Raw genomic sequence first — 89,705 nt, 5'->3', positions numbered from 1 at the left:
CCGGCCGAGCAGAAGGTCGAGGACGGCGCGAAGTTCGAGTGCACCGCGACCATCGCGGGCTTGAAGTCCCTCAATGCGACATTCACGGACTTTCGGGGGCCTCACATGGCGCGGTAGTCGCGCAGCTCGATCCGCGGCCCGAACCGGGGCCGCCGGTGCCCGGCCGCCTCCAGGTAGCGCACCGCGCGCTGCCGCTGCGGCGCGTACGGCGCCAGCAGCTCGGCCATCCCGTCGTCGTCGAGTTTCGTGCCCAGCAGGGCGTTCCCGACCATCGACGGGATGTTGTAGTCGCCGAAGCTCACCGCGTCCGGGTCGCCCCACGCGCGCTGGGCGATCTCCGCCGCCGTCCACACGCCGATGCCCGGCACGTGCCGCAGCAGGTGGCGGCCCTCGATGCCGCCCAGCTCGACCGCCCGCTCCAGGTGGTCGGCGACGCGGGCCGCGTTGAGCAGGGCCGTCCGGCGTTTGATGTCGACGCCCGCGCGGTGCCAGTGCCAGTCCGGCAGCGAGCGCAGCGCCACCGGCGTCGGCGGCACGCGCAGCCGCTCGGGCGCCGGACCGGGCGGGCGCGAACCGAACCGGCGGCACAGCTCGGCCCACGACCGGATCGCCTCCTTGCCGGTCACCTTCTGCTCCAGCACGGCGAGCACCAGCCAGTCCCAGACGACGCCGGTCGCGCCGAGCCGCAGCCCCGGGTTCTCCCGCCGGGCCCGCGCGACGACGTCGTGGTGCGCGACGAACCCGGAGTCGTCGTCGTTCGCCCCGAGCAGCGCCGGGACGCCGCCGAGCAGCCGGTCGGCGCCGTCGCCCCAGGCCGCCGCCTCGACGCGGCCGTCCGAAAGACGGCGCAGCGCCAGCGTGCCGGGGCCGTCCGGGGTGTTCGACGCGAGCCAGGTGATGCCGCGTTCGTCGTCGAGGATGTTGAGCGAGCCGCGGCCGCGCTTCAGCGGACCCAGGACCCGGCCCAGGTCGACCTCGAACGCGGGGCGCCAGAACATCGGCTACGCGTCGCTCGAGAAGCGGATGGAACCGTCGGGCAGCACGACGTCCGGCCAGATCCGGGCGCCGTCGAGCAGCTCGCAGCCGGCCCCGACGGACACGCCGTCGCCCAGCACCACGCCGCGCAGCACCGCGCCGGCGCCGACACGCGCGCCGTGCCCGAGCACCGAACGCTCGACCACCGCGCCCTCGGAGACGGCCGCGCCGTCGAACAGCACCGAGCCGTCGATCTTCGCGCCCGAGCCGACCACCGCCGCGACGCCGATCGTCGAACCGCCGCTCAGCTGGGCGTCCTCCGCCACGGACGCGCCGTCGAGCACCAGGAACTCGCCGGGGCGGCCGGGCAGCGCCGACGTCGGCGCCACGCCCCGCACCAGGTCGGCCGAGCCGCGCACGAACGCTTCCGGCGTGCCGACGTCCAGCCAGTAGGACGCGTCGATGTAGCCCTGGATGTGCGCGCCCTGCTCCAGCAGCCGCGGGAACGTTTCGCGCTCGACCGACACCCGGCGGCCGGTCGGGATCGCCTCGATCACCGGGCGGCGGAAGACGTAGCAGCCGGCGTTGATCTGGTCGGTCGGCGGGTCCGGCGTCTTCTCGAGGAACGCCTGCACGCGGCCGGTCTCGTCGGTGGGCACCGAGCCGAACCGGCTCGGGTCGGGCACGCGCTGCAGGTGCAGCGTGACGTCGGCTTCCGACTCGCGGTGCAGCCGCAGCTGCTCGCCGAGGTCCGAGCCGGAGATGATGTCGCCGTTGAAGACGATCACGTGGTCGGCGCGCAGCCTGTCGTACACGTTGCGGATGGCGCCGGCGGTGTCGAGCGGCTCCTCCTCGACCACGTACTCCAGGTCGAGGCCGATCGACCGGCCGTCGCCGAAGTACTCCTCGAACACCTCCGCCCGGTAGCTCGTGCCCAGCACGACGTGCCGGATGCCGGCCTCGCGGATGCGGGAGAACAGGTGGCTCAGGTAGGGGGTCCCGGCTGTGGGGAGCATGGGCTTCGGCGCCGACAGGGTCAATGGCCGGAGGCGCGTGCCCTTGCCCCCGACCAGCACGACGGCGTCGACCTCGACCTCGGACGTCACGGAAATCTCCTCTTGTATCACGCACCGCTGAGCGACAAGCCGCGGGAAACCCTGACGGAGGTCGCCCGGAGGGCCTACCCTAGACAGGAAACAGGCGGGCCTTTCCCCAGAGGGCCCCGGGTCAGTCGGGAGGCCGAGGGGATGGACCCCCGCGATCGGGCGGACGCCCTGCTCGCACGAGCCCAAGCGCGCGGTGTGTTCGTAGTGACACCCGACAGCGCCACGTCACCGATGGACTCGGCGAACACCCAGCAGATCCCGCGCGCGGCGATCGACGGGCTCGACCGCAGCCACGACCCCGACACGACCACGCAGCTGCCGGCGTCGCTGATCGAGGAGAATGACCACCCGCTGGCCGGCTCGGCGCCGACGCGGCGGCTGGAGGTTCCGGGCGGCCGCCGTCAGCAGACCACGCCGTTGACTACGCCGAACCCGACGAAGCCGATGCCGACGCCGCTGGCCCGCCGTCCCCAGGCCGAGCCGATCACGAGCCCGCTGAAGGAGCCGGATCCGGAGGACACCGGCCTGGTGCCGACGGTGACGCAGAACAACGGCAAGTCCGACCTCTCACGCCGGCTCGACGGGATCTAGCCCTTCCGGGTCTCCAGCTTGAGCCGGAGCGCGAGGCCGAGCTTCGCGGCGGCCAGCACCGGCTTCCAGGCGAGCCCCTGGTGCCGGTCGGCGAGGTAGCGGTAGGCGCTGTCGTGGTGGGCCTTCAGCATCTTCGCCGACGCCTGCGCCGTCGAATGCCCGCCGAGGTGCATGACGCCGGCCGACGGCACGTAGACGTTCAGCCAGCCCGCCTTGCCCAGCCGGTCGCCGAGGTCGACGTCTTCGAAGTACATGAAGTACCGCGAGTCGAAGCCCCCGACCGACTCGAACGCCTCCCGGCGCAGCAGCAGGCACGAGCCGGACAGCCACTCCGCGACGCGCTCGACGGGCGTGCCGGTCTCCTGCCGGTACTGCCGGGTCCACGGGTTGCCGGGCCAGACCTTGCCGAACGCGGCGTGGCCGATGCCGCGGCCGAAGGAGGGCAGCAGCCGTGCGGAGGGGTAGACGGTCCCGTCGAGCTCGTGGATCAGCGGCCCGAAGGCACCCCCACGCGGCCAGCGCTTCGCGGCGTCGAGCAGCGCGTCGAGCGACCCGGGCTCCCATTCGAGGTCCGGGTTGGCGATGACGATCCAGCCGTACCGATCATCGAGTTCGGCGACCCCGCGGTTGCAGCCGGTCCCGTAGCCGACGTTCTCCCCGATGCTGAGCAGGTGCACGTTCGCGCGCTTCGCGGCCTTCTCGGGGGCACCGTCGGTGGAGACGGTGTCGGCCACGACCACCTGGACTTCGCGCTCGGTGGCCTTCTCGAGGGTGTCGAGGAAGCGTTCGAGGGTGACGCCGGAGAAGTACGTCACGGTCACAACGCCGACATCGTCGCCATAGCGGGAGTGCTCAGTCACCGGGCCATTGTCCACGCGTCACGGAGCGTGAATCGCGTGGCCCGGCCCAGCGGCACGCACGGAGGACAGGGGTACCTGGACGGCGAACCCACGTACGCGAGGCCGGACCTGTTGTCACTTGGAGTGCATACCCGAACGCGGTGCGTATGACAGGTCGCGTCATGATGACGCGATGACGGTGCACGCCTTCGTCGACGAATCAGCCCGCGGCGGTAGCTACCTGCTTTGCGCGACGATCGTGGAACCCGCGCATCTGACCACCACACGGCGCGCGTTGACTACGCTTCTGCTCCGAGGCGCCCGCGAACTGCACTTCAAGAAGGAGAAAGAACCGCGCCGCCGGATGCTCATCGACCGGATGGCGGCGATGCCGGTCACGACCCGGCTCTACCTGGGAACGTGCGCGCCCAAGACCGAAGAGGCGGCCCGGCAACGCTGCCTCGCGCTGCTCGCCCAGGATCTGCTCGGGTTGCGAGCGCACCGGCTGGTCCTCGACACGCGCGAGCACCGCGACGGACACGATCGTCAGACTTTGCAGGTGGCGCTGGGATTTCAGCCGTCGAAGACGGAACTGACCTATGAGCACGTCGACTCGACCGCGGAACCACTTCTGTGGATATCCGACGCGGTGGCCTGGTGCTACGGAGCGGGCGGCGACTGGCGGCGCCGGGCGAACCCGCTGGTCACCGAGCGCATCGAGGGATGAGAACAGCGAAAAGCCCGTGAGACGACCGTCCGGACGCGTCACGGGCTTTCATACTCGGCCCCACCGGGACTTCGCCTACGCAGCGTACCACGGCCGATCACACCCCGGAACGCGATCAGCGGGTGCGGAGGTGGCGTGACCAGGCCTTCGCGTACGCCTCCCGGTGCCCCTCCGCGGTCGTCGCCCAGGAAAACTCCTTGGCGCGCTGCTGGGCCGCCGTGGCCAGCTCGGCTCGGCGGCCCGGGTCCGCCAGCAGCTCGCTGATCGCCGCCGCGACGTCGCCCGCGCCCACTCCGCAGTACGCCACCGCGTCGCCGCCCACCTCCGGCAGTGACAGCCTGCGCGTCGTCAGCACGCACGCTCCGCACGCCATCGCCTCCAGGACCGGCAGGCCGAAACCCTCGCCCAACGACGGATAAGCCACCAGCGAAGCGCCGCCGAGGAAGCCGGCCAGTGTCCCGAACGGCAGGTAGCCCGCCCGGATCACGCGCAGCCGGTGCGGGACCGCGTCCAGCGCCCGCTCCACCTGCGTGTCCCAGCCCGGCTGGCCCGCGAGCACCAGCGCCGGCGCGTCCGGGCGGCCGGCGACCGCCTTGGCGAAGCCGCGGATCAGCGCGGGCACGTTCTTGCGCGGCTCCAGCGCGCCCAGAAAAGCCACGTACGGGGTCCGCCCCAGCCCGACCGCCGCCCGCGCCGCGGCGACCTCCTCGGGAGACGGCGGGTGGAACCGCTCGGTGTCGACGCCGTGGTGAATGACTTCCAGCGAAGCGTGCCGCACCGAGCCGACGCGGGCCAGCTCCGCCGCCGTCGCCGCCGACGGCACCACGCACAGGGTCGCGCGGCGCAGGGCGGTCGCGGTCCACGCGCGGAAGAACCGGGCCTTCACCGACGAGTGCAGCACGGCGTCGGTGAAGAACGTCGCGTCGTGCAGGGTGACCACCGACGCCGCCGACGTCGCGAGCGGCATCGTGTAGTGCGGTGAGTGGACGACGTCGGCGCCGAGGCGGCGCACCAGCCGCGGCAGGGTCGCCTGTTCCCAGGTCAGCCGCGCGGTCCGGGTGGTCGTCGTCGGTGACGCGGGCACGACGCGCGAGCCCGGCGCCAGCCGGTCGTAAAGCTGCAGATCCCGCGGCTGGCAGACGACGGTGATCCGCGCCCCGTCCGCGTCGAGGGCGGCGACGAGCGAATCGACGTACCGGCCGACCCCGCCGCGGTCCGCGGGAACCGCGGTCGCGTCGATCAGGACGCGGGGATCATCGTTCACTCCTTCAGGGTACGGTGGCGACCCCGAGTGATGGTGGGGAACGGGCAAACCGGCTACGCGCGAGGTCGCCGGTGAATCGCCCAGACGGCTTCCGCGGCGCGACGCCAGGTGAACGTCTTCGCGCGCGCCCGCCCCGACTGGGCGAGCTCCGCCGCCACCGAAGCGGACCCGAGCACCTCACGCAGGGCTTTCGCCAACGCCACCGCGTCGCCGCGCGGCACCATGACGCCCGCGCCGCCGGCCACCTCGGCCAGCGCCGGAACATCGGTGTGCACCACCGGGATCCCGGCCGCCATCGCTTCCAGCAGGCCCAGCCCGAACCCTTCGGCGAGGCTCGGCACGGCCAGCACGCTCGCCCGGCGCAGCACGGTCGCCAGCTCGGCGTCCGACACCTTTCCCAGCACCCGAAGCCGTTCCGCGGGAAGACCGCGCTCGGCGGCCAGCGCTACCGGGTCGACGCCGCCCCAGCCCGGCTGCCCGGCGAGCACCAGCACCGTGGCCTCGAGCGCCGCGACGGCGTCGATCAGCACATCGATTCCCTTGCGCGGCTCGATCGTGCCCACCGCCAGCACGTACCGTGACGGGAGGTCCAGCGAAACCTCCGCCGAGGTCAGCCGGACGCCGTGCGGTATCACGCGCACCGGGACGTCGACGTCGATCAGCACCGCCAGCTCGTCGGCGACCGCCCGCGTGGGCACGACCAGCCCGGTCGCGCGGCGCGCGGCCCGCGCGATCATCGACCGGTGCCAGCTGACCCCGCGTGCGGTGAGGGTCTCCGGGTGGGTCCACGGCACGGTGTCGTGCACGGTCACGCTCAGCGTCTTCCCGGCCGGGGCGCGCGGCGGCGCGAACGGCGTCGGCGCGTGCACCGCGTCGCCGCCCGGCCACCAGCGCAGGCCCAGCTGCCACGCGGCGACCAGTGCCCGCGGCGGGATGCGCAGCACCCGGGGTCCCTCGACGCCCTCCAGCCGGGCCGCGGACACGTCGGCGTGCCGCGCGACGACGCTGGACACCGTCCAGCCCGGTGGCGCGGTCCGCGCGAGCGCGGGGAGCAGCTCAGCCGTGTAGCGCCCGGTGCCACCGGGCACGGGCGCGAGGAGCTGCTCGGCGAGCACGACCAGTTCGGGCACGCGGCTATTGTGCGGGACGTGACCGCGAATCCCGCCACCACGGTGGTCGTCGTGACCTGGCGGGGCGCCGGGCACGTCACCGCGTGCCTCGACGCGCTCGCCGCGCAGACGCGTCCACATCGGACGCTCGTGGTGGACAACGCCTCCGACGACGGCACCGCCGCCCTGCTCGCGGCCCATCCTTCGCAACCGCAAGTACTTCGCCTCCGGCGCAATGCCGGCTACGCGGGCGCGCTCGCCGTCGCGGCGAAACGCGTCGGCACCCCGCTGATGGCGTGGCTGAACGACGACGCCGAACCGGCGCCGGACTGGCTCGCGACGCTGGAGGACACCCTCGAAAAGGCGCCGTTGGCCGCCGTGGCCACCTCGCTGCTCGTGCGGCCCGACGGCACCACCCAGTCCGCCGGGGTGCGGCTGACCGCCGACGGCCACGGCGCCGACCTCACCGAGCCCGCCGCCGAGGTGTTCGGCTTCTGCGGCGGCGCGGCGCTGCTGCGCACCGACGCGCTGGAGAGCGTGCACGGCGTCCCGGCCGGGTTCTTCTGCTACTACGAGGACACCGACACGGCGTGGCGGCTGCGGCTGGCCGGGTGGGACGTCGTCGCGGCGCCGGACGCCCGCGTCCGGCACGCCCACGGCGTCAGCAGCAAGCCGGGCTCGGCGCCGTTCCACCGCTGGAACGAGCGCAACCGGCTGCTCATGCTGCTGCGCTGCGCGCCCCGCGACGTCGCGGTGAAGCAGCTGGTCAGGTTCGCCGCGCTGACCGCCGTGCTGCCGCTGCGGCCGGGCCGCCCGGCCGCGGCGAACTTCCGGTTCGGCCTGCGCTGCCGGGTGCTGGCCGCCGTCGCCGCGCGGCTACCTGCGACGTTGCTGGCGCGCCGCCGGATCGGCCGCCGCGCGGCGCTCGGCCGAGGCGCGGTCTGGGACGCATGGGCAGGCCTTTAAGCTTGCGCCCAACCGACGAAGGAGCTGGCCTTGGCGCAGGGGGAACCGCAACCGCTCGTCTCGGTGATCGTGGTGAACTACCGCGGCGCCGACGACACGATCACCTGCCTGCGCGCGCTGGAAAGCGACCTCGACTACGCCGACGTCGAGCTGATCTGCGTCGACAACTCCGACGAGGCCGCCCGCATCCGGGCGGCCGTCCCCGGCGCCCGGGTGATCGAGGCCGGCCGCAACACCGGGTTCGCCGGCGGCTGCAACCTCGGCGCGAAGCACGCGAAGGGCACCGTCCTCGGCTTCCTCAACAACGACGCCCGCCCGGCGCCCGGCTGGGTCTCCGCCGCGGTCGCCGAACTGCGCGCGCAACCCCGTGTCGCCGCCGTCGCCAGCAAGGTCCTCGACTGGGACGGCACCGGCGCGGACTTCGTCGACGGCGGCCTGACCTGGTTCGGCATGGGCTACAAGCGGCACGCGGGCTCGCCGCTGGCCGACGTCCCGGCCGCCGAACACGAGGTCGCGAAGGACGTCCTGTTCGGCACCGGCTCCGCGATGTTCGTCCGCGCTTCGGTGTTCGCCGAGCTCGGCGGCTTCGACGAGCGGTTCTTCATGTTCTACGAGGACGTCGACCTCGGCTGGCGGCTCAACCTGCGCGGGTGGCGCGTCCGGTACGTGCCGGAGTCCGTGGCCTACCACCGCCACCACGGCACGATGTCGGCCGTCGACGCGCCGGAGACCGGCCGCGAGACCTTCCTTCTGGAGCGCAACGCCTTGGCGGCGCTCTACAAGAACCTTTCCGACGAGACGCTGGCCCGCGCGCTGCCGGCGGCCCTCGCGCTGGCCGTGCGGCGGGCCACCGCCCGCGGCGAGCTGGACGCGACCCGGCTGGACCTCGAACGCGGCGGTGATCCTTCCGGCCCGATCGAATCCGGCGACGTCGCGATCCCGCGGACCACGCTGGCCGGGCTGCTGGCCATCGACCAGTTCGTCGATCAGCTGCCGTCGCTGGCGGAGTCCCGCGCGGTCGAGCAGGCCGCCCGCGTCCGCACCGACGCGGACCTGCTTCCGTTGCTGCGCAAGGCGTTGGAACCCGCGTACCCGCTGCCGCGCTACCTCGCCGCCCACGACATCCTCGTCGAGGCGTTCGGCATCGAGAAGGCTTTCGGGCAGCGCCGGAAGGTCCTCGTGATCACCGGCGACGCGCTCGCCGAGCGGATGGCGGGCCCGGCGATCCGCGCCTGGAACATCGCTCTGGCGCTGAGCGCCGAGCACGACGTCCACCTCGTCACCACCAACCCCCTCGCGACGCCGCCGCCCGCGCCGTTCCGCGTCAGCGCCGGCAAGCACCGCGAGCTGACGGCGCCGATCGCCTGGGCCGACATCGTCGTCCTGCAGGGCCACGTGCTCGAACTGGCGCCGTCGCTGAAGAAGGAGCACGCCGGCAAGATCGTCGTCGCCGACCTCTACGACCCGATGCACCTCGAGCTGCTGGAGCAGGGCAAGGGCGGCGCCGACGACCAGCGCACGGCGGACCTCGCCGGTGTCACGAGGGTGCTGGACGCGCAGCTCGAGCGCGGCGACTTCTTCCTCTGCGCGTCGGAGCGGCAGCGGCACCTGTGGCTCGGGCACCTGGCCGCGCTCGGCCGCCTTTCGCCGCGGCTCTACGACGCCGACCCGACGACGCAGTCGCTGCTCGCGGTCGTCCCCTTCGGACTGTCGCCACAGGCGCCGACGCGGACCGGCCCCGGGCTCCGGTCGTCGCTGGGCATCGGCGGCACCGACCACGTCGTCCTGTGGGCGGGCGGGGTGTACAGCTGGTTCGACCCGCTGACCCTGATCCGCGCGATCGACCGGCTTCGCCGCAACCGCGGCGACGTCCGGCTCGTGTTCCTCGGTATGAAGCATCCGAACCCCGAGGTCGCCGAGATGGACATCGGCGCGCGGACGATCCGGCTGGCGGATTCGCTGGGCCTCACCGGGAAGCACGTCTACTTCAACGAGCAGTGGGTGCCCTACCACGAGCGCCAGAACTGGCTGCTCGACGCGAACTGCGGCGTCACGACCCACTACGAGCACGTCGAGACGACCTTCGCGTTCCGCACCCGGGTGCTCGACTACCTGTGGGCCGGGCTGCCGATCGTCACCACCGACGGCGACTCCTTCGCCGACCTGGTCCGGGCGGAGCGGCTCGGCGTCGTCGTCCCGGCCGAGGACGACGAGGCACTGGCCGCCGCGCTGGAAAAGGCGATGTACGACGAGGAGTTCGCCGCGGGCTGCGTCGAGCGGATCGCCGTCGTCGCGCAGCGGTTCGCCTGGCCCGAGGCGCTGAAGCCGCTGGTGGAGTTCTGCCGCGACCCGCGCCCGGCGGCCGACCGGCTGCCCGGGTCGGACGACCTGGTGAAGACGCCGCCGGTGCGCGGCCGGGCGATGGTGCGCCGCGACGTCGACCTGGTCCGCGAGTACCTGGCCGCGGGCGGCGCCGGCGAACTGGCCCGGCGTGTCGGCGGCCGCGTGTTGAAGGTCGCCAAGCAACGGCTCCGCCGTGGCTAGGTCACTGCGCGTCCTCCTCGACGGCACCCCGCTGCTCGGCGCGCGCACCGGGATCGGCCGGTACACCGCGGCGCTGAGCGAAGAACTGGTCTCGATCCCCGAGGTGGACACGCGCGCGGTGGCGTTCACGCTGCGCGGCTGGCGGCGGCTGCGGCACGTGCTGCCGTATGGCGCGCGCGCCCGCGGGATGCCGGTGGCGGCGCGGCTGCTGCGGATGGCGTGGGTGCGGTCGGACTTCCCGCCGGTGGAGCTGTTCGCCGGGCCGACCGACGTCGTGCACGGCACGAACTTCGTGCTGCCGGGCCGGTTCCGGGCGGCCGGCGTGGTGACGATCCACGATCTGGCGTTCTTCGACAATCCCGCCGAGCTGGCGCCGGGCGACCGCGATCTACCGGAACTGGTGCGCCGCGGCGCGCGGCGGGCGGACGTCATCTGCACCCCGACGGCCGCGGTGGCGGACGCGGTGGCGACCCGGCTGGACGTCGACCGCGCCAAGATCGTCGTGACGCCGCTGGGCGTCAACCCGGCGTGGTTCACGGCGCGCCCCCCGGACGACGAGCGGCGCGCCCGGCTCGGGCTGCCTTCTCGCTATCTGCTGTTCGCCGGGGCCGCCGGCCCGCGGAAGGGCCTGGCCTGGCTGACCCGCGCCCATGAGGCGGCGCCGGACCTGCCGGAGCTGGTTTTCGCGGGCCCGGGTCCGTTCCCGCGGGGGTCTCGGCTGCGCCAGACCGGCTATCTGTCCGATGTGGACCTGCGCACGGTGGTGGCCGGCGCGTCGGCGCTGGTGCTGCCGTCGCGCGACGAGGGCTTCGGGCTGCCGGTGCTGGAGGCGATGGCCTCGGACGTCCCGGTGGTCTGCACGGACATCCCGGCCCTGCGCGAGGTGACGGGCGACTGCGCGAGCCTCGTCCCGTACGGCGACGTGGACGGCCTGGCGGAGGCCCTGCGCACGGCGGTGACCGACCCCCACGCGGTGGCGACGTCGGCGTCGCGACGAGCCCACGCGGCGAACTTCACCTGGCGCACGTGCGCCGAGCTGACGGTGGGCGCGTACCGCCTGGCCGCCGGCCGCCACTGACCGCGGGTCCCAAACGCCCCAATGTGGCGTTGGTTGCGTCCAACGCACCCAATGTGGCATTCGGTGCATCCAACGCACCCAACGCCACATTGGGGCGCTTGAGTCTGGGCCTACTCGGCCGCGAAGTAGGCGTCCAAAGCTTCTTCCCACGGGCGCATCGGCGTCAGCCCGGCTTCCCGCCAAGAAGCCGGGGACAGCACCGAGTACGCCGGGCGCGCGGCCGGGCGCGGGAACTCCGCCGTCGTGCACGGCTTGACCCGCTCCGGGTCCGCGCCCAGCCTTTCGAAGATCGCCTTCGCGAACCCGCACCAGCTCACCGAACCCGCGTTCGTGCAGTGCAGGATCCGCCGCTCGGGCCCATCACCGGCAGCCACCCGGGAAGCCAGCTCCAAGAGGCCCGACGCAAGATCCGCCGTCCAAGTAGGACCACCGACCTGATCGTCCACAACGGACAGTTCAGGCCGGGAAGATTCCAGCTTCGCCATGGTCTTCACGAAGTTCGACCCCGACTTGCCGTACAGCCAGCCGGTGCGCACCACCCAGGACGACGCGCCCGAGCCGAGCACCGCGTCCTCGCCCGCCGCCTTCGTGCGGCCGTACGCCGAACGCGGTCCCAGCTCGTCGGAAGGCTCGTAGGGCGCGGAAGCGTCACCCGGGAAGACGTAGTCGGTGGACACGTGGATCAGCGGCACCCGGCGCGACGCGCAGGCCGCGGCGAGCACGCGCGGGCCGTCGGCGTTCACCGCGAACGCGCGTTCCTCGTCCGTCTCCGCCGCGTCGACCGCCGTGTACGCCGCCGCGTTGATCACCACCGGCGCCGAGCCGGCTTCGCGCGCCCGGTCGGCCAGCGCGCCGACCGCGGCCAGCACCTGGCCCGTCTGGGTCAGGTCCAGCTCCGCCGATCCCGGCGCGACGACGTCCAAGGAGCCCGAAGCCGACCCCGCCAGATCCCGGCCGAGCTGTCCGGAACCACCGGGCACGAGCACCGTCAGCCGCACAGGCACATCCCTACTTCTTCAGCGCGGCCCGCCCCGCCAGCGGCTCCCACCACGCGCGATTTTCCGTGTACCAGGCCACTGTCGCGGCCAGACCGTCCTCGAAGGACACGCGCGGAGCGTACCCCAGCTCGGTGCCGATCTTGGTGATGTCCACCGAATACCGGCGGTCGTGACCCTTGCGGTCGGCGACCGGTTCGACGCGGTCCCAGCCGGCGCCGACCGCGGCCAGCAGCCGCTCGGTCAGCTCGCGGTTGGTCAGCTCGGTGCCGCCGCCGATGTTGTAGATCTCGCCCGGCCGCCCGCCGTCGGCGACCAGCTGGATGCCATGACAGTGGTCGTCCACGTGCAGCCAGTCACGGACGTTGAGGCCGTCGCCGTAGAGCGGCACCTTGCCCCCGTCGAGGAGGTTGGTGACGAACAGCGGGATGACCTTCTCCGGGAACTGGTACGGACCGTAGTTGTTGGAGCACCGGGTGACGCACACCGGCAGCCCGTGGGTGCGGAAGAACGAGCGCGCCACCAGGTCGGACGACGCCTTCGACGCGGAGTACGGCGAGTTCGGCTCCAGCAGGTGGTCCTCGGTCCACGAACCGTGTTCGATCGAGCCGTACACCTCGTCGGTGGACACGTGCACGAACTTGCCGACGCCCTCCTCCAGCGCCGCCTGCAGCAGGTTCTGCGTGCCCAGCACGTTCGTCAGCACGAAGTCGGCGGCGCCGAGGATCGAGCGGTCCACATGCGACTCGGCGGCGAAGTGCACGACCAGGTCCACCCCGCGCATGACCTCGGCGACCAGGGCGGGGTCGCAGATGTCGCCGCGGACGAACCGCAGCCGCGGGTCCGCGGCCACCGGGGCCAGGTTCGCCTCGTTGCCGGCGTAGGTGAGCTTGTCCAGCACGACCACCTCGGCGTCACGCAGGGCCGGATAGGCGCCGGTCAGCACCTGCCGGACGTAGTGCGACCCGATGAAGCCGGCACCACCGGTGACCAGGACCCGCATTTTCCCGCCTTTCCTCGGCCCCCATCGGGGCGATCAGCCACCAGCCTACGGAGGTCCGACAACACCCTCAGTAGAGTCATGGGGGAGGCACAGGGGTGCCCTGGGGGAAGTACGGGGTTTCACAGGGGAGGAAGCGCGTGACCGAATGGCCTGCGCCGCCCGTCCCGGCGCGCCGTAACCACGGCGTCGCCATCTTGGCACGCCGCGGCGGCAAGGTCGTCGTGTCCCTGCTGTCGGTCGCGATCCTGGCGCTGACCTGGTACGGCTGGAACTACATCGGCGACCCGAACACCGGTTTGACCACCACGAACGTCTTCGCCGACACCGAGGCGCACGCGAAGCCGCTCGACGGCGCCATCGACATCCTCCTGGTCGGCCAGGACAGCCGCACCGACGCGCAGGGCAACCCGCTGCCCCGCGAGGTGCTGGACATGCTGCACGCCGGCGTCTCGGACGGCGAGCTGAACACCGACACGATGATCCTCGTGCACATCCCCCAGAACGGGAAGCACGCGATCGCGATCTCGTTCCCCCGTGACTCCTGGGTGGAGCTGGCCGGCGGCTACGGCAAGCACAAGCTCAACGGCGCGTTCGTCTATGCGTACACGGACAATTACAAAACGTTGCAGCGCCAGGGCATGACCGATCTCAAGCAGGCCGACAAGCAGGCGAAGGTCGCCGGGCGGAAGAACCTGATCGCCACGATCGAGAAGTTCATCGGCAAGCCGGGCATGATCGACCGCTACGCCGAGGTCAACCTGGCGAGCTTCTACGAGATCACGAAGTCGATCGGCGGCGTCGAGGTCTGTCTCAAGGGTCCGGTCAAGGAGAAGCGGTCCGGCGTGGACCTGCCGGGCGGGCGCCAGTCGATCGAGGGCGTGCAGGCGCTCGCGTTCGTCCGCCAGCGTTACGGCCTGCCCAACTACGACCTCGACCGGATCGCCCGCCAGCAGGCGTTCCTCTCCGGGCTGGCCCGGAAGGTGCTCTCGACCGACGTGCTGACCAGCCCGGTGAAGATCGCCGACCTCGTGACGGCGGTGAAGAAGTCCGTCATCCTCTCGCAGGGGTGGGACCTGATGGAGTTCGCCGAGCAGATGCGCGGGCTGACCGGCGGCAACATCGAGTTCCACACCATCCCCACCCAGGGCGACGCGGTGATCGGCGGCGCCGACGTGGTGCGCGTCGACCCGGCCCAGGTGGCGGCGGAGGTGACGCGGCTGACGTCGGACGGGGAAACCCCGGCGACGCCGACGGCCACGCAGCTGCCCGGCGCGAAGGCCGTCACGATCGAGCTGTTCGACGGCTCCGGCTCGCCGGCGGTGGCCGGCCAGACGCACACGATGCTGCAGGACAAGGGCTTCACGCTCGCCGCCGACCAGCGGCTGAGCACCCGCAACACGACCGTGATCCGGTACAACCCGGCCGACGACACCGCACTGGGCCTGCTCAAGCAGGTGCTGGGCACCACGTTCCAGGCCGAGCCCGACCGGGACGTCACCGCCGGGCACGTGCGCGTGCTGCTGGGCAAGGACTTCCGGAACTCGGCGGCGGCCGGCTCGGGCGGCGCGCCGACGTCCACGGCCGCGAAGCCGCCCGCCCAGCCGTCGACAGCCGCCCCCGCCGCGCCGCCGATCACCGCGGGCGACGTCCCCTGCGTCAACTAGACTGAGTACGCAGGGTGTTCGGGGGAGGTAGACCAGGGTGGAAGACGAGCGGGAAGAACCGGAGCCGTCCGCCGATCCGGTGACGGAGAGCGACGATCCTGAGTGGAAATCGTCGCCGCTCCTGCGGCAAGACGCGGCGGAGGAAGCCCCCTCGCGGGCACGGCGGGCCGGGCGGGTGACCCGCCGGGTCGCGGTCGGACTGGTGTCGCTGCTCGCGCTCGGCGCCACCGGCTACGTCTACGTCACCAAGGACCAGCTGCAGAACACCATCCCGAAGACCGACGTGCTCACCCCGCGGGCCGGCGAGAAGCCACCACCGCCCGCGGACGACGGGGCGGACGACATTCTGCTCGTCGGCAGCGACGCGCGCACGGACGCGCAGGGCAACGCGCTGCCCGCCCGGGTGCTGCGGGAGCTGCGCACCGAAGCCAACAACGGCGCGGTGAACACCGACACGATGATCCTGTTGCGGGTGCCGAAGAACGGCGCGAAGCCGTCGGCGGTCTCCGTCCCGCGCGACACCTGGACCGAGGTCCCCGGCCGCGGCAAAGCGAAGATCAACTCGGCGTACGGCATCGCGAAGGCCCACTTCGCGCAGGCGTCGCGGGCGCAGGGTGAGCGTGACCAGGCGAAGATCGAGCGTGACTCCGACACCGAGGGCCGCCGGGTCCTGGTGCAGGCGCTGCAGGACCTCACGCAGGTGCGGATCGACCACTACGCCGAGGTCAACCTGCTGGGCTTCTACCTGCTCACCGAGGCGCTCGGCGGCGTCAAGGTGTGCCTGAACCACGCGACCGAAGACAAGGACTCGGGAGCGGACTTCCGCCGCGGTGAGCAGACGGTGTCCGGCGGCGAGGCGCTGTCGTTCGTCCGGCAGCGCAAGAACCTGCCGCGCGGCGACCTCGACCGGATCGTGCGGCAGCAGGCGTTCCTGTCGTCGGCGCTACACCAAGTGCTCTCGGCGGGGACGCTGACCAGCCCGGGCACGCTGACCGGCCTGACGGATGCCGTGCACAAGTCGCTGACCCTCGACCCGGGGCTCGACCTGCTGCAGTTCGCCCAGCAGGCGAAGGGCATCGCTTCGGGCGACCTGACGTTCGCGACGATCCCGGTGATCACCGCGAACGGCCGCAGCGAAGACGGGCAGAGCATCGTGGAGATCGACCCGAAGGCGGTCCGGGAGTTCGTCGCGGGTCTCGCCGGACGCGCCGCCGCGCCGGCGGCTCAGGCCCCCGCGGGCGGTGGCTCGGGCAGCGGTGCCGCCCCCGCCGCGGCACCGCTGCTCCAGGCCTCCGCCGGAGTCCCCTGCGTCAACTGACGTCACTTTCACCATGAAAGTGATCCGGAGTAGCCGCCTCCACATCACTTTCATGGTGAAAGTGACGGGTCGTCAGGCGAAGTCGGCGCGGTGATCCTCCGCCCACTGCCGGAAGGTCCGCGGCGTGTGCCCGGTCACTTCGCGCACCACGTCCGTCACCATCGACGGCTCCCGCGTCGTGCGCTCGATCGCCCGCAGGATCTCCGGCGGCACCTCGGGCGGCCAGCCCAGCGCCGCCATCCGCTCGGCGGCCTGCTCCGGCGTCAGCTCTTCGACCCGCAACGGCCGCCCGAGGACGTCGGCGAGGATCGCCGCCTGCTCGCGGAAGCTGACCGGCTCCGGCCCGCTCAGCTGCAGCGCCTCCCCGGCGTGCGAGCCGTCGATCAGGATCTTCGCCGCGACGTCGCCGAGGTCGCGCTCGTGGATCGCGCCGACGCGGGAGTCCGGGTACGGGGTGCGGACCACGCCCTCGGCGATGTCCGCGCGCCAGCCGAGCGTGTTCGTCGCGAACGAGCCCGGGTTGAGCAGCGTCTCCGCGAACGGCGCCGCGATCAGCGCCTCCTCCACCACTCGATGCAGCCGCGCGATCCGGCTCCGAGCGGACTTCGGTTCGAGCGTCGCGCCCGACGACAGCAACACGACGTGCCGCACGCCGGCCGCTTCGGCCGCCTTGACGAAGCCGTCGATCCCTTGCCGCTGCGTGTAGAGGAAAACCGACTCGACGCCGTCGAGCGCGGACTCCAGCGTCGACGGGTCTTCGAGGTCGGCGCTCACCTTCGCGACGCCGTCCGGGACGTCGAGCGTGGCGGCGTCGCGGCTCGACGCGCGCACGTCCTGACCTGCGGCGACGAGTGCGTCGAGGACGGCGCGCCCGACGTGTCCACTGGCGCCGGTGACGAGAGTGGTCATGAGTGTTCCCCAGCTCCAAAGTTAGATTTGCTTGCAAAGCAAAGCTACCGAGCACTCTGATCAGGTGTCAACCGGCGAAGCGCGTCGTTCGCGCTTTAGCCTTGTCCCCATGAGCCTGACCGACGAGCTGCTGCGCCCGCTGCTGGCCTCGCCCGCCCGACCGCTGATCACCCACTACGACGACCAGCTGGGCAGCCGCGTCGAGCTGTCCGTGGCGACCACCGCCAACTGGGCGGCGAAGACGGCCAACTGGCTGACCGAGGAGTTCGACGTCGAACCGGGCGACGCCGTGGCGGTGCAGCTCCCGGCGCACTGGCAGACCGTCGGGGTGCTGCTCGGGGCGTGGTGGTGCGGGGCACGCGTCGTGACCGAGGGTGCCGGCGCGCGGGTGGCGTTCGTCGGGCCGGACGACCCGGAGCCGACCGGCGCTGCGTCGACAGCCGTCGTGACGCTGGACCCGATGGGCCGCGGCCTCGACGAGCCGCCGGGCGGCGGCGCGTTCGACTACCTGACCGAGGCGCGGAGCGCGGGCGACCAGTACAGCCCGCTCTTCGCGATCCCGGGCGGCACGGCAGCCCTGTTCGAGTCCACTGTGGACGAGGTACTGGCCGAAGCCAGGGCCCGCGCGGCGAAACTCGGCATCGGCTCGGACGACCGGGTGCTGTCCACCCGGGACTGGAGCGAGCCGGAAGGCATCCTCGACGGCCTGCTCGTCCCCCTGGCCGCGGGCGCCCACCTGGTCCACGTCAGCAACGCGGACCCGGCGAAGCTGGCCGCCCGCCGCGACGCCGAACGCACCACGGCGGACCTCCCCGCGTAAGCCGTGAATGTCGCATTGAGGGACTTCAAGTCCGTCAATGCGACATTCACGGAGTTGCGGTCAAGCGTTCTGCAGCTCGCCGGCCTCGGCGTCGCGGCGGGCGCGCCGGCGGCCCCACAGCAGGTGGTCCAGCGAGAGCCGTCCGCCGTTGAAGCCGAGAGCGAGCCCGGCGAGCGCCAGCACCAGGACGAGCTCGTAGCCGCCCTGGCCGGTCAGGCCGTTGTCGATGTGCACCGAGAGCAGCGCGCCGACCGAGATCACGACGTAGCCGAGGCCGACGAGCGGCAGCAGGAACCCGACAATGAACGCGATCGAGCCGAGGATCTCGACGGCCATCGCGAAGATCGCGGCGACCGTGGGCAGCGGGATTCCCGTCATCTCGAAGAACTTCGCCGTGCCGTCGATGCCGTTGTTCCACTTCTGGAGCCCGTGCGCGAGGAAGACGACCGCGACGCCGATCCTCCCCAGCAGCAGGGTCACGTCCTTGAATCGTCCGAACATCCGGTTTCAGCTCCCCGGTAGGTGAAATTTCAACTGACCTGAACCAAAGTAGGGCACCCGGCACCACGACCCGAAGCTTCGGAGTGTGATCGACAGGGAACCGACAGGGACGGCGGCGACCGGAAAACCGGTTTCGCGCGCCCCTGTCGCGGCGCTACCTTCGCCCTGACCTGCGTCCACGACCGTGAGGAGACCCCGATGCGCCGACAGACCGATCGAACCGGCCTGTCCCCCGCATCACAGAGGATCTCCCACGACCGTGAAGACCCTGAACATCGGCATTCTCGCGCACGTCGACGCCGGTAAGACCAGCCTGACCGAGCGTCTGCTCTTCGAAGCCGGCGTCATCGGCCGCCTCGGCAGCGTCGACCGCGGCGACACCCAAACCGACTCGCTCGAACTCGAACGCCGTCGCGGCATCACCATCCGCTCCGCGGTGGTCTCCTTCGTGACCGGCGACACCCGGATCACCCTGATCGACACGCCGGGCCACTCGGACTTCATCGCGGAGGTCGAGCGCGCCCTGCGTGTGCTCGACGGCGCCGTCCTGGTGGTGTCGGCCGTCGAGGGCGTCCAGGCCCAGACCCGCGTGCTGATGCGCACGCTGCGCCGGCTCGGCATCCCCACGCTGATCTTCGTGAACAAGATCGACCGGATGGGCGCGCGCGACCTCCTCGAGGACATCCGAGCGAAGCTGGCGCCGCGGACGATCGCGCTGGGCGCGGCCACGCTCGACGAGCTGGCCGAGCTACTGGCCGACGGCGACGACGCCTTCTTGAAGTCCTATGTGGACGACCGCGTCGACGCCGCGGCCTGTCGCGCCGAGCTGGCCAGGCAGGTCGCGCGCGGGGTGCTGCACCCGGTGCTCCACGGCTCGGCGATCACCGGCGCCGGCGTCGCGGCCCTGGTCACGGCGATGGCCGAGCTGCTCCCGGCCACCGAGCGCACCGGCGACGGTCCGCTGCACGCGACGGTGTTCAAGATCGACCGCGGTCCCGCCGGCGAGAAGATCGCCTACGCGCGCCTGCACTCGGGCTCGCTGGCGGCGCGACAACGGACTTCCTTCTACCGCGGGGAAACCGAGTTCACCGGCCGCGTCTCGGCGATCGAGGTCGCCGGGGACGACGTGGCGTTCGCCGGCGACGTCGCGCGGGTGCGCGGCCTGCGTGAGGTCCGGATCGGCGACCGGCTTGGCTCTCCCGGCCGCACCCGCGACGGCGTGTTCGCGCCGCCGAGCTTGGAGTCCGTCGTGCGGCCGGTCCGGCCCGAACAGGCTGCGGCGCTGTTCACGGCACTGACCAGGCTGTCCGAAGAGGATCCGTTGATCGACGTCCGCCGTCGTGACCACGACGTTTCGGTGCGGCTCTACGGGGAAGTGCAGAAGGAGGTGCTGCGCTCGATGCTCGCCGAGGGCGCCGGGATCGACGTCACCTTCGAGCAGACGCGCACCCTGTACGTCGAGAAGCCGGTCGCCCGCGGGGAGGCTGTCGAAGACCTGGATCCCGAGCATCGGCTGTACTTCTTCGCCGCGATCGGGTTGCGGGTCGAGCCGGGGCCACCCGGATCCGGCGTCGCCTTCGGCCTCTCGGTCGAGCTGGGCTCACTGCCCCTGGCGTTCCACCGGGCGATCGAGGAAACCGTCCACGCCACGCTGGAACAGGGACTGCACGGCTGGGAAGTGCTCGACTGCGCCGTCACGCTGACCCACGCGGCGTTCTACAGCCCGAACAGCGTCGCGGCCGACTTCCGCAAGATGACGCCACTGGTGCTGATGGCCGCGCTGAAGGAGGCCGGCACGCGGGTGCATGAACCGGTGCACCGCTTCGAACTGGAGATCCCGGCGAACGCCGTCAGCGCGGTGCTGCTCAAGCTCACGGACCTGCGCGCGGTGCCCGGCGAGCCGGTCGTCGGGGCGACGTCGTGCACGCTGCACGGCACGATCCCGGCGGCGCACGTCCACGAGTTCGAGCAGGCCCTCCCCGCGCTCGGCCAGGGCGAGGGCGTCTTCCTCAGCGAGTTCGAGGACTACCGGCCCTACCCCGGTCCGCCGCCGACCCGGCCGCGGACCGGAGAGAACCCGTTGAATCGCAACGAGTACCTCGCGCAGGTGGCACGGCGTTAGCGCTTGTGGGCCCAGGCCGCGGCGAAGCAGTAGACCCCGAACGCGGCGAGGCCGAGCGCCACCACGGTCAGCAGCACGGTGCCGAAGGGCTGGGCGGCGAGCGTCTTGAGCGCGGCGTCCAGCCCGCCGGCCTTGTGCGCGTCGGAGTTGAACCCGGCGATGGCCAGCAGGATCGCGACGACCGTGAAGACGACGGCCTTGGCGAGGTACCCCGTCGTGCCCAGCCAGCCCACCCAGCGCCGGCTGCGTCCGGGCAGCTCGGTGGCGTTGAGGTCTTCGAGGAACTTCTGCTTCACGCCCTTGATCCCGGCGGCGATCGCGACGCCGAAGACAGCCGCCCCGGCGATGACCACCAGCGCCGGTCCGGCGGGCAGCGACAGCAGCTTGCCGGTGAACTCCTGCTGCTTCTCGCTGCTCGACCCGCCGCCGCCGCTGCCGGTGGCGAGCCGGAAGGCGGTGAAGCCGAGCAAGATCACGACGACCCCGCGGGCGGCCGCCCCGATCCGCTTGCGCGTCCGCTTCCCGCCGCTGACCCACTCGTAGCCGGTGGCGGCCATCAGGAACTGCCAGAGCCCGAACAGGACCAGGCCGATGGCGAGGATCCAGAGCAGGACCTGGCCGAACGCCGTGGAGCCGACCTGCTGCAGGGCGCCCTTCTGGTCGGCCTGCTCACTGCTTCCGAACGCGACCTGCACGGCGAGGTACGCGATGACGAGGTGCACGACGCCGTAACAGGCCATGCCGACCCGGCCGAGGAGCTGCGCGGTGTCGCTCTTCTCGCCTCTTTCGGCGGTGGCTTCTGTCCGGTGCACGCCTTCTGTTGTCCGGTTCACGCCTTCTCTTGTCCGGTTCATTCCTGCCGGGTACCCACTCCGGTCCGCCTCCGGCTGGGCTATGCGGGGGAACCGGAGTGCCGCAATCGGCGGTTCGCTCCCGGATCCGCGACCGAGCGGCTACCGACCGAAGCCGGCTTCGGCCTAGGCGGGCCGGCGCCGGATCGCGTCGAGGCCCGCCCAGCCGCCGCTGGCGGCGAGGAGCGCCAGCACCTGCTCCGCCTGCTCGGCGAACCGCGCGAGGTCGTCGTGCAGCAGCGCCGCGCGTTCGCCGTCGAGCTGCTCGAAGTCGTCGAACCACAGCGAGATCGCCGAGCCCGCCGTGACGACGAGCCCCTGCGTCAGGCGCAGGAGCCCGGGCGACGGCTCGGCGGCGGCCGCGCGGTAGGCCGTCTCGATCTCGTCGCACGCGGCCAAGAGCTCACGCAGCTGGCGGACGGCGTCGGCCGGGGTCCCGTCCCAGGCGGCCGTCGGCCAGGTGCGATCGGACAGCTCGAGCCACAGCCGCCAGCCGGCGACCAGCTCGGCTTCGTCGTGGGGCGTCCAGGACGCCGGAACCGGCCAGTACATGCTTCGAGAGTGACACCGCCGGAGCGGAAATCCGCCCCGGCGGTGGGTTATGTCTCATGTGGCGAAGCTCAGCCGATCACCGGCGGCAAGGACTTTGTCCCCGAAGTCGGCAAGCGCTCTCGCGGTGCCGGCGACTGACTTAACACGCGCGGCGTTTCAGCTGGTAAGGGAGATAAAGCGGGCCTCGACCGCGCGCAGCGGCGTCGAAGGAACGGGAGGGCTTGATACCGGCTACGGCCTCCGGCAGACTCGAAGGCGGGTAGCTAGGTTTTGTGCGGCCGGACGTCCGGCCTGCGGCTTGGTGGCCGCGCACCTGGGGGCACTTGACGTGGTTATCCAGTAGCTGCCGGCCGGCCTGCGACCCCCGGTGCGATTCCGCACCGGGGGTCGTGGCTTGTCCGGGTGTCAGCCCTTGAGCAGGGCGCGGGCCATGACGACCTTCTGGATCTGGTTGGTGCCTTCGTAGATCTGGGTGATCTTCGCGTCGCGCATCATGCGCTCCACCGGGAAGTCGCGGGTGTAGCCGGCGCCGCCGAAGAGCTGGACCGCGTCCGTCGTCACCTCCATCGCGATGTCGGACGCGTACGCCTTCGCCGCCGAGGCCATGAAGCTCGCTCGCTTGTCGCCGCGCTCGGAGGCCGCCGCCGAGGCGTAGACCAGGTGGCGGGCCGCCTCGATCTTGGTGCCCATGTCGGCCAGCATGAACTGGGCGCCCTGGAACTCGGCGATCGACTTGCCGAACTGCCTGCGTTCCTTCACGTACGCCACCGCCGCGTCGAGCGCGCCCTGCGCGATGCCCAGCGCCTGCGCGCCGATCGTCGGGCGGGTGTGGTCCAGCGTGCGCAGCGCCGTCTTCAGGCCGGTGCCGGGCTCGCCGATGATGCGGTCCGCCGGGATCGTGCAGTTCTCGAAGTAGATCTCACGGGTCGGCGAGCCCTTGATGCCGAGCTTCCTCTCCTTCGGGCCCACCGAAAAGCCCGGGTCGTCCTTGTGCACGACGAACGCCGAGATGCCGTTGGCCTTCTTCTCCGCGTCCGGGTCGGTCACGACCATCACCGTGTACCACGACGACTCGCCGGCGTTGGTGATCCAGCACTTGGTGCCGTTGAGCACCCAGTGGTCCCCGTCGAGCCGGGCGCGCGCCCGCATCGACGCGGTGTCCGAGCCCGCCTCGCGCTCCGACAGCGCGTACGACGCCGACGCCTCGCCCGACGCGATCGACGGCAGCACCAGCTTCTTCAGGTCCTCCGACGCCGACAGGATGATCGGCTGCGTGCCGAGCTTGTTCACCGCCGGGATCAGCGACGCCGACGCGTCGACCCGGGCGACCTCTTCGATCACGATGCAGGCGCCGATGGCGTCCGCGCCCTGGCCGTCGTACTCCTCGCCGATGTGCACGGCGTTGAAACCGGACTTGACCAGCGCGTTGTACGCCTCGACCGGGTAGCGCTCGTTCTCATCGACCTCGGCCGCGTACGGCGCGATCTCCTTCTCGGCCAGAGCCCGGACCGCGGCCCGCAGCTCCTCGTGCTCCTCGGCAAGCTGGTACAGGCCGTCGGTCACTTCGGGTCACCTTCTCTACGACGTCGGGAGAGTTCTGTCGATGTTAGCGCTCGTTCACTGGCAGCGTCCTTGTGTCCTTGACCGCAGATTTCTATGGTCGGGTGATGCCGCTCACCGCGCCGACGACGCCGCCCGGCCTGCCCGCCTCCCTCGACTACCCCGAAGTGCCGGCCGGTTCGATCCTCGCCGCGGGTGCCGCGCGCTGGGGTGACCGGACCGCCTTCGCCCACGACGGCCGCAGCACCACCTTCGCCGAGACCTACCGCGCCGCGTGCCGGTTCGCCAACGCCCTGCGCGAACGCGGCATCGGCCGCGGCGACGTCGTGGCGCTGCATCTCCCGAACTGCCTCGCCTTCCCGGTCGCCTACTACGGCACCCTGCTGGCCGGGGCCACCTTCAGCCCGGCCAACCCGCTGCTCCCGCCGGACGACCTCGCCTTCCAGCTCGCCGACTGCGAAGCCGCGGCGATTGTGACGTTCGGCCCGGTCGCGGGCGCGCTGGCGAGCATCGCCGACCGGATCCCGGCGCGGTTCACCGTCGTCGTGAACCCGGCCGGCGACCTGCTCGACGGCCAGGCCGAGTTCGAGGCGTTCCACGCCGGGCAGCCGGAGACGCGGCCCGAGATCGACATCGCGATCCACGAGGACCTCGCCCACCTCGCCTACACCGGCGGCACCACCGGCCGCTCGAAGGGCGTGCGGCTGTCGCACCGCAACGTCGTGGTGAACACCCTCCAGTACGCGTGCTGGGGCACCGGCTCGGTACCGGCGCTCGACGCGCGGGGAGACGTCACGATCGACCAGATCGGCAGCGCGGACGAGTGGCCGTCGCGGCTGGGCACCGGCGTCGCGATCAACCTGACGCCGTGGTTCCACGCGATGGGCATCATCGGCGGGCTGAACGCGGCGGTGATCGCGGGCACCACCATCGTCCTGCACACGCGCTTCGACCCGGCCGCATACGTCGCCGACGCCGAACGGCTGCGCATCACCGGCATCGGCGGCGCCCCGGCGCTGTTCGCCGCGCTGCTCACGACACCGTCGTTCCACACGGCCGACCTCTCGTCGGTGAAGACGATCGGCTCCGGCGCGGCGCCGATGAACCACGCGATGATCAACGCGCTGCGCAAGCGCTTCCCGGACGTGGTGGTCAGCGAGGGCTACGGCCTCACCGAGGCGACGATGGGCGCGGTGATCTCGCCGACGTACCGCTCGGGCACCCGGAAGGTCGGCTCGGTGGGCGTCCCCATCTTCGACACGGAGGTCAAGGTCGTCCCGGCCGAGGGCGGCGAAGACCCGCTCCCGGCGGGTGAGCAGGGTGAGGTCTGCCTGCGCGGGCCGCAGATCATGCTCGGCTACCGCAACCGCCCCGAGGAGACGGCGGCGGCCTTGGCCGGCGGCTGGCTGCACACGGGCGACATCGGCGTCCTCGACGCCGACGGTTATCTGTCCATCATGGACCGCAAGAAGGACATGCTGCTGTACAAGGGGTACAACGTCTTCCCGCGCGAGCTGGAGGAGCTGCTCATCACGATGCCGGGCGTCGCGGCGGCCGCGGTGGTCGGGCGGCCGGACACCGAGGTGGGCGAGCTGCCCGTCGCCTTCGTGGTGCCGCGCGGGGAGCTCGACGCGACCGCGTTGATGGCCGCCGTCAACGAGAAAGTGGTGCCCTACAAGCGGTTGCGCGAGATCCACGTGGTCGAGCGGATCCCGGTGTCCGCGGCCGGGAAGGTGCTCAAGCGCGAGCTGCGGGAACAGCTCCGATGACCGGACAGGATCCAGGCGATGCTCGCGATCTTCTCAGTCGTCTTCCCGGCCGCGGTCGCCACGGTGTTCTTCCTGATCCTGTGGCACGACAACAAGGTTCTGTACGCACCACGTGAGTTCGGCGCGAACACGAGCGTCGCCGAGTACGCCGAAGCGATGAGCCGGAACTCGCGGAGGAGCATCGACGCCCTGGAGTCGTTGCTTGCCGAGTCGCTGGAAGCGGTGAACGGCAAACTCGACGCGCTGGGTGCGACACCCACCCAGCGCGACGAAATCGTCGCCTCCGTCCGGTCGGCGGCGCGGCGCCCACTGGAGATCCTCGTCAACGGCAACACGACCGTGAAGGACCTCCTGAACGCAGTGTTCTTCGCGGTCAGTCCGCGTGTGCGCCCGTACACCTACGGCAAGGAGTGGATCCTGCGAGACGGCCCCACCGGCAGGCTCCTCAAGGACATCGGGACCGCCTGGGCGAAGAGCCACTTGAAGGCCCATGACGACGAACGACCGCTGAGCGAGATCGGCATCCACGGTGGAGACGTGCTCACCGCCGCACTGCTCTGACGTGCCGCGCCGGCCCGTTCCGGCCGTCGAACAACGGCGACGCGCGACCCTAGTGGCCGGTCTTCTCGCGCAGGGCCGCGTCCTTGTCCAGGACCAGTTTCTCCAGGTCCGCCTGGAACCGGGCCATCTTCGCGCGCAGGCCCTCGTCCGACGCGGCCAGGATTCGGACCGCCAGGAGGCCCGCGTTGCGCGCGCCGCCCACCGAGACCGTCGCCACCGGGACGCCCGCCGGCATCTGGACGATCGACAGCAGCGAGTCCATGCCGTCCAGGTACTTCAGCGGCACCGGGACGCCGATCACCGGCAGCACCGTCGCCGACGCCACCATGCCCGGCAGGTGGGCCGCGCCACCCGCGCCCGCGATGATCACCCGGATGCCGCGGGCCACCGCCGACGTCGCGTAGTCCAGCATGCGCTGCGGGGTGCGGTGCGCCGAGTAGACGCCGACCTCGTACTCGACGCCGAACTCGTCGAGCGCCGCGCCGGCCGCCTCCAGCACCGGCCAGTCCGAGTCGCTGCCCATGATCACGCCCACCTGCGGCGCCATACCTGATCTCCTAGTGAATCTCGTAGCCGTCGAGCCAGACGGCGTGGGACAGCCAGTGCGCCGACAGCAGCGCGCGGTTGCGCAGGTCGTCCATGCGCTCACCGGCGAAGTTCACGTGCCCGAGCTTGCGCCCCGGCCGCTCCTCCTTGCCGTAGAGGTGCACCCGCACCTCGGGGTACCGCGCGAACAGGTGGTGCAGCCGCTCGTCCGGCCCCATCTCGGGCGGCGCCGACGCGCCCAGCACGTTCGCCATCACGCACGCGGGCGCGACCAGGTCCGTCCGGCCCAGCGGGTAGTCGAGCACCGCGCGCAGGTGCTGCTCGAACTGCGACGTGCGCGCGCCGTCCATGGTCCAGTGCCCGGAGTTGTGCGGGCGCATCGCGAGCTCGTTCACCAGCAGCCCGGTGTCGGTCTCGAACAGCTCGACCGCCAGCAGGCCCGTGACGTCCAGCGTCGACGCGATCCGCAGCGCGAGGTCCTGCGCCTCGTGCACCCGCTCCGGCGAGAGCCCCGGCGCCGGGGCGAGGACCTCGGTGTTGATGCCGCCGGTCTGTACCGTCTCGACCACCGGGTACGCCGCGCCCTGGCCGAAGGGCGAGCGGGCGACGAGCGCGGCCAGCTCCCGCCGCATCGCCACCTTCTCCTCGACCAGCAGCGCCGTGCCCGCTTCCAGCAGCTCCGGCAGGATCTCCCGGGCGTGCCGCGCGGTGTCCAGCATCCAGACGCCGCGGCCGTCGTAACCGCCGGTCGACGCCTTGAGCACGACGGGCCAGCCGTGCTCGCCGCCGAAGGCCAGCACGTCGTCCACAGTGGACACCTCGGCGAAGGCGGGGCCCGGCACGTCGAGGCCGGCCATCATCTCGCGCATCACGAGCTTGTTCTGCGCGAAGCCCAGCGCGGACGGTGCCGGGCGGATGACGCAGCCTTCCATCGCCAGCGTCAGCAGGTGCTCACCCGGCACGTGCTCGTGGTCGAACGTGAGCACGTCGACCGACGACGCGAACGCGCGCAGCGCCTCGAGGTCGGTGTGGTGCCCCAGCACGACGTCGCCCGCGACGAGGCCCGCGGCCTCGTTCTCGCCCGCGGCGAGCACGCGCAGGGACTGGCCTAGAGAGATCGCCGCCTGGTGGGTCATCCGGGCGAGCTGGCCGCCGCCCACCATGCCCACGACGGGCAGACCGGTGTGTTTGTCCATAGCGTGCTCAGACTACTGTGTCGGCTTTTGCCAATCCGGCTGGCAGTCACGGCCGAACGGGTGCCGGTGGGCGGCCGGCTCCGGAGCGTGTCCGCCTGCCTTCAGCCGGACTGGTAAACGGTGACGACCCGCGGTGACCGCCGGGCCAGGCGGAGCTCACGCGCCGCGAGCCCGAGGATCCCGGCCGCCGCCGCGAGCACGTAGCCGTTGCCGAGGACCGACCAGCCCAGGCCCCAGCCGAACTCCGTGCCGCCGCCGTTGGGCACCAGCATCACGATCTGCGAGACGAACAGCAGCGCGACCGCCGCCGCGGCCCACCAGCGGGCCTTCACCAGCAGCAGCGTGACCAGGGGCACGCACCAGACCCAGTGGTGGGACCACGACACGGGCGACAGCAACAGCCCGTAGAACGCCGTGACCAGCAGCGCGGCCGCATCCTCGCCGCGCCGGTGCAGCCGCACGACCAGCCACACCGCGGGCACGGCGAGCGCCGCCGCCACCCCGACCGCCACCACCAGCGACCAGGGGGCCAGCGCCGAAGCCCGGTTGACCAGGCCGTTGAGCGACTGGTTGAAGATCCAGTGCACCGACCCGACCCGGCTCGGGTCGGTCGCCGAATCCCGCCAGAACCGCGTCGCGTCGACCGGGATGACCGCGAACATCGCCCCTTCGAGTGCCGCGAACGTGCCCAGGGCCCGCAGCCCGTCCTTCCACCGGCCCGTGAAGAACAGGTGCGGAACGAAGATCAGCGGGGTCAGCTTGATCGCCGCCGCCACGCCGATCAGCACGCCCGCCCAGCGTGCCTGCCTCAGTGAGAGCACCAGGACGTCCAGCACCACGAACGCCATCAGTATCAAGTTGATCTGGCCCAGGAACAGCGTCTTCCACACCGGTTCCAGCGCCAGAGCGGCGGCCGTTCCCGCCGGCAGCGCCCACCAGCTTTTCACCCAAAGCTGAGGGGAACGCCCCGGCGACGACGAAACCACCGTGATCACGACCATAAGGGCGACCACCGACAAAAACCCGAGCACGCCCCAGACCAGGCCCGACGGCACGAGCGCGAGCGGCAGGAACAGCGGCGCGGCGGCCGGCGTGTAGGTGAACGGCAGCCGCACCCAGCCGGGCAACGCGGTCAGCACGTCCCGCGTGTAGAGCGGGTCGCCGTGCAGCAGCGTCAGCGCGCCCGCGCGGTAGACCGCGCTGTCCGCGCCCAGGTGCCAGCCGGCGAGCCAGCCGACCACACCGAAAACCAGGACCAGCAGCGCGATCCCGCCGGCGAGAAGCCGGCCGGCGCGCGTCTCAGACGCCGGTCGCGACGTCGACATGCTCGTCCGCAGCGGCCTTCTTCCGCGCTCGGCGGAGCAGACCCCAGCGGAGGACCAGCGCCGCGGCCAGCACCACCGGCATGAGGATGTAGGCGTCGCCCAGGATGTTCTGCCACACCTTCCAGTGCAGCTCGACGTTGCGCCCGTTGGGCAGGATCAGCAGCACGCAGCTGACGAACACGAACGCCACCAGGCCCGTCCCGGCCCAGCGCTTCCACGCCGTCGCCGGGGTGGTCTTCGGCAGCCGCGACACCAGCAGCACGATCAGCGGGACCACCCAGACCCAATGGTGGGTCCACGAGATCGGCGAGATCAGCAGCGTCCAGAACGCGGTGACGAGCAGCGCGGCCAGCGCCTGGCCCTTGCGGTGGAAGCGCATCAGCAGCCACAGCGCCGGGATCGCGAGCAGGAGGCCGATGCCCATCGCCGCCTTCGACGCCCACGGGGCGAGGTCGGTGGCCCGGTTCATCAGCGCGTTCAGCGACTGGTTGCCCGCCCAGTGCACCGGCCCGATCCGGCCGGTGTCGGGCAGCGTGACGGTCCAGTACTTGGCCGCGTCGTGCGCGTTGACCAGGAACATCAGCCCCTGCAGCACCACGAACGTGGCGAGGCCGCGCAGCGCGTCCATCCGGCGGCCGGTGATGAACAGGTGCCCGAGGAACACCAGCGGCGTGAGCTTGATCGCCGCCGCGACACCGACCAGCACCCCGCCCCAGCGGCTCCCCCGTGCGCCGATGACCAGCATGTCCAGCAGGATCACGGCCATCAGGATCAGGTTGATCTGGCCGAGGAAGATCGTCCGCCACACCGGCTCGAGTGCGAGGAAGACCAGGAAGAACACGATGGTCGAGCGGGCGGGCGAGGCCCACCAGCGCGGCCCGTCCGCGGCCGGGCGGGGCAGCGCGCCGATCGCGATCCGGACCGACAGCGCCATCGCCCCCAGCGACACGGCGGTGATCAGGCCCCAGGAGACCTGCGTCGGGAACGCCGCGAGCGGGACGAAGAACAGCGCCGCCGTCGGCGGGTAGGTGAACGGCAGCAGCGCCCACCACGGCTCGGGGGCGAGGGTGTTGGCGTCGTAGAGCGAGTCGCCGTGCAGCAGGGTGAGCGCGCCGGCGCGGTAGACCGCGCTGTCGACGCCGAGCACCCAGTCGTGCTGCCAGCCGTAGAGGCCGTACCCGATCGCGACCAGCGGGATCACCGACAGGATCAGGATCGACCGAGGGCGGACGGACAGGCGGGCGAGTGACTTCCGCAGGGCCAGGCGGTGCTGCGAGCTGGCCGCGACTTCGCCGTCGACGTCGGTGGATACGGTCTCGGTCACCGCACCAGGAAATCATGGCCGGTCCGGTCCAGGTCAGGAAGGGTCCGCCGGAACCGGACTTTTCACGCGTTCACCCCCGCGCGAGGTGGGCCAGCAGGTCGCACGCCAGTTCGTGGGTGGCGGGCAGCCGCACGGCGGAGACGCGGGGCCGGCCGACGTCCGCGAGCTGGGCGTCGACCGACAGCCGCTCGTGCAACGCCCTTCGCAGCGCGACGCCGTGCGAAGCGACGGTCTCGTCCTTCGGGACCAGGGCGGCGACGACGGACGGCCCGAGCGAAGCGACGCTCTGCCCGCTGTCGAACACCGCCCGCATCGCGTCCGCGACCAGGATCATCCCGGTCAGCCGCGGGAACCCGGCGACGGCGCTGAGGTCGAGCGCGACGACCAGCAGCACGTGGTCCTCCGCGGCCGGCCGCTCGCGTGCGACGGCGGCGCGGTAGACCTCCACGAGCCGCGTGCGCAGGTAGGCGGCCGAGGGCAGGCCGGTCAGCGAGTCGGTGACCTCGGTGTGGACGAGCTGGTCGGTGGCGGCGTCGGCCCAGGCCAATGCGGTGGTCCGGAGCACCCGCGCGGGTGTGGCGTCGACGTCCGGCGAGACGAAGCCGTCGCCGCCGTGGCCGAGCACCGCGTGCAGCGCGGCGAGGTCGGTGAGAGTTTCCGCGAGCCCCGCGCCGGCCGCCGCCCGCGCCCTGGCCAGCCCGGCCAGCGCGGTTTCGGCCGCCTCGACGCGGCCCTTGGCCAGCACCGCGACGCAGACGGCGTCGACCTCGGGCAGTGCCCAGTCGCTCGGGAAACGCCAGCCGGCGGCCAGGCTGGCCGTGCGCCAGCGGGCCCGCAGGGCACGCAGGGCGCGGTCGCGCTCGGCCTCGGCGGGGCGCATACCGGTAGCCGGAACGTCCACTGGCCGCCCGCCCCTTCCGGTCTGTGTCGATCTTGTCTGACGCTTCACGGTGAAGACGTGCCCCGGCGGACGCCGTGACGCGTATTGGCGAGTTTGTTGCGGAGCTTTCCGCCGCGCCCCGTCGAGGCCGGGTGATTTTGCTCCGCCGTCGGAGTCACCGGACCAGCAACGACGTGACCACCGCGGGTGGGTCAGTCACACTTGTCTCGCATCCCGGACCCACCCGTAACAGCAGGTCCTGGCCTTAGCCGACCGAGGAGTGCCGTGTCCACCATTCCCGCCGATCTCAGCGGAAAGTGTGACGCCGAGCTGATCGCCGAGGTCCGCGCCGGGAAGATCGCTTCGTACGGGACGCTCTACGAACGCCACATCGGTGCGGCGCGCAATCTCGCCCGTCAGCTGGCCCGCTCGAGCTCCGAGGCCGACGATCTGGTGTCCGAAGCGTTCGCCAAGGTGCTCGACACGCTGCGTGGCGGCAAGGGACCGGACACAGCGTTTCGCGCGTATCTGCTGACCGCTCTGCGTCACACCGCGTACGACCGCACCCGCAAGGAACGCCGGGTCGACCTCAACGAGGACATGACCGACGTCGGCGGCGCCGCGGCCGAGGCGCTGACCGTGCCGTTCTCCGACACCGCCGTCGCCGGGCTCGAGCGGACGATGGCGGCGAAGGCGTTCGCCCGGCTGCCCGAACGCTGGCAGGCGGTGCTCTGGCACACCGAGATCGAGCAGCAGAACCCGGCCGAGGTCGCGCCGCTGCTCGGGCTGACCGCGAACGGCGTCTCCGCGCTCGCCTACCGCGCCCGCGAAGGGCTGCGCCAGGCGTATCTGCAGGTCCACCTGCAGGAGAAGGCCGAAGAACGCTGCCGCGCGTGCGCCGAGCGGCTCGGCGCGTGGACGCGCGACGGACTGTCCAAGCGCGAACGCGCCCAGGTCGAGAACCACCTCGACGAGTGCGAGGGCTGCCGGGCACTGGCCGCGGAGCTCGCCGACGTCAACGGCGGGCTGCGCGCGGTCATCGCCCCGATCGTCCTCGGCGGCGCGGCGCTCGGCTACCTCGCCACCATCGGCGCCGCGAAGGCGAGCGCGACCACCGCTGCCACCGCGGGTGCGGCCGCCGCCGGTGCCGCGGGCAAGGCCGGCGCGGCCGCGGGAGCCGCCGCCGCGCGCCGCCGCCAGTTCGCCGGAGTCGCCGCTTCGGGGACGGCGGTCGTCGCGGCCGTCATCATCGCCCTCACCACCGGCGGCGGGACGCAGGACATCCCCGTCGCGGCCCAGGTGCCGCCGCCGGCCGTCCAGCCGGTCGAGCCACCGGCCGTCCAGCCGGTCGAGCCACCGGCCGTCCAGCCGGTCGAGCCACCGGCCGTCCAACCGGCCGAGCCACCGGTCGAGCAGCCGGTCGAGCCGCCGGCCGTGCAACCGGTCGAGCCCCCGGCCCCGAAGCCCCAGCCGCCGGTCCCGCCCGCCCCGCAGCCACCAGCCGCACCCGCGGCTCCGCCCGTCGGACCCGCCCCGCCGCCCGTCGAGCCCCCCGCGCCGGCCCCACCGCCCGCGCCCGCCCCGCCTGTTCCGGCACCGCCGTCGATGTCCGCGACGGCCCCACCGGGCGGCGTCGAGCTGAGCCCCGGCACCGCGCAGAACCTGCCGATCACCGTGCGCAACGACGGCGGCAGCCTGTCCGAGCCGGTGGCCGTCGCGCTGAACCTGCCGCGGGGCGTGCGCGCGGTCGACGCGGCCGGTGGCGGCGCGCCGATGGCGTTCGCCCAGGCCGGCTCGCCGATTTCGGTGAACTGCCCGGGCGGCGACGGCACGGTGACGTGCCGGACCGGCGCCGGCCTGCGGCCCGGCCAGAGCGCCACGCTGAACTTCCGGCTCCGGGCCGACGAGGACGCCGAAGGTGGCACGGTCACCGGCGCGGTCACCGCCGGCGTGCGGATCACCGTCACGGTGACCGTCAAGGTCACCGTGAAACAGCTGCCGGGCGCGGTGGTCCTGGAAGCACAGGGCGACAGGTTTTCGGCGTTCCCGTGGACCCGCGACCCGCTGGTCCACGTGCGCGTCCGCAACACCGGCGCGACGACCAAGCCGGTCACGGTCACCTTCGACCACCCGCTGCGGCAGTGGTGGAGCCTGCGCGGCTTCGCCTGCGCGCCGGCCGGTCAAGGGGCGAACTGCACGACGAAGAGCGCACTGGCCCCCGGCCGGCACGTCAACCTGTGGGTGCGGCTGAAGGGCAGGCCCGAAGACGGACGCGTGACGATCACCGCGCAGCTCGGCAAGGCGTCGGCCACCCCGGTGATCGTGGACTTCGGCTGCCGGCACCGCTGGTGCGGCCAGGACCCGCCGCCGCCGACGGTGCCGTCCACCACGCCGCACCGTCACCCTCGAAAAGGCTTTCGGCCGGCTGACCGGGTAGCGTCCGCGCGGTGCGCGAGCTGCTGAAGAAGCATCGTGAGCTCCTCCGCTTCGCCGTCGTGGGCGGGATCAGCTTCGTGATCACGATGTCGCTCGACTACGGCTTGAAGTTCACCGTGCTGCGAACCCACCCGGTGACGGCGCTGATCGTCGGTGTCCTGGTCGCGACGATCTTCTCCTACGTCGCGGCGCTGCCTCAGTGGGTTTCGCGGTACGTGCTGGACCTGCAGGCGCCGCGGCTGTCGCCGTTCGGCGTCGAGGTGGCCGACTTCGTCAGCGGCATCGTCATCGGCACGCTGCTGGGCACGGCGTTCCGCTGGTGGGCGTTCAAGAAATGGGTCTTTCCGGCCGAGACCGCCCAGCCGGGCGTGGTGCCCGCCGAGGCCGCGGATGATCCGGACATTCACGGCAGCAAGGCCGCCTGACCACCAGTAAACGCCGTGTGCTTCTAGACTGCACGGCGTGACCGTTGTGGAAACCGTGCTCAAGCGCACGCCGGAACCACTGCGTTCGGTGCTGATCAAGCACCGGGAGCTGCTGAAGTTCGCGATCGTCGGCGGCACGACGTTCTTCGTCGACAACGGGGTCTGGTACCTGCTCAAGCTGACGGTGCTGGAGCCGAAGCCGACCACCGCCAAGGCCATCGCGATCATCGTGGCGACGATCGTGTCCTACATCCTCAACCGCGAGTGGTCGTTCCGCACCCGCGGCGGCCGCGAACGCCACCACGAGGCGGCGCTGTTCTTCGTGATCAGCGGGATCGCGGTCGTGGTGAACCTGATCCCGCTGTACGTCTCGCGGTACGTCCTCGACCTCGAGGTCCCGCACGTGACGCGGCTGGTGCAGGAGGTCGCGGACTTCGCGAGCGGGTCGATCATCGGCATGCTGCTGGCGATGTTCTTCCGCTTCTGGGGCTTCAAGAAGTGGGTCTTCCCGGACGAGCTGGGCGAGCGGCGGCGGGACAACGACCAGATCACCCGCCTGCACTGAGAAAAGTACTTGTCTTCTGACATGTAGTTGTCTACAGTCATCTCGTCAGTGTTCCTTCGTGAGGACGCCGTCCGGGTTCGGCCGGGCGAGCGGGACGATTCGAGGTGGTTTCCGAGCGCGAAGAGGTCGCACCCGTCCGCGGGTGACGATGGAGCCTTTTCCCGACTCGACGGGACGCGTGTTCACGCGCGTCCGCATCTCTCGTCCCTTCTTCACGAGGACTTTCCTTGACCACAATCGCGCCTTCGCGCGCCAAAACGGCCGTGCTCGGCCTGTTCCTTTCCGTCTTCCTCGCGATGCTCGACGCCCAGGTCGTCGCCACCGCACTGCCGCGGATCGCCGCCGAGTTCGGCGGGACCGGGGCCTACGCCTGGGTCACCACCGCCTACCTGCTCGCCGGAAGTGTCACCGCGCCGCTCTACGGCAAGCTCGGTGACGTCTTCGGCCGCAAACGCGTGCTCCTGGGCGCGCTCGCCCTGTTCCTGCTCGGTTCGCTCGCCTGCGGCCTCGCGCCGTCGGCCGCGTTGCTGATCGCCGGACGGGTGCTGCAGGGCGCCGGCTCCGGCGGCCTCTTCGTCTCCGTCGGCGCTTCGCTCGGCGAAATGTTCACGCCTCGCGAAGGCGCGAAGTATTTCGGGTGGTTCTCGGTCTGCTTCGCCGTCGCGTCGCTCGCCGGTCCGGCCGTCGGCGGCCTCCTGACCGGCCTCGCCGGGTGGCGGTCGATCTTCCTGGTCAACCTGCCGCTCGGGCTGGTCGCGGTGGCGCTGCTCGGCTCCCTCGACCTGCCGCGACGACGTCGTGCAGCACCGTTCGACTTCGCCGGCGTCGTGCTGCTCGGTGTGGCGATCACCGGGTTCACGCTGCTCACGCCGTGGTCGATCGGCCTCGGCGCGGCAGCGGCCGTCGCCTTCGTCCTGGTCGAACGAAAGGCCACCGCGCCGGTGCTGCCGCTACGCCTGTTCCGCGACCGGACGTTCACCGTGGCCGTCCTGCTCAGCGTGCCCGCCGGGTTCGCGTTCCTCGGCTCGGTCAACTACATCGCGGTCTTCCTGCAGGCCGACGCCGGCCCGGCGGAAGGCGGGCTGCGGCTGGTGCCGATGACGCTCGCCGTGTCGGTTTCCTCCGTCGTCGCGAGCAAGGTCATCGCCCGCACCGGCGCCTATCGCTGGGCGCCGCGGCTGAGCATGGCGCTCGGCCTGCTCGCGATGCTCGGCATGACCGCGCTGGACGAGCACAGCCCACTCCCCGCCGTCCTCGGCTGTCTCGTCGTCTTCGGGCTCGCGGCCGGGCTGAACCTGCAGGTTCTCGCCATGGCCACGCAGAACACCGCGCCACCCGCGGACCGCGGCGTGGTCGCCGCCGGCGTCAACCTCGCCCGCGCGCTCGGCTCGGCACTCGGCCCGGTCGCGCTCGGCGCCGTGTACACCGCCGGTTCCGGCACGCACGGCGTGTTCCTCACCCTGCTGCCCGTGCTCGCGCTCGCCCTCGTCCTGGCGTTCGCGCTCCCGCACGTGCCGCTCCGCAACCACCACTGAACCCCAGGAGAACCACGATGATCTTCGTCATCGGCGCCACCGGCAAGGTCGGCCGCGCCCTCGTCCCCGCCCTGCTCGACGCCGGCGCCGCCGTCCGCGCCCTGACCCGTGACCCGGCGAAGGCCCGGATCGATCCGCGTGCCGAAGTCGTCCGAGGCGACCTCGGCACCGCGGACCTGCCCGCGCTGCTCGACGGCGCCGACCGCGTGTTCGTGTTGACCCAGGGCCACAACGCCGAACACGAAGCGGCGGTCGCGCGGGCGGCCGCCCGGACCGGCGTCACCCACCTGGTCAAGCTGTCCACCACGGGTGTCCACTTCGGACAGAGCGACGCGATCTCCAGCGCCCACGCCGAAGCCGAGCAGGCGATCCGCGAAGCCGGGCCGGCGTGGACGATCCTGCGGCCCGGCGCGTTCATGGACAACCGGTTCGCCTGGATCGGCTCGATCCGCGACGAGAACGCCGTGTACGTGCCCGACACCGATCCGCCGTCCGCGCTGATCCACGTCCGGGACATCGCTGAGGTCGCGGCCCTCGTGCTGACGACGTCCGGGCACGAAGGCGCCACCTACGAGCTCACCGGCGGCGAAGCCCTGACCACCGAGCAGCAGGTCGCCATCCTGTCCGAGGCGATCGGCCGTCCGCTGAAGTACGTCGAGGAAACCGAAAGCGCCGCGAAGGAACGTCTGATCCGGATGTACGGCTGGCCGGAGAAGGCCATCGACGGCCTCTTCGCCCTCAAGCGCGAGTCCGCCCCGCACGAACGCGTCGTCTTCGACACCGTCGAGCGGCTGCTCGGCAGGCCGCCGCTGACGTTCGCGACCTGGGCACGTGATAACGCGGCCACGTTCGCCTACCCTTACGGGGGGTGACGGCGGGGAGGAGACGGGATGAGTCCGCGTGTCCTGGTCGTGGATGACCACCCGCTCTTCCGTTTCGGCGTGTGCACGCTCCTGGCCGCCGAGCCCGGCATCGAGATCGTCGGCGAGGCGGCCGGCGGCGCCACCGCGATCGACGCCGCGGCGGCGTTGCGCCCGGACGTCGTGGTCATGGACCTGCACCTGCCCGACCTGTCCGGGATCCAGGCGACGCGGCACATCGTGACCGCGAGCCCGGACACCGGCGTGCTGATGCTGACGATGGCCGACGAGAGCGAGTCGGTCCTCGCGGCGATGCGCGCCGGTGCCCGGGGCTACCTGCTCAAGGACGCCGAGCCGGACGAGATCATCCGCGCCGTCCAGGCGGTCGCCCGGCGCGAGGCCATCTTCGGCCCGGACATCGCGAACCGCGTCCTCGGCTTCTTCAACCAGCCGGCCGGCGAGCCGGTGTTCCCCGAACTCACCGGACGCGAGCGCGAAGTCCTCGCCCTGATCGCGGCCGGGCGCAGCAACGGCGCCATCGCGAACACGCTGTGCCTGAGCCCCAAGACCGTGCGCAACCACATCTCGAACGTCTTCGCCAAGCTCCACGTCGCCGACCGTGCCGAGGCGATCGTCCGGGCCCGCGACGCCGGCCTCGGCCGGTCCTGACGGGCAGTCCGCCCGGGCAACATCGGGACGCCGGTCCCATGTGCCCGGGACACCTCGACGGGCACTGTGGTCACGGTGAAGGGGTGGAAACGCTCGCATCGTTCGAGGGGAATGGGTGACGATGTTCGAATCCGACCGGACGCCGGTGGTGGTCCGTGCCACCGATCCGATCCTGCACAACGGCGTCTGCATGACGCTGCGTTCGCGTGACGAAGTCCGGGTGGTGGACGGGGAACCCGCCGATGCCGCCGTGGTCGCGCTGCTGGTCACCGACCGGCTCGACGACACGATGACCGAGCTGCTGTCCGCGCTGCACCGCCAGGGCTTCACCCGCATCGTGCTGGTCGCGGGCGAGGTCGACGACAACGAGATCCTCAACGCCGTCGAGCACGGGGTCTGCGCGGTCGCTCGCCGCGCCGACGCCGGGCCGGAGGTTCTCGTCCGGCTGATCAAGGCCGCCGCGGCCGGGGAGGGCGCGCTGCCGCCCGACCTGCTCGGCCGGCTGCTGAACCGGGTTTCCCGCCTGCAGCGTCAGGTGCTCGAGCCACGCGGCCTGCACCTGGGCGGCATGAGCGACCGGGAGACCAAAGTGCTCCGGCTGGTCGCGTCGGGGTTTTCGACGCAGGAGATCGCCGATCAGCTGTGCTACTCGCAGCGCACGGTGAAGAGCATTCTGCACGACGTGACCAACCGGTTCCAGCTGCGCAACCGTTCGCACGCGGTCGCGTACGCCCTGCGTGAAGGGTTGATCTGACCCATGATCGCCCAGGTCGACGAGGCACTGTGCCGGTTGCTGCGCCCCTGCCTGCCGGCGGGGACGCAGATCCGTCTCGACCCGCCGAAACCGGCCTGGCAGACGGAGTCGCAGGTGCGCAGCGTGGAGCTGTTCCTCTTCGCGCTGCACGACGACGTCGAGGGAGAAGAGAGGGACGGGAAGCGCGCGGCCCGCTGCGCGCTTTCCTACCTGGTCACCGCGCGGGCCGGCGAGGTCCGCGAGGAACACGCTCTGCTCGACGCGGCGCTGCGCGCGGTGCTCGACGTCCAACGCCTGCCGGCGGAAGACTCACCGGTCCGGGTACGACTGGCCAAGACCGATCCGACGGGCCTGTGGACCAGCCTGGGCATGCCCGCGCGGGCCGGCTTCGTCCTGCTCGCCACGGCCGACGCCGAAGCCGGCTAGCGCGGCACACGTTCGGCGGGCCAGCGCACCTCGGGAACGTCGCTGGGCCGCGGCACCTTGAGGAACAGGCTGAACACGGCCGGGCGGCGGTTCGACAGCTCGAGCCTGCCGCCGTCGGCCTCGACCAGTGCCCTGGCCAGCGCCAGCCCGACGCCGGTGGAGCCGCCGCCGGAGAAGCCGCGTTCGAAGATGTGCGGGGCGAGCTCGTCGGGCACTCCCGGACCGGTGTCGCTGACCTCGACCACCACCGTGCCCTCGGCGTCGCCGCGGCGGGCGACCAGGTTGACCGTGCCCGCGCCGTGGCGCAGCGCGTTGTCCAGCAGCACCCCGATCACCTCGCGGAGCCGGCCGGGCGTGGCCCGCGCCATCAGCCCGTCGGCCACCCGCGTCCGCAGGTTGCGCCCCTCGGAGCGGAGCAGCTCCCGCCACTCCTGCGCCATCTCGGGCAGCTTCGTGGGCAGGTCCACCGGTTCGGCGCCGACCTCGCGGGCCGCGCGGGCCGCCGCCAGCAGCTCGTCGAGGGCCTCGGCGAGCCGGTCGGCCTGCTCCTGGGCGGCCTTCGACTCGTCGGCCACCTCGTCGTCCGGGTGCACGGTGAGCGGTTCCAACCGCAGCTGCAACGCCGTCAGCCGGCTGCGCAGCTGATGCGAGACGTCCCCGACGAGCTGGCGTTCCCGCTGCACGAGCTGGGCGAGCGCGGTACCGGACGCGTCCAGCGCCTCGGCGACCATGTCGAGCTCGCCGACGCCGTAGCGGCTCGGGTCGGGCCGGAAGTCGCCCCCACCGAGCCGGGCCGCGCGTTCGGCGACGTGCCGCAGCGGCTTCGCCAGCCGCCTCGCCGTCGCGATCGCCACCACCGCGCCGGTGCCGATCGACAGCAGCACCAACAGCACGACGACCAGCGTCACGGTCGTCTGCCGCTCGTGCATCGGGCCGGCCGGGACGGCGATCGCCACCTTGCCGTCGCGCGCCAGGTCGGCCGTCTCGGTGACGGTGTCGGCGCCGGGGTCGCTGCCGTAGCGCTTCTCCATCTGGCCGCTCGCCCGCACGGTCAGCAACCCGTTCGCCGGGACCGCGGCACGCACCTGGTCGAGGTCGATCTCCTGGCCGTTGGCGATTTCGGTGTCGAGGATCGCGGCCGCCGCGCGGGCGTTCTCGGCGAGGGTCTCGCGGTAGCTCGACTCGATCTGCCAGCTCGCCACGATGCCCAGCGGGATGCCGAGAACCGCCGCGGTGACGGCCACGGCGAGCAGGATGGCCAGCAGGATGCGGCGGCGCACGGCTTATTCGGCGTTGAAGCGGAAGCCGACGCCGCGGACGGTCGCGATCCGCCGTTCGCCGTCGTGGGTCTTGCTGGTCCGGCCGGCGGCCTCGTCGGCGGCGATGGAGAGCTTCCGGCGCAGCCACGACATGTGCATGTCCAGGGTCTTGGACGTCTTCGATTCGAGGTCGTTCCAGACCTCGGCGAGGATCTCGTCGCGGCTGACGACCTGCCCGGCCCGGCTCATCAGCACGCGCAGCAGCTCGAACTCCTTGTTCGCCAGCTGCACCTCGTGCAGGTCGACGGTGACCAGCCGGGCACCGAGGTCCATCCGCACCCCGCCGGCCTCCAGCACCTCGGGCACCCGGCGGCGCAGCAGCGCGCGGATCCGGGCCAGCAGCTCGGCGAGCCGGAACGGCTTGGCGACGTAGTCGTCGGCGCCCGCGTCCAGGCCGACGACGAAGTCGACCTCGTCGGTGCGGGCGGTGAGCATCAGGACGGGCAGTTCGGTGCCCTGCGCGCGAAGGCGGCGGCAGACCTCCAGGCCGTCCATCCCGGGCAGGCCGAGGTCCAGCACGAGCAGGTCGACGCGCTGGGCGGCGGTGGCGTCGAGCACCGAAGGGCCGTCGGTGACGACGTGGATCTCGTATCCCTCACGTTCGAGGGCGCGGGAGAGCGGTTCGGCGATAGCCGGATCGTCTTCGGCGAGTAGGACCATGCTCACCTGGCCAACTCTACGACTCCGAGGCGTGAAAACATCGTGACCGTGCCTGGCTACGAAGATGATCTGGCTCTCGCCACCCGGCTGGCCGACGCCGCCGACGCCATCACGACCGCGCGCTTTCGCGCACTGGACCTGGCGGTGGAGCGCAAACCCGACCGCACGCCGGTGACCGACGCGGACACCGCGGTGGAGGACGCCATCCGCGCGTCGCTGGCGGCCGAACGCCCCGGCGACGCGGTGCTCGGCGAGGAACGCGGCGGGTCGGCCGCGACCGGCCGGGCGTGGGTGCTCGACCCGATCGACGGGACCAAGAACTTCCTCCGCGGGGTACCCGTTTGGGCGACGCTCATCGCCTTGGTGTCCGACGGCGACCCGGTGGTCGGCGTGATCAGCGCCCCGCTGCTGGGCCGCCGCTGGTGGGCGGCGGCGGGTTCGGGCGCGTTCTCCCGCGATTCGGGCGGGACGCGACAGCTGTCGGTTTCCGGTGTTTCCTCCCTTTCGGACGCTTATCTGTCCACTACGGACCTGAACTCGTGGACGGAGTACCACTCACGCGAGAAGTACCTGGATCTGGTGAACGCGTGCTGGGAGTCCCGCGCGTTCGGCGACTTCTGGCACCACGTGCTGGTGGCCGAGGGCGCCTTGGACGTCGCGGCCGAGTGCATCGTCAACCCGTGGGACGTCGCGGCGGCGCAGGTGATCGTCACCGAGGCCGGGGGACGGTTCAGCGACCTCGACGGCGTCGAGCGATACGACAACGGGAGCGCGTTGTCGACGAACGGCCGGCTGCACGACGAAGCCTTGGAAATCCTCAAGCGGTAACCGGGATTGTCCTATGTGGACTTCGACGCCCTGAAGAAGAAAGCCGTGAATGTCGCATTGAGAGACTCTAAGTCCCTCAATGCGACATTCACGGCTTTCAGGAACCGGGCAGCAGGCCGACGGCGCCGCGGGCGACCTGCGCCCAGGCCAGCCGGCCGAAGAGGTAGTGGCACGCCACCTGCTCGCTGGTGAACCGCGCCCAGTCGTAGCGGTTGCCCTGCTCGCGCCAGAACACCTCCCACGCCTCGTCCTCGCCCTGCATCAGGCACCAGGCGTTGTCGACCTCGGCGCCCAGCGAGACGACCTCCGGCGGCACGCCCAGCACGCCGAGCCAGCGCTGGATCGACTGGGTGTTCATCAGTCCTCTTCCCCCTTGGCCTCGGCGAGATAGCCGAGAGTGACGAGCTCGTCCGCCCCCAGCAGCGCACGGTACCGCGTGCCGCCGCCGACCTGGCCGAACCAGTTCGCGGTCTCGGACCGCCACATCGGCACCGCGCGCACCACGACGTACCGGCGGTACTCGGCGTCCAGCATCCCCGGCGGCAGCGAGCGTTCCGCGAAGGGCGTGCCGTCGGCGAAGAACACCCGCCCGTAGGCCGGGCCGAAGCGGTCGAGCACGGTGTCGGCCGGCACCATCACCGGCTCGGCCGGGTCGAACCCCCCTTCGGGGAACTGCGCACCCGGCGGCCACGCGTATTCGGGCCCGAGTTCGCTGTGCCCGACGACGAACCGGCGGATCCACACGGCCTGCGTCGCCCGCGCGTACGGGACGTAGCCGTCGGTCAGGTGCGCCGGCACCGGGCGCGGCGGCGCGGTCGGCGAGCGGCGGAAGCCCGCGGTGACGTTGGTCAGCGCCTGGTCGTCGAAGATCAGCCGGGCGTCCGGGTGGTCGTTCGGGCCGAAGCCGTCCGGGTCGTCGGGCAGCGGCAGCTGCCGCGCCGGCTTGTCCATGGCGACCGGCAGGTGCCCGATCGGGAAGATGTGCACCAGGAACAGGGCGACGACGCTGTCCCGTTCGGTGCGCGGCGAACCCAGCGGCGGCAGCGGCGCGGGCGAGATCGGCGCAGGTGGGATCAGCGGGGGCGGGGGCGCCGGCGGAGCCGGGGGCAGCGGGAACGGCGGCAGCAGCGGTGACACCGCGTGCGGCCAGACGGCCGGGTCGCCCGAGGGCGGCGTCGGGACGTCTTCGGCGCCGCCGTACCCGGGCAGGCGTACCGGCCCGGTGTCGAGGTCGGCCTCGACCGGTTCGGAGCCCGCCTCGGAAGGCTCGGTCACACCCATCCTCCGGCTCGGTCGGTGCCCGCGGGCACAAGCTGTTCGACGCGGCCGCGGTGCTGCCGGTTCCCCTTGATACCGCACCCCGCTCGAGCCGGCGCACGGAGGTCAGCTCAACGCGGCGACCACGCGGGACGGGCTCGGGCGGCCGAGCTGTCCCGCCATCCACGCGCTGGCCGCCACCAGCGCGTCCAAGTCGACACCGTGCTCGACGCCCAGGCCGTCGAGCAGCCACACCAGGTCCTCGGTGGCCAGGTTCCCCGTGGCCGACTCGGCGTACGGGCAGCCGCCGAGCCCGCCCGCCGAAGAGTCCACAGTCGACACTCCACATCGGAGCGCCGCCAGCGTGTTCGCCAGAGCCTGACCGTAGGTGTCGTGGAAGTGCACGGCCAAAGTACCGACATCGCCGAACAGCCCGATCAGCGCTTCGACCTGCCCCGCGGTCGCGACGCCGATGGTGTCGCCCAGCGACAGCTGCGAACACCCCATGTCCAGCAGGCGGCGGCCGGCGTCGGCGACCTGCTTCGCCGGCACGACACCTTCCCAGGGGTCGCCGAAGCACATCGAAAGGTAGCCGCGGACGGCCAGGCCCGCCTCCCGGGCCCGCGTGACCACCGGCTCGAACATCGCGAACTGCTCGTCCAGCGACGAGTTGAGGTTCTTGCGCGCGAACGTCTCCGTCGCGCTGGCGAAGATCGCGATGTGCTCGACGCCGGCTTCGAGGGCCCGGTTCAGGCCCTTTTCGTTCGGCACCAGCACCGGGTACCGGACGCCTTCGCGGCGGTCCAGCCTGGCCAGCAGCTGCTCGGCGTCGGCCAGCTGAGGCACCCACTTGGGGTGCACGAAGCTGGTCGCCTCCAACGTCGTCAGCCCGGCGCCGGCCAGCCGGTCGAGGAACTCCAGCTTGACCTCGACCGGGACGATCGCCTTCTCGTTCTGCAGCCCGTCCCGCGGGCCGACCTCCCAGATCGTGACCCGGTCCGGCAGCTCGCCCGCCGAGGGGACCCGCTCCGGCAGGCCGAGTTCGCGCGTGCCCATCAGCGACGTCGGTCGCCGCGCGGCGACCGCCCGGACCGGGGCGGCAGCGGCTCGGTCCGCTGGGGCCCCTGGGGACCTTGGGTGTCTTGGGTGCCCGCCCGGTAGTCGTCGTACGGGTTGTCGTTGACCTCGCGGTAGATCACCGTGTGCACCTTTTCGACGTGCGGGATGTCCTCGAACCGCAGCGGCTCGTCGGAGGCCGACTCGATGATCAGCGTGCCGCAGCCGAACACCCGGTCCAGCAGGCCGTGCTCGAACTGGACGCTGTTGATCCGGCCCATCGGGATGTCGATGCCGGTGCGCTTCAGCACGCCCTCGCGGGCGATGAGCCGGTCGGTCGTCACGATGAAGTGGGTGGTGCGCCAGCGCACGAACGGCACCAGGAACAGCCACACCACCAGCACCAGAGCCACCACCCCGACGGCGATCAGCCCGACCGTGTTCCACGGCGAGCCGGCGTCCTTCGCCAGTATCGCGAGCCAGGTGCCCGCGCCGAGGGTGACCAGCAGCGCGAGCGTCGGGAAGATCAGCATCTTGAAGTGCGGGTGACTGTGCACCACGACGTGCTCTTGCTCGCTGAGCAACTCGTCCGGATAAGCCACGGCGGACGCTCCCAAGGTCGGTGCGGCGGTGTCGCCTCACCGTACCGGCGAGACGCCCGGCCGGTGCGGCCAACGCCCCGAAGAAATCAGGCGGGACGGACGTGCACGACGTCGCCCGCGAACACGGTGTGCCGCCGGCCGTCGGCCACGTCGACCTGCAGTTGCCCGGCGGCGTCGATGTCGGCCGCGCGGCCGGTCAGCGACGTCCCGTCCGGCAGCTGGACCTCGACGTCCTGGCCGAGGGTCGCGCAGTGGGCGCGGTAGTCGCCGAGCAGCCCCGCCTCGGTGAGGTCGCCGCCCGCGAGCCGCCAGCGCCGCTCCAGTTCGTCGAACTCGGTGAGCAGCGCCTCGGCGACGTCGGTGCGGTCGGTGTTCGTGGCCCCGTGCTCGGCGAGCGACGTCGCGGGCAGCCCGCCGGGCCCGGGCGGGACGTCGCCGAGCGGCAGGACGTTGAGCCCGATGCCGAGCACGATCGAGGTGTCGTCCCCCGCGACGGCCTCGGCGAGGATCCCGGCGCACTTGGCGCCGTCGACGAGGACGTCGTTGGGCCACTTGAGCACGGCGTCGACCCCGACGCCCGCCGCGGCCGCCCGGACGGCGAGCCCGGCGACCAAGGACAGCGAGCCGAGCGCCGAGAACGGCACGCCCGACGGCCGGAGCGCGACGCTCAGGTACAAGCCCGCGCCCTTCGGCGAGCTCCACGGCCGGGCCCGGCGCCCCACCCCCGCGGTCTGCTCCTCGGCGAGGAGAACGGTCCGGTCGGCGGCGCCTTCTTCGACCGCTTTCCGCAGGTCGGCGTTGGTGGAACCGGTCCGATCGACGACGTCGACCCGGGTGTAGCGATCTTTGAGCGCCGCACTCAGGCGGGCGGCGTCGATGTCGGCCATGTGTCCACCATATGGGAGCCGCCCTAACGTGCAAGACGTTCACTCGTTCACATACAGGTGCGCTCTTCTAAGTTGGAACCCGTGACGACCAAGCCGACTTCCTGGGCCCGCGGGGCGGCCCTGCGTGGTCTGGTCGCGCTGCCGCTCGTCGCGGGCCTGGTCGTGACGGGCTGGCTGCTCGCCGACCGGGAGCCGGAGCCCGCGCCGGTTCCGCCGCCCCTGCCGGCCGCCGAGGCGGCGTCGGGCCCGTCGGTCCTCGAAGTCAGCGCACCCGTGAAGGCGCAGGAGGCGGGTCAGGGCGCGTCCGGACAGGGCGGCAAGAGCCCGCTCCGGCAGTGGGCCGACCAGCTGGCCGGGCCCCTCGGCATCCCGGCGGACGCGCTGGTCGGCTACGCGAACGGCGAGCTGACGCTGCGGAGCGAGAAGCCGTCGTGCCACCTCTCGTGGGTCACCCTGGCCGGGGTCGGCTCGGCGGCGTCCGACCACGGCCGCGGCGGCGGGAACCTGCTCGGATTGCCGGCGGCCCAGGCCAAGAAGGCGCCGGACCCGGACTCGGCGTCGGTCGCGGCCGGCCGCGCGCTCTGCGCGAGCGGCACCGACCTGGGCGCCGGACCCGGCTGGTGGAAGGCGATCGCGGCCTACCACCAGGGCAGCGAGACCGAGCTGTTCCGCCAGCGCGTGCTCGGCATGGCGCAGCTGTACGCGACGCTCTCGCTCGACCCGGCGTCGGCCGGTTCGGCACGCGTCCGGGCCACCCGGTTCGCGCTCGGCCAGCTCGGCCTCCCGTACGTCTGGGGCGGCAACGGCCCGGACGCGGGCGCGGCCGGCTTCGACTGCTCGGGGCTGACGAAGGCGTCGTACGACAGCGCGGGCGTCGCCCTGCCGCGGACGGCGGACAGCCAGTTCCGCGCGATCCCGGCGGTCCCGCCGGCCCAGGAGCCGCGCCTGGGCGACCTGGTGTTCTACGGCAGCCCGGCGACCCGCATCCACCACGTCGGGATGTACCTCGGCAACGGACTGATGATCAACGCGCCGACCGAGGGCCAGGCGATCCAGATCCACACGTACCACTCGAAGGGCGACGACTACGCCGGTGCGGGCCGCCCGGCCTGACCAGGACCTGGTGCGGCTTCCGCGCGAGAAACCCGCGACGTCACACGCGCGATCCCCGCTGCGGATCGTGGGTGGCGTCAAGGGTCCGTTTGATGACCTCCAGGCCGTGCGCCATCGCCTCGGTCATCGGCGCGGCCAGTTCGTCGGGGAGTACGTCGCGGATCCACGCCAGCCGGCATCGCCGTTCGCCGTCGGCGACGACCTGCATGGAGGCGTTGTCGTGGTCCGGTCGAACGGTCCCGTCGACGACCGCGTAGACGATCCGGCGCGTGTCGTGGTCGACGCCGACACGTCGTTCCCGGACCACCGTGCCGTCGGCGAAGGTGACGGTCCGGCAGTCGGCCTCGACCTGGGTGTCCAGCACGAACCCCGGTGCCATCCGCGAGGGACCCGCGGCGAAGTCGCCGATCACCTCCCACACATCCTCGGCACTGGACTCGATCACGATTTCCTTGCGGATGGACGCCATGTCTCCTACCTGTGTTTCTCGGTGCTGCGTCAAAGGGTGAGCTGAGCCTGCCCCGAGCCCGCCCGCAGGTCTTGAAGATCCTTGCGGAACTGTCAGACCCTCCGCATAGCCTTCGAAGGTGCTCTCCTTCGTCGATCTCGCGACCCGGCCGGAGTTCACCGTCACGGCGGTGGACTGCCGAGACGACCACCGCGGCTGGTCGACCGAGCAGCCGCGGGAGGACGTGCGGCTCGTGTTCGTGCGCCACGGCGGGTTCCGCCGCCGGGTCCGCGGTGTCCGCACGGACCTCGACCACACCGTCGGCTACCTCGGAATGCCCGGCGAGGAGGAGCACTTCGCCCATCCCGCCGGCGGCGACAGGTGCACCTCGATCAGCCTGACACCCGCGCTCTGGCGCACCCTGGCCGGCGACACACCACTGCTGGACCGCTCGTCGCTGTATGTGGACGGCAGGCTCGACCTCGCCCACCGGCAGCTCCTGGCCGCCGCCCGCGCCGCCGACACCGACTACGCGGCAGCCGAGAGCCTGGTCCACCTGGTGGCCCCGGTCGTCCGGCAGGTCGTGGCCACGACCACCCCGGACAGCGACCGGGCACGCGCCGGTGACCGGGCACTGGTGGCCCAAGCCCGCGGCGTGATCGGTGACAGCCACCCCGCCGCGGCCGGCCTGATTCCACTCGCCACCCTGCTGGGTGTCTCGCCCTACCGGCTCAGCCGTGCCTTCACCCACGATCTGGGGGTATCGCTGACTCGGTATCGCAACCGCGTCCGCGTAGCCCACGCGCTGGACCGGCTGGAGGCAGGTGAACCCAGCCTCGCCGCCCTCGCCGCCGACCTCGGCTTCGCCGACCAGGCCCACCTGTGCCGAACCGTGCGCGAACATCTGGGACACACCCCGACCGCACTACGCGGACTGCTCGCCTGACACCACCAGAGAAACGGGAGTCACGACTCTCCGACGATGTCGGCGAAGGTGCTGATCAGCCGCTCGAATCGGCGGACCGCCGGGCGGTCCCCCTCGATGTCGATCTCCTGCTCCGGGCAAGCCGGGCCCTGCACATCACCTCCCTGCGACTACTGGCCGCCACCACCGCACGGACACGAGAAACCGGAACGGCGGTGACGAGCGGTGACCGTCCGCGGCTTCAGGAAGTGCGCGGCGCGGCCAACCCGGATTCGTAGGCGAGCACCACGAGCTGCGCGCGGTCGCGGGCGTGGAGCTTGACCATGGCCCGGTTGACGTGGGTCTTCGCGGTCAGCGGGCTGATCACCATCCGCGCGGCGATCTCGTCGTTGGACAGGCCCCGCGCGACCAGAGCGACGGCCTCGCGCTCGCGGTTGGTCAGTTCGGCCAGGCCCGCGCCCGGAGCCGGCGGCTGGGCGACGTACCGGTCGATCAGCTTGCGGGTGATCGACGGTGACAGCAGGGCGTCACCCCGCGCGGCGACGCGCACGGCGTGCAGGAAGTCCTCCGGCCGGATGTCCTTGACGAGGAACCCGGCCGCGCCGGCGCGCAGGGCTTCGAAGACGTATTCGTCCAGGCCGTAGTTGGTCAGGATGACGACGCGCACCGCGGCCAGTGCCGGGTCCGCGGCGATGCGCCGGGTCGCCTCGATGCCGTCGACGTCCGGCATCTGGACGTCGACCAGCGCGATGTCCGGCAGGTGTTCCCGCGCCAGCGCCACCGCCTCGCGGCCGTCGGCGGCTTCGGCGACCACCTCGATGTCGTCCTCGATGTCGAGGAGCGCGCGGAACCCGCTGCGGATGAGCGGCTGGTCGTCGGCCAGCAGGACGCGGATCATGCGGGGTGGTCCACGGGGAGTTCCGCCTGCACGCTGAAGCCGCCTTCGCTGCGCGGAGCCGCCTGGAGCCGGCCACCGAGGGCGGTGACGCGTTCACGCATTCCGAGCAGGCCGACGCCCGGCACCGGCGCGGTGTCCACAGTGGCCGTTCCGTCGTCGTCGACCCGGATGACCAGCGTGCCGGGCCGGTGGTCGATCCGGACCGACGCGGTGGCCGCGCCGGCGTGGCGGGTGACGTTGGTCAGCGACTCCTGGACGATCCGGTACGCGGTCCGCTCCACCGCGGCCGGCACGTCGTCGCGGCGGCCCTCGATCGTCAGCCGCGTGTCGAGGCCGGCGGTCCGGGCCCGGCGCACCAGGTCCGGGACGTCGTCGAGCCCGTGCGGCGGGTTCTTGTCGTCGTCGCGCAGCGCCTCCAGGGTCGCGCGCAGCTCCCGCGTCGCTTCCCGGCCGGCGTCCAGGATCGCCAGCAGGGCGTCCGGCACGTCCTCGCCCCGCTTGCGGGCCAGGTGGACGGCGACTTCGGCCTGCACCTTGATGACGGAGATCTGGTGGGTGAGCGAATCGTGCAGTTCCCGCGCGATGTGCAGCCGCTCCTCGTCGGCGCGCCGGCGCGCGGTCTCCTCGCGGGTGCGCTCGGCCTCGTCGGCCCGGCGCTCGGCCTGGCGCAGCGCCTCCCCCGCCGCACCGGCGGCGATCAGCCAGGCCAGCTGGAGGACGTCCCGGGACTGCGTGAAGGCCTCACCCACCGGCCAGTCGTGCCGGGAAGCCAGGATCGCCAACGGAACCGCGGCCAGCATGAGCACCGAGGTCACCACGGCGGCGATGCGGTGGCCCGCCCGCACCGCGGCGTACACGGCGAACAGGTAGGCGACGACGGGCACGGCGAAACCGACGGCCTGGTACCCCACCGCGCACGAGGCGGTCACCGCCAGCACGGCGACCGGAGCCCGGCGGCGCGCGGCCAGTGCCAGGCCCCCGGCCACGAGCAGTGCGTAGCCCAGCGCGTCGAGCCGCGTGGGCAGGTGGTCCCCGGACAGTCCCGCGACCAGCAGGGCCGCCGCCACCCCGACGGCGATCACGCCGTCCACGATCCGTCCGCGGCTCATCCCCGAACCCTAACCGGACGGCTCTCCGGTCGAATCCCACGTCAAGAGGATTCGCCGGCTACCACGGACGCAGTACTCCTGCGCCGTCCGCGGCAGCGGAAAGTGCCTGCTCCCGCACAACGACGGGAGCGGGCCCGGCGGACATGCTCGGAGACGTCCGGTCGAAATCGAACCGAGGGAGTACTTCATGGACGTCCATGACATCGCCGCCGTCAGTGCCTACACCTTCACCCCGGGGCGGATCTGGTCCGTGGCCGGGGCGCTGGTGGGGCTGGCCGGCGTGGTCGCCGGCGGGCTGGCACTGACCCGGGGGAGAGGGGCCGTCGTGGCCATGGTGGCGGGCCTGGCCGGCGCGGTCGCCGGCGGACTGGTCGTGGCCGCCGCCGAGGGCGGTCCCGGTACCGGCTACGGAATCGTCGGCGGGTACGCGGCGCTGGTGATCGGGCTCGTCGCCGTGGTGCTCGGCGGGCTGGCCGTGGCCCGCTCGCGCGGTTCTGTCGGTGGTCGCCGCTAGCTTCGGCGGCATGTACGAAATCGACTTCGTCGAGTTCCCGTCCGCGTCGGCAACGGCGTCCGGGCAGTTCTTCGAGCGCGCGTTCGGCTGGGCGGTGACCCCGTACGGCCCGGACTACACCGACGTCCGGACCACCGGGGTCACCTTGGGGTTCCAGGCGGACGCGGCCGAACAACCACGCGCACCCCTGGTCACCATCCGCACGGACGACCTGGTGGCGGCCCGCGGGGCGGTGACGGCGGCGGGCGGTGTGGTGACGACCGAGCCGTTCTCGTTCCCCGGTGGCCGGCGCTTCCACTTCCGCGAGCCCGGCGGGAGCGAGCTGGCGGTGTGGTGCCCGGAGGAGTAGCGCGACGTCCGGTTTCCGCCGGTGGCGCGCTCTTCCGTGCGCCACCGTGATCGTCATGAGCACCGATCCCGTCGCCGTCCTCGAAGGCATGTACGCCGCGGAAGCCGAATACCTGGCCGCGGGCGATTTCGCGCCACTGGCCCCGTTCTTCGCGCCGGACGTCGTGCTGCACCAGGCCGACGCGCTGCCCTACGGCGGCGTCTGGCGCGGGCACGAGGGCATCGAGGCGTTCTTCGCCGCGATGAGCCGCGCCTGGGACGTCTTCGACCTGGCGAAGCAGGAATTCCTCGCCACGACGTCCCCGCTCGTCGTGCTGACCCACGTGCACGCGCGCGCCCGCGCCACCGGCCGGGAGCTCGACTTCCCGATCCTCCAGACGATCACGGTCGCGGCCGGCCGCGTCACCGAGGTCCGCCCCTTCTACTGGGACACCGCCGCCATCGCGGCCGCCTGCTCGACGTAACCGGCCGGCCGAGCGCGAACCGCGTCACCAGGCCCGGGTTCGCGACGAAGTGCCTCGCGTACGACACGGCGTCGCGAGGAGGTACACGCCGTTCGCCGCCACCTCGACGCCGTCGAACCCGGCCCGGGGCGCGCGGGTCGACGGCGCGAGCACGACGCGGTTCGGCAGGAGCCATGCGCCCAGGTCGGCAGGGGTCAGCAGGCTCATCCGTCACCTCTGATCGCGGGGATTCGTCAGGAAGGCGACGATGACGGCGAACGAAAGGTGACCGATGGACGAGCTGGCGGAGCGGTTCGAAGCCGAGCGCGGCAGGCTGCGCGGGCTGGCTTACCGGATGCTCGGCTCGGCCGCCGAGGCGGACGACGCCGTCCAGGAGGCCTGGCTGCGGCTGAACCGGGTGGACTCCGTCGACAACCTGGCGGCCTGGCTGACCCCGGTCGTCTCCCGCGTCTGCCTCGACGTGCTGCGCTCGCGGAAGGCGCGCCGCGAGGAGCCGGTCGAAGGCCTGCCGGAGCCGGCCGCGGAAGCCGACCCGGCGGGCGAAGTGGAGCTGGCCGACTCGGTGGGCCGCGCGCTGCTCGTCGTGCTGGCCGCGCTCGGCCCGGCCGAGCGGATCGCGTTCGTGCTGCACGACCTGTTCGCGGTGCCGTTCGACCGGATCGCCCCGGTGCTGGACCGCACGCCGGTGGCCGCGAAGAAGCTCGCGAGCCGCGCGCGGCAGCGCGTGCGGGGCGCGTCCCCGCTGCCGCCGTCCGACGTGGCGCGGCACCGCCGGGTGGTCGACGCGTTCCTGGCGGCCGCCCGCGGCGGCGATCTCGCCGAGCTCATGGACGTGCTGGCCCCGGACGTCGTCCGCCGCGCCGACGCGGTCGCGCTGCCGATGGGAGTGGCTCTCGAAACGCGCGGGGCGCGTGCCGTGGCGGAAGAGACGCAGGTGTTCGGGAAGCGGGCCCGGTTCGCCGAAACCGCGCTGGTCGACGGCGCCGTCGGCGTCGTCGTCGCGCCACGCGGACGCCTGCTGCTCGCCCTCGCGGTGACAGTCGAAGACGAGCGGGTGGCGGCATACGAGGTGATCGCCGATCCCGCCCGGCTGGCGGCCCTGCGAATCACGGTTCTGTGACCCCGACATCGCACTCGAACAGGTGATCGAGGCGCTCGATTCTTGACAGCCGGACTCTGCCTCGAGACTATGAACTTGCGTTCATGAACCAGTGTTCACGACGGAGGGGATCGAGATGACCGGCATCGTCAACACCGCGCAGGCGGAGGCATGGAACGGCTACGAAGGGGAGCACTGGGCGACGAACGCCGATCGCTACGACGCGGTGAACAGCGGCTTCAACGGCTACCTGCTCGATCAGGCCGGCGCGGACGACCGCGTGCTCGACATCGGCTGCGGCAACGGCCAGCTGACCCGGCTGGCCGCGGCACGTGCCCGGTCGGCCACCGGCGTCGACCTGTCCGGGCCGATGCTCGCGACCGCGCGGGCGCGGGCATCGGAGGTGCCGAACGTGACCTTCGAGCAGGGTGACGCCCAGGTCCACCCGTTCGCCGAGGGCGGGTTCGACCTGGCGGTCAGCCGGTTCGGGGTGATGTTCTTCGCCGATCCGGTGGCCGCGTTCGCCAACGTCCGGCGAGGGCTGCGCCCCGGCGGGCGGCTCGCGTTCCTCTGCATGACAGCCCTCGCCGGCACCGACCTCGGCCGGGTGTTCGGCGCGCTGGCGGCGTACCTGCCCCAGCCGACCGGCCCGGACGGCAGCGGGCCGACGTCGTTCGCGGATCCGGACCGGACCAGGGCGGTGCTGACCGAAGCCGGCTTCGAAGACGTGGCGTGCGCCCACGTCGAAGCCGACCAGGTGTGGGGCCGCGACGTCCCCGACGCGGCGCGGTTCATCGCGCACTGGGGTCCGGTCCGCCACCACCTGGGCATGGTCGACAGCGCGACGGCCGCGCGGGCGACGGAAGCCCTCACCGCGGCGCTGGAGCCGTTCGCGGGGCCGGACGCGGTCAGCCTGCGCGGCACGGCGTGGCTGGTCACGGGAAGGAGGTCGTGACGACGGCGCCCGTACGATAGCGGTGATGTCACCGAGGAAAGCCGCGGCCCAGCGGGATGGGCAGTCCCTGCACGACCTGCTGGTCGAAGCCGCCGAGAAGATGATCGCCGCGCACGGCACCGCCAACCTCACCGTGCGCGAGATCGCCCGCACGGCGGGCGTCGCCGACGGCGTGCTCTACAACCACTTCTCCGACAAGGAAGAGCTGGTGGCCCTGGCCCTGCTCGAGTACGTGCGCCGGACGGAGGCGACGTTGGGCGAGCTACCGGTGGCGGGCGAAGGCACCCTGGAGGGGAACCTCCGCCGCCACCTGGAGTACGGCCTCGGCCTGCACCGCATGATCGTGCCGGCGTTCAGCGGCTTGATCGGGCAGCCGAGGGTGCTGGAACGCTTCGCGGACATGACCGAGCGGTCCGGCCAGTGGCGCGACCGGCTGGTGACCTACCTCGAAGAGGAGCAGGCGCTCGGCAGGCTCCACCCGGAGTCCGAAGTGGACGCGACAGCGGTCATGCTGGTCGGCTACTGCCACGGATCGGTGCTGGACACGGTCTTCCCGCACATGAGCCGGTATTCCCTGCCGACGGTGGATGCGGTCGTGCGGGCCGCGCTCCACGGCGTCGCGCCCTAGATCATCGGGTTGCCACTGGCCGTGGTCTCGGGCACCTCCTGGACGACGTCCCAGTGCTCGACGATCTTGCCGTCCCGCACCCGCATCACGTCCACGACCGCGCTCCCCCGCGATCCGGGCGTCAGGCGAAGCAGGCTGTGCGTGCACACGAGGTCGTCCTCGGCGATCACCCGGCGCACGTCCAGGCTCAGTTCGGGAAAGCGCGCCACGAACTGGGCGAGGTACCGCGCCGAGGCCTCGGCGCTCGCCGGGGCGTGGGGATTGTGCTGGACGTAGTCTTCGCCGCCGTACTCGGCGAAGGCGTCGGCCGGGCGCTTCTCGGTGAAGGCCAGCCGGAGGAAGCCCAGGACGACTTCCTTGTTGTGCTGCGGTCGCGTCATCGATGTCCGTCCTTTGTGGAGTTCTCGACACCAAGTCGAACATCCGCGAAACAGAAAGGGAAAGACCCATGGGCTCTACCGCGATACCCTCGCGATATGGACGACGTCGAGGTCCGTGAACTGCGCTATTTCCGCGCGGTCGCCGAAGAGCTGAACTTCTCCCGTGCGGCGGAGCGGCTCGCTATGGCGCAGCCACCGCTGTCGCGCGCGATCCGGTTGCTGGAGCGGCGGCTCGGCGTCCAGCTCTTCGAACGCACCAGCCGGCACGTGGCGCTGACACCGGCCGGGAACGTGCTGTTCACGGAGTCGGCGAAGGCACTGGACGCGGTCTCCGCGGCGGTCCGGCGCACCCGCCGGGCGGCACGGCAGGCGCCGGCGCTCGTCGTCACCGCGAAACCCGGCGTCGCCACCGACCTGCTGCGGCGGATCGCCGACCGATTCCCGGACCCGGTCGAGATCCGGGTCAGCGGGTTCGGCGAGCAGGCGGAGATGCTGCGTGACGGCCGGGCCGATGTGGCGTTGCTCGGCTGCTCCAGCGGCCCAGACGGCCCCGGCCACGACGGACAGGACGGCCTGGACGTCGAGGTGCTCTTCAGCGAACCGCGGGTCGCCGCGCTCCCGGCGGGCCACGAGCTGGCCGGCCGGTCGGCGCTGACCTGCGCCGACTTCGCCGGGCGGCCGACGCCGTTCTGGCCGGGCTCGTCCGCGGCGAGCCGGGCTTACTGGTCGGGGCAGGACGTGACCGGTGGCCCGGTGACGCCGGGGCCGGTGGTGCACGACAGTGCCCAGCTGCTGGAGACAGTGGCGCTCGGGCAGGCGGTGGCGCTGCTACCGGCGTCGGTCGCCGAGCTGCGTTCGCGGGACGACGTCGTCTACCGGCCGGTCCTCGACGCGACGCCGTACTCGCTCGCCTTCGCCTGGGCGGCCGGTGCGCGGGACCTGCGGATCGCGCGGTTCGTGCGGACCGCCGTCGAGGTCAGCGAAGCACTACCTCGACCGGGAGCTGTCCCGGCGGGGTGACCGAGCGGATCACCGGCGGCACCCGGAGGTCGTCGGCGTCGAAGGCCACCCGCAGCTGCTCGACGTCCGCGTCGGCCACCAGCTCGGCCAGTTCGTCCGCGCGGGCGAGCGCGGCCGGGTCAAGCGCGGCCGGGTCAAGCGCAGTCGCGGAAAGCCCGGTCGCGGAAAGCACAGTGCCGGCGTCGAGATCGCCCCACAGGTCCCACTGGAGCATCTCGTGCTTGTTCAGCGCGGCGAGGTCGAGCACGAGGTTGTGCCGTGCGTACGGGAGGCCGCGCAGGAACGGCGCGTCCAGGTCCGGGGAGACGACCAGCCGGGCCGGGTCGACGTCGCCCGCGCGGGCCGCGGTCCACGCGTCGGGGCCGGTCAGGAACCGATCGCGGGGCACGTCGAGGAGGTCGAACGCCGTGTCGTCCACCGGGTCGCGGAAGCCGGTCGGCAGCTGGGGTTCGACGAGACGCCACCCGTCGCCGTCGTGAACTTCGGCGACGACGTGGTCGAGGTACCAGCCCGGGATCAGGTAGCTCGCGAAGCCGACGCGGGCGCGGGCCGGGATGCCGTGGTGGCGTGCCATCGAGACGAAGAGCACCGTGAAGTCGCGGCAGCAGCCGACGATCCGGTGCAGCGGTGAACGGGACCCGCCGGGTGGTGCCGGGTCGAGCTCGCGCAGGCGCGCGAACATGTCGGCGGCGTACCGCAGGGTGATCTCTTCGCGGCGGGACGCCGGGAAACCGTGCTGCGTGATGTCGCCCTGGGCCCAGTAGTGGAACACCAGCTGCGACGCCGCCTCGCGCAGGGCCGTGAGGTCGCGCGGTGTGCCGTCGAGCCAGTCCGAGTGCGCACCCGGGTCGGTGAAACGGCTGTGGCTGGCATAAAAGCCGTGGCTGACGTCGAAGTCGTCCATGCCGCCAACGCTAGCGAAATTTATCCGGCCTGGGCCGCCAGTTCGCCGCGGAACGTCGAACGGTACGCGCTCGGGGACACCCCGAGGGCCGCCTGAAAGTGCTGGCGCAGCGACGCGGCCGTGCCGAACCCCGCTTCGGTGGCGACGCGGTCGACCGGCAGGTCGGTCTCCTCGAGGAGCTGGCGGGCGCGTTCGACCCGTTGCTGGGTGAGCCATTGCAGCGCCGAGATGCCGACCTCCTCGCGGAAGCGGCGGGTGAAGGTGCGGGTGCTCATCGCCTCGCGGGCGGCGAGTTCGCGCAGGGTCAGCGGCCGGTGCAGGTTCTCCAGCGCCCAGGCGCGCGCCACCTTGGTCGACGACGTGCGGGGCTCGGGCACCGGCCGCCGGACGAACTGGGCCTGGCCGCCTTCGCGGTGCGGGGACACCACCGTGCCGCGGGCGACCTCGTTCGCGACGGCCGCGCCGTGGTCTCGGCGGATCATGTGCAGCACCAGGTCGATGCCGGCGGCGACGCCCGCCGACGTCAACACGTCGCCGTCGTCGGTGTAGAGCACGCACGGGTCGACGTCGACCTCGGGGAACCGGGCCTGGAGCTCTTCGGCGGAGCGCCAGTGCGTAGTGGCCGGGCGGCCGTCGAGCAGCCCCGCCGCGGCGAGCACGAACGCGCCGGTGCAGATCGACGCGATCCGCGCGGCCGCCGGAACCAGGTCGAGCGCGGCCTTGAGCGGCGGGGTCAGCACACGCGCCATCGGCTCGTACTCGGCCAGGGACGCCGGGACGATCACGGTGTCGGCCTCGGCCAGGACCTCCGGGCCGCGGTCGACCGGGATGGTGAAGTCGGCGTCGGTGCGGACCGGGCCTGGCTCGAGCGTGCAGGTCACGACCTCGTACAACGGTTCGCCGGCCGCCGAGCGCGCCTGTCCGAACAGGCGGTGGACGATGCCCAGCTCCATCACGAGCATGCCGTGCCGGACCAGCACGGCTACGTGATGACGATCGGGATGTACGAATGCGGCCATGGCCCGATTCTTGCACAGGTTGGCTATCAGGCCACTCGATCGAGGCCGGCACCCCCGTGATCATCGAGGTCATGAACGTGTTGTGGGTTTTCGCGCATCCCGAGCCGCGCTCGCTGAGCGGGGCCCTCCGTGACGACGGGCTCCGGACGCTCCGCGGGCTCGGTCACGACGTCCGGGAGTCGGATCTGTACGTCATGAAGTGGAACCCGGTGGTCGACGCGGCCGACTTCGGCGCCGCGGCCTCCGGCGAACGCCTGGTCGTCGGTGACACGGCCGCCCGCGCCTACGCCGGCGGCGAGCTGTGCCCGGACATCGTCGCCGAACAGGAGAAACTGGACTGGGCGGACGCCGTCGTCGTGCAGTTCCCGCTGTGGTGGTACGGCGTGCCGGCGATCCTCAAGGGCTGGTTCGACCGCGTCTTCGTGAAGGGCTTCGGTTACGGCGTCCAAGCCGAGGACGGGCGCACCCTGCGTTACGGCGAAGGCAGGCTGGCGGGCAAACGCGCGATGGTCGTGGTCACGGCGGGAGCCCGCGAACCCGCTCTCGGCCCCCGCGGCATCAACGGCTCGCTCGACGACGTCCTGTTCGGCCTCCACCACGGGACGCTGTTCTACGCCGGGATGTCGGTGCTGCCGCCGGTCGCGGTCTACGGCGCCGACCGAGTCTCACCGGAGCACTTCGCCGAAGCTCGAGAACACCTGCGCCAACGCCTGGGGACCCTGGACACCGCGGACCCGATCCCGTTCCGCACGCAGAACGGCGGCGACTACGACGCCGACCTCGTCCTCCGCCCCGACCACGCGCCCGGCGCCACGGGTCTGGCCATCCACCTCACCCGAAAGCCGTGAATGTCGCATTGAGGGTCCATCCATGCCCCCGCCACCACCCTCAACGGAGGCGCTGACGCGCCACTGCGTCAATTCAAGTCCCTCAATGCGACATTCACGGACTTACGCGGGCAGGGTCAGGCGTTGTCCCAGACCGCCGTCGACGGGGAGGTCGGCGCCGGTGGTGAACGTCGCCTCGAAGGCCAGGAACAGCACCGCCGCCGCGACCTCTTCGGAGGTGGCGTGGCGCTTCAACGGCGTGATCTCGTCGCCGATCTCCTTGAACTGCGCCAGGACTTCGGAAGGCACGCCGGTGACGCCCATCGTCGGGGTGTCGGTGTAGCCGGGGCTCACCACGTTCACCCGGATCCCGCGCGGCGCCAGCTCGGCCGCGTACGTCCGGGCGAACGACCGGACGGCCGCCTTCGCCCCGGAATACAGGCCCATTCCGGCGATCCCGGCCTCGGCCGCGACCGACGTCGTGAAGACGAACGATCCGCCGGGCCGGACCGACCCCGCCAGCCGCCGGGCCGTGAAGTACGCGCCCTTGGTGTTGACGTCGAAGGTGCGGTCGTAGAGCTCCGGCGTCGCCTGCTCGTAGGGCGTCAGCGTCGAGAACCCGACGTTGACGAACACCAGGTCCAGCTCGCCGAGCGTCTCCGCGGCCACCGCGCCCAGCTCCTCGACGTCGGCCAGGCGAGCCGCGTCGGACGAGAGCAGGTGCACCTTGCCGGGCAGTTTCCCCTTCAGCGGCGTAACGTCCCGGCCGGTCAGCAGCACCTCCGCGCCGCCGTCGAGCAGGGCGCGCACCACCGCCAGTCCCATGCCGTGCGTGCCGCCCGTGACGACGGCCTTCTTGCCGAGGTACTTCACCGGATCTCCTCGATGACGCTCGCGATCGCGTGCGCGCCGTGGCCCGCTGCCACCGCGCGGTCGAACAGTTCCCGGAAAACGGCGGGCACCGCCGGGTTGATCCCCTGCGCGCGGCTCGTCTCCACCAGCAGGGCGAGCCCGGCCGCGTTGATGTCCAAAGCGGACACGTCCGTCGCGTAGTCGCCGCTCGCGACCTGCGCGCCGATGCCGGGCAGGAACCCGCTGACCGCCGAAAGCCACGGCAACGCCATCGGCGTGAACCGCTCCGGCGTGACGCCCTCGGTGCCGACCAAGGCCAGCGCGTGCAGGTAGCCGCCCATCGTCGACCACATCATGCCGAGCAGCGCCAGGTCGTACAGCGCCGCGAGCCCGGCGTCCTCGCCGAGGAACACCGGCTCTCCCAAAACCGAGAGCACGTCACGCTGCGCGGTGAACGCCGTTTCCGAGCCGCCGTAGAGGATCCGCGCCTCCGGCGTCCCGATCCCCTGCGGCACGGCCATGATGACGCCGTCCACGTAGCCGATGCCCTGGTCGGCCGCCCACTTGGCGACGCCCCGAGCCTGCTCCGGCGTCCCGGACGTGAGGTTGACCAGTGTCCGGCCCGGCAACGCCGCGGCGTCGAGGACCGGCTGCTGAGTGTCGTATGTGGACAGACAACTGATGACGACGTCGGCCGAAGCCGCTTCCGCCGGGGTGGCCGCGAGCCGCGCGCCGCGGTCGAGCAGCGGCCCCGCCTTGACCGGCGACCGGTTCCACACCGTGACGTCGTGTCCCGCCCCCAAGAGCGCCCCGGCCAGGGCGGCACCCATCCGCCCCAGGCCGAGCACGCTCACCTGTTTCTTGCTTTCTCCCATGGCTTCCATGCTGCGGGCACGCTTTACACTGGACAAGTACCGACTAATAAGTCAGGTACCCACCAAAACGTAAGGATCCTGGATGCAGCCTCGAACGTACCGCTGCGGATTGGACGCTGCCGTCGACGTCATCGGCGGCCGCTGGAAGGCCCTGATCCTCTGGGCCCTGCACGCCGAGCCGCTGCGGTTCGGCGAGCTGAAGCGGAAGGTGGCCGGGATCAGCGAGAAGATGCTGATCCAGGCCCTGCGGGAGCTGGAGGCGGACGAGATCGTGCACCGCGAGGTGTTCCACGAGGTCCCGCCCAAGGTCGAGTATTCGCTGACCGAACTCGGTCAGCGGCTGAACACGGCGTTGCTGCCACTGGGCGACTGGGGCGAGGAGAACATGACCGGGATCGCGGAACGCCGCGGCGTCACGCCGGCGCCACCGCATACGGTTTCAGCGTGATCGCGTTGCCCGCCTTGAGCGGCATCTCCTCGATCACCTTGCGCCAGGGCAGGTACGGCAGCAGGCGGTAGTTGAGGTTGCGCATCCTCAGCCACGCGCGGGTCGGCGGGACGAACCACTTCCCGTTGCCCTCGGCCAGTTTCTGGCAGGCGTCGACGAAGCCGCGCATCTCGCGGGTGTAGGCGTCGAACGCCCTCGCGTGGTCGCCGCCGGCGGCCGCGAGCTCGCCCGCGAGCACGTACGCGCCGACGATCGCCAAGCTCGTTCCCATCCCCGAGAGCGGCGCGGCGCAGTACGCGGCGTCGCCGACCAGCGCGACGCGCCCGCGTGCGTACGAGTCCAGCTTGATCTGGCTCGCCGAGTCGAAGTAGAAGTCCGGCGCTTCGCGCATCGCCTTCAGCAGCGTCGACGTCTCCCAGCCCACGTCGCCGAACCTCTCCTCGACGATCCGGCGCTGCTGCCCGACGTCGCGGTGGTCGTAGCCGAGCGGCTCGGAGCCGAACCAGAACATCGCCTTGGCCTCGGTGTTGTCCCGCGCGCTGTAGACGCCGACGGTGCGGTTCGGCTCGTTGTAGAACCGGCCGGTGTGCTCGAGCCCCAGGTGGTTCGGCACGGTGAAGATCGAGACGTAGTAGCCGAGGTCGTGGCGAAACCGGGACTCGTCGCCGAAGGCCAGCGTGCGCACGTTCGAGTGCAGCCCGTCGGCGCCGACGACCAGGTCGAACTCGCGCGGCTCGCCGTGTTCGAAGGTGACCGTGACGCCGTCGGCGTGCTCGGTGATGCCGGTGATCGAGTCGCCGAAGACGTACTCGACGCCGTCCTTCGTCGCGTCGTGGAGGATGCGCGCGAGGTCGCCGCGCAGCACCTCCAGCTCACCGCTCTGGAACGACGACGGCGTGACCACCAGCGGCCGGTCGGCACCGTCCACATAGGTCACGTCGCCCATGCGGGTCGCGGCCGCTTCGACCGGCCCGAGCAGGCCCATCCGGTCGAGGACCCGCAGGGACGCGCCGCGGAAGTCGACCGCGTAGCCGCCGTCGCGCAGCCGAGGGGCGCGTTCGACGACCGTCGGCGCGAAGCCGTGGCGACGGAGCCAGAAGGCCAGTGCGGGGCCGGCGACGCTGGCGCCGGAGATGAGGACTCGTCTGTTCTGCATGCCGGGAACGGTAACCCTGATTTGGGCGATCGCGCAAGACGATCGCCTAAATTGATCGCCTAAGGCGTCCGCGCCAGGCAGTGCTAGGCTTCGGACATGGGCAACCGGGACGCATTGCTGGCGGGCGCGAAGCGCTGTCTGACCGAGAAGGGCTACGCCCGCACGACGGTGCGGGACCTCGCCACGGCGGCGAACGTGAGCATGGCCGCGATCGGCTACCACTTCGGCTCCCGCGAGGCGCTCCTCAACGCCGCGCTGGTCGAGGCGAACGAGGAGTGGGGCGAGGCGCTCGCGAAGACCCTGCGGGTCGAGACGCCGCCCGACGCGTCGCCGGCCGAACGTTTCGAGCTGATCTGGCGCCGCGTGATCGAGTCGTTCCCGGAGCACCGGCGGATGTGGGCGATGACCTTCGAGGCCTACTCCCAGCCGGATCTCGACGAGAACGTCCGCGCCGAACTGGCGAACGGCCTCGAACTGGCCCGGCACGGGCTGGCGAACCTGTTCCAGGGCCTCGACGACGGCAGCGCCGCGGCCCGGGCCGTCGGCACCGTGCACCAGGCCCTGCTCTCGGGCGTGATGCTCCAGTGGCTGATCGACCCGGACCACGCGCCGTCGGGCGCCGACCTGGCCCACGGCCTGCGCCTGCTCGCGAACGACGTCCTGACCTAGGCGGTGACCAGGTCCGCGCCGGTGAAGAACGTCCGCGCGGCGGACATCGCGTCGGCGTCCAGGAGCACGTCACCAGGACGGCTGCCGTTGCCGAGCAGCACCCCGGCCCAGTTCATGCCGAGGTACTCCGCGCAGAGTTCGAGGGTGCCGATCAGCGGCTGGGCCTCCCGCGCCGTCTCGCTCAGGACGCTGACGCCCCACAGCGTCTTGCCGCGCATCCGCGGCTTGAACTCCACCGGCAGGCGCATCCAGCCGGACCAGTAGTCGAGGTAGAGCTTCACGCTCGCCGACACCGAATACCAGTACACCGGGGACACGATCACGATGTCCGTCGCGGCGAACGTCGCGTCCATCAGCAGCTGTTCGTTCGAGCCGGGCTCCGGGTGCTCGCCGACGCCGTGGCGACGGTCCTCGAACGGCGGCAGCGGCACCTCCGGCAGCCGGATCCACCGCTGCCCGTGTTCGCGGGGCAGCTCCTTGGCCGCCCGCCGGGCCAGCATCTCCGTGTTCCCGCCGGCCCGGGCCGCGCCGACCAGGAAGAGGAAGTTCCGCGTCATCTCCGAGTCCCCTCATATATTTGCATGTACATATAAATACTGTCCCCGGACTATCCTGACGTCAAGAGGAGGCCCGAAGATGACCGTCGACGAACAGGCCTGGGGCCGAGTGCTCGTGCTGCACGCCCGGATCGAGCAGGAACTCGCGAAAGCCCTGCAACGGCGCCACGGACTCGGCCTGTCCGAGTACCGCGCGCTCGGCAAGCTGGTTTCCGGTCCGAAGGGCGGCCTGCGGATGCAGGAGCTCGCCGACGCGATCGGACTCAACCAGAGCTCGGTCAGCCGGATGTGCGCCCGTCTGGAAGACGCCGGCCTGACCATCCGCGATCTGTGCGAGGACGACCGCCGCGGCGTCTACTCGGTGATCACCGACGCCGGCCGCAAGCGCTACGCCGAGACCGAGCCGACGTACTGCTCGGTGCTGCGGACCGCGCTCGACAAGGCCGCTGGCGACCCGGAGCTCGCCGCCGCGGCCGCCGCCGTCCGCGGCGCTTGACCCGTATATTCCGCAGTGGTTATATACCGGCACAGGCAACCCAACGGGAGGACGCCGTGTCCGGACGCGCGAAGCTGCAGACCGTCGACGAACGCCCCGTGCTCAGGCTGGAACGCCGCCTGAAGCACGCGCCCGAGAAGGTCTGGCGCGCCATCACGGACCCGGGCGAGCTCGCGCACTGGTTCCCCGCGAAGGTGGACGTCGAACTGCGGAACGGCGGCGCGATCCGGTTCACCTTCCCCGGCGAGGACACCACGACCAGCGGGCACGTCCTCACCGTCGACCCGCCGCGCGAGTTCGCCTTCGTCTGGAACGACGACACCCTGCGCTGGCTGATCTCCGCCGACGGCGACGGCAGCCTCCTGGAGTTCACCCACACCTTCGGCCGCGGCGACCCGGCGATCGCGAAGCTCGCCGCGGGCCGCAACGCCGCCGGCTGGGACGTCTGCTTCGACGCCCTCGACGCGCTGCTCGACGGCCGCGGCTTCGAGCAGCCGAAGACGTGGCACGACCGGATGGCGTCCTATGTGGAGGAGTTCGGCCTCGGCGACGGCGAGGTCCTGGCGGACGGCACGATCCGCTTCCGCCGCGACCTCGGCTGGAAACCCCTCGACGAGGTCCGGGCGCTGCTGCCCGGCGAACCCGGCTGGCACCTGGCCCACGACGCCCTCGAAGGCACCCGCGTCGAGTTCACCGAGGCAGCCGGAAACGACGTCCCGGCGCGGCTCGCCAAGCGGCACGAACAGCTCGACAAGCTGTTCGCCGCCACCCACGGCGTCGCCCTGCCGGACTGGCCGCCCGGCCGCGTCGAGGCCGTGAAGAAGCACTACGCGGAGCGTCCGACCCAGGGTTGACGCGCGGCGCCGGCGCCCGCATTACGTTCGTGTCATGCGAATTCGCGTCGCGCTGGACGTGCTGGCGGCCATCGTGCTGGCGATCGGCGCCGGCGGCAACCTGGCCGCCGGCGCCTGGACGCTGCCGTCGTGGCTGCCCGCCTGGCTCGGCTGGACGATCCTCCTGCTGAGCGTCGTCCCGATCGTGCTCCGCCGGTGGTGGCCGCTGGGCTGCTACGTGCTCAGCCTCGTGCTGGCCGCGGCCGCCGTCCCGATCGGCGGGCCGGTGTTCGGCGTCGCCGTGGTGGGCGCGGGGTGCGCGCTCTACCTCGTCGTGCTCCGGCTGAGCAGCCGGATCGGCCAGATCGGTCTCGCGGCGGGCCTGCTCGAGCTCGGCGTGCTGGCCTTCGCGGTGGCGAACCCGAGCGCGGCGCTCACGGTGAACTTCAGCGCGTCGGCGCTGGTCGTCGGGTTCGTGCTCGGCCTCACCGTCCGCAGCCGGCGCGACTACGCAACGATCGAGCGGGAAAACCATGCGCGGCAAGCGGTTTCGGCCGAACGGCTGCGGATCGCGCGCGAGATGCACGACATCGTCGCGCACAGCATGAGCCTGATCGCGGTGAAGGCGGCGGTCGGCAACCACGTCGCCCTCGAACAACCCGACCAGGCGCGCGACGCGTTGCGCGTCATCGAAGACACCAGCCGCGAGACGCTGGCCGAACTGCGGCGGATGCTGGGAGTTCTGCGGGACGGCACCGGCGTCCCGGCGCTGGCCCCCGCCCCGACGCTCGACGACCTGCGCGCGCTCGCCGAACGCGCGGAGCAGGCCGGCCCGGCCGTCGACCTCGCCGTCGACGGCCTCGACGAGCTGCCGAGCGGCGTCGGCCAGTCGGTGTACCGGATCGTGCAGGAGGCACTGACCAATGTGGTCAAGCACGCGGCCGCGACGACCTGCCGGATCCGGGTCACCGGCGGCGACGGCGAAGTGAGCATCGAGGTGCTCGACGACGGCCGCGGCGGCGAAGCCGTCCCCGGCCACGGACTGATCGGCATGCGCGAACGCGTCGCCGTCTACGGCGGCGAGTTCACCGCGGCCCCGGCCCGGCCCGGCTTCCGGGTGTTCGCGCGGCTGCCCTACGAAACGGCGGTGGCCCGATGACCCGCGTCCTGATCGCCGACGACCAGGCGCTGCTGCGCGGGAGCTTCCGGGTGCTGGTCGACAGCGCGCCCGGGCTGACCGTGGTCGGCGAAGCGTCCGACGGCGTCGAAGCGGTCGCGTTGACCCGGCGCGAGGAGCCGGACGTCGTGCTCATGGACGTCCGGATGCCGGAGATGGACGGCATCGAGGCGACCCGCCGGATCTGCGCCGAGACGGATGTCCGGGTGCTGATGCTCACGACGTTCGACCTCGACGAGTACGTCTACGCGGCGCTGCGCGCGGGCGCGAGCGGCTTCCTGCTCAAGGACACCCGCCCGGCGGACCTGCTGTCGGCGATCGAGATCGTGGCGAGCGGGGACGCGCTGCTGGCGCCGTCGGTGACGCGGCGGCTGGTGGCGGAGTTCGCGCGGCTGCCGTCGGGCCCGGTGACCCGGCTGACCGGGGTGACGGCGCGCGAGCAGGAGGTGCTGTCCCTGATCGCGAGGGGCCTGTCGAACGACGAGATCGCGGCGCGGCTCCACCTGGGGATCGCGACGGTGAAGACCCACATCGGCCGGCTGCTGCACAAGCTCGCGGCGAGGGACCGGGCGCAGCTGGTGATCGCGGCCTACGAATCCGGCCTGGTGCGCCCTACATCGCCCGCGTGAACGGCGCGAACCTCATCGAGGGATCACCGGGCAGCGGACGGCCGTGCAGGACCAGCCGTGGCGCCGGGGCCGACGGGACCAACCCTCGCTCGCGCACCCAGCCGACGAGACCGGGGAACCGGAAGTCCGGGTCCACGCGGACCTCGCCCGTGACCGACCGCGCCACCCCGCGGATCAGCGCCTTCGCCGCTTCCTCCGACCGGGCGACGACCGGGCCGATCACCGTCACGTGGCCGATGTCCGTCCCGAACGCGAAGCCGCCCTCCACCACATACGGCGTCCCCAGCCGTTCCAGCAGCGGCCGCCGGTCCACGCCATGAGCCGCGAGATCCAGCGCGAAGACGTCGGACAGCGACCCGCGTGAAGCCCCCGGCCCGCCGTCGTCGTCGAATGTGCCGACGTGGCCCTGGCACCCGCCGTCGGCCACGAAGCCCATCGACTCGTACAGCGGCCGGCCGTACTTCGAAGCGTGCAGCCAGACCACCCGGTCGCCCGCCGCCGCAAGCGCTTGCGACGTGATCGCTCTGCCCAGCCCCCGGCGTTCGTACCGGGGCGCGACCAGCACCATCGAGATCGAGGCGACCGAGCCGAACGGCACCAGCGCGGCACAAGCCGCCAGCCCGGAACCGTCCGGCGCGGCCACCCCGAACACCCTCCCGACGTCGCACAGCAGCGTCCACTTCGCCGGCTCGCGCGGCCACGACCGGGATTCGGCCAGGTCGGAGCAGGCAGGCAGGTCGGCGGGGGCCAGTGCCCGGCTCGATGGGAAGTCCATGGACGTTGCCTACGCCACACGCCAAGTGACCGGCAAGTAGCTAAGCTCCCGTGGCATGAGCAGTGCGACGGAGCCGCTCGGGACGCCGCCCGAGGATGAACCGGACATCCACACCACGGCCGGCAAGCTGGCCGACCTGTATCGCCGTTACGACGAGGCGGTGCACGCGGGTTCGGCCCGGGCGGTGGAGAAGCAGCACGCCAAGGGCAAGAAGACCGCGCGCGAGCGGATCGAGCTGCTGCTCGACGAGAACTCGTTCGTCGAGCTCGACGAGCTGGCCCGGCACCGCTCGACCAACTTCGGCCAGGAGAAGAACCGCCCGTACGGCGACGGTGTCGTCACCGGCTACGGCACCGTCGACGGCCGCCCGGTCTGCGTGTTCAGCCAGGACGTCACGGTCTTCGGCGGCAGCCTCGGCGAGGTGTACGGCGAGAAGATCGTCAAGGTGATGGACCTGGCGATCAAGACCGGCCGGCCGATCATCGGCATCAACGAGGGCGGCGGCGCGCGCATCCAGGAAGGCGTCGTGTCGCTCGGCCTGTACGGCGAGATCTTCAACCGCAACGTCAAGGCGTCCGGCGTGATCCCGCAGATTTCGCTGATCATGGGCGCGAACGCGGGCGGGCACGTCTACTCCCCCGCGCTCACCGACTTCGTCGTGATGGTCGACGAGACCTCGCAGATGTTCATCACCGGGCCGGACGTCGTCAAGACGGTCACCGGCGAGGACGTCACCTTCGAGGAGCTCGGCGGCGGCCGCACCCACAACACGAAGTCCGGCGTCGCGCACTACCTCGGTTCCGACGACGAAGACGCCATCGCCTACGTCAAGGAACTGCTCTCCTACCTGCCGCAGAACAACCTGTCCGACGCGCCGGTGTTCGAGCCGTCAGACAGCCCTGCCGGGTTCTTCGACGACGTCACCGACTCCGACCGCGAGCTCGACACGCTCATCCCGGACTCCCCGAACACGCCGTACGACATGCACGAGGTGATCAACCGCGTCGTCGACGACGGCGAGTTCCTCGAGGTCCACGAGCTGTTCGCGCCGAACATCATCGTCGGTTTCGGCCGCGTCGACGGCCAGAGCGTCGGGGTCGTCGCCAACCAGCCGACGCAGTTCGCCGGCTGCCTCGACATCGACGCGTCCGAGAAGGCCGCGCGGTTCGTGCGCACCTGCGACGCGTTCAACATCCCGGTGCTCACCTTCGTCGACGTCCCCGGCTTCCTCCCGGGCACCGACCAGGAGTGGAACGGCATCATCCGCCGCGGCGCGAAGCTGATCTACGCCTACGCGGAGGCGACGGTCCCGCTGGTCACCGTCATCACGCGCAAGGCGTACGGCGGCGCGTACGACGTCATGGGCTCCAAGCACCTCGGCGCCGACATCAACCTCGCCTGGCCGACCGCGCAGGTCGCGGTGATGGGCGCCCAGGGCGCGGCGAACATCGTCCACCGCAAGACGCTGGCCAACGCGGCCAACGAGGGTCGCGATGTCGACGCGCTCCGGGCCGAGCTGATCCAGGAGTACGAGGACACGCTGCTGAACCCGTACGCGGCCGCCGAGCGGGGATACGTCGACTCGGTGATCGTGCCGGCGCACACCCGCGGGCACGTCGCGCGGGCGCTTTCGCTGCTGCGCAACAAGCGTGAATCGCTGCCGCCCAAGAAGCATGGGAACATCCCCCTATGAGTGCGGCCGCGAGCGAGCAGAGGCCCCTGCTGAGGGTGGTCCGAGGGAATCCGAGCGACGCCGAACTGGCGGCGCTGACGGCGATCGTCGCCGCGGCGTCGGCCGCGAAGGCGCCGGAGAAGCCGAAGCCGCGTACGTCGTGGTGGGGCGATCACGCAGCTTCGCTGCGAAAGCCGCTTCACCCCGGTGAAGGTGCTTGGCGCGCTTCAGGTCTCCCGCACTGACCTACTTCAGCGCTGAACCGTGTCCAGGAAGACCGTCGGGACCTCGTTTTCGCGCACGACCTGCCCGAGCAGCGCCGCGAGCCGGTCGCGGGCCGGGGTGCTCAGGCCCGCGGCCAGCTCGTCGACGCGGCGGCACGTCGCCGCGTAGAAGTCCTCCGCCAGTTCGCGGCCTTCGTCGGTCAGGACCACGTGGACGGCCCGGCGGTCGTCCGGGTCGGGCTCGCGGCGCACGAGCCCGCGCCGGACCGCGCGGTCGACCAGGCCGGTGAGGCTGGACTTCTCCAGCCCGAGCGTCGCGCCGAGCCCGCCCATGCCGTACGGCCGCGCCATCAGAACGCACAGCAGCTGCCCCTGCTGCACGGTGAGCCCGTACTCGCGGGCCGACTCGGCGTAGACCGCGTTCACCAGGAACGACGCCCGCACGAGCCCGGCCACCACGCCGAGATCCTCCCCGCTCTTCCCCATCCCGACAGCCTACTTCGCGACCGCCTGCCGCACGGCGGGCACGATCTCCTCGGCCCAGCGCGCGGTGGCGGTCTCGTCTGGCGTGCTGCCGCCGGGCCCGAACAGCACGAACCCGGCGGCGCCGTGCTCCAGCACCGCGCCGGTCAGCTCCTCGATCCACTGGTCCGGCGAGCCGCCGATCCAGCGGCCGTCGTCGGCGCGGGTGGCGCGCAGCGGCTCCGCGGTGATCCGGCCGGGGAAGTTGTAGACGGTGGCGATGTCGGCGGGGTCGCGGCCCGCGTCCACCGCGGCCTTGTCGATCACCGGACGCGACGTGCGGTAGCGCTCGCTGAGCCAGTCGGCGGCGTGGCCGGGCATCCACCCGTCGGCGACACGGCCGGTGACGGCGAGCGACTTCGGCCCGACCGAGCCGGTCCACACCGGCGGCATCGGTTCGTGCGCGGGTTCCAGATCGGTGACCCGGTGGAACTCGCCGTCGAAGGTGACCGGCTCACCGCCCCCGCCGAGCAGCTTCACCAGCCGGATCCCCTCCTCGAACGCGCGGACGGCTTGTCCCGGCGTCAGCTTGGTGAAGCCGAGCCGGGCGATGTCGTCCCAGAGCCCGCCGACGCCCATGCCGAGCACGATCCGGCCGCCGGTGAGCGCGGACAGCGACGTGACGGTGCGGGCGAGCATCGACGCGTGCCGCGTCGGCAGGTTGGTCACGCTGACCAGGCCCGAGATCCGTTCGGTCCGCCCGAGCAGGACACCGATCTCGGCGTACGCGTCGAGGCGGTCGGCGTGGTAGGGGTGATCGGACACCGTGATGAGGTCGAGCCCGCCGCGGTCGGCTTGGCCGGCCAGCTTCAGGGTGTCGGGGACAGCGGTCACCGCCGTGGACACACCGATACCGAAGTGCACCATGATTCCTCCCAGTTTTAGTTCGTGTTACGAACTTAGCATACATAGTTCTTAGCACGAACTACTTGAGTTCGCGGGGCGTGCGCGGACCGTCACGGAAGTGGGCGTAGACCATGCGATAGTCCATGTCGTATAGTCCACGTGGAATAACCGATATGGAGGGATCACGTCATGGCTTCGGCCAAGCTGACACCGCTCGGCATCGCCGTGCTGGAGCTGCTTCACGAGAAGCCCATGCACCCGTACGAGATGAACCAGCTCATGCGTGAGCGGTACGTCAACATGAGGGTCAACGTGAAGGCAGGCTCGCTCTACCACACCGTGGAGCGCCTGCACCGCGACGGCTTCATCGAGGTCGTCGACACCCAGCGTGACGGAAGGCGGCCCGAACGGACCGTCTACGGCATGACGCAGACCGGGCTGGACGAGTTCACCCAACGCGGCCGCGAACTGCTCGGCGACCTCGCCACGGAGTTCCCCGCCTACCTGTCCGGGCTCGGGGTGATCGACGAACTGGGGCGCGAAGCTTCGTTGATCGAACTCGAGCACCGGATCACCCGGCTGCGCGCCGCGGTGGCCGGGGACGAGGCGGTGCTGCAGCGGCTGGCCGAGGACCAGACACCGCCGATCTACTGGCTGGACTGGCGCTACAAGTGCGACCACCGGAAGTTCGAGCTCGAGTGGACCGAGCGGCTCCTCGACGACCTGCGCTCCGGACGGATCCCGTTCCAGGACTGCGAAGAACCCCACCTGACGCTCATCACCAGGGAAGACGACGATGAACGCAAGACAAGCTAACCCGTGGGCCGCGCTGGGCGCGCTGTGCCTCGGCTTCTTCATGATCCTGCTCGACACGACGATCGTGTCGATCGCGATCCCGACCATGCTGCGCGAGCTGAACACCGGACTGAACTCGATCGTCTGGGTGATCAGCGTCTACCTGCTCACCTACGCCGTGCCGATGCTGTTCACCAGCCGGCTCGGCGACCGCTTCGGCCCGAAGCGCGTGTTCCTCGCCGGACTCGTCGTGTTCACCGGCGCGTCGCTGTGGTGCGGCCTGTCCGGCAACGCCGAGATGCTCATCGCCGCGCGGGCCGTGCAGGGGCTCGGCGCCGCGCTGATGACGCCGCAGACGCTCGCGTTCATCACGCACCTGTTCCCGCCGGCCAAACGCGGCCCGGCGATGGGCATGTGGGGCGGCGTCGCCGGGCTGGCGACGATCGCCGGCCCGCTGCTCGGCGGCGTGCTGGTGGACCACCTCGGCTGGGAGTGGATCTTCTTCGTCAACGTGCCGATCGGCGTGGTCGCCATCGTGCTCACCCTGCTCCTGGTGCCGGACTGGCAGCCGAAGCACTCGCACTCGTTCGACCTGCTGGGGATCCTGCTCTCGAGCGCGGCGCTGCTCTGCATCGTGTTCGGCGTCCAGAACGGCCAGCAGTACGACTGGGGCACGGTCTTCGGCGGCATCACCGTGTTCGAGATCATCGGCGCCGGCGTGGTGCTGCTGGCGGCTTTCGTGCTGTGGCAGCGCTTCAACAAGCGCGAGCCGCTGTTGCCGCTGCAGGTGTTCTCGAACCGGAACTTCTCCGCCGGGACACTCACCGCCGCCACGGTCGGCTTCGCGATGACCGGCATGTTCCTGCCGCTGGTCATCTACATCCAGTCGGTGCTCGGGCTGACCCCGACCATGGCGGGCCTGCTCACCGCGCCGATGTCACTGCTGGCGGGGATCGTGGCGCCGTTCGTCGGGCACGCGTCGGACAAGATGAACGGCAAGTACCTGGTGATGTTCGGCCTGGCCGCGCTCGCGGCCGGGCTGGGGATCATCGCGCTGCAGGCGTCGCCAACGAGCAGCCCGTGGAGCTTGGTCCCGGCGCTGCTGGTGTGCGGGCTCGGCATCGGCTGCATCTTCTCGCCGATGAGCAACCTGACGATGGGGTCGGTCGAGCCGCGGCTGGCCGGCACCGCATCGGGCATCTTCAACACCGCGCGCCAAGTGGGCGGCGTGCTCGGCAGCGCGGCGATCGGCGTGCTGCTGCAGGCGCGGATCAGCGCGTCCATCGCCGACGAAGCGACGAAGGCGGCCTCGCAGCTGCCCGAGCAGTACCGGGCGCCGTTCGCGGAGGGGATCGCGAAGGCCGCGGCGAGCACGGGTGAGTTCGGCTCGGCCGGCGGGCCGGCGCCGATTCCGGGACTGCCGTCCGAGATCGCCGCGCAGGCCGGAAAACTCGCCACCGAGGCCGTCCACAGTGGATTGACGGACGCCGCCCGCGTCACGATACTGCTGCCGATGGTGGTCCTGCTGCTGGGCGTGGTTTCGGCCGCGGTCATGCGGCGGGTGAAGCCCCGCTGGGAAAACCCGGCGCCGGCTCCCGAAGCCGCCGCGGCCTGAAACACGTGTGGGCCTCCGCTCCGGATGCCGGGTGCCGGAGCGGAGGCCTGCACGGACCGCGGGAGCGGTGGTCCTAGTGGCGGCGGTAGGACAGGCCGTACCCGTAGGGGAACAGCGCCTGCTTCCCGTCACCGACGTTGATCGGTTCCTGGGCCGAGCTCTTCGGCCAGGTGAAGCTCAGCTTTCCGGTCGGGTTGTAGTCGCCGTAGAGGACGTCCGCGACGCCCGCGCCCTCGGAACCCGGCAGCCAAGCCGCCACCAGGCCGTCGATCGACGGCAGCTGCGCCGAGATGTCCAGCGGCCGCCCGGACACCGTCACCACGACCAGCGGCACGCCCGACGCCTTCAGTTTGCCGAGGAGGGCGAGGTCTTCGGCGTCGAGGCCGAGTCCGTTCGGCCGGTCGCCCTGCCCCTCGGCGTACGGCGTTTCGCCCACCACGGCGACCACGACGTCGTAGGCGGAGCTGATTCCGTCACCCGCACGGTCATAGGTCACCTCCGTGCCCTTCCCGGCACCGGCTTTGATGCCGTCGAGGATCGTCGTGCCCGGGATGACGCGCGTACCGCTCTGGCCCTGCCAGGTGAGCGTCCAGCCGCCCGCCTGGTTGCCCATGTCGTCCGCGTTCTTCCCGGCCACGAAGATCTTGGTGTTCTTCTTGGCCAGCGGCAGCACGCCGTCGTTCTTCAGCAGCACCTGCGACTCGCGCACCGCCTGCCGCGCCACGGCGCGGTGGGCCGCGCTACCGAAGTCCTTCTGCGGCGAGCGGTCGGTGTACGGGTGCTCGAACAGGCCGAGCTCGAACTTCTTGGTGAGGATCCGCCGGTTGGCGTCGTCGATGCGCGACATCGGGACGTGTCCATTGAGGACTTCCGCGCGCAGGGTGTCGATGAACTTCTGGTAGTCGTTGGGGACCATGAACATGTCGAGCCCGGCGTTGGCGGCCTGGCTGACCTCGGCCGCGGTGAATCCCGGCTGGCCGTCGATCTGGTCGATGCCGTTCCAGTCCGAGATCACGAAGCCGGAGAAGCGCAGTTCGCCCTTCAGCAGGTCGGTGATGAGGAACTTGTTCCCGTGGTCCTTGGCGCCGTTCCAGCTGTTGAAGCTGATCATCACCGAGCCGACGCCGCGGTCGACCGCGGCGCGGAACGGCGGCAGGTGGATCCGCCGCAGCTCCTCGAGGCTGATCCGGGTGTCACCCTGGTCGACGCCGCCGGTGGTGCCGCCGTCGCCGATGAAGTGCTTGGCGGTGGCCAGGACCGACGTCTTGCCGTCGAGTTCGCGGCCCTGCAGGCCCTGGACGATCACGGAGTTCTCGACGGCGTTGCGGGGGATCTCGCCGTAGGACTCGTACGTGCGGCCCCAGCGGTCGTCGCGGGCGACGCACAGGCAGGGCGCGAAGGCCCACTTGACGCCGGTGGCGGCGGTTTCGGCGGCGGTGACCGCGCCGATCTTCTCGACCAGCCGCGCGTCGTTCGCCGCGCCAAGGCCGATGTTGTGCGGGAAGACCGTGGCGCCGTGGACGTTGTTGTGGCCGTGCACGGCGTCGGCGCCGTAGATGATCGGGATGCCGAGGCCGGTGGACGTCGCCGCCCGCTGGTAGGCGTCGATCATGTCCGCCCATCCGGCCGGCGTGTTCGGCGTCGGCGTGGAGCCGCCGCCGGAGAGGACGGAGCCGAGCCGGGCGGCGGCGGCCTGGGCGGGCGTCGTGGCCCCGCGCTCGCCCTCGGTCATCTGCCCGATCTTGTCGTCGAGGGTCATCCGGGCCATCAGGTCCTTGACGCGCGAGGACACTGGAGCGTGCGGGTTCTTGTACAGCGGCGTCGTGGCCGCGGACGCCACGGGCACGAGGGCCGTGCCCGAGAGGAGGAGACCGGCCAGGACGGCGGTTCGCAGTGATCTCGTGGTGCGGAGGAGCGGCATTGGTTCTCTCCGAAAGTCCAGGGGACCCATATGTTGCGAGCCACAACAAAATAGCTCGCCCCCACAGTGACGCCGGTCACAATTCGGTCACGACGGGCGGCCGGGTACGTTCCGGGAGTGCAGTTCGTCCTCGCCTCCCAGTCCCCCGCCCGCCTCGCCCTCCTGCGGTCCGCGGGCGTCGACCCGGCCGTCTTCGTCTCCGGCGTCGACGAAGACGCCGTCGCCGCTTCGCTCACCGATCCGTCGCCCTCGGAGCTGGTCACCGCCTTGGCCACGGCCAAGGCCGAAGCGGTCCTCGACCAGGTCGCCGCCGCGCATCCGGACGCCGTCGTCGTCGCCTGCGACTCGATGCTGAACATCGGCGGGCGGATGGTCGGCAAACCGGGCGATCCGGACATCGCGCGGCGCCGATGGGCCGCGATGGCGGGAACATCCGGTGAACTCCTCACCGGACACGCGGTCGTCCGGCTCGACGGCGGGACGCGCGCGAAGGAGACGTCCGGCTGGGAGTCGACCACCGTCCGGTTCGGCACGCCGAGCGTGCGGGAGATCGACGCCTACGTCGCCAGCGGCGAGCCGCTGGGGGTGGCCGGCGGGTTCACGATCGACGGCCTGGGCGGCTGGTTCGTCGAAGGTCTCGACGGCGGCCACACCAGCGTCATCGGCATCAGCCTGCCGCTGACGCGCCGGCTGCTCGGCGAGGTCGGCGTGAGTGTCGTGGATCTCTGGCGGCGTCCCGGATCCTGAGAAAGGCACCACACGAACGGGTGATCCGGAAGAGTGCTCCCTTGCCTAACGTTCTCTTCACGAGGCAAGACCAGAAATTTTCGAGCACCGGAGTCGCCCCGTGTCTTTCGTCCGGACCTACACCAAACCGCGGGTGTTCGCGGCCGCGGTCCTCGGCTCGCTCGTCGTCGGCGCCCTCCTCGGCGTCGTCGCGCGGCAGACCGAAGCCGGCTGGCTGACCGACCTCCTCGACCAGATCGGCACCATCTTCACCACGCTGCTGCAGATCGCGGTGATCCCGCTGGTCTTCACGGCGATCGTGGTCGGCATCAACAGCCTCCGCGGGCTCGGCGGCGGCCGCACCGCCGCGCGCCTGGGCGGCAAGACGGTGCTGTGGTTCGCGATCACGTCGTTCGTCGCGTCGCTGATCGGCATCGCCGTCGGCCGGATCTTCGACCCCGGGTCCGGCGGGCTCGGTGGCGTCACGGCGACCGCGAAGAACGCGGACAAAGCAGCCGCCAGCGTCGACCACTGGGGTTCGTGGAGCGCCTTCGTGAACGGGCTGCTGCCGGAGAACTTCGTGAAGGCGTTCGCCGACGGCGAGACGCTGCAGGTGCTGTTCCTCGCGCTGGTCATCGGCGCGGCCGCGTACAGCCTCGGTGACAAGGCGAAGCCGTTCGTGGACTTCACGACGAGCGTCTTCGAAATCATCCAGCGGTACCTCGGCTGGATCGTCCGGCTGGCCCCGATCGGCATCATCGGCCTGATCGGCGCGGCCGTCGCCAACTACGGCGACGCGTTGTTCCGGCCGCTGTTCTCCACCACGCTCGCGGTGTACGTCGGCTGCCTGATCGTGCTGTTCGTCGTCTACCCGATCCTGCTGCGGTTCGTGGCGAAGGTCAGCCCGCTGAAGTTCTTCGCCAAGGCGGGCACGGCGATCCAGTTCGCGTTCGCGTCGCAGTCCTCGGCCGCGACGCTGCCGCTGACCCGCCAGTCCGCGGTGAACCTCGGCGTCCAGCCGGCGTACGCGGCCTTCGCGACCCCGCTCGGCAGCGCGACGAAGATGGACGGCTGCGCGGCGGTGTTCCCGGCGATCGCGGCGATCTTCGTGGCGAACCTGGCCGGGGTGTCGCTGAACTTCTGGCAGTACGCCGGCATCGTGGTCGTGGCGGTGGTCGGCGCGCTGGCGACGGCCGGCACCACGGGCTGGCTGACGGCGTTCACGCTGACGACGTCGTTCATCGGCCTCGACGCCAAGCAGGTGGCGGTCGGCCTGGCGCTGATCTACTCGGTCAACCCGATCATGGACATGATCCGCACGGCGACGAACGTGGCCGGCCAGATCGTGGTCCCGACGATCGTGGCGCGCGGCGAAGGCCTCCTCGACGACGAGGTCCTCAACGCCCCGACGGACCGCCCGGCGCACACCGACGACGGCTCGGCGGCCCGCCACGCGGAACCCGCCCCCGCCTGAGCGTCACTTTCGCCGTGAAAGTGTTCCGGAGGCTGGTCCTCCACATCACTTTCACGGCGAAAGCTCCGAGTTCGGTTCAGGAGGTGGGGCAGGCGCGGAGGTCGGCGCGGGTCAGGCGGATGTCCGGCCAGCCGCGGAGGTCCGACGGCGACGTCACCCGCCGCGTGCAGCCCACCGACTTGCCCGCCAGGTCGTACACCTCGCCCAGCACCGGCGCCGCCTCGCACTTGGGGGTGCCGGACGCCGCGCCCTGGCAGTCGTGGCGGACCACGATCACGTCGGGGCGGCCGTCGGCCGTGACGTCGTAGAGCGACAGCGTCCCGGCGTCCGAGTAGTACGGCTTGCCCGCGTCGCGCCACACTCCCCCGCCGGCCACCAGCAGCTCGCCGTACGCGGCCGAGCCGCCGTCGCCGACGTCGCCGCGGACCAGGCACGCCGGGGCCGCGCCGTCGATGCAGCGCAGCGAGTTCTGGTCCAGCCGAACGTCCAGCTGGGCGACCGACAGCTCGAACACCGTCCCCGGCTCGGGCCCGACGCGCAGCTGCGCCGAACCACCCGCCGCGTCGGTGAGCAGCACCACCGGTGTCCCGCCGACGGTCACCGCCGCGAGCCGGCGGCACGGATCGCCACCGCAGGTCACCACGGACGTCACCGGCCCGGCCGCGGGTTCGGCCGTGCCGGACGGCGCCTGCGGGCGCGGCCGCAGCAGGAACACCGCGCCGATCGCGCCGACGGTCACCACCGTGGCCAGCACCGCGGTGAGCAGCGCCGACCGAGGCGTCCGCACCGCCGTAGTCCGCATAAGCCAGAGCGTAAGCCGCTTCGCGACCGTGCGTGGGCGGCGCCCCGTCGCGGTGTGGCTGAAATCCCCCGGGGTGCGACCCCGGGGCTTCGCCCCCGCGACCCCTCCAAAGGAGGCGTCGCAGAGCGTGTCCGTCTATGTTGTCCGGGTGACGAACCCGAACCTTCCCTCCGCCCTGTACCTGCCGACCGGCCCGGTGAACGTCGAAGCCGAAGGCGCGTCGATCGAGCTGCGCCGCACCCCGGACGGCCGCACCGCGCTGGTCGCGTTCACCGCGCTGGACCGGCTGATCGAGTGCTGCGGCGAGCACCAGCCGTGGGTGCTGGTGAACACGGAGCACCTGCCCAAGGTCCATTCGGCGAACCCGTACGACGTGATCGTGCTCGACTCGCCGCTGCCCGAAGAGCTGCGCTACCGCCCGGCGCACATCTGAGCGTGGTTCAGCTCTCACTCCAGAGACTCGCGACGTCATATCCGTAGACTTCCGAGATGCCGCGCAGGCGGTCAGCAATGCAGCTGTCGGACGCAGGAGGTGCGGGGTGGCCGAGCAGGTCGGCGAATCCACGGGTGGTCCGGTGACCAAGATCCTGGTCGCCAACCGGGGCGAAATCGCGGTACGCGTGATCAGAGCCGCCAAGGACGCTGGGCTCACCAGCGTCGCGGTGTATGCCGGCCCGGATCGCGACGCACCCCACGTGCGCCTGGCCGACGAAGCCTTCGCGCTCGGCGGCTCGACGGCCGCCGAGAGCTACCTCAACTTCGACAAGCTGCTCGACGCCGCCAAGCGGTCGGGTGCCGACTCCGTGCACCCGGGCTACGGCTTCCTTTCCGAGAACGCGGACTTCGCCCAGGCCGTCCTCGACGCCGGGCTCACCTGGATCGGGCCGAGCCCGCAGGCCATCCGCGACCTCGGCGACAAGGTCACCGCCCGCCACATCGCCATGCGCGCGGGCGCGCCGCTGGTGCCGGGCACCAAGGAACCGGTCAAGGACGCGAGCGAGATCGTCGCGTTCGCCGACGAGCACGGCCTGCCGGTCGCCATCAAGGCCGCGTTCGGCGGCGGCGGCCGCGGCCTCAAGGTCGCGCGCACCCGCGAAGAGATCCCCGAACTGTTCGAATCGGCCACGCGCGAGGCCGTCGCCGCCTTCGGGCGCGGCGAGTGCTTCGTCGAGCGCTACCTGGACAAGCCGCGGCATGTCGAGGCGCAGGTGCTGGCCGACATGCACGGCACCGCGATCGTCGTCGGCACCCGCGACTGCTCGCTGCAGCGCCGTCACCAGAAGCTCGTCGAAGAGGCGCCCGCGCCGTTCCTGAACGACGAGCAGCGCAAGCGCATCCACGAGTCCGCGAAGGCCATCTGCAAGGAGGCCGGGTACTACGGCGCCGGCACGGTCGAGTACCTCGTGGCCGTCGACGGCACCATCTCCTTCCTCGAGGTCAACACCCGGCTGCAGGTCGAGCACCCGGTTTCCGAAGAGACCACCGGCATCGACCTCGTCCGCGAGATGTTCCGCATCGCGCGCGGCGAGAAGCTGCGGATCACCGAAGACCCCGAGCCGCGCGGCCACTCGATCGAGTTCCGCATCAACGGCGAGGACGCCGGCCGCGGCTTCCTGCCCGCGCCGGGCACGGTGACGAAGTTCGTCGCGCCGAGCGGGCCGGGCGTGCGCGTCGACTCCGGCGTCGAATCGGGCAGCGTGATCGGCGGGCAGTTCGACTCGATGCTGGCGAAGCTGATCGTCACCGGGTCGGACCGGAACAACGCCCTCGAGCGCAGCCGTCGCGCGCTGGACGAGATGGTCGTCGAGGGCATGGCGACGGTGCTGCCGTTCGACCGCGTGATCGTGAACGACCCCGCGTTCGTCGGGGACGAAACCGGCTTCAGCGTGCACACCCGCTGGATCGAGACGGAGTTCGACAACCGGATCGAGCCGTTCGTGGCGCCGGACCTCGAGGCCGCCGACGAGGAACCGCGGCAGAACGTCGTGGTCGAGGTCGGTGGACGACGCCTGGAAGTGTCGCTGCCAGGCGGGTTCGCGCTCGAAGGCGGGGGCGGCGGGGGCGGCACTGCCGTCAAGGCGAAGCCGCGTAAGCGTGCCGGCGGCGGCAAAGCGTCGGTGAGCGGCGACGCCGTCACGGCGCCGATGCAGGGCACCATCGTGAAGGTGGCCGTCGAAGAGGGCCAGACGGTCGAAGCGGGTGAGCTGATCGTCGTCCTCGAGGCGATGAAGATGGAGAACCCGGTGACCGCGCACAAAGCGGGCACCGTCACCGGCCTTTCGGTCGAGGTGGGCGCCGCGGTGACGCAGGGCACGCAGCTTCTCGAGATCAAGTAGGACAGTTCGTTACAGATGTCGTGGTGGGCCGGCCCCGAGTCGGCCTACCATCGACCACGTGACCGAAGTCCCGTCTCCGCAGCTGCGGATCAGCGACCAGAACCGCGAGTCCGCACTGTCCGCGCTCGGTGAGCACATGACCGCGGGGCGGATCGACATCGAAGAGTACGGCGAGCGCTCCGCGCGGATCACCGCGGCCAAGACGCGCGGCGAACTCGTCGAGATCTTCACGGACCTGCCCGCGCCGCACCCCCGGTACGACGACGCTCCCCAGGCCGTCGCGGCTCCCGAGCCCGCGCAGGAGACCGCGCCGGCGCCGCGGCAGCCGGGAACGCCGGAGGGCTGGACCGGCCCGCAGCGGTTCCTCGCCGCGATCGTGCCGCTGGCCTTCATCGCCGCGATCGCGCTGATCGCCACCGGAACGCTGGCTTGGCCGATCATCTTCGTCCCGATCGGGCTGACCGTGTTCGGCAAGTCGATGTGGGGCCACGACTGGGACCACGACCAGCGCCACCGCGACCGCCGGGATCGCCACCTCCATGACCGGGACCGGCGGCGGGAGCTGCGCGACTCCTACCGCGACCGCCGGCGCGAACTGGGCGGCTGATCCCGCCGTGGGCGACATGCGGTTGAGCGACGCCGAACGCCAGGACGCCCTGGACGTCCTCGAAGAGCACGTCCGCAACGGACGGCTCGACATCGACGAGTACAGCACCCGCTCCGCGAAGGTCACTTCGGCGAAGCGGGTCAGCGAGCTCGTCCCGCTGTTCGACGACCTGCCCTCGCCGCGCCCGAGTGCCCTGCTCAACGGGGTTTCGGCGCCCCAGGTCCCGGTGATGGCCGGCGAGAACTCGCTGTCGCGCTGGCTGACCGCGAGCGCGGTGCCGATCGCGATCGTCCTCGCGATCGTGGTGCTCATCCTCTCCCGCGGCAGGCTGCTGATCATTTCGGTGGCGCTGCCCCTGGTGGTCGCGATGCTCGCGGGGGCCCGCCGCCGGCGCTGAGCCGTGACGGCGTGGTTCCCGGACGCCGGCTCGGAAATTGCTCCTTTCGCCGGACAACCCCTGCTCCGCCTGTGACGTGGTGATCGTTGCAGGTCGGGGAAAAGGGAGAATCGATGAAGAGCACATCCTGGGTGCGGTTCGTGGCGCCGGTCGTCGCCGCGCTGTCCGTCGCGGTGCTGGCGCAACCCGCGGAGGCCGCGGCGATCCGCCTCGCGTGGCGTCCGACGATCCTGCCGCTGCCACCCGGCGCGACCGCGGGGACCCTGACCGGATCGGACGGGAAGGGCGAGTACACGGGCACGTTCCGGGTGAACGACGTGACGCAGGTCGTGAGCTGGCGCAACGGGCAGCCGGTGGTGCGCGGCGTGCCGAGCGGGTACGAGCGGGTGGACGCCAACGACGAGAACTCGTCCGGCGTGGTCGTCGGCACCATTCACGACTACCAGACCATGAGCAGCCAGGTGTACACGCTGGAAGCGAACGGGTGGTACCAAATCAAGGACGTCCCTGCGGGCTACGACGTCGTCGACGGCATCGCGATCAACACCCGCGGTGACGTGCTCGGCCTGGCCAGGCGGTTCAGCGGCGGCGTCGGCGCCGCGGTCCTGTGGCGGGCGGGCGGCGGCGAGCCGGTGATCATCCCGGAGGGGCCGGACACGTACTACGCGCGTGACCTCGACGATGACGGCACGATCCTGTTCACCACGGGCAACAGCTCGACGTTGTGGAAGGACGGCGTGATCAAGCGGCTGTCACCGAGCCCGTCCGGATGGGCCGTCGGCTACGCGATCCGCAACGGAGTCGTCGTCGGGAGCCGGTCGTGGGGCAGCGAGCAGGCGGCCCGGTGGTCGTCGGCGAGCACGCCGATCGTCGGCCTGGAAGGCGGCGGGGTCGCGCTGAGCATCAACAAGGCCGGGCTGACGGCCGGGCGGGTGCCGACTCCGTCGGGACCGGAGATCTACGGCAACGCGATCGTGTGGCGCGGCACGACGCCGGGCGAGGTGCGGGGGCCGAGCGGCTACTCGAGGTACAGCGCCACGGTCGTCGCCGACGACGGGACGCTCGCCGGCTTCGCAGGGAACGGCTCGACCGACGCGGGTGGCGTGCCGGTGATCTGGCGCCTGACGCCGTGACCAGGCTTTGACCGCCGGGCCGGGAGCGGCGTGCTCCCGGCCTGGCTAGGCTGGGCGGAGTGGAACCGGTGGAGATCAACGCGGGCACGTACTACCTGCGCCAGCTGCGTGCCGACCGGCACATCGACGACCGCCCGGTGCTGATGGAGGCGTTCGCCGACCCGACGCACCGCAAGTACGTGCTGAACTACCGCCTGCGCACCGTCGACGAGGCAACGGAGTACGTGGCGCTGCGAGCGGCCCAGTGGGCGGGCGACGAGCGCTGCTCATGGGCGATCGCGGAGCCGACGTCAGGCAGGCTGCTGGGCGAGGTCGGCCTCCGCGAACTCGACCTCGACGCGGCCTACGCGGAGGCGACGGTCTGGATCCACCCGGCGGAGCGAGGCAAGGGCATCGCGACAACGGCCCTGAACGCGGCTCTGCGGTTCGGTTTCGGCGGCCTCGGGCTGGCCGAAGTGAGTTACCGGTACGAAGAGAGCAACACGGCGTCGGCGATCGTGGCGCAGCGGTGCGGGTTCACGTTGGTCGGCCCGGAGGCCGACCCCGCCCCGACGGGCGAACGCCTGATCCGCTGGCACCGGACTTCCTGACGACAAACCCCCGCCACTCCCAGGGGGGCGGCCCCGAGGCCAGTCTATCGGTGCCCCTGGACGAAACCCGGTCCGAAGCCGCTTGACGGACCAGGTTTTCCACATCCTCGCCCGGCTGTGGACAACACCTTCAGCTCACCGGCTCCACGAGGCCGGCCCGGGCCTCCGGGGCAGCCGACCTCAGTGCGTCCGCCGCTTCGTCGCTCAGCTGGGACTGGGACTTTCGCTCCGCCTCGACCCGGGCGCGGTAGACCTCGATCTCGTGCTTGACCGTTTCGGGCGACCAGCCGAGGACTTCGCCCACCAGCGTCGCCACCTGCTCGGCGCACTCGACCCCGCGGTGCGCGTACTCGATCGAGATGCGCGTCCGGCGAGCCAGGACGTCGTCCAGGTGCAGCGCCCCTTCGTGCGAAGCCGCGTACACCACTTCGACACCGAGGTAGTCCGGGGCGTGCTCGATCGGCTTCAGCAGCTCCGGCCGGCCGTTCGCGCAGGCCAGGACCTCGTGGACCAGCGAGCCGTAGCGGTCCAGCAGGTGCCGCACGCGGTAGGGGTGCAGGCCGTGCTCGGCGGCCAGGTGGTCGGCCTGGTTGACCAGAGCGTGGTAGCCGTCCGCGCCCAGCAGCGGGACCTTGTCCGTGATCGACGGCTGCGAGCGGCCCGGTAGATCCACCGCCGCCGCGTTGACGGCGTCCGCCGCCATCACCCGGTACGTCGTGTACTTGCCGCCCGCGATCGCGACCAGGCCCGGCGCCACCCGCGCCACCGCGTGCTCGCGCGAAAGCTTCGACGTCTCTTCGCTTTCCCCCGCCAGCAACGGGCGAAGGCCCGCGTACACGCCTTCGATGTCGTCGTGCGTCAGCGGCGTCGCCAGGACGCTGTTGACGTGCTCGAGGAGGTAGTCGATGTCGTGCTTCGTCGCCGCCGGATGGGCCAGGTCCAGGTTCCAGTCGGTGTCGGTGGTCCCGACGATCCAATGGTTGCCCCACGGGATCACGAACAGCACCGACTTCTCCGTGCGCAGGATCATCCCCGACTCCGAGACGATCCGGTCGCGCGGGACGACGATGTGCACGCCCTTGCTCGCCCGCACCCGGAACCGCCCGCGCCCCCCGGAAAGCCGCTGCAGCTCGTCGGTCCACACGCCGGTGCAGTTGATCACCGCGGCCGCCGAGATCTCCGTCTCGCGCCCGTCCTCGACGTCGCGCACGCGCACGCCCGACACCCGGTCCGCCTCGCGCAGGAATCCGACGACCTGCGTCGAAGTCCGCACGACAGCGCCGTAGTGCGCGGCCGTCCGAGCTACCGTCATCGTGTGGCGGGCGTCGTCGGACTGCGCGTCGTAGTAGCGGATCCCGCCGATCAAGGCGGACCGCTTGAGCGCCGGCACCATCCGCAGCGCGCCCGCGCGGGTCAGGTGCTTCTGGCCGGGAACGCTGCGGGCGCCGCCCATCGTGTCGTACATCAGCAGGCCCGCCGCGGTGTACGGCCGCTCCCACACGCGACGCGTCAGCGGGTACAGGAAGCTGACCGGCTTCACCAGGTGCGGCGCGATCGTCGTCAGCATCAGCTCGCGCTCGCGAAGCGCTTCCCGGACCAGGCCGAACTCGAGCTGCTCCAGGTACCGCAGGCCGCCGTGGAACAGTTTGCTCGACCGGCTCGACGTTCCCGAAGCGAGGTCGCGGGCTTCGACGAGCGCGACCCGCAGCCCGCGCGTCGCGGCGTCCAGCGCCGTGCCCGCGCCGACCACGCCACCACCGATGACCACGAGGTCGAAGGTCTCGCTGCCGAGCCGCTGCCAGGTCTGTTCCCGTTTGGCCGGGCCCAGTCGAGCCGGGTTCGTCTCCGTTGCGTGCTGCGCACTGGCCACGTGACACTCCTCCTCGTGCTGGCGAGGCTTCCAGCATCGCACGATCTGGTGACCCTCCGCCCGTCCGCGGATGACACGTGTGGCGTAACCCTCCGCGATCTTGGAAAGATTCGGCTACCCGGTGCTTGGATCGGGCTTCTACGCCCGGGTAACGTCGCCCGGACGTGGGTCGGCAACGGTGCCGTGGCACGCCGTGATCGACCCTGCGCAGAGTGTCCAGTGTGGAGGTGCAGCGGTGAGTGCTGGGGCAATAATCGTCTGGGAACTACTGGGAACGGCAGCGCTGATCCTGCTCGGCAACGGCGTGGTGGCAAACCACGTGCTACGAAGGAACAACGGTCACAACGCAGGCTTCCTGTTCATCAACTTCGGCTGGGCGTTCGCGGTCTTCACCGGCGCCAGCATCGCCGCACCGAGCGGCGCCCACCTCAATCCGGCGGTGACCCTGGGACTCGCCATCGCCGACAAGACCCCGTGGGCCGACGTGCCCTTCTACTTCATCGGCCAGATGGCCGGGGCCATCATCGGCGCCGTGCTCTGCTGGGCCAGCTACAAACTGCAGTTCGACGACCACCCCGAGCCCGAGAACACACTCGGCATCTTCTCGACCGCACCGCAGATCCCGAACGTCGCCTGGAACCTCGTCACGGAGGTCATCGGCACGTTCGTCCTGGTGGTGTGGATTCTGCTCAGCCCGACCTACGCCATGGGTGACGGCGGCACCCCGAACTTCGGCAACTCCGCGCTGGGCTATGCGGGTGTCTCGTTCGTGGTGCTCGTGATCGGCACCTCGCTCGGCGGGCCGACGGGCTACGCCATCAACCCGGCCCGCGACCTCGGCCCGCGGATCGCGTACGCGTTCCTGCTGCCGATCAAGAACAAGGCGAACGCCAACTGGGGCTACTCGTGGATTCCCGTCGTCGGCCCGCTCGCCGGCGGCGCCCTCGCCGCGCTGGTCTACCTCCTAGTCCACAACCTGACCTGATCGCCCAACCGACCGGATTCCTGGAGCACACATGACTTCGTACGTAGCCGCGATCGACCAGGGCACCACGTCGACCCGCTGCATGATCTTCAACCACGAGGGCCGCGTGGTCGCCGTCGACCAGCGCGAACACGAGCAGATCTTCCCCCGCGCCGGCTGGGTCGAGCACAATGCCGAGGAGATCTGGGAAAACACGCGCCAGGTCGCCGCGGGCGCGCTGGCCAAGGCCGACCTGCACGCCAACGACATCGTCGCCGTCGGCATCACCAACCAGCGCGAAACCGCGCTCGTCTGGGACAAGACGACCGGCAAGCCGGTCTACAACGCGATCGTCTGGCAGGACACCCGCACCGACAGGATCGTCACCGAACTCGGCAACCTCGGCGGTGGCCAGGAGCGCTACCGCGACAAAGTCGGTCTTCCGCTCGCGACCTACTTCTCCGGGCCCAAGATCAAGTGGATCCTGGACAACGTCGAGGGCGCGCGCGAGAAGGCCGAGGCCGGTGACCTGGTCTTCGGCAACATGGACACCTGGGTGCTCTGGAACATGACCGGCGGGGCCGACGGCGGCGTGCACGTCACCGACCCGACCAACGCCTCCCGCACCATGCTGATGGACCTCGACACGCTGCAGTGGGACCCCGAGATCGCCGCCGAAATGACGATCCCGCTGTCCATGCTGCCGGAGATCCGCTCCTCGTCCGAGGAGTACGGCAAGGTCCGCGAGAAGGGCGCGCTGGCCGGCGTGCCGATCGCGGGCATCCTGGGCGACCAGCAGGCCGCGACGTTCGGCCAGGCCTGCCTTTCGCCCGGCGAGGCCAAGAACACCTACGGCACCGGCAACTTCATGCTGCTGAACACCGGCACCGAGAAGGTGATGTCGCAGAACGGGCTGCTCACCACGGTCTGCTACAAGATCGGCTCGAACGACACGGTCTACGCGCTGGAAGGCTCCATCGCCGTCACCGGTTCGCTGGTGCAGTGGCTGCGCGACAACCTCGGCATGATCACGACCGCGGCCGAGATCGAAGACCACGCGCGCACCGTCGAGGACAACGGCGGCGCGTACTTCGTCCCGGCGTTCTCGGGTCTGTTCGCTCCTTACTGGCGGTCCGACGCTCGCGGCGCGATCGTCGGGCTCACCCGGTTCGTCAACAAGGGCCACCTCGCCCGCGCGGTGCTGGAGGCGACCGCCTTCCAGTCGCGCGAGGTCATCGACGCGATGAACGCCGACTCCGGAGTCCCGCTGAAGTCGCTCAAGGTGGACGGCGGCATGGTCGTCAACGAACTGCTCATGCAGTTCCAGGCCGACATCCTCGGTGTGCCGGTGATCCGGCCGGTGGTCAACGAGACCACCGCGCTGGGTGCCGCGTACGCCGCCGGACTCGCCGTCGGGTTCTGGAAGTCCGAGGACGACATCCGCACCAACTGGGCCCAGGATAAGCAGTGGGACCCGGCCATGGACGAGTCCCGCCGCGCGAGCGAGTACCGCAACTGGAAGAAGGCCGTCACCAAGACCTTCGACTGGGTTTCCGAAGAGGACTGATCGGCGAGGGCCGGGGGTGCCGTGTCACGCATCTCCGGCCCGTCCGCCGGATCAGTCGTCCCAGCCCTCCGGCTTGCCGGACTGCTCGTTGGGGGCGATGACCAGGAACGTCACCCCCTGGTCGTCCGCGACCCGCACCTGCCGCCCGTACGGTGAGTCGAACGGCTCGCCCAGCGCCTGGCCGCCGAGTTCGACCGCCTTGGCCGCGGCGGCGTCGGCGTCCGCCACCCAGAAGTACGAGGCCCAGTTCGACGGCACCTCCGCCGGCACCGACGCGGGCATCCCGCCGAGCCCGCCGATCGGGCGGCCGTCGAGCAGCAGCACCGCGTACGTGAAGTCGTCGTTCGACAGGTCCTGGAAGCCGTAGCCGAAGACCTGCTCGTAGAACGGCTTCGCCGCCGGGTAGTCCCGGCTCATGCACTCGTTCCAGGCCAGCGTGCCCGGCGCCGCCGTGACCTGCGTGCCGATGTGGTTGCCGGCCTCCCAGAGACCGAAGACGGCGCCTCCCGGGTCGGCCGCGACGGCCATCCGGCCTTCCTTCATCACCTCCATCGCCGGCATGACGATGTGCCCGCCGGCCTCGGTGATCGCCACCGCCGTTTTGTCCACATCGGACACCGAGAGGTACGTCGTCCACACCGCGGGCATTTCCTGCCCCGGTGGGGTCTGGCCGATCCCGGCGACCGGGCGGTCGCGCAGCATCGCCATGCCGTAGAAGCCGGTCTCCGCACCGCCCGTCCGCACGTCCCAGCCGAACAGGCCGCTGTAGAAGGCCACCGCCTTCGCCTGGTCGGGCACCATCAGGTCCACCCAGCTGGGCGTGCCGTCAGGCCACCGCTCGTCCCGGAACAACATTTCGACTCCCAACCCTCGTTCGCGCCGCCTCGAGTGACGGCCGACACAGTGTCGCACCGGGCACCGACAAAAACAGGGCCGAAGGACCCCCCACCACGGAGCCGGGCCGGCCGGGGACGGTCGGTGAACGGTGTCAGCCCTGGACCAGGCGGGCGTAGACGACGATGTTGTCGACGTAGTTGTGCGCGCTCCGGTCGAAGACGCCGCCGCACGTGATCAGCCGCAGCTCGGGACCGGGTGTGTCGTCGTAGACGCCTTCGCCCTCGAAGTCCTTCTTGGGCACCTGGTGCACCTTCGTCACCTCGAACGACGCCGTGGTGCCGTCCTTGCGGGCGATCGAGACGCGGTCGCCGGCGGCCAGCTCCTTGAGGCGGAAGAAGATGCCCTTCTGGTGGTTGCCGTCGACGTGTCCGAGGACGACGGACGGGCCGACCTCGCCCGGCGTCGGCGCGTAGGTGTACCAGCCCGCCTGCAGCGGCGTGGTCACCGGCGGCACCTGGATGGTGTTGTCCGGGTTGAGCCCGAGCGGGACCAGCGACGAGTGCGCGCCGATCTTCGGGATGTCGATCGAGACCGGCTCGGACTTCGGCAGCGCCGCCTCGGCGTTCTGGCCTTCGGCCCGGGGTTCCGGGTCCACCGCGACCGGCTGGGCGGGCGGCGGTTGCGCGGTCGGCGGCGTGGGCCCGCCACCGAGCGTCAGTGCCAGCACCACCAGCGCCGCCGGCAGTGCCACGACGAGGGCGATCAGGTAGCCCCGTCTGCTCGTGATCCTCGTGGTCATCGTCTCCCCCCGTGACTGGCGCCTGGCGTTCACACGGCCGGGTGGTCCGTTCGGTTGGGTCCCGACGGTACCTCCGCGGGCGGACCACTCCGGGCCCCGTTCCGGAGTGGCCCACCGGATCAGCGGCGACGGGCCCGCCGGGCCAGCACGAGACCGCTGCCGCCGACCGCGAGCACGCCCATGGCGGCCGCGGCCGCGAGCGGGGTGCCGGAGCCGTCGCCCGGGCCGTCGGCGCCGCCGGTCTGCGGCGCGCCCGAGGGCACCTTGCCCACCTGCTTCGTGGCCGGGAGGACCTCGAACGACGCGGTCGAGGTCTCCGGGCCGCAGTGCAGCGTGACGGCGTACCGGCCGGGCTTCACGTTCTTGACGGTGCCGAAGGCGAAGCCGGGCTTGTCGACGGTGAGCGCGGCCGACCGCACGTCGACCTTCTCGTACGGACGGGTCGAGCAGCCGAAGTCGAAGTTCACCCGCGCCCCCGGCAGGGCCTTGCTCGGCGACAGGGACAGCAGCTTGCTGATCCGGCTCATCGGGCCTTGCGGGAAGTCGTCCCCCGGGGTGGCGGACGTGACCGGCGCCGTCGGCGTGGTCGTGGGCGTGGCCGCCGGCGCGGCCCCGGGCGCGAGGACGAGGAAAGCCGCGGCGACACCGGTGGCGGCAATAGCGTTCTTCATTCTTTCTCCCCTGTGGAATGGAATCGAACGGCGCCGTCGACAGTTCCCCCTGCTCCGGCTTCATCCGCTCAGCTACACATTCAGAGACGTCTCCACCTGCGGTTGGTTGCGCTCGAAGGTCACGAATCAGTCGCGAAACTCTGTTGGGAATTCACGAAAAAGCCGCCTCGGAGCAGTGCTCCGAGGCGGCTTTCGAATTCCGGAATCAGCCGGCCATACTGCCGTCGCCGGCTTTCGCGGCGCCGGACGGCACCTTCGCGACCTGGGCCGCGGGCACCGTGAACTGCGTGCTGTAGGTCTGGCCGCCGCAGGTCACGGTCAGCGGGTAGCTCCCCGCCGCGGTGCCGGGCTTGAGTTCGACGTCGGCGCTGATGTTCGCGTCGACGCCCATGAACGGGCCCGGGGTGTAGTTCGAGAAGGTCAGCACCGGCGAGGAGAACGCCGGCGAAGCGCCTTCGCACTTCGCCAGCGCGACGTTCGGCGCGTCGCGGACGTACTTGTCCACGAGCGTCTGGTTGACCGCGGTGTTGACGTTCAGCTGGACCCTGCCGGTGCTCGGCGCCGGGGCCGGGCCGGTGCTCTGCGCCATCGCCGGACCGGCCAGCGTCGTCGCCCCGATCACCGCTGCCGCAAGGAAAACCACCGCTTTGCGCACCTTCGCACCCTTCACGTTCTTCAGGCTTACAACCGACAGGACGCGACGGGTGCGCCGGGGTTGCGTGCCGGATCAGTCGAGATCGTCGTGGCGCATGAGCTGGCGTCCGGCCTCGGTGATCGAGCCCGACAGCGACGGGTACACCGAAAATGTCAGTGCCAGGTGGTCCACTGTGAGCTGGTTCTGGACG

General features: G+C 71.4%; 96 protein-coding genes (1 of these 96 only partly in view). 50 read left to right on the top strand and 46 right to left on the bottom strand.

Features of this window, described 5'->3' with window-relative positions:
* Positions 1–101: 101 nt before the first annotated feature.
* Together AB0M82_RS21235 and AB0M82_RS21230 are read right to left on the bottom strand one after the other, a co-directional pair.
* Positions 102–998, bottom strand: coding sequence for a DNA-3-methyladenine glycosylase 2 family protein (locus AB0M82_RS21235; RefSeq protein ID WP_364724237.1), 897 nt, complete (start codon positions 996–998; stop codon positions 102–104).
* Between the two features lie 3 nt (positions 999–1,001).
* Positions 1,002–2,081, bottom strand: coding sequence for an NDP-sugar synthase (locus AB0M82_RS21230; protein ID WP_364724235.1), 1,080 nt, complete (start codon positions 2,079–2,081; stop codon positions 1,002–1,004).
* 141 nt (positions 2,082–2,222) lie between these two features.
* Between AB0M82_RS21230 and AB0M82_RS21225 the strand changes: the two genes are divergently transcribed.
* Positions 2,223–2,672, top strand: a complete 450-nt coding sequence (locus AB0M82_RS21225) for a hypothetical protein (protein ID WP_364724233.1) — start codon at positions 2,223–2,225, stop codon at positions 2,670–2,672.
* Here AB0M82_RS21225 and AB0M82_RS21220 read toward each other — a convergent pair.
* Positions 2,669–3,532, bottom strand: a complete 864-nt coding sequence (locus AB0M82_RS21220; RefSeq protein WP_364724230.1) for a glycosyltransferase family 2 protein — start codon at positions 3,530–3,532, stop codon at positions 2,669–2,671. The genes AB0M82_RS21225 and AB0M82_RS21220 overlap by 4 nt on opposite strands.
* A gap of 172 nt (positions 3,533–3,704) precedes the next feature.
* On the opposite strand from AB0M82_RS21220, the gene AB0M82_RS21215 reads away from it, so the two are divergent.
* A complete protein-coding gene (locus tag AB0M82_RS21215) occupies positions 3,705–4,238 on the top strand; it encodes a hypothetical protein (protein ID WP_364724227.1) in 534 nt (177 codons plus the stop codon).
* Between the two features lie 115 nt (positions 4,239–4,353).
* On the opposite strand, the gene AB0M82_RS21210 is transcribed toward AB0M82_RS21215, so the two are convergent.
* A complete protein-coding gene (locus tag AB0M82_RS21210) occupies positions 4,354–5,502 on the bottom strand; it encodes a glycosyltransferase family 1 protein (RefSeq protein WP_364724224.1) in 1,149 nt (382 codons plus the stop codon).
* 53 nt (positions 5,503–5,555) lie between these two features.
* On the bottom strand, positions 5,556–6,632 hold the full coding sequence (locus AB0M82_RS21205; protein WP_364724221.1) for a glycosyltransferase family 1 protein: 1,077 nt from the start codon (positions 6,630–6,632) through the stop codon (positions 5,556–5,558).
* 9 nt (positions 6,633–6,641) lie between these two features.
* Here AB0M82_RS21205 and AB0M82_RS21200 point away from each other — a divergent pair, with 9 nt between their 5' ends.
* The 3 genes from AB0M82_RS21200 to AB0M82_RS21190 are packed head-to-tail and all read left to right on the top strand — an operon-like array spanning position 6,642 to position 11,199.
* Positions 6,642–7,577, top strand: coding sequence for a glycosyltransferase family 2 protein (locus AB0M82_RS21200; RefSeq protein ID WP_364724218.1), 936 nt, complete (start codon positions 6,642–6,644; stop codon positions 7,575–7,577).
* A 30-nt stretch (positions 7,578–7,607) separates the two neighbouring features.
* Positions 7,608–10,121 carry a glycosyltransferase gene (locus AB0M82_RS21195; RefSeq protein ID WP_364724215.1) on the top strand — a complete coding sequence of 838 codons (2,514 nt, stop codon included), beginning with the start codon at positions 7,608–7,610 and terminating at the stop codon, positions 10,119–10,121.
* Positions 10,114–11,199: a glycosyltransferase family 1 protein gene (locus AB0M82_RS21190; RefSeq protein ID WP_364724213.1), complete on the top strand. Its 1,086-nt coding sequence runs from the start codon at positions 10,114–10,116 to the stop codon at positions 11,197–11,199. The genes AB0M82_RS21195 and AB0M82_RS21190 overlap by 8 nt, the downstream gene beginning before the upstream one ends.
* Before the next feature lie 110 nt (positions 11,200–11,309).
* On the opposite strand, the gene rfbD is transcribed toward AB0M82_RS21190, so the two are convergent.
* Together rfbD and rfbB are read right to left on the bottom strand one after the other, a co-directional pair.
* Positions 11,310–12,203 carry a dTDP-4-dehydrorhamnose reductase gene (gene rfbD, locus AB0M82_RS21185; protein ID WP_364724210.1) on the bottom strand — a complete coding sequence of 298 codons (894 nt, stop codon included), beginning with the start codon at positions 12,201–12,203 and terminating at the stop codon, positions 11,310–11,312.
* 4 nt (positions 12,204–12,207) lie between these two features.
* Positions 12,208–13,197 carry a dTDP-glucose 4,6-dehydratase gene (rfbB, locus tag AB0M82_RS21180; protein ID WP_364724208.1) on the bottom strand — a complete coding sequence of 330 codons (990 nt, stop codon included), beginning with the start codon at positions 13,195–13,197 and terminating at the stop codon, positions 12,208–12,210.
* Positions 13,198–13,334: 137 nt separating this feature from the next.
* Here rfbB and AB0M82_RS21175 point away from each other — a divergent pair, with 137 nt between their 5' ends.
* Both AB0M82_RS21175 and AB0M82_RS21170 read left to right on the top strand, forming a co-directional pair.
* Positions 13,335–14,861 carry an LCP family protein gene (locus AB0M82_RS21175; protein ID WP_364724205.1) on the top strand — a complete coding sequence of 509 codons (1,527 nt, stop codon included), beginning with the start codon at positions 13,335–13,337 and terminating at the stop codon, positions 14,859–14,861.
* A gap of 121 nt (positions 14,862–14,982) precedes the next feature.
* Complete coding sequence (locus tag AB0M82_RS21170) at positions 14,983–16,179, top strand: LCP family protein (RefSeq protein ID WP_364724258.1); 1,197 nt, start codon at positions 14,983–14,985, stop codon at positions 16,177–16,179.
* A 72-nt stretch (positions 16,180–16,251) separates the two neighbouring features.
* Here the strand turns inward: AB0M82_RS21170 and AB0M82_RS21165 are convergent, their stop codons facing one another.
* Entirely contained in the window at positions 16,252–17,088 is an 837-nt protein-coding gene (locus AB0M82_RS21165) for an NAD(P)H-binding protein (RefSeq protein ID WP_364724203.1), read from the bottom strand.
* Positions 17,089–17,197: 109 nt separating this feature from the next.
* Here AB0M82_RS21165 and AB0M82_RS21160 point away from each other — a divergent pair, with 109 nt between their 5' ends.
* Positions 17,198–17,908, top strand: a complete 711-nt coding sequence (locus AB0M82_RS21160; protein WP_364724201.1) for a TIGR03089 family protein — start codon at positions 17,198–17,200, stop codon at positions 17,906–17,908.
* Between the two features lie 60 nt (positions 17,909–17,968).
* On the opposite strand, the gene AB0M82_RS21155 is transcribed toward AB0M82_RS21160, so the two are convergent.
* A complete protein-coding gene (locus AB0M82_RS21155) occupies positions 17,969–18,409 on the bottom strand; it encodes a DoxX family protein (RefSeq protein WP_364724198.1) in 441 nt (146 codons plus the stop codon).
* Positions 18,410–18,668: 259 nt separating this feature from the next.
* Between AB0M82_RS21155 and AB0M82_RS21150 the strand changes: the two genes are divergently transcribed.
* Positions 18,669–20,531, top strand: a complete 1,863-nt coding sequence (locus tag AB0M82_RS21150) for a translation factor GTPase family protein (protein WP_364724195.1) — start codon at positions 18,669–18,671, stop codon at positions 20,529–20,531.
* Here the strand turns inward: AB0M82_RS21150 and AB0M82_RS21145 are convergent.
* The 3 genes from AB0M82_RS21145 to AB0M82_RS21135 all read right to left on the bottom strand — a co-directional run bounded on the left by AB0M82_RS21145 (position 20,528) and on the right by AB0M82_RS21135 (position 23,497).
* Positions 20,528–21,343 carry a DUF1206 domain-containing protein gene (locus AB0M82_RS21145; protein WP_364724256.1) on the bottom strand — a complete coding sequence of 272 codons (816 nt, stop codon included), beginning with the start codon at positions 21,341–21,343 and terminating at the stop codon, positions 20,528–20,530. The two genes, AB0M82_RS21150 and AB0M82_RS21145, sit on opposite strands and share 4 nt — an antisense overlap.
* A gap of 165 nt (positions 21,344–21,508) precedes the next feature.
* Positions 21,509–21,934: a hypothetical protein gene (locus AB0M82_RS21140; RefSeq protein ID WP_364724192.1), complete on the bottom strand. Its 426-nt coding sequence runs from the start codon at positions 21,932–21,934 to the stop codon at positions 21,509–21,511.
* Between the two features lie 405 nt (positions 21,935–22,339).
* On the bottom strand, positions 22,340–23,497 hold the full coding sequence (locus tag AB0M82_RS21135; protein WP_364724189.1) for an acyl-CoA dehydrogenase family protein: 1,158 nt from the start codon (positions 23,495–23,497) through the stop codon (positions 22,340–22,342).
* Positions 23,498–23,601: 104 nt separating this feature from the next.
* On the opposite strand from AB0M82_RS21135, the gene AB0M82_RS21130 reads away from it, so the two are divergent.
* Complete coding sequence (locus AB0M82_RS21130; RefSeq protein WP_364724187.1) at positions 23,602–25,263, top strand: AMP-binding protein; 1,662 nt, start codon at positions 23,602–23,604, stop codon at positions 25,261–25,263.
* A gap of 18 nt (positions 25,264–25,281) precedes the next feature.
* Positions 25,282–25,824, top strand: coding sequence for a hypothetical protein (locus tag AB0M82_RS21125; RefSeq protein ID WP_364724185.1), 543 nt, complete (start codon positions 25,282–25,284; stop codon positions 25,822–25,824).
* A gap of 49 nt (positions 25,825–25,873) precedes the next feature.
* Here AB0M82_RS21125 and purE read toward each other — a convergent pair whose 3' ends face one another.
* From purE to AB0M82_RS21100, 5 genes are all read right to left on the bottom strand, one after another.
* Positions 25,874–26,371: a 5-(carboxyamino)imidazole ribonucleotide mutase gene (gene purE, locus AB0M82_RS21120; protein ID WP_364724183.1), complete on the bottom strand. Its 498-nt coding sequence runs from the start codon at positions 26,369–26,371 to the stop codon at positions 25,874–25,876.
* 10 nt (positions 26,372–26,381) lie between these two features.
* Positions 26,382–27,566: a 5-(carboxyamino)imidazole ribonucleotide synthase gene (locus AB0M82_RS21115; protein WP_364724180.1), complete on the bottom strand. Its 1,185-nt coding sequence runs from the start codon at positions 27,564–27,566 to the stop codon at positions 26,382–26,384.
* 101 nt (positions 27,567–27,667) lie between these two features.
* Positions 27,668–28,891, bottom strand: a complete 1,224-nt coding sequence (locus tag AB0M82_RS21110) for a glycosyltransferase 87 family protein (RefSeq protein WP_364724178.1) — start codon at positions 28,889–28,891, stop codon at positions 27,668–27,670.
* Positions 28,866–30,215: a glycosyltransferase 87 family protein gene (locus AB0M82_RS21105; RefSeq protein WP_364724175.1), complete on the bottom strand. Its 1,350-nt coding sequence runs from the start codon at positions 30,213–30,215 to the stop codon at positions 28,866–28,868. Before AB0M82_RS21105 ends, AB0M82_RS21110 begins: the two co-directional genes overlap by 26 nt.
* Positions 30,216–30,285: 70 nt before the next feature.
* Entirely contained in the window at positions 30,286–31,095 is an 810-nt protein-coding gene (locus tag AB0M82_RS21100; RefSeq protein WP_364724172.1) for a GGDEF domain-containing protein, read from the bottom strand.
* A gap of 285 nt (positions 31,096–31,380) precedes the next feature.
* Between AB0M82_RS21100 and AB0M82_RS21095 the strand changes: the two genes are divergently transcribed.
* The 8 genes from AB0M82_RS21095 (at position 31,381) to AB0M82_RS21060 (ending at position 38,765) form a co-directional block, all read left to right on the top strand.
* A complete protein-coding gene (locus AB0M82_RS21095; RefSeq protein WP_364724170.1) occupies positions 31,381–33,558 on the top strand; it encodes a sigma-70 family RNA polymerase sigma factor in 2,178 nt (725 codons plus the stop codon).
* Complete coding sequence (locus AB0M82_RS21090) at positions 33,543–33,956, top strand: GtrA family protein (RefSeq protein WP_364724167.1); 414 nt, start codon at positions 33,543–33,545, stop codon at positions 33,954–33,956. Before AB0M82_RS21095 ends, AB0M82_RS21090 begins: the two co-directional genes overlap by 16 nt.
* A 37-nt stretch (positions 33,957–33,993) precedes the next feature.
* On the top strand, positions 33,994–34,521 hold the full coding sequence (locus AB0M82_RS21085; protein WP_364724165.1) for a GtrA family protein: 528 nt from the start codon (positions 33,994–33,996) through the stop codon (positions 34,519–34,521).
* Between the two features lie 227 nt (positions 34,522–34,748).
* On the top strand, positions 34,749–36,056 hold the full coding sequence (locus AB0M82_RS21080; protein WP_364724162.1) for an MFS transporter: 1,308 nt from the start codon (positions 34,749–34,751) through the stop codon (positions 36,054–36,056).
* Positions 36,057–36,073: 17 nt separating this feature from the next.
* A complete protein-coding gene (locus AB0M82_RS21075) occupies positions 36,074–36,928 on the top strand; it encodes an NAD(P)H-binding protein (protein ID WP_364724160.1) in 855 nt (284 codons plus the stop codon).
* 18 nt (positions 36,929–36,946) lie between these two features.
* A complete protein-coding gene (locus tag AB0M82_RS21070; RefSeq protein WP_364724158.1) occupies positions 36,947–37,585 on the top strand; it encodes a response regulator transcription factor in 639 nt (212 codons plus the stop codon).
* Positions 37,586–37,706: 121 nt separating this feature from the next.
* On the top strand, positions 37,707–38,339 hold the full coding sequence (locus AB0M82_RS21065; protein ID WP_364724254.1) for a response regulator transcription factor: 633 nt from the start codon (positions 37,707–37,709) through the stop codon (positions 38,337–38,339).
* A 3-nt stretch (positions 38,340–38,342) separates the two neighbouring features.
* On the top strand, positions 38,343–38,765 hold the full coding sequence (locus tag AB0M82_RS21060) for a Pvc16 family protein (protein ID WP_364724156.1): 423 nt from the start codon (positions 38,343–38,345) through the stop codon (positions 38,763–38,765).
* Here AB0M82_RS21060 and AB0M82_RS21055 read toward each other — a convergent pair.
* A complete protein-coding gene (locus AB0M82_RS21055) occupies positions 38,762–40,045 on the bottom strand; it encodes an ATP-binding protein (RefSeq protein ID WP_364724155.1) in 1,284 nt (427 codons plus the stop codon). The two genes, AB0M82_RS21060 and AB0M82_RS21055, sit on opposite strands and share 4 nt — an antisense overlap.
* Positions 40,046–40,048: 3 nt before the next feature.
* Positions 40,049–40,744 (bottom strand): response regulator transcription factor, encoded by a 696-nt coding sequence (locus tag AB0M82_RS21050; protein WP_364724251.1) that lies wholly within the window; start codon positions 40,742–40,744, stop codon positions 40,049–40,051.
* 42 nt (positions 40,745–40,786) lie between these two features.
* On the opposite strand from AB0M82_RS21050, the gene hisN reads away from it, so the two are divergent.
* Positions 40,787–41,572, top strand: coding sequence for a histidinol-phosphatase (gene hisN / locus AB0M82_RS21045; RefSeq protein WP_364724154.1), 786 nt, complete (start codon positions 40,787–40,789; stop codon positions 41,570–41,572).
* Between the two features lie 97 nt (positions 41,573–41,669).
* On the opposite strand, the gene AB0M82_RS21040 is transcribed toward hisN, so the two are convergent.
* The 5 genes from AB0M82_RS21040 to AB0M82_RS21020 all read right to left on the bottom strand — a co-directional run bounded on the left by AB0M82_RS21040 (position 41,670) and on the right by AB0M82_RS21020 (position 45,374).
* Entirely contained in the window at positions 41,670–41,930 is a 261-nt protein-coding gene (locus AB0M82_RS21040; RefSeq protein WP_003105220.1) for a hypothetical protein, read from the bottom strand.
* Positions 41,930–42,853 carry a TNT domain-containing protein gene (locus tag AB0M82_RS21035; protein ID WP_364724152.1) on the bottom strand — a complete coding sequence of 308 codons (924 nt, stop codon included), beginning with the start codon at positions 42,851–42,853 and terminating at the stop codon, positions 41,930–41,932. The genes AB0M82_RS21040 and AB0M82_RS21035 overlap by 1 nt, the downstream gene beginning before the upstream one ends.
* Positions 42,854–42,955: 102 nt before the next feature.
* On the bottom strand, positions 42,956–43,885 hold the full coding sequence (locus tag AB0M82_RS21030) for a hydroxymethylglutaryl-CoA lyase (protein ID WP_364724151.1): 930 nt from the start codon (positions 43,883–43,885) through the stop codon (positions 42,956–42,958).
* A complete protein-coding gene (locus AB0M82_RS21025; RefSeq protein ID WP_364724149.1) occupies positions 43,885–44,487 on the bottom strand; it encodes a PH domain-containing protein in 603 nt (200 codons plus the stop codon). Before AB0M82_RS21025 ends, AB0M82_RS21030 begins: the two co-directional genes overlap by 1 nt.
* 86 nt (positions 44,488–44,573) lie before the next feature.
* Positions 44,574–45,374, bottom strand: a complete 801-nt coding sequence (locus tag AB0M82_RS21020) for a biotin--[acetyl-CoA-carboxylase] ligase (protein WP_364724147.1) — start codon at positions 45,372–45,374, stop codon at positions 44,574–44,576.
* Positions 45,375–45,455: 81 nt separating this feature from the next.
* Between AB0M82_RS21020 and AB0M82_RS21015 the strand changes: the two genes are divergently transcribed.
* Positions 45,456–46,487 carry a C40 family peptidase gene (locus AB0M82_RS21015; protein WP_364724146.1) on the top strand — a complete coding sequence of 344 codons (1,032 nt, stop codon included), beginning with the start codon at positions 45,456–45,458 and terminating at the stop codon, positions 46,485–46,487.
* A 40-nt stretch (positions 46,488–46,527) separates the two neighbouring features.
* Here AB0M82_RS21015 and AB0M82_RS21010 read toward each other — a convergent pair whose 3' ends face one another.
* Positions 46,528–46,956: an SRPBCC family protein gene (locus AB0M82_RS21010; RefSeq protein WP_364724144.1), complete on the bottom strand. Its 429-nt coding sequence runs from the start codon at positions 46,954–46,956 to the stop codon at positions 46,528–46,530.
* Between the two features lie 118 nt (positions 46,957–47,074).
* Here AB0M82_RS21010 and AB0M82_RS21005 point away from each other — a divergent pair, with 118 nt between their 5' ends.
* A complete protein-coding gene (locus tag AB0M82_RS21005) occupies positions 47,075–47,881 on the top strand; it encodes a helix-turn-helix domain-containing protein (protein WP_364724143.1) in 807 nt (268 codons plus the stop codon).
* Positions 47,882–48,101: 220 nt separating this feature from the next.
* On the opposite strand, the gene AB0M82_RS21000 is transcribed toward AB0M82_RS21005, so the two are convergent.
* Complete coding sequence (locus tag AB0M82_RS21000; RefSeq protein WP_364724141.1) at positions 48,102–48,758, bottom strand: response regulator transcription factor; 657 nt, start codon at positions 48,756–48,758, stop codon at positions 48,102–48,104.
* Positions 48,755–49,867 carry a histidine kinase gene (locus AB0M82_RS20995; protein ID WP_364724140.1) on the bottom strand — a complete coding sequence of 371 codons (1,113 nt, stop codon included), beginning with the start codon at positions 49,865–49,867 and terminating at the stop codon, positions 48,755–48,757. The genes AB0M82_RS21000 and AB0M82_RS20995 overlap by 4 nt, the downstream gene beginning before the upstream one ends.
* 187 nt (positions 49,868–50,054) lie before the next feature.
* On the opposite strand from AB0M82_RS20995, the gene AB0M82_RS20990 reads away from it, so the two are divergent.
* From AB0M82_RS20990 to AB0M82_RS20980, 3 genes are read left to right on the top strand one after another with little or no spacing between them, the layout of a single operon-like run.
* Entirely contained in the window at positions 50,055–50,381 is a 327-nt protein-coding gene (locus AB0M82_RS20990; protein WP_364724138.1) for a DUF6223 family protein, read from the top strand.
* A 10-nt stretch (positions 50,382–50,391) separates the two neighbouring features.
* Positions 50,392–50,730, top strand: a complete 339-nt coding sequence (locus tag AB0M82_RS20985) for a VOC family protein (protein ID WP_364724136.1) — start codon at positions 50,392–50,394, stop codon at positions 50,728–50,730.
* A gap of 55 nt (positions 50,731–50,785) precedes the next feature.
* A complete protein-coding gene (locus AB0M82_RS20980) occupies positions 50,786–51,193 on the top strand; it encodes a nuclear transport factor 2 family protein (RefSeq protein WP_364724135.1) in 408 nt (135 codons plus the stop codon).
* 24 nt (positions 51,194–51,217) lie between these two features.
* Here AB0M82_RS20980 and AB0M82_RS20975 read toward each other — a convergent pair whose 3' ends face one another.
* Positions 51,218–51,400, bottom strand: coding sequence for a hypothetical protein (locus tag AB0M82_RS20975; RefSeq protein WP_364724133.1), 183 nt, complete (start codon positions 51,398–51,400; stop codon positions 51,218–51,220).
* Between the two features lie 64 nt (positions 51,401–51,464).
* Here AB0M82_RS20975 and AB0M82_RS20970 point away from each other — a divergent pair, with 64 nt between their 5' ends.
* From AB0M82_RS20970 to AB0M82_RS20960, 3 genes are all read left to right on the top strand, one after another.
* Positions 51,465–52,313 carry a sigma-70 family RNA polymerase sigma factor gene (locus AB0M82_RS20970; protein ID WP_364724131.1) on the top strand — a complete coding sequence of 283 codons (849 nt, stop codon included), beginning with the start codon at positions 51,465–51,467 and terminating at the stop codon, positions 52,311–52,313.
* A gap of 115 nt (positions 52,314–52,428) precedes the next feature.
* On the top strand, positions 52,429–53,247 hold the full coding sequence (locus AB0M82_RS20965) for a methyltransferase domain-containing protein (RefSeq protein WP_364724130.1): 819 nt from the start codon (positions 52,429–52,431) through the stop codon (positions 53,245–53,247).
* Between the two features lie 25 nt (positions 53,248–53,272).
* Positions 53,273–53,875 (top strand): helix-turn-helix domain-containing protein, encoded by a 603-nt coding sequence (locus AB0M82_RS20960; protein WP_364724128.1) that lies wholly within the window; start codon positions 53,273–53,275, stop codon positions 53,873–53,875.
* On the opposite strand, the gene AB0M82_RS20955 is transcribed toward AB0M82_RS20960, so the two are convergent.
* A complete protein-coding gene (locus AB0M82_RS20955; RefSeq protein ID WP_364724126.1) occupies positions 53,872–54,255 on the bottom strand; it encodes a nuclear transport factor 2 family protein in 384 nt (127 codons plus the stop codon). The two genes, AB0M82_RS20960 and AB0M82_RS20955, sit on opposite strands and share 4 nt — an antisense overlap.
* A 96-nt stretch (positions 54,256–54,351) precedes the next feature.
* On the opposite strand from AB0M82_RS20955, the gene AB0M82_RS20950 reads away from it, so the two are divergent.
* Positions 54,352–55,275, top strand: coding sequence for a LysR family transcriptional regulator (locus AB0M82_RS20950; RefSeq protein ID WP_364724124.1), 924 nt, complete (start codon positions 54,352–54,354; stop codon positions 55,273–55,275).
* Here AB0M82_RS20950 and AB0M82_RS20945 read toward each other — a convergent pair.
* Together AB0M82_RS20945 and AB0M82_RS20940 are read right to left on the bottom strand one after the other, a co-directional pair.
* Positions 55,232–56,179, bottom strand: a complete 948-nt coding sequence (locus AB0M82_RS20945; protein WP_364724122.1) for a transglutaminase domain-containing protein — start codon at positions 56,177–56,179, stop codon at positions 55,232–55,234. The two genes, AB0M82_RS20950 and AB0M82_RS20945, sit on opposite strands and share 44 nt — an antisense overlap.
* A 20-nt stretch (positions 56,180–56,199) precedes the next feature.
* Positions 56,200–57,198, bottom strand: coding sequence for a helix-turn-helix domain-containing protein (locus AB0M82_RS20940; RefSeq protein ID WP_364724121.1), 999 nt, complete (start codon positions 57,196–57,198; stop codon positions 56,200–56,202).
* Between the two features lie 71 nt (positions 57,199–57,269).
* On the opposite strand from AB0M82_RS20940, the gene AB0M82_RS20935 reads away from it, so the two are divergent.
* Positions 57,270–58,046, top strand: coding sequence for an NAD(P)H-dependent oxidoreductase (locus AB0M82_RS20935; RefSeq protein WP_364724120.1), 777 nt, complete (start codon positions 57,270–57,272; stop codon positions 58,044–58,046).
* 102 nt (positions 58,047–58,148) lie between these two features.
* Here the strand turns inward: AB0M82_RS20935 and AB0M82_RS20930 are convergent, their stop codons facing one another.
* Complete coding sequence (locus AB0M82_RS20930) at positions 58,149–58,898, bottom strand: SDR family oxidoreductase (protein ID WP_364724118.1); 750 nt, start codon at positions 58,896–58,898, stop codon at positions 58,149–58,151.
* Positions 58,895–59,752, bottom strand: a complete 858-nt coding sequence (locus AB0M82_RS20925) for an NAD(P)-binding domain-containing protein (RefSeq protein ID WP_364724117.1) — start codon at positions 59,750–59,752, stop codon at positions 58,895–58,897. Before AB0M82_RS20925 ends, AB0M82_RS20930 begins: the two co-directional genes overlap by 4 nt.
* Before the next feature lie 82 nt (positions 59,753–59,834).
* Between AB0M82_RS20925 and AB0M82_RS20920 the strand changes: the two genes are divergently transcribed.
* Positions 59,835–60,200, top strand: a complete 366-nt coding sequence (locus AB0M82_RS20920) for a helix-turn-helix domain-containing protein (RefSeq protein WP_364724115.1) — start codon at positions 59,835–59,837, stop codon at positions 60,198–60,200.
* On the opposite strand, the gene AB0M82_RS20915 is transcribed toward AB0M82_RS20920, so the two are convergent.
* Positions 60,166–61,356 (bottom strand): FAD-dependent monooxygenase, encoded by a 1,191-nt coding sequence (locus AB0M82_RS20915; RefSeq protein WP_364724113.1) that lies wholly within the window; start codon positions 61,354–61,356, stop codon positions 60,166–60,168. The two genes, AB0M82_RS20920 and AB0M82_RS20915, sit on opposite strands and share 35 nt — an antisense overlap.
* 96 nt (positions 61,357–61,452) lie before the next feature.
* Here AB0M82_RS20915 and AB0M82_RS20910 point away from each other — a divergent pair, with 96 nt between their 5' ends.
* Positions 61,453–62,025, top strand: coding sequence for a TetR/AcrR family transcriptional regulator (locus tag AB0M82_RS20910; RefSeq protein WP_364724110.1), 573 nt, complete (start codon positions 61,453–61,455; stop codon positions 62,023–62,025).
* Here AB0M82_RS20910 and AB0M82_RS20905 read toward each other — a convergent pair.
* Positions 62,022–62,582, bottom strand: coding sequence for an NAD(P)H-dependent oxidoreductase (locus AB0M82_RS20905; RefSeq protein ID WP_364724108.1), 561 nt, complete (start codon positions 62,580–62,582; stop codon positions 62,022–62,024). The two genes, AB0M82_RS20910 and AB0M82_RS20905, sit on opposite strands and share 4 nt — an antisense overlap.
* A gap of 79 nt (positions 62,583–62,661) precedes the next feature.
* Between AB0M82_RS20905 and AB0M82_RS20900 the strand changes: the two genes are divergently transcribed.
* The 4 genes from AB0M82_RS20900 to AB0M82_RS20885 are packed head-to-tail and all read left to right on the top strand — an operon-like array spanning position 62,662 to position 65,717.
* Positions 62,662–63,078, top strand: a complete 417-nt coding sequence (locus AB0M82_RS20900) for a MarR family transcriptional regulator (RefSeq protein WP_364724105.1) — start codon at positions 62,662–62,664, stop codon at positions 63,076–63,078.
* Positions 63,079–63,134: 56 nt separating this feature from the next.
* Entirely contained in the window at positions 63,135–63,932 is a 798-nt protein-coding gene (locus tag AB0M82_RS20895; protein ID WP_364724102.1) for an SRPBCC family protein, read from the top strand.
* 34 nt (positions 63,933–63,966) lie between these two features.
* A complete protein-coding gene (locus AB0M82_RS20890; RefSeq protein ID WP_364724099.1) occupies positions 63,967–65,070 on the top strand; it encodes a sensor histidine kinase in 1,104 nt (367 codons plus the stop codon).
* Positions 65,067–65,717, top strand: coding sequence for a response regulator transcription factor (locus tag AB0M82_RS20885; RefSeq protein WP_364724096.1), 651 nt, complete (start codon positions 65,067–65,069; stop codon positions 65,715–65,717). The genes AB0M82_RS20890 and AB0M82_RS20885 overlap by 4 nt, the downstream gene beginning before the upstream one ends.
* On the opposite strand, the gene AB0M82_RS20880 is transcribed toward AB0M82_RS20885, so the two are convergent.
* On the bottom strand, positions 65,701–66,492 hold the full coding sequence (locus AB0M82_RS20880) for a GNAT family N-acetyltransferase (RefSeq protein WP_364724093.1): 792 nt from the start codon (positions 66,490–66,492) through the stop codon (positions 65,701–65,703). The genes AB0M82_RS20885 and AB0M82_RS20880 overlap by 17 nt on opposite strands.
* 55 nt (positions 66,493–66,547) lie before the next feature.
* Between AB0M82_RS20880 and AB0M82_RS20875 the strand changes: the two genes are divergently transcribed.
* Positions 66,548–68,185 carry an acyl-CoA carboxylase subunit beta gene (locus tag AB0M82_RS20875; RefSeq protein ID WP_364724091.1) on the top strand — a complete coding sequence of 546 codons (1,638 nt, stop codon included), beginning with the start codon at positions 66,548–66,550 and terminating at the stop codon, positions 68,183–68,185.
* Positions 68,182–68,409 (top strand): acyl-CoA carboxylase subunit epsilon, encoded by a 228-nt coding sequence (locus AB0M82_RS20870; RefSeq protein WP_364724088.1) that lies wholly within the window; start codon positions 68,182–68,184, stop codon positions 68,407–68,409. The genes AB0M82_RS20875 and AB0M82_RS20870 overlap by 4 nt, the downstream gene beginning before the upstream one ends.
* A 6-nt stretch (positions 68,410–68,415) precedes the next feature.
* On the opposite strand, the gene AB0M82_RS20865 is transcribed toward AB0M82_RS20870, so the two are convergent.
* Together AB0M82_RS20865 and AB0M82_RS20860 are read right to left on the bottom strand one after the other, a co-directional pair.
* Positions 68,416–68,874, bottom strand: coding sequence for a MarR family transcriptional regulator (locus tag AB0M82_RS20865; protein ID WP_364724086.1), 459 nt, complete (start codon positions 68,872–68,874; stop codon positions 68,416–68,418).
* A 9-nt stretch (positions 68,875–68,883) separates the two neighbouring features.
* Positions 68,884–69,777 (bottom strand): LLM class flavin-dependent oxidoreductase, encoded by an 894-nt coding sequence (locus AB0M82_RS20860; RefSeq protein WP_364724083.1) that lies wholly within the window; start codon positions 69,775–69,777, stop codon positions 68,884–68,886.
* Between the two features lie 168 nt (positions 69,778–69,945).
* On the opposite strand from AB0M82_RS20860, the gene AB0M82_RS20855 reads away from it, so the two are divergent.
* Positions 69,946–70,572, top strand: a complete 627-nt coding sequence (locus AB0M82_RS20855) for a helix-turn-helix transcriptional regulator (RefSeq protein WP_364724080.1) — start codon at positions 69,946–69,948, stop codon at positions 70,570–70,572.
* Entirely contained in the window at positions 70,553–72,166 is a 1,614-nt protein-coding gene (locus tag AB0M82_RS20850; RefSeq protein WP_364724078.1) for a DHA2 family efflux MFS transporter permease subunit, read from the top strand. The genes AB0M82_RS20855 and AB0M82_RS20850 overlap by 20 nt, the downstream gene beginning before the upstream one ends.
* Before the next feature lie 73 nt (positions 72,167–72,239).
* Here the strand turns inward: AB0M82_RS20850 and AB0M82_RS20845 are convergent, their stop codons facing one another.
* The gene (locus tag AB0M82_RS20845) at positions 72,240–74,087 is read right to left on the bottom strand and encodes a glycoside hydrolase family 3 N-terminal domain-containing protein (protein ID WP_364724076.1); all 1,848 of its coding nucleotides are present in this window, start codon (positions 74,085–74,087) and stop codon (positions 72,240–72,242) included.
* A gap of 117 nt (positions 74,088–74,204) precedes the next feature.
* On the opposite strand from AB0M82_RS20845, the gene AB0M82_RS20840 reads away from it, so the two are divergent.
* Positions 74,205–74,834 (top strand): nucleoside triphosphate pyrophosphatase, encoded by a 630-nt coding sequence (locus tag AB0M82_RS20840; RefSeq protein WP_364724073.1) that lies wholly within the window; start codon positions 74,205–74,207, stop codon positions 74,832–74,834.
* Between the two features lie 100 nt (positions 74,835–74,934).
* The gene (locus tag AB0M82_RS20835) at positions 74,935–76,287 is read left to right on the top strand and encodes a dicarboxylate/amino acid:cation symporter (protein ID WP_364724071.1); all 1,353 of its coding nucleotides are present in this window, start codon (positions 74,935–74,937) and stop codon (positions 76,285–76,287) included.
* Between the two features lie 76 nt (positions 76,288–76,363).
* Here AB0M82_RS20835 and AB0M82_RS20830 read toward each other — a convergent pair whose 3' ends face one another.
* Positions 76,364–77,089, bottom strand: a complete 726-nt coding sequence (locus tag AB0M82_RS20830) for a hypothetical protein (RefSeq protein ID WP_364724069.1) — start codon at positions 77,087–77,089, stop codon at positions 76,364–76,366.
* Positions 77,090–77,237: 148 nt separating this feature from the next.
* Here AB0M82_RS20830 and AB0M82_RS20825 point away from each other — a divergent pair, with 148 nt between their 5' ends.
* The 6 genes from AB0M82_RS20825 to AB0M82_RS20800 all read left to right on the top strand — a co-directional run bounded on the left by AB0M82_RS20825 (position 77,238) and on the right by AB0M82_RS20800 (position 82,152).
* Complete coding sequence (locus AB0M82_RS20825) at positions 77,238–77,522, top strand: SAV_915 family protein (RefSeq protein ID WP_364724066.1); 285 nt, start codon at positions 77,238–77,240, stop codon at positions 77,520–77,522.
* 106 nt (positions 77,523–77,628) lie between these two features.
* Positions 77,629–79,425: an acetyl/propionyl/methylcrotonyl-CoA carboxylase subunit alpha gene (locus tag AB0M82_RS20820; protein ID WP_364724063.1), complete on the top strand. Its 1,797-nt coding sequence runs from the start codon at positions 77,629–77,631 to the stop codon at positions 79,423–79,425.
* A gap of 58 nt (positions 79,426–79,483) precedes the next feature.
* Positions 79,484–80,032 carry a DUF1707 domain-containing protein gene (locus tag AB0M82_RS20815; protein WP_364724061.1) on the top strand — a complete coding sequence of 183 codons (549 nt, stop codon included), beginning with the start codon at positions 79,484–79,486 and terminating at the stop codon, positions 80,030–80,032.
* A gap of 7 nt (positions 80,033–80,039) precedes the next feature.
* Positions 80,040–80,429, top strand: a complete 390-nt coding sequence (locus AB0M82_RS20810; RefSeq protein WP_364724060.1) for a DUF1707 domain-containing protein — start codon at positions 80,040–80,042, stop codon at positions 80,427–80,429.
* 113 nt (positions 80,430–80,542) lie between these two features.
* Positions 80,543–81,562 carry a hypothetical protein gene (locus AB0M82_RS20805; protein ID WP_364724059.1) on the top strand — a complete coding sequence of 340 codons (1,020 nt, stop codon included), beginning with the start codon at positions 80,543–80,545 and terminating at the stop codon, positions 81,560–81,562.
* A 59-nt stretch (positions 81,563–81,621) separates the two neighbouring features.
* Positions 81,622–82,152, top strand: a complete 531-nt coding sequence (locus AB0M82_RS20800) for a GNAT family N-acetyltransferase (protein ID WP_364724057.1) — start codon at positions 81,622–81,624, stop codon at positions 82,150–82,152.
* Positions 82,153–82,282: 130 nt separating this feature from the next.
* Here the strand turns inward: AB0M82_RS20800 and AB0M82_RS20795 are convergent, their stop codons facing one another.
* Positions 82,283–84,022, bottom strand: a complete 1,740-nt coding sequence (locus AB0M82_RS20795) for a glycerol-3-phosphate dehydrogenase/oxidase (RefSeq protein WP_364724055.1) — start codon at positions 84,020–84,022, stop codon at positions 82,283–82,285.
* Between the two features lie 235 nt (positions 84,023–84,257).
* Between AB0M82_RS20795 and AB0M82_RS20790 the strand changes: the two genes are divergently transcribed.
* Positions 84,258–85,007, top strand: coding sequence for an MIP/aquaporin family protein (locus tag AB0M82_RS20790; protein ID WP_364724052.1), 750 nt, complete (start codon positions 84,258–84,260; stop codon positions 85,005–85,007).
* A gap of 31 nt (positions 85,008–85,038) precedes the next feature.
* Positions 85,039–86,553, top strand: a complete 1,515-nt coding sequence (gene glpK, locus AB0M82_RS20785; RefSeq protein ID WP_364724049.1) for a glycerol kinase GlpK — start codon at positions 85,039–85,041, stop codon at positions 86,551–86,553.
* A gap of 51 nt (positions 86,554–86,604) precedes the next feature.
* Here the strand turns inward: glpK and AB0M82_RS20780 are convergent, their stop codons facing one another.
* The 5 genes from AB0M82_RS20780 to AB0M82_RS20760 all read right to left on the bottom strand — a co-directional run.
* Positions 86,605–87,408, bottom strand: a complete 804-nt coding sequence (locus AB0M82_RS20780) for a VOC family protein (RefSeq protein WP_364724046.1) — start codon at positions 87,406–87,408, stop codon at positions 86,605–86,607.
* Positions 87,409–87,541: 133 nt separating this feature from the next.
* Complete coding sequence (locus tag AB0M82_RS20775; protein WP_364724043.1) at positions 87,542–88,189, bottom strand: class F sortase; 648 nt, start codon at positions 88,187–88,189, stop codon at positions 87,542–87,544.
* 119 nt (positions 88,190–88,308) lie between these two features.
* Entirely contained in the window at positions 88,309–88,860 is a 552-nt protein-coding gene (locus AB0M82_RS20770) for a hypothetical protein (protein WP_364724041.1), read from the bottom strand.
* 205 nt (positions 88,861–89,065) lie between these two features.
* Positions 89,066–89,515, bottom strand: coding sequence for a hypothetical protein (locus tag AB0M82_RS20765; RefSeq protein WP_364724039.1), 450 nt, complete (start codon positions 89,513–89,515; stop codon positions 89,066–89,068).
* A gap of 72 nt (positions 89,516–89,587) precedes the next feature.
* On the bottom strand, positions 89,588–89,705 hold the 3' portion of the coding sequence (locus tag AB0M82_RS20760; RefSeq protein WP_364724036.1) for an NAD(P)H-quinone dehydrogenase. The gene runs 1,283 nt beyond the window's last position; the window shows 118 of its 1,401 coding nt (coding positions 1,284–1,401); the start codon falls outside the window, past its right edge; it ends in the stop codon at positions 89,588–89,590.

It is taken from the genome of Amycolatopsis sp. NPDC051128 (assembly GCF_040682715.1).
GTDB lineage: Bacteria > Actinomycetota > Actinomycetes > Mycobacteriales > Pseudonocardiaceae > Amycolatopsis.
This window is presented reverse-complemented; position numbering and strand designations above follow the sequence as displayed.

What these genes read in the sequence shown, in the direction of transcription:
- AB0M82_RS21235 (WP_364724237.1), bottom strand. Translation starts at nt 998, where the DNA reads ATGTTCTGGCGCCCCGCGTTCGAGGTCGACCTGGGCCGGGTCCTGGGT.
- AB0M82_RS21225 (WP_364724233.1), top strand. Translation starts at nt 2,223, where the DNA reads ATGGACCCCCGCGATCGGGCGGACGCCCTGCTCGCACGAGCCCAAGCG.
- AB0M82_RS21215 (WP_364724227.1), top strand. Translation starts at nt 3,705, where the DNA reads ATGACGGTGCACGCCTTCGTCGACGAATCAGCCCGCGGCGGTAGCTAC.
- rfbB (WP_364724208.1), bottom strand. Translation starts at nt 13,197, where the DNA reads ATGCGGGTCCTGGTCACCGGTGGTGCCGGCTTCATCGGGTCGCACTAC.
- AB0M82_RS21165 (WP_364724203.1), bottom strand. Translation starts at nt 17,088, where the DNA reads ATGACCACTCTCGTCACCGGCGCCAGTGGACACGTCGGGCGCGCCGTC.
- AB0M82_RS21160 (WP_364724201.1), top strand. Translation starts at nt 17,198, where the DNA reads ATGAGCCTGACCGACGAGCTGCTGCGCCCGCTGCTGGCCTCGCCCGCC.
- AB0M82_RS21155 (WP_364724198.1), bottom strand. Translation starts at nt 18,409, where the DNA reads ATGTTCGGACGATTCAAGGACGTGACCCTGCTGCTGGGGAGGATCGGC.
- AB0M82_RS21140 (WP_364724192.1), bottom strand. Translation starts at nt 21,934, where the DNA reads ATGTACTGGCCGGTTCCGGCGTCCTGGACGCCCCACGACGAAGCCGAG.
- AB0M82_RS21130 (WP_364724187.1), top strand. Translation starts at nt 23,602, where the DNA reads ATGCCGCTCACCGCGCCGACGACGCCGCCCGGCCTGCCCGCCTCCCTC.
- AB0M82_RS21125 (WP_364724185.1), top strand. Translation starts at nt 25,282, where the DNA reads ATGCTCGCGATCTTCTCAGTCGTCTTCCCGGCCGCGGTCGCCACGGTG.
- purE (WP_364724183.1), bottom strand. Translation starts at nt 26,371, where the DNA reads ATGGCGCCGCAGGTGGGCGTGATCATGGGCAGCGACTCGGACTGGCCG.
- AB0M82_RS21115 (WP_364724180.1), bottom strand. Translation starts at nt 27,566, where the DNA reads ATGGACAAACACACCGGTCTGCCCGTCGTGGGCATGGTGGGCGGCGGC.
- AB0M82_RS21110 (WP_364724178.1), bottom strand. Translation starts at nt 28,891, where the DNA reads ATGTCGACGTCGCGACCGGCGTCTGAGACGCGCGCCGGCCGGCTTCTC.
- AB0M82_RS21100 (WP_364724172.1), bottom strand. Translation starts at nt 31,095, where the DNA reads ATGCGCCCCGCCGAGGCCGAGCGCGACCGCGCCCTGCGTGCCCTGCGG.
- AB0M82_RS21075 (WP_364724160.1), top strand. Translation starts at nt 36,074, where the DNA reads ATGATCTTCGTCATCGGCGCCACCGGCAAGGTCGGCCGCGCCCTCGTC.
- AB0M82_RS21070 (WP_364724158.1), top strand. Translation starts at nt 36,947, where the DNA reads ATGAGTCCGCGTGTCCTGGTCGTGGATGACCACCCGCTCTTCCGTTTC.
- AB0M82_RS21065 (WP_364724254.1), top strand. Translation starts at nt 37,707, where the DNA reads ATGTTCGAATCCGACCGGACGCCGGTGGTGGTCCGTGCCACCGATCCG.
- AB0M82_RS21060 (WP_364724156.1), top strand. Translation starts at nt 38,343, where the DNA reads ATGATCGCCCAGGTCGACGAGGCACTGTGCCGGTTGCTGCGCCCCTGC.
- AB0M82_RS21050 (WP_364724251.1), bottom strand. Translation starts at nt 40,744, where the DNA reads ATGGTCCTACTCGCCGAAGACGATCCGGCTATCGCCGAACCGCTCTCC.
- AB0M82_RS21040 (WP_003105220.1), bottom strand. Translation starts at nt 41,930, where the DNA reads ATGAACACCCAGTCGATCCAGCGCTGGCTCGGCGTGCTGGGCGTGCCG.
- AB0M82_RS21035 (WP_364724152.1), bottom strand. Translation starts at nt 42,853, where the DNA reads ATGGGTGTGACCGAGCCTTCCGAGGCGGGCTCCGAACCGGTCGAGGCC.
- AB0M82_RS21030 (WP_364724151.1), bottom strand. Translation starts at nt 43,885, where the DNA reads ATGGGCACGCGCGAACTCGGCCTGCCGGAGCGGGTCCCCTCGGCGGGC.
- AB0M82_RS21020 (WP_364724147.1), bottom strand. Translation starts at nt 45,374, where the DNA reads ATGGCCGACATCGACGCCGCCCGCCTGAGTGCGGCGCTCAAAGATCGC.
- AB0M82_RS21010 (WP_364724144.1), bottom strand. Translation starts at nt 46,956, where the DNA reads ATGGCGTCCATCCGCAAGGAAATCGTGATCGAGTCCAGTGCCGAGGAT.
- AB0M82_RS21000 (WP_364724141.1), bottom strand. Translation starts at nt 48,758, where the DNA reads ATGATCCGCGTCCTGCTGGCCGACGACCAGCCGCTCATCCGCAGCGGG.
- AB0M82_RS20995 (WP_364724140.1), bottom strand. Translation starts at nt 49,867, where the DNA reads ATGAGCCGCGGACGGATCGTGGACGGCGTGATCGCCGTCGGGGTGGCG.
- AB0M82_RS20990 (WP_364724138.1), top strand. Translation starts at nt 50,055, where the DNA reads ATGGACGTCCATGACATCGCCGCCGTCAGTGCCTACACCTTCACCCCG.
- AB0M82_RS20985 (WP_364724136.1), top strand. Translation starts at nt 50,392, where the DNA reads ATGTACGAAATCGACTTCGTCGAGTTCCCGTCCGCGTCGGCAACGGCG.
- AB0M82_RS20980 (WP_364724135.1), top strand. Translation starts at nt 50,786, where the DNA reads ATGAGCACCGATCCCGTCGCCGTCCTCGAAGGCATGTACGCCGCGGAA.
- AB0M82_RS20975 (WP_364724133.1), bottom strand. Translation starts at nt 51,400, where the DNA reads ATGAGCCTGCTGACCCCTGCCGACCTGGGCGCATGGCTCCTGCCGAAC.
- AB0M82_RS20970 (WP_364724131.1), top strand. Translation starts at nt 51,465, where the DNA reads ATGGACGAGCTGGCGGAGCGGTTCGAAGCCGAGCGCGGCAGGCTGCGC.
- AB0M82_RS20965 (WP_364724130.1), top strand. Translation starts at nt 52,429, where the DNA reads ATGACCGGCATCGTCAACACCGCGCAGGCGGAGGCATGGAACGGCTAC.
- AB0M82_RS20960 (WP_364724128.1), top strand. Translation starts at nt 53,273, where the DNA reads ATGTCACCGAGGAAAGCCGCGGCCCAGCGGGATGGGCAGTCCCTGCAC.
- AB0M82_RS20955 (WP_364724126.1), bottom strand. Translation starts at nt 54,255, where the DNA reads ATGACGCGACCGCAGCACAACAAGGAAGTCGTCCTGGGCTTCCTCCGG.
- AB0M82_RS20950 (WP_364724124.1), top strand. Translation starts at nt 54,352, where the DNA reads ATGGACGACGTCGAGGTCCGTGAACTGCGCTATTTCCGCGCGGTCGCC.
- AB0M82_RS20945 (WP_364724122.1), bottom strand. Translation starts at nt 56,179, where the DNA reads ATGGACGACTTCGACGTCAGCCACGGCTTTTATGCCAGCCACAGCCGT.
- AB0M82_RS20940 (WP_364724121.1), bottom strand. Translation starts at nt 57,198, where the DNA reads ATGGCCGCATTCGTACATCCCGATCGTCATCACGTAGCCGTGCTGGTC.
- AB0M82_RS20935 (WP_364724120.1), top strand. Translation starts at nt 57,270, where the DNA reads ATGAACGTGTTGTGGGTTTTCGCGCATCCCGAGCCGCGCTCGCTGAGC.
- AB0M82_RS20925 (WP_364724117.1), bottom strand. Translation starts at nt 59,752, where the DNA reads ATGGGAGAAAGCAAGAAACAGGTGAGCGTGCTCGGCCTGGGGCGGATG.
- AB0M82_RS20920 (WP_364724115.1), top strand. Translation starts at nt 59,835, where the DNA reads ATGCAGCCTCGAACGTACCGCTGCGGATTGGACGCTGCCGTCGACGTC.
- AB0M82_RS20915 (WP_364724113.1), bottom strand. Translation starts at nt 61,356, where the DNA reads ATGCAGAACAGACGAGTCCTCATCTCCGGCGCCAGCGTCGCCGGCCCC.
- AB0M82_RS20910 (WP_364724110.1), top strand. Translation starts at nt 61,453, where the DNA reads ATGGGCAACCGGGACGCATTGCTGGCGGGCGCGAAGCGCTGTCTGACC.
- AB0M82_RS20905 (WP_364724108.1), bottom strand. Translation starts at nt 62,582, where the DNA reads ATGACGCGGAACTTCCTCTTCCTGGTCGGCGCGGCCCGGGCCGGCGGG.
- AB0M82_RS20900 (WP_364724105.1), top strand. Translation starts at nt 62,662, where the DNA reads ATGACCGTCGACGAACAGGCCTGGGGCCGAGTGCTCGTGCTGCACGCC.
- AB0M82_RS20890 (WP_364724099.1), top strand. Translation starts at nt 63,967, where the DNA reads ATGCGAATTCGCGTCGCGCTGGACGTGCTGGCGGCCATCGTGCTGGCG.
- AB0M82_RS20885 (WP_364724096.1), top strand. Translation starts at nt 65,067, where the DNA reads ATGACCCGCGTCCTGATCGCCGACGACCAGGCGCTGCTGCGCGGGAGC.
- AB0M82_RS20880 (WP_364724093.1), bottom strand. Translation starts at nt 66,492, where the DNA reads ATGGACTTCCCATCGAGCCGGGCACTGGCCCCCGCCGACCTGCCTGCC.
- AB0M82_RS20875 (WP_364724091.1), top strand. Translation starts at nt 66,548, where the DNA reads ATGAGCAGTGCGACGGAGCCGCTCGGGACGCCGCCCGAGGATGAACCG.
- AB0M82_RS20870 (WP_364724088.1), top strand. Translation starts at nt 68,182, where the DNA reads ATGAGTGCGGCCGCGAGCGAGCAGAGGCCCCTGCTGAGGGTGGTCCGA.
- AB0M82_RS20865 (WP_364724086.1), bottom strand. Translation starts at nt 68,874, where the DNA reads ATGGGGAAGAGCGGGGAGGATCTCGGCGTGGTGGCCGGGCTCGTGCGG.
- AB0M82_RS20860 (WP_364724083.1), bottom strand. Translation starts at nt 69,777, where the DNA reads ATGGTGCACTTCGGTATCGGTGTGTCCACGGCGGTGACCGCTGTCCCC.
- AB0M82_RS20855 (WP_364724080.1), top strand. Translation starts at nt 69,946, where the DNA reads ATGGCTTCGGCCAAGCTGACACCGCTCGGCATCGCCGTGCTGGAGCTG.
- AB0M82_RS20850 (WP_364724078.1), top strand. Translation starts at nt 70,553, where the DNA reads ATGAACGCAAGACAAGCTAACCCGTGGGCCGCGCTGGGCGCGCTGTGC.
- AB0M82_RS20845 (WP_364724076.1), bottom strand. Translation starts at nt 74,087, where the DNA reads ATGCCGCTCCTCCGCACCACGAGATCACTGCGAACCGCCGTCCTGGCC.
- AB0M82_RS20830 (WP_364724069.1), bottom strand. Translation starts at nt 77,089, where the DNA reads ATGCGGACTACGGCGGTGCGGACGCCTCGGTCGGCGCTGCTCACCGCG.
- AB0M82_RS20805 (WP_364724059.1), top strand. Translation starts at nt 80,543, where the DNA reads ATGAAGAGCACATCCTGGGTGCGGTTCGTGGCGCCGGTCGTCGCCGCG.
- glpK (WP_364724049.1), top strand. Translation starts at nt 85,039, where the DNA reads ATGACTTCGTACGTAGCCGCGATCGACCAGGGCACCACGTCGACCCGC.
- AB0M82_RS20780 (WP_364724046.1), bottom strand. Translation starts at nt 87,408, where the DNA reads ATGTTGTTCCGGGACGAGCGGTGGCCTGACGGCACGCCCAGCTGGGTG.
- AB0M82_RS20775 (WP_364724043.1), bottom strand. Translation starts at nt 88,189, where the DNA reads ATGACCACGAGGATCACGAGCAGACGGGGCTACCTGATCGCCCTCGTC.
- AB0M82_RS20770 (WP_364724041.1), bottom strand. Translation starts at nt 88,860, where the DNA reads ATGAAGAACGCTATTGCCGCCACCGGTGTCGCCGCGGCTTTCCTCGTC.